Genomic DNA, 115,343 nt, shown 5'->3' with positions numbered 1-115,343 from the left:
GGTCGCGCCCTTCTCGATCTCGTAGCCCCAGGACGGGTAGTCCTTGTGCAGGAGCATCGTGTACGCGAGGTCGTCGCGGCCGATGCTGCTCAGGGCAGGCAGCAGCCACGGGGTGCCGAGGAACCCGGTGGTGAGGTGGTTGTCGCTCGCGGCCAGCTTGGCCACGAACTTCGCTGCGACCTTCTCGCGCAGGGCCGGGTCGGCGATCATGTCCATGCCGAGGGCCATCGCGTAGCCGGCCTGGCTGTTGCCCTGCACCGTGCCGTTGGCCTGCACGAACTCGTCGACGAAGGCCTGGCGCACGGCGGTCGAGAGCTCGGCGTACTCCGCCGCGTCCGCGTCCTCGCCGATCGCCGCCGCCATCTCCGACAGCATCCGGGCGTCCTCGGCGTAGTACATCGTGCCGAGCACGCCGACGCTGGTCGGGTCGTCCAGGTTGAGCCAGTCCTCCCAGTGACCGCGACCCGAGTCGATCAGGTCCGTCCCGGCGCTGGTGCGCACGAAGCCGAGGAACTTCTCCATCGCCGCGTAGTTCTCGCGCACGATCTTGCCGTCACCCCAGGCCTTCCAGGTCGCGTACGGCACCGTGACGGCGGCGTCCGACCAGCCGAGGCCGGAGCCGAAGTCACCGGCGTTCGGCACCACCGGGGCGATGCCCGGGAAGTTGCCGTTGGCGTAGGCGGCGTCGCGCAGGTCGGTCATCCACTTGCCGAGGAACCCACGGGTGTCCCGCAGGTAGCTCGCCGTCGGAGCGAACACGTTGATGTCACCTGTCCAGCCGAGCCGCTCGTCGCGGGCGGGCGTGTCGGTCGGGACCGACAGGAAGTTGCCGCGCTGGCCCCACGAGATGTTGCTGACCAGCTGGTTGAGCATCGGGTCGGACGTCTCCAGGTCGCCGGTGGCGGCCAGGTCCGAGCCCCACACGACGCCGGTCACGTCAGCGAGGGCCGGGGCGGCCGTCGTACCGGTGATCTCGACGTAGCGGTAGCCGTGCTGGGTGAACTTCGGCGTGTAGGTGACCGTGCCGGTCTCGTCGAACGTGTAGTGGTCGGTCACCGTGGCACTGCGCAGGTTGGCGGTGTAGAGCGTCCCGTCGGGGTTGAGCTCCTCGCCGTAGCGGATGGTGACCGTCTTGCCGGCCTGGCCCTGGAGCGTCAGCCGGGCGACGCCGACCATGTTCTGGCCGAGGTCGTAGATCTCGACGCCGGGCTGGGGGGTGGTGTGCTCCTTCGCGGGGACCTCGCCAGTCACGCGAACCGGCTCGTCGGGCTGCGGCACCAGCCGGGCGGACGTGTTCGTGGCGATGGTGACCGGGTTCCAGCCCGCGTCGTCGAAGCCCGGGGTGTCCCAGCCGGTCTGCTCGGCGTTGGCGTCGTACGACTCGCCCTCGAGGTTGTCGGCCTGCACGTAGGGACCGAAGTGGCTCTTCCACGTGTTGTCGGTCTTCACGACCTGCGTCGAGCCGTCGGTGTACTCGATGCGCAGCTGCGCGATCAACCCGAGGCCGGAGCCGTAGTTGTTGAAGCCGAAGGACGCGATCTTGCCCTTCCACCAGCCGTCGCCGAGCTCGGCACCGAACGCGTTGGCGCCGCTGCGGACCTGGTCGGTGACGTCGTACGTCTGGTGCTGGATGCGCTTGCGGTACTCGGTCCAGCCGGGCGCGAGGAACTGGTCGCCGACCTTCTCGCCGTTGAGCTGCAACTCGTAGACGCCCTGGGCCGACGCGTAGACCCGCGCCGACTCGACCGTCTTGCCGGGCTCGGTCGTGAACGCGGTGCGCAGGAGCGGCTTGTTGGAGTCCTTCGACCGGTAGAGGACGTCCTTGCGCTCGGCGACGCGCAGGCCGTTGGCGGTCAGGGTGCCGCCGTTGAACGGGTTGCCGCCGGAGAAGTCGGTGTCCAGCAGGACGTCGCCGTTCTTCCTGGTCACCTTGACCTTCTTGATGTCGGCCGACTCGTCACCCTTGCCGTCGGCGAAGTCCTGGCGGAAGCCGACGAAGCCCTTGGCGAACGACGAGTCGGTGCGCTGGTCGATCTGGGTGCCGTCGAGCAGGGTCGTGATCGTGTTGCCGTCGACGGTGACCGACATGCGGTGCGTGCCCTCGAGCAGCGCGGCGGAGCTGATGCTCGTGATCGGCTGGTTGCCGAGGAGCGCGTAGCCGTTGTTGGTGCGCTTGTGGGGCCGGAACTTCGGGACGCCGGTGCCGTCGGCCGTCGAGATCTGCCACATGTAGGCGTTGCTGGTGTTGGCAGCGCGGATGAACACGCCGATGGCCAGGTCAGCGATGTCGAAGTCGATGTCAGCGGTGTAGTTGTCCCACTCGTCGACCTCGCCGCTCGCGGACTTGCCGATCCAGTCGGCATCGTCCCAGTCGTCGGCATCGAGGAGCCCGGTCTCGAAGGACGCGGGCTCGCTCCAGTCGGAGGCCTGGTCGGCGCCGTCCCACACCCGGACCTGCCAGACGTAGCGGGTCGCCGCGGCGAGCTCCGGGCCGCCGTACACGATGTCGGCCTGCTCATCGGACGCGACCTTGCCGGAGTCCCAGACGTCTGGCGAGTCGAGGCTGTCCTCGCTGCTGGCCACCCGCACCTGGTAGGCGCTCTGCACGACACCACGCGCGGTGGACCGCGACTGCCAGCTCAGGCTCGGGTCGGCGCCCGGAATTCCGAGCGGCTCCGTGCGGCCGTTGGCCTGGAGGCCGGCGACGGTCACGGGCGCGTCGGCCGCGACGGCGACCGGCGCCGCCACCAGGACGGCGGGCACGCTGAGCGTCAGACCGGCGGCCAGCGCCATCACGGGTGCTACGAGACGGATCCGCGCCCGAGCGCGACTGGGCGGTGCAGAAGACATGGAGGACTTCCTTGCGGCGGCGGAGTTTTTGAAACGTTGCAACCGTAATCTAGGGGCCAGTGACGATCGTCACCACGGTTTTGTCCGTATCCGGCCAAAGAAACTTCTCAAGATCGAAAACGATTCAAGTCAGATCAACCGCGCGCGCACGGCGTGCACGACGAGCTCGATCGTGGAGTCCACCCCGATCTCGTCGGCGATCGTGCGCAGGCGCCGCCTGATGGTGCGCTCGGAGACGCCGTGACGCCGAGCGACCGACTCGGTCGTGTGGCCCTCCGAGAGGAGCCGGAGGATCAAGATGTCGTCCGATGACGGCTCCCACCGGTCGGCGGCGGCGGCGGCGCCGCGGCCCGAGGCGACCACGGTCACGATCCGTGCTCAACGAGCAGCACGTGCAGCGTGCGCGGGCCGTGGACTCCCTCCACCCGGTCCAGCTCGATGTCGCTGGTGGCCGAGGGACCGCTGATCCACGTGTGCGCGCGGGCCGGGTCCAGCAACGGCAGCGCGTCCGGCACGTCGGGGACGACCTGGTCGGTCCGCACGATGCAGACGTGCAGGTCGGGCACCAGCGAGATCGCCCGGCGACCCTGGCCCGAACCGTGGTCCATCACGATCGTGCCGGTCTCGGCGATGCCCACCCGGGCCTCGGTGACCACGGCGTCGTAGGCGTCGAGCTCGTAGGCGTCGAAGCCCGTGTCCTCGTCGGCATCGGGCACCTCGACCGAGAGGCCCGGCGGGATCACGACCCGCGCACCGTCGGGGAGCGCGGCTGCCACTCGACCCGCGAGCTCGTCGGACGTGCAGCGCTCGACGATCGCCTTGTAGTCCTCGACCCGCTCGGCGAAGTGCCCGACGACGTCGGCGAGCGGCGCGATCCGAGGAGCGGGCGGGACGTCGTACCCGGGCTCGACGCCGTCGAGCGCCGCACGGACCTTGCCCAGGATGTCGTCGCGGGCGCTCACTTGCGACCTCCGTCCGTGCGCTTCCACCAGGCGCGGAACGACTCGCGGGGCGCGGGCGGAAGGTCGCGCGCCGACGTCCACTTCGAGGCGCCGAACCGGCGGGCGACGCGGAGACCGATCCCGGTGAACCGCTCGCCCAGACCGAGCTTGCGCGAGTCCGAGAGCGCGACGGCGGCGCCCTTGAAGGCCAGCTCCTCGACGCTGGGTACGCCGCCGCGGTGCGCGTCGACGACCTGGGCGCGCAGGTCCACGAGCACCGACGGGATGTCGATGAGCACCGGGCAGACCTCGAAGCAGGCGCCGCACAGCGAGGACGCGTAGGGCAGCGAGTCGACCTGGTCGTCGCTACCCGGACCCTTCAGCAGCGGGTTGAGGATGGCGCCGATCGGGCCCGGGTAGACCGATCCGTAGGCGTGGCCGCCGGTGCGCTCGTAGACAGGGCAGACGTTGAGGCACGCGGAGCAGCGGATGCACCGCAGCGCCTGGCGTCCGACCTCGTCGGCGAGCGCGTTGGTGCGGCCGTTGTCGAGGAGCACGACGTGCACCTCCTGCGGTCCGTCGCCGGGCGTGACCCCGGACCAGGTCGACGTGTAGGGGTTCATCCGCTCACCCGTCGAGGACCGAGGGAGCAGGCGCAGCATGGGGTCCAGGCCGTCCCACGTCGACACGACCTTCTCGATGCCGACCACGGAGATCAGCACCTCGGGCAGGGTGAGGCACATCCGACCGTTGCCCTCGGACTCGACGACCACCAGGGTCCCCGTCTCCGCGACGGCGAAGTTCGCGCCGGAGACGCCGACCTTCGCGCGCAGGAACTTCTCGCGGAGGTGTGCCCGCGCCGCCGCCGCGAGCACGGCCGGCTCGTCGGTCAGGTCGTCGGGAGCCGGACGGCCGACCGCCCCCATCTTGGCCAGGAAGATCTCACGGATCTCGGCGCGGTTGCGGTGGATCGCGGGCACCAGGATGTGCGAGGGCAGGTCGTCGCCCAGCTGCACGATGAGCTCGGCGAGGTCGGTCTCCCAGGCGGCGATCCCTTCGGCCTCGAGCGCCTCGTTGAGGCCGATCTCCTGGGTGAGCATCGACTTCACCTTGACGACCTCGTCGACGTCGTGGGACTTGGCGATCGACGCGACGATCGCGTTGGCCTCTGCCGCGTCGCGGGCCCAGTGCACGGTGGCGCCGTTCGCTGTCAGCGACGCCTCGAGCAGCTCGAGCTGGTTGCCCAGGTCGCGCAGCGCGGACTCCTTCACGCCGGCGCCCGAGAGCCGCAACTCCTCCCAGTCGCTGTTCTCGTTGACCTCGTCGACCAGCCGCTGCCGCTTGGCCCGGATGGTGCCGGTGGCGTGGGCGAGGTTGTGCCGCAGCTGGGCGTTCCCCAGCGCCTCGTGGGCGGCGACGGGGAACTTCGGCATCCCGACGAAGGTGCCGGTCACCGGGTCACCCCGAGCACGGCGCCCTCGGTCGACGCCAGGATCTCGGCCAGGTGCACGCTTCGTACGCCGGACTGCTCGCGGCTCAGCAGGCCGCCGATGTGGGTCAGGCACGAGTTGTCGCCGGCGACCAGCACCTCGGCTCCGGTGTCGCGGACCTGCCGCGCCTTGTCGGCGCCCATCGCCACGGACGTGTCGGCGTTCTTCACCGCGAAGGTGCCACCGAAGCCGCAGCACTGGTCGGCGCCCTCGAGCTCGAGGAGGGTGATCCCGCGGACCTTCTCAAGCAGCCGGCGCGGGCGCTCGCCCACGCCGAGCATGCGCAGCGAGTGGCAGGTCGGGTGGTAGGTGACGGTGTGCGGGTAGTAGGCGCCGACGTCGGTCACGCCGAGCACGTCGACGAGGAACTCCGACAGCTCGTAGACCTTGGGCGATGTCTCGGCCACGGCCGTGGCCAGGGCCGCGTCCCCCGAGCGTCGCGCGACGATCGAGTGCTGGTGCCGGACGCAGCCGGCACACGACCCGGACGGCGTCACGACTGCGTCGTACCCCGCGAAGGCGTCGACGAAGTTGCGTACGACGGGGACCGCCTCGTCGAGGTAGCCGGTGTTGACCATCGGCTGGGCGCAGCACGTCTGCGACGCCGGGAACTCCACGTCGACCCCGAGCCGTCGCAGGAGCGTCACGACAGCCTGCCCCGTGCCCGGGTACAGCGCATCGTTGATGCACGTGACCATCAGCGCTACCCGCATTGACTCATCCTGCCTCGCTATCGGGAGATCGTCTTCTCGGCGTACGGGACCAGCCGCACCGGACCGACCAGGCCGTAGGCCTGACGCGGGACCGGGCCGTAGACGGCCGGCGTGACCGTGCGGAGCCGGTTGATGAGAGTGGTCGCGACCTCGACCTCGATCTGGTTGCGGCCGCGGCGCAGCAGCCCGCTGAGGTCGACGGTGGTGTCGAGCACGTCGCACGGGGCGACCTGACGGCCGTTGACCCGCACCCGGTAGGTGTCGTTGACCTCGCCGAGCTCGAGCACGGCGCCGTCGGCGGCAGTCCAGTCGCGGCCGAGGTCCACCGTCGTCGAGTACACGCCGACGCCGGACACGTCCTCCAGTCCGGGCACCTGCGACCACGGCAGCAGCGCGTCGAGGTGCACCCGGCGCACCGGGCGCACGGTGTCGGTCGCGGTGGCTCCGGGCTGCCAGTCCTCGACAGCGAGGTCCCACGACGCGAGCGCGATCGGCTCGCGGACCCGGCCGACAGAGGTGGTCGTAGTACGACGGGGCGTCGTGACCGTGTAGTCGCCCGCGGTGCTCGCGCGCAGCACCAGCGACTGGCCGAGCACGCGCAGCGAGCCACCGGACACGGCGGTCGCGGACGGCGTACGCCCGTGCGGCCGGGCCAGCGCCACGATCGTGGACTGACCCGGGAGCAGGTCGACGGTCACCCGCACCTGGTCACCCTTGCGCTCCCAGAGCGCGACCGGGGTCGTCTCCCCCGTCCAGGCGTCGAGCAGGTAGGGCACGGCGTCTCCGCGAGTGGCGGTGAGCCAGACGTCCTGGGTGACCCGGACCAGCTTGCGGTTCTCGGCGTGCTTGGCGTTGGCGACGTAGTAGAGGTCGACGTCGTCAGTCACCCGACGGACCGTCTGCACCGTCGAGCTGTCGTGGCGGACGTCCGGGGTGATCCCGAGGTCGGCGAGCGCCACCGGGATCTCGGTGTCGACGGCCACCGTCCGGGTCGTCGACAACGCGCGGATCTGGGCGACCAGGGCTCGAAGACGATCGGTCTCCCCCGGCTGCGCCAGCCCGACCGGCTCCGCGGCCGACCAGTCCCCGAGGAACACGATCGGCAGGCCAGCCCGGCCGAGCTCCAGCACCCGCTCCGCCGTCGACACGGCCATCGTCCGCTCGGCTCCGCGGAACTGGTCGGGGCCGATGATCATCACCTTGTACGCCGGGCCGTCCGGGGCGAGCCGCCCGCGGCGCACCTTCGCGCGGGGCAGGTCGAGGAGCGCCGGGGTGGCGAACGAGTGGGTCCAGCCGACGGGGATGCCGTTGTTGGTCGCCCACGGGGCGCCGATGCCGGTGGAGGCCCAGCCCTTCTGCCGTAGGAAGACGATGTCGTAGCGCGGCGTGCCGGTCTGCAGGACCAGCTGGGTACGCGCCAGGTAGTCGGACAAGTCGCGGATGTGGCGCCACTGCGGGGTGCGCGGTCCCCACGCGTCGCCGTACCCGACGGCGCCGTTGTAGTACGGCGAGAACGCCGCGAAGCCAGGCCACGTGACGCCCGGTGCGTCGGCGTACGCGAACCCGTGGATCATCGCCATGTTCACGCCGGCGGCGTAGATGCTGTTGAGTGTCTGGAGGGCGCGGTCCCAGGTCGTCTGGTACGCCGCTCCGACGTAGCAGATCGCCTCGCAGGACAGCACCGTGTGGCCGGCCAGATCGCGGCCACCGGCCATCACGCGGTAGTCGTCCAGGTTCTTGAAGCCGAGCGACTCGGTCTCCGGCACGTCGATCAGCGCGGCGTGCTCGACGGTGTCGGTCTCGAGGCCGTACGGCTGCACGCGCAGACCCATCCCGAGCGAGCGCGCGAAGCCCTGGACCGGGAGCAGGTGGTGGTCGCGGTAGAGGTCGGACAGCACCTGGTTGAAGTCGTCGCGGACCCGCGTCGTGGTGACGGCGTCGTAGGCGAAGACGTACTTCTCCTTCACCTCGACCACGACAGGGAGGTAGGGCAGCAGGTCGTAGCCCGCACGGCGCCGGAACTCCTCGAGCATCCGCGGCGTCCAGATGGTCGCGTCGGTCTCGATCTCCAGCGAGTCCTCGAAGAGGTAACCGCCGGCCTTGGCGAGCAGGCGGCGCAGGGAGGAGTCGAGGATCCGGTGCTTCCAGAAGTCGATGACAGCGCCCGAGCCGGCAGCGCTGAAGTGGTCGACGACGTAGGAGCGCGGCGAGGTGTGCGGACCTGCCTCGGGCTCCTGCCCGGATCCGCGGCGCCAGTGCGCGAGGAGCACCCACGGCCCGCCCTCGGGCGCGGTCCAGGTGATCCGGCCGCCGACGACGGTCGCGGTGAGGTCGACGTACGACGAGGGGTCGAGGGTCTGGACGGCCTTGACCGGCTCGCCGACCGTGCGGAAGGCCTGCACGGCCACGAGGTGACGGTCGGCGCTCTCGGACTCCGGTGCGACGACCGGGTCGGGGAGCGCGGCGTCGTACGTCGAGCCTCCGGCGACGACCGCCTGGCCGTGCGCCAGCTCGGAGCAGGCCGCTTCGTCGTCGGGCGTGACCGTCGGGACCGCCGCCGGCCAGGACGGGCCGATGGTGATGTCGACCCGGATCCCGTGCCGGGCGGCGCGGTCGAGCGCGGCCTTGACGCCGGCGACCCAGGACGCCGTGCCCCACCCGTGCTTCTCCAGGTCGATGGTGATCCCACGCGCGGCCAGGCTGTGCGTGACGTCCGCGATCTCGAGCGCTCCGAAACCGGCCGCGGCGACCTGGTCGACCTCGCGAGCGATCTCCTTCGGGTCCACGGCACCGTGCGGCCACCACCAGCGGAACCCGGCAGCCGTCTCCGGACCGGGGCGCTGGAACCCTCGCAGGACGTCGCGACCCCGGGCATGGCCGGAGGTGCCCCGGCCGGCCGTCGCCGGTGCCTGTCCCGCGACGACGACCCCCGCGGTCACCGCGGCGGCTCCGAAGAGCGAGCGGCGGCGGATGCCGGAGGCCGCGAGGTCGGGGCTCTGGTCTGGCTGCTGCACTTCGCTCATCAGGTCTCCCGAGAAGGTCGGAGGGTCAGGTGGGGTCGAGCAGGTGGAGGCTCAGCGGCTGACGCGTGCCGCGGCAGCCTCCCAGTCCCCGCTGTTGGGGGCAGAGCGGGGGCGCGGCAGGAAGGGGCGTACGTCGTGGGTGCGCCGGATCAGCGCACGCATCGCCGCCAGGTCGGGCAGGTCGGCGCCGAGGGCGCGCGCCTGCACCAGGCCGTTGCCGAGCGCGGCCGCCTCGGCCGGCCCGGCCAGCACCGGTACGCCGAGGGCGTCGGCAGTGAGCTGGCAGAGCAGGGAGTTCTGCGAGCCGCCGCCGACGAGGTGTACGACGTCGACATCGCGACCCGCGAGGGAGGCGGCGAGCCGGATGTTGCGCCGGTAGGCCAGCGCCAGGCTGTCCAGGATGGTCCGGGTGATCGCAACCGGCGTCCGCGGGATCGGCTCGCCGGCCTCGCGGGCCAGGTCCTGGATGCGGGTGGGCATGTCTCCGGGGGTGAGCAGCCGCGGGTCGTTGATGTCGACCACGGTGCGCAGCGCCGGAGCGTCAACAGCTGCGGCGAGCAGGGCCGGCAGGCTCGCGTCGGTCAGCCGCTTGTCGGCCCAGGTGCGCACCGACTCCGAGAGGACCCAGAGACCCATCACGTTCTTGAGGAAGCGGATGGTGTCGTCCACGCCGCCCTCGTTGGTGAAGTCGGCTGCGCGGGCCTCCTCCGACAGCACCGGGGTCTCGAGCTCGAGGCCGACCAGCGACCAGGTGCCGGAGGAGATGAAGGCGAAGCTCTCCTCGCCCGCGGGCACGCCGACGACGGCCGAGGCGGTGTCGTGGGAGCCGACCGCGATGACCGGGACGTCCGCCAGGCCGACGTACTCCCCCACCTCGGGCAGCAGCGGACCGACCACCGAGCCCGGGTCGCGCAGCTGCGGCAGGATCGCCCAGGGCAGCCCGAGCCGCTTGGCCAGGTCGATCGCCCACTCGCGGGTGCGTACGTCGTACAGCCCAGTCGTCGACGCGTTGGTGCGCTCGGCGCCGGCCTGTCCGGTGAGCCAGAAGCTGAGCAGGTCGGGCAGGAGCAGCATCCGCTCGGCCGCCTCCAGCGCAGGCGAACCGATCTCGGACACCAGCTGGTAGACGGTGTTGAACGGCAGCTGCTGCAGGCCGGTGACGTCGTACAGCTCGGTGTCGGTGACGGTCTTGCGCACCTGGGCAGGTACGCCGTCGGTGCGCGGGTCGCGGTGGCTGCGCGGGTTGGCGAGCAGCCGGTCGTCGCAGTCGAGCAGGCCGTAGTCGACCGCCCACGAGTCGATGCCGATGCCGTGCAGCCGCCCCGTGCGGGCGACCTCCCGGATGCCGGTCAGCACCTCGCGGTGGATGCCGAGCACGTCCCAGTAGAGGTCACCGTGGACCGGCACCGCACCGTTGGGGAAGCGGTGCAGCTGCTCCAGGTGCAGCGTGCGGGCGCCGACCCGGCAGGCCATCACCCGCCCGCTGGTGGCGCCGAGGTCGACCGCAGCGACGCGGATCGGCTCTGCCGAACGAGGAATCATCGCAGGAAGGCCGCGGCCACGCCCGCGTCGACCGGGATGTGGAGGCCGGTGGTGTGGCTGAGCTCTGCGGTGCAGAGCACGTAGACGGCGTTGGCGATGTTGGCCGGGAGCACCTCGCGCTTGAGGATCGTGCGCTGCGCGTAGAACTTGCCGAGGTCCTGCTCCTCGACGCCGTACACCGCGGCGCGGTTGGCGCCCCAGCCGCTGGCGAAGATGCCAGAGCCCTGGACGACGCCGTCGGGGTTCACGCCGTTGACCTTGATGCCGTGCTCACCGAGCTCGGCCGCGAGCAGGCGGACCTGGTGGGCCTGGTCGGCCTTCGCGGCGCCGTACGCGACGTTGTTGGGGCCGGCGAAGATCGAGTTCTTCGAGGAGATGTAGACGATGTCGCCGCCCAGCTCCTGCTCGATCATCACCTTGGCCGTGGCCTTCGAGACCAGGAACGAGCCCTTGGCCATCACGTCGTGCTGGAGGTCCCAGTCCTTCTCGGTGGTCTCCAGGAGCGAGCGCGACAGCGACAGTCCGGCGTTGTTGACGACGAGGTCGACGCCACCGAAGGCGAGGACGGCCGCGTCGACCATGGCCTGCACGGCGTCGGCGTTCGAGACGTCGACCTGGACGCCGACGGCGACGTCGGCCGTGCCGATCTCGGCGGCGGCCGCCTGCGCCTTCTCGAGCGAGAGGTCGCCGATGACGACGCAGGCGCCCTCAGCGGCGAGCTTCTCGGCCGTGGCCTTGCCGATGCCGGACGCGGCACCGGTGACCAGCGCGACACGGGTGGCGAGCGGCTTGGGCTTCGGCATCCGCTGGAGCTTGGCCTCCTCGAGCGCCCAGTACTCGATGCGGAACTTCTCCGCCTCGTCGATGGGGGCGTACGTCGAGAGGCCCTCGGCGCCGCGCATCACGTTGATGGCGTTGGTGTAGAACTCGCCGGCCACGCGGGCGGTCTGCTTGTCCTTGCCGTAGCTGAACATGCCGACACCGGGCACCAGCACGATGAGCGGGTCGGCGCCGCGGATGGCGGGCGACTCCGGGGTCGCGTTGCGGTCGTAGTAGCCCTGGTAGTCCTCGCGGTAGGAGACCGCGAGCTCCTTCAGGCGCGCGATCGAGTCCTCGACGGACGCGTCGGCCGGCAGGTCGAGGACCAGCGGCTTGACCTTGGTGCGCAGGAAGTGGTCGGGGCACGACGTGCCGAGCTCGGCCAGCCGCGGGTGCTCGGCGGCGGCCAGGAAGTCGAGCACCACATCGGTGTCGGCGAAGTGACCGACCATCGGCCGGTCCTGGGACGCGATGCCCCGGATCGTCGGCGCCAGCGCGGCGGCCTTGGCGAGGCGCTCGGCCGCGGGCAGGGCGCCGTACCCGTCGAGAGCGGGACCGAAGGGCTCCGCCTTGCTGTGCTCCGCGATGTACGCCGCGGCGGTGTCGATGATCCACAGCGAGCTGGCCTCGGCCTCCTCGCTGGTGTCGCCCCACGCGGTGATGCCGTGACCGCCGAGGATGCAGCCGATGGCCTGCGGGTTCTTGGCCTTGATCTCGGCGATGTCGAGACCGAGCTGGAAGCCCGGACGACGCCACGGGACCCAGACGACCTTGTCGCCGAAGATCGTGGTGGTGAGCTGCTCACCGTCGGCGGCGGTCGCGATCGCGATGCCGGAGTCCGGGTGCAGGTGATCGACGTGCGCGGCGTCGACGAGGCCGTGCATCGCGGTGTCGATCGACGGCGCGGCGCCGCCCTTGCCGTGCAGGCAGTAGTCGAACGCCGCGACCATCTCGTCCTCGCGCTCGACGCCGGGGTAGACGTCGACGAGGGCGCGCATCCGGTCGAGGCGGAGCACGGCCAGACCGGACTCCTTGAGGGTGCCCAGGTCACCGCCGGAGCCCTTGACCCAGAGGAGCTCGACGTCCTGGCCGGTGACCGGGTCGGTCTCCGTGCCCTTGGCCGAGGTGTTGCCGCCCGCGTAGTTGGTGTTCTTGGGGTCGGCGCCGAGGCGGTTCGACCGAGCGATCAGCTCGGCTGCTGCGCTGTTGAGGGTGCTCACGTTCAGTTCCATCCTGCCTGGGTGCCGCCGATGCGGTCCGCTTCGATCTGCTCCTGGTAGCCGCTCTCGAGGAAGGCCCGCATCGGGTTGGCGGGCAGTCCCCGGCCCTCGCGCCACGCGGCGAGGTCGGCGCGGACGTCGGTGTAGAAGGCGTCCATGAAGATCTCGTTGGCCAGCAGGACGTCGCCGTCCTCCTGTGCCTGGGTCAGCGCGTCACGGTCGACGAGCAGCGCGCGCGCCGTCATCTCCTGCACGTTGAGGACCGACCGGATCTGGCCGGGGATCTTCTTCTCGATGTTGTGGCACTGGTCGAGCATGTAGGCGACGTCGCTGTCGGGGCCGAACGCGCCGCCCCGGATGCACTCGAAGAGGATCCGGAAGAGCTGGTAGGGGTCGGCCGCACCGACGATCAGATCGTCGTCGGCGTAGAAGCGGCTGTTGAAGTCGAACGAGCCGAGCTTCCCGAGCCGGATCAGCTGGGCGACGATGAACTCGATGTTGGTGCCCGGCGCGTGGTGGCCGGTGTCGAGGCAGACGAACGCACGGTCGCCGAGGGCGCTCACGTGGGCGTACGACGTGCCCCAGTCCGGGACGTCGGTGTGGTAGAACGCCGGCTCGAAGAACTTGTACTCGAGCACCAGGCGCTGCTCCTCGCCGATCCGGTCGTAGATCGTCGCGAGGCTCTCGGCCAGGCGGTCCTGCCGACCGCGGATGTCGCCCTGGCCCGGGTAGTTGGTGCCCTCGGCCAACCAGATCTTGAGGTCACGCGAGCCGGTGGCGTTCATGACGTCGATGCACGCGAAGTGGTGGTCGATCGCCTTCTGCCGCACGGCCTTGTCGGTGTGCGTCAGGGCGCCGAGCTTGTAGTCGTCGTCCTGGAAGGTGTTGGAGTTGATCGTGCCGAGCCCGACGCCGAGGTCCTCGGCGTACGAGCGCAGGGCGTCGAAGTCGTCGACCAGGTCCCACGGGATGTGCAGGGAGACCTCGGGCGCGAGGCCGGTGAAGCGGTGCACGGTCGCGGCGTCCGCGATCTTCTCCTGCACGGTGCGCGGGGTGCCTGGGGTGCCGAAGACCTTGAACCTGGTGCCGGAGTTGCCATAGGCCCAGGACGGAACTTCGATCGCCTGGCCCTCGAGCAGGGGCGCGATCTCGCTGAACGTCGTCATCTCACATCACTTCTCGTACGTCGTTGTGTCGGCAGCGTTGTCGTCTGCGGGGATGAGCTGGTCCTCGAGGTGGAAGACCTCTTCGAGGAGCAGGAAGCCCTCGTCGGGCGTGCGGCCGTCGATACCGGTGAAGAACTCCGCCATCTCGGCCTGCCAGCGGGCGTTGACCTCGGTGCGGGCCATCGCGGCCTGCGCGTCCTCGATCGAGGCGGGCGTCTCGACATAGCCGATCAGCAGCCCGTCCTCGCGGAGGAAGAGGGAGTAGTTGTGCCACCCGTTCTCGTGCAGCGCTCGGACCATGTCGGGCCAGACCGCGGCGTGCCGGGTCTTGTACTCCTCGATCCGGTCGGGCCGGACCTGGAGCTGGAAGCAGGCGCGAGGCATCGGTCCGCTCCTTCCCCGACGGTGGCGGTGGTGGTGTTGCCGGCCGACCTCGGCGAGGTCGGGGAGGCCGAGATCGGCCGGCAAGTTGGGTGGTGTTGCGAGTTCTACGACTGGGTTTCGAGACGGGTTACGCTCAGGTCAGAAGTCGAAGTCGTCGATGTTGTCGGCGTTGAAGACGTACGGGTCGCCGAGCAGGACGGTGGCGTCACCGTCGACGGTGAACTCACCGAGGTCGCCGGCCTCGAAGGTGTCACCCTCGTCGCCCTTGATGTCGCCGGCAGCGAGCGCCTTCGCGGCGAACGCGGCCAGGTAGCCCAGGTCCTCGGGGTTCCACAGCGCGAACGCGGTGACGGTGCCGTCGTTGACGTACTCACGCATCTGGTTCGGGGTGCCGAGACCGGTCAGCGCGACCTTGCCCTTGGCGTCCGAGGTCGAGAGGTAGCGAGCAGCGGCCGCGATGCCGACGGTGGTCGGCGAGATGATGCCCTTGAGGTCCGGGTGGGACTGCAGGAGCGCAGCGGTCTTGTCGAACGACGTCTGGTCGTCGTCGTCGCCGTACACGGTGTCGACGAGCTTGATGTCGGGGTGGTTGTCGGCCAGGTCCGTCTTCATCAGGTCGATCCACGCGTTCTGGTTCGTCGCGTTCGCCGCGGCGGACAGGATCGCGACCTCGCCCTTGTCACCGATCTGGTCGGCGATCAGGTCGACCTGCGCCTTCGCGATGCCCTCTGCGGTGGCCTGGTTGATGAACAGGTCGCGGCACTCCGGGTTGGTGTCGGAGTCGAACGTGACGACCTTGGTGCCGGCGTCACGGGCCTCGTTGAGGGCGTCACAGATCGCCTCGGGGTCGTTGGCCGACACGACGAGCGCGTTCACGCCCTGCTGCGCGGCGGTGTTGATGAACTGGACCTGCGCGTCCGGGGACGCGGTGTCGGGGCCGACCTCGTCGAAGGTGCCACCGAACTCCTCGACCGCCTTCTTGCCACCCTTGCTGCTGGTGTCGAAGTACGGGTTGCCGAGGTTCTTGGGCAGGAACGTGACAGTGGTGTTGCTGCCGCCGCCGTCGCCCCCGCTGGCGCCATCGCTGCCGCCCTCGCTGTCACTGCCGCATGCCGTCAGCGCCAGGCTGGCGACGAGCGTCACCGCGGCCAGGGCGGAAAGCCGCCGGTTCCGAACCTTCATGGTGCTCACCTTTCGTTGGTGCTTTCACTGGCAGCAACCGCGGGCCGGTGCTGACCTGTCTCCGAGCTGGGGGGACCGCCTGCGCGTCCGCGTCGTGCCCAGATCTGTTGGGCAGCGGCGACGAGGCTGGTCGAGATCACCGAGAGCACGAGGAGCGTCCCGATGACGATGTTGATGACGTTGACGGTCTCGCCCTGCAGCCGCATGGCGCTGGAGATCACGCCGATGAGGACGACGCCTGCGACGACGCCGTGCAGCGCTCCGCGTCCGCCGAAGATCGAGACGCCTCCGAGGAGGACGGCCGCGATCACCTGCAGCTCCATGCCGTTGGCGTTGTCGCCGCGGGCGCTGCCGAATCGCAGCGTGAAGTAGATGCCGGCGAAGGCGGAGACCGCACCCGCCATCACGAACAGCAGGAACTTGGTCCGCTCGACGTTGACGCCGCTGAAGTGCGCGGCCTCGTCGTTCAGGCCGATCTCGTAGACGCCGCGGCCGAACGACGAGAAGTGCAGCAGCCAGGCGAACAGCACCAGCAGCACCACGAACGGGATCAGGATCATCGGGTACGACGAGCCCTCGGCGATCCGCTCCTTCGCCAGGTCGGTCCACTTGTCCGGGAAGTCGGTGATCGCCTTGGTGCCGAGCAGGCCCTGAGCGATGCCGCGATAGAGCGCGAGCGTGCCGATCGTGACGGCCAGCGACGGGAGCCCGACGTACGCCACGAGGAAGCCGTTGAAGGCCCCGCACAAGGCACCGACCAGGATCGCGATCAGACCGGCGACCGGGATCGACAGGCCGGCGTCGGCGTGGAGCAGGCCGACGAGGGCGCTGCTGAGTCCCACCACGCTCGCCACCGACAGGTCGATCTCGCCGGTGATGATCACCAGCGTCATCGGCAGCGCGATCAGGAGGATCGGCGCGATGTCGAGGAAGAGGTAGTAGAAGGTCAGCGGGCCGTCGAAGTTCGGCACGTTGTTGTTGGAGTAGAAGATGACCGCCACGAGCAACGCGATCACCGCGAACTCGCGGGTCAGCAGGACGCGGCGCCACAGCGGCGTCGAGTACGCCGGGTAGGTACGCGTCGCGCGGTCGGGCCGGTCGAGGGTGGTGGTGGTGCTCATCGCGCGGACCTCGTCTCTTCACGGGCGGCCACGAGTCGTCGTTCTTGTCGGGCCGAGAGGACCCGGTCGAGCACGACCGCGGCGATGATCAGGGCGCCGACGACGGCGCGCTGCCAGAAGTCGGAGATGCCGACGACGGGGAGCGCCCGGTTGATCGTCACCAGGAGGAAGGCGCCGATCGCGGCGCCCCAGACGGTGCCGGAGCCACCGAAGATGGCGACACCGCCGATGACCGCGGCGCCGACGGCCTGGAGCTCCATCCCGAGCCCGGCACCGGAGCTGACCGTGCCGTAGCGCGCGACGTAGACGACACCGGCCAGACCGGCCAGCGCACCGCAGAGCACGAAGGCGCCGATGATGCGGCGGCGTACGGGCAGGCCGTAGAGGACCGCGGCGTCGGGGTCGGAGCCGATCGCGTAGAGCTCGCGGCCACCGCGGGCGGTGTAGACGTAGTAGCCGACCGCGGCCAGCACGACGAGGCCGACGATCGTCAGCACCGGGATCGTCAGGATCTGCTTGGTGCCGAGCTCGAGGAAGTCCTTGGGCATGTCTCCGGCGTTGATCCGGTCGCTGCCGGCCCAGCTGAGGAAGATGCCGCGGTAGATGTAGAGCGTGCCGAGGGTGATCACCAGCGCCGGCACCTTGAAGAAGGCGACCAGCACCCCGTTGACCAGGCCGAGCACCGCGCCCATCAGCATGCCCGCGATGACCACCACGATGATCGGGAGGTTGGGATGGTCCACGAAGAGCTTGCCGGTGAAGTACGCCGTGAGGCCGAGCGTCGAACCGACCGAGAGGTCGACGTTGCGGGTGATGATCACGACCGTCTGGCCGATCGCGAGGATCAGCAGCAGCGACGGCGTCAGCAGCAGGTCGCGCCAGCCGTTGGACGTGAAGAGGAAGTTCGGGTTCTTGATCGTGGTCAGGGCGACCACGAGGACGAGCACCGCGCCGACCGCGATCTCGCGGGAGCGGAGCAGCTCACCGACGATCCGCTTCGCGGGCGAGACCGCGCTCGGCTGGACGAGGAGCGTGTCACTCATGCCGTCACCTCCTCGTTGATGTCGGTGGCGTCGTGGTGGATGGAGGCCGTGGCGGCGTGCATGACCGCCTCGGGCGTGGCGTCGTCGCGGGAGAGCTCCGCGGTGATGCGGCCCTCGCAGACGACGAGCACGCGGTCGGCCATGCCGAGCACCTCGGGGAGCTCGGAGGAGATCATCAGGATCGCGAGGCCCTGGCCGGCGAGGTTGGAGAGCAGCCGGTGCACCTCGGCCTTGGTCCCGACGTCGATGCCGCGGGTGGGCTCGTCGATGATCAGCAGCTTGGGCTCGGTGGCCAGCCACTTGGCGAGCACGACCTTCTGCTGGTTGCCGCCACTCATCGTGGTGGCGTGCATGTCGAGGGCGCTCGTCTTGACCTCGAGGCGGGCGGCCCACGGGCCGGCGGCACGGTTCTCGTCGCGGTTGGTGAGGACGCCGGCGTGGGTCAGGCCGCGCCGGATGATCGACGCGACGTTGCGCGCCACGGAGGCGTCGGTGACCAGGCCCTGCTTGCGGCGATCCTCCGGGACGAACGCCATGCCGGCACGGATCGCGGCCCGCGGCGAGCGCGGTGAGACCGGCTTGCCGTCGAGGTAGACCGAGCCGGCGTCGTACTTGTCGACGCCGAAGACGGCCCGTGCGATCTCGCTGCGGCCGGCGCCGACGAGTCCCGCCAGGCCGACGATCTCGCCGGCTCGGACGGTGAAGCCGACGTCGTGGAAGGTGCCGAGCGAGGACAGGCCGTCGACCGCGAGGACGACGTCGCCGATCTCGGCCGGGGACTTGGGGAAGAGGTTGCCGACCTCGCGACCGACCATGCGGGACACGATCTGCTCGACCGACGTCTCGGCGACGGCGTCGGTCGAGACGTACTCGCCGTCGCGCATCACGGTGACCATGTCGCAGAGGGCGAAGACCTCGTCGAAGCGGTGGGAGATGAAGACCAGGGCGCGACCCTCGTCGCGCAGGCTGCGGGCGACCGCGAAGAGCCGGTCGACCTCGACACCGCTGAGGGCCGCCGTCGGCTCGTCCATCACCAGCACGCTGGCGTCGAGCGAGATGGCCTTGGCGATCTCGATGATCTGCTGGTCGGCGATGGACAGGCCGCGAGCCGGTCGGCGCGGGTCGATGGCGACACCGAGGCGCTCGAAGAGGCCGGCCGCCTCGGCGTACATGGCCGACCGGTCGATGCGGCGAGAGCGACCCACTGGCTGGCGGCCCATGAAGATGTTCTCGGTGACCGAGAGGTCCGGGAAGAGGGTCGGCTCCTGGTAGATCACGGCGATGCCGGCGGCCTTGGACTCCGCGGTCGAGCCGAAGTCGACGTCCTGCCCGTGAAGGCGGACGACGCCGGAGTCGCGGCGGTGCACGCCGGCGACGATCTTGACCAGGGTCGACTTGCCGGCGCCGTTCTCGCCCACGAGCGCGTGGATCGAGCCGCGGGCGACCGCGAGGCTGCCCGACCGCAGCGCGACCACCGATCCGAACGACTTGGCCACGTCGCGCAGCTCGAGGGCCGCGTCCTGGGGCCTCTCGGTTGCGGTTCCGGGCATGGTTGCTCCTTCGTGAGAATTGGATCGAGGTCGAATTGAAAGGTTTCAACGTCGATGTTCGGTACCGTAGGTGACTGCAATCACAGACGTCAACTGCTTCCGCGAAATCCCTGCGTAACGGTCCGGACACGAAACCCCTGCCGCGGGGGGCGGATCCCCCTCTAAGGTGTCTGCGTTGATCGTTTCAGCAAGCATCCGGGGAGGGCGAGTCGATGCCGCATCGCGAGCCGGGCGCGCGCAACGCCTCGGTCAAGGACGTCGCCGCGACCGCCGGCGTCTCCCTGGGCACGGTCTCCAACGTCCTCAACCGCCCGGACCGGGTCAGCCCGGAGACCCGCGAGAAGGTCCAGCGGGCCATGCTCGAGCTGGGCTTCGTGCGCAACGAGTCCGCCCGGCAGCTGCGGGCCGGCTCCAGCCGCACCCTCGCCTACGTGATGCTCGACGCCGCGAACCCCTTCTTCACCGACGTCTCGTCGGGCATCGACGCGGCGGCCGAGGAGGTCGGCCTCTCCCTCGTGCTCTGCAACAGCCGCAACTCCGGCGAGCGTGAGCGGTCACACCTGGCCCTGCTCGAGCAGCAGCGGGTCCAGGGCATCCTGGTCACCCCGGTCGACCCGGAGTCCTCGGCCCTCGAAGAGGTCGCGCGGCGCGGCACGCCGGTCGTGGTCGTCGACCGCACGCGCTCCGACCAGGCCTTCTGCTCGGTCGCCGTCGACGACGTCCTCGGCGGCAGGCTGGCCGTCGAGCATCTCGCCGACCGCGGCCACACCCAGATCGCGTACGTCGGCGGCCCCGCCCACCTCGGCCAGGTCCGCGACCGCCTGCAGGGCGCCCGGGAGGCCTGGGCCGCTGCGGGCCAGCCGGAGGACTCCCTGACCTGGATCGAGACGGCCGCGCTGACCGTCGCCGAGGGGCGGGAGGCCGGCGCCCGACTGGCCGGCATACCGGCCCGCAGGCGGCCCGCCGCCGCCTTCTGCGCCAACGACCTGGTCGCGCTCGGGCTGCTCCAGCACGCCATCTCCTCCGGCGTACGAGTGCCGGAGGACCTGAGCATCGTGGGGTATGACGACATCGAGTTCGCCGCCGCCGCCGCCGTACCTCTCACCTCGGTGCGCCAGCCGCGGCAGCTGCTCGGACGCACCGCCGCGGAGCTGGTGCTCGACGAGGCCAGCAACCCCAACCACACCCACCGACAGGTGCTCTTCACCCCCGAGCTGGTCGCCCGGTCCTCGACGCAGGGGTAGCCGCAGATCAGCGCGGACGGCGGTGCTGCGCAGCCAGTCGCACGCCGGCGTTGGGGGCGCCGTAGCCGTCGTAACCGCCGCGGCGCTGGACGACCTCGAAGAACACCCCGCCGACCGTGGCGGTGTAGAAGTGCGTGAAGTCGCCGGTGGCGTCGCGGTCGTGCAGCAGGCCGAGCTCGGCCATGGCCTCGACCTCGGACGAAGACAGGTCGAAGCGGGCCATCAGGTCGTCGTAGTAGTTGGTCGGGATCGCCAGCGGGACGAGACCCCGATCAACGGCTCGTCGGGCGACGGCCGCCACGTCGTCGGTCGAGAACGCGACGTGCTGGGGGAAGCCGCCGGCCTGGTCCCAGGCGAGCGGGGCGACGTTGAGGGCAAGCCGGCAGGAGCCTGAGGCGGATCGGACGACCTGGCTGCGGACCAGCCCGTTGGGCGCCGCGATCTCCTGGCTCGCCGCCGGAGTGAGCCCGAGGACGCTGCTGTAGAACAGCACCGCCTCGTCGAAGCACTGCCACGGCTCGGCCAGGTTGACGTGGTCAATCCCTGTCAACAGAGGCGGTGTGGGCTCCTGACCGCCGTCGAACTCCGGCACCCACGCGGCGTCGCCGGACGACACCGGTCCGAGGAACACCTCGGTACCGTCGGGGGCGCGGAAGGCGGGGAGCTCCTGCTCGTTGGCGAGCGTACGGCGGTAGACCGTCGGCGCCTGCAGTGCCCGCGCCCGGGCGGCCGACACCGCTGGGTCGGCGACCTCGAAGCCCACGGCCGCGAGCGACGGCGACTGGTTGCGCGCGTGCTGCTCGTTGCAGACCACCCGCGCCGGGCCCTCGGTCCAGAGCCGCGCATCCTTGCTGCGGTGCCGGCCGCGGAAGGTGAAGCCGAGCTGCCCGAGCAGCACGTCGGCCTCGCCGGTGTCCTCCGCTCGCACCTCGACGAAGTCGAAGCCGGCGGGCTCGGCGACGGCAGGCAGCCGGCGGGTCTCGACGAGATCCTCCAACCAGGTCAGGGATCTGCGCGCCTGACGGGCGGTGCGCACGACGTCGGTCTGCCGGAAGACGTCGTTGAAGACCTCGAGCGACAGCGGCCCGTCGTACCCGGTGCGCAGGACGTGGCCGACGAAGGCGCCGAGGTCGAACGCCCCCTCGCCGGGGAAGAGCCGGTGGTGCCGCGACCACGACAACACATCCATGGTCAGCGCCGGGGCGTCGGCGAGCTGGAGGAAGAAGATCTTCGAGCCCGGGATCTCCTCGATCTCCGCGGGGTCGTGGCCCCGGGACAGGATGTGGAAGCTGTCCAGGCAGAGGCCGACCGCGTCATGGTCAGCGAGCTCGACGATCCGCCAGGAACGCCGGTAGTCGTCGACGTACCGGCCCCACGCCAGAGCCTCATAAGCGAGCCGTACGCCGGCCGCCGCGGCCGCATCACCCAGTCGGCGCAGCTGCGAGGCCGACACCTCGTCGTCGTCGACGGTCGCCGTGCCGACGTTGCTGCACACCAGCATCGTGTCGATGCCGAGCCGCTGCATCAGGGCGAACTTCGAGCGCGCGCGGTGCAGCACCCGGACGAACTCCTCCTCGCTCACCCCCTCTGCGTCGCGGAACGGCTGGTACAGGTCGAGCGACAGGCCCAGCCGCGCCGCCAGCGCCACTATCTCCTCGGGGCTCGACGGCGAGGCGATCAGGTCGGGCTCGAAGACCTCGACCCCGTCGAAACCCGCATCGGCGGCGGCGTGCAGCTTGTCGGTCAGCGTGCCGCTCAGGCAGACGGTGGCGATCGAGGTGCGCACGACGTCACTCCACCGGCGCCGACGGCGTCAGGACCCGGGCCGGGTTGAGCACCATCAGCTGGTGCACCTGCTCCTCGGTCGCGCCGCCGGCGAGCAGAGCTGGCAGCACCCGGCGGGAGATGTTCTCCATGTTCCAGCGGGGCACGTTGGCCGCCCGCCACGACGGCGGTGTCACTCGACTGAAGAACGCGGCGTCGTGCGACAGCACCATCCGGTCGGCGTACCCCTCCTGCAGCAACGTCAGCACGGTCGCGATCCGTGCGGAGTCCGGGAGCACGTGCTCCATCCCGAACCGGTCCATCCCGATCGTCGCGCCTGCATCCATCAGCTCGCGCAGGTAGTCGAGGTCCTCGGAGTCGCCACAGTGCCCGATCACCAGGCGGTCCGGCGCTACTCCACGCGACACGAAGAACTCGAGCTGGTCGCGCCCGTTCCGCGAGGGCGCGTGGGTATGGGTGGTGACGGGCACGCCGGTCCGTCGCTGCGCGGTCGCGGCTGCCTCCATCACCCGGCGTACGTCGGGCGTGATCCCTTGCTGGTCTGTGACGACCTTGAGCATGCCGGCCCGTACGCCGGTGTCGGCGATGCCGACCTCGATGTCGCGGACGAAGAGCTCGACCAGCGGGTCCGGGCCGCCGACGAGGCGACCCGGACCGTGCGTCTGGAAGTACGCCGGCAGCACGTCGGCGGTGTAGTAGCCGGTCGACGCGACCAGCTGCACGCGGGTGCGCTCGGCCACCCGGCGTACCCGGCCGACGTCGCGACCGAGACCGAGCACGGTCAGGTCGACGACTGTGTGGACCCCCAGCTCCCACAGCCGTTCGAGCCCGCCGACAGCGGTCTCGATCGCGACGTCCTCGTCCCACTCGGGATGAGGGAGGTTGAGGTCCAACTCCGGGTGACCGACGAACACGTGCTCGTGGATGAGCGTCGTGCCGAGGTCGTCCGCGGAGACCGGCCCCCGGAAGGTCGAGACCGTCACGGAGCCATCACTGGGCCTCGCTGCGTACAGCCTCGTAGACGGCCAGCTGCTCGTCGTCGAAGTTGTCACGGAGGTAAGCGTCGGCCTGGCTGCGGAAGGCCTCGACGTCGACGTCGTCGACGACCTCCATGTCGCCGTTCGCCTCCCACTCGGCGAGGGTCTTCTCCTCGTCCTCGGTGACACAGCCGGGCACCTGCGCCTCGGCCGCGTCGACGGCCTTGGTCAGGGCTTCCTGCTGCTCCGTCGAGAGCTCGCCCCACGGGTCGGCGCCGATGATCACCAGGTTGGAGTTGGCCTGGTGATCGGACATGCTGATGTAGTCCTGCACGTCCTGGAGGCTGGACGCCGCGATGTTGGTGATCGGGTTCTCCTGGCCGTCCACCGTGCCCTGCTGCAACGCGAGGAAGAGCTCCTCGTACGCCACCTCTGTCGCGTCGGCACCGAGCGCCTTGGCGTTCATCAGGAACTGCGGGGAGTTCGGGAACCGCATCCGCAGGCCGTCGAGGTCTTCGGGGGACCGGATCGGGACGTTGGCGGTGAACTCCCGCATGCCGGCCGACCACGCGCCCAGCGTGTGCACGCCGGTCTCGTCCTCGAAGCCCTGCAGCAGATCGTTGGAGGCATCGCTGTCGAAGAAGCGGGCGAGGTGCTCGCCGTCGTCGAAGGCGTAGGCCGCGTCGAGGACCGCGACCGGCTCGTAGACGGCACCGAGCGCCGAGGCGCCCTGGATGTCCATGTCGATGTCACCGGAGACGACCGAGGCGATCCGGTCGGCGTCGCCGCCGAGCTGGCTGGCCGCGAAGATCTCGACCTTCACCCCGACGTCAGCCTTCTCCATCTCGTCGGCGATGACCTGGGCGCCGCAGCGGTGCTGAGGCTGGGTCTCGGTGTAGCTGTGGGCGAGCTGGAGCGTGACGTCGCCGCTGGACTCTCCGCCGCCGCCTTCGCTGTCGTCGCCGCAGGCCGCGAGGGCCATGGGGACCGCGAGGATCGTCGCTGCCAGTGCGGCGCTCCTCCTCTTCTTTCTCGCTGCCATCATCGATTCCTCTCTCGGGTGGTGTCCCCGGCCGCGGACTCAGCCGCGACCAGCTCGTCGAAGTCGCGGAGCATCGCTCCACGGTCGGCCGGGCGGCCGGTGATCAGCTCGAACGCATCGGCCGCCTGGTGCACGGCCATCCCGGCTCCGCTGAGCACGGCGCACCCGGCCGCGCGCGCGGCGTTGAGCAGTGCGGTGTCCAGCGGGCGGTAGACGATGTCGGCGAGCCACAGGTCTCGGCGCAGCAGTTCGGCCGGGACCGGCGACCCGGGGTGCGAGGCCATGCCCATCGGGCTGGCGTTGACCAGTCCGGACGCGCCACGGACAGCTTCCGCCAGCCCATCGTCGCGCGCGAGCTCGACGGTCGTCGACTGGTCACGCAACGTGGCAGCGAGGGCCGCGGCCCGGTCGCCGTCGGGGTCGACGACGAGCAGCCGGCGTACGCCGAGATCGGCGAGCGCGTGCGCGACCGCGGTGCCGGCACCTCCGGCACCGATGAGCACCACGCGGTCGCGATCGGCGTCGGGCAGCCCATCGGCGAAGGCTCGGCGGAAGCCGCTCACATCGGTGTTGTGACCCTCGGTCCGGCCATCGCGGATCAGCACGGTGTTGAGAGCGCCGATCGCGCCGACGGCCGGGGCGACCGCGTCGACCAGTGGCACCATCGCCTGCTTGACCGGGTGGGTGACGTTGAGCCCGTCGAAGCCCAGCTCGATCGCCCCGGCCAGCAGCCGCTCGAGCCGGCTCCGGTCGACGTCGACATCGGGCTGGTCGATGACCTTGTAGACGTAGCGCAGCCTCTGGCGTTCGGCCTCGCGCTCGTGCAGCTCCGGCGTCAGCGACGGGCCGACGCCGTGGCCGATCAGCCCGGTCAACCAGGACCGCTGCTCCGCGGCGCTCACAGGCCGAGCCTGTCGGGAAGGTAGAGGATCGCGTCGGGCCAGAAGATGATCGCGAAGCACAGCAGGGTCAGCGGCACCAGGAAGGGCAGCGATCCCCAGAAGACCTCGGCCATCCGGGCCTTGGTGATCGCCTGCAGCACGAAGATCACCGTCCCGACCGGCGGCGTCAGCAGGCCGATCATCTGCGACAGGATCATCAGCACACCGAGGGCGATCGGGTCGACGTCGTACTGCAGCGCGATCGGCAGCAGGATCGGCACGGTCAGAGTGAGCACGGCGATCGCGTCGAGCGCCGTGCCGAGCACCATCGAGAGCGCGAAGACCAGGAGCAGGAAGACCGTCGGGTTGCTGGTGATGCCGAGCATCCACTCCGAGATGTCCTGCGGGATCCGCTCCTTGGCGAAGACGTAGCCCAGCAGGTTGGCCGACGCGACGATCAGCATGATGCTGCCGGTGGTCAGCGCGGCCTCGACCAGCACCTTGGGCAGGTCGCGGACCTTCAGGGTGCCGTAGGCGAAGCCGAGGAGGAGCATGTAGAGCGCGCCGACGGCCGCGGCCTCGGTCGGCGTGACGTAGCCGCCGAGGATGCCGCCCAGGATGATCACCGGGGCACCGAGCGGCGCGATCACCCGGCGGCCGGTGACCCACACCCGGTCCCAGCTGAACTGGGTCGACTGGATGTTGGGCATCCGGCGGACCCAGAGGAAGACCACGATGCAGAGCCCGATCGCCATCAGGAAGGCGGGCACCACCGAGGCAGCGAAGAGCGCACCGGTCGAGACGCCGGCGAGACCGGCGTAGATGACCGCCGGGATGCTCGGTGGCATCACCGGCGCGATCAGCGACGACGAGCCGACGACGCCGAGTGCGAACGGACGCGAGTACCCCGCCTTCATCATCGCCGGGATCTCGACCTTGCCGAGCGCTGCGGCGTCGGCGACGGCGGAGCCGCTCATCCACGAGAACCCGAGGCTGACGCCGACGCTGACGTAGCCGAGGCTGCCGCGCACGCGACCCAACAGGGCGAGGGCGAAGTCGAAGAGACGGTCGGCGATGCCGGCGTGGTTGGCGATGCAGCCGAGGAGGATGAAGAGGGGTACGGCGAGCAGCGGGAAGCTGGCCGTGGAGTTGGCGACCAGGCGCAGCGCCAGCCCGACCGACTGGTCGGTGGTGGTCATGTAGACGAGGCACGGCCCGAAGAACGCGAAGGCGACGGGGACGCGGATCACCAACAGCGCGGTGATCAGGAGGCAGAGGACGAGGACACTCATGCTGTCGGCATCTCCACGTCGTCGTACGTCGGCTCCGGAGCGCCGTAGACGGCGTACTGGCCAGCGGCTATCAGCGAGCGGACGACCACGCTGACGAAGCCGATCATCGAGACGGCGTACAGCCACGACATCGGCATCTGCATCGCCGGGGACTTCAAGATGCCCTGGGTCTGGGTCAGCTCCCAGGCTTCGAGGCAGAGGCCGACGCCGATTGCCGCGACGATCAGGCAGGAGACGACGCGAACGACGCGGCGCATCAGGTCGCCGGGCACCATGTCGATCATCTCGATCGAGATGTGGGAGTCGCGGGTGACCAGGACGCCGGCGGTCACGAAGGTGAGCCACACGAGGCTGAACCGGGCCAACTCGCCCGTCCACGGCCACCCGTCGATCGGCAGGTAGCGCTGCGCCGCCTGGAGCAGCACCAGCCCGAAGATCAGCAGCAGGGCGGCCACGCCGAGGGTCAGCTCGATCGCGGTCGCCACGCGGGCGATCCGGTCGAGCCAGGGCGGTAGTCGGCGCCGGCCGTCGTCAGTGGTCGTTGTGTCGGCGGTCACAGCGGGGAACGTACGGAGGTCTGGCAACCGACGGCAAGGGGTTGCCATGTTGTTGCCAGATCGAGTTGGCTGGCCACGTGTCCGGACCCACCATCTACGACGTCGCCGCCGCCGCCGAGGTCGCGACCTCGACCGTCTCGCGCGCCTTCTCCCAGCCCGGGCGGGTGTCCGCGGCCACCCGCGACCGGGTCCTGGCGGTCGCGGCCGAGCTCGGGTACCGCCCGAACCCGCACGCGCGAGCCCTGCTCTCCGGCAAGCACCACACCGTCGCCATGGTCGTCTCCGACATCACGAACCCGCACTACTTCGAGCTGATCCGGGGTGCCGAGATGCGCGCCCGGGTCTCCGAGTACACCCTGCTGCTGGTCAACGCCGAGGAGTCGCCTCGGGTCGAGTGGGAGCAGATCCAGCGACTCGCACCCGCCGTCGACGGCTTCATGCTGTCGGCCAGCCGGCTGCCGGACGAGAACCTCCTCCAGATCGCCGCGCAGCGGCCCGTCGTGCTCGTGAGTCGCGAGCTGCCCGGCATCGCCAGCGTCGTGCTCGACCACGTCGAAGGATGTCGCCAGATCGTCTCGCACCTGGCCTCACTGGGACATCGCGACCTCCTCTACCTGGCCGGCCCGCGCAACTCCTGGATGGCGGGCACCCGCTGGGCCGCGCTCCAGACAGCGGCCGAGCAGGCGGGCGTCAGCGTGCGCCGGATCGGGCCGTTCACACCCAAGGTCAACCAGGGCGGCGCGGCCGCGGACGCCGCACTGAACGCCGGCGGCGCCACCGCTCTCGTCGCCCACAACGACCTGCTCGCGATCGGCGTGCTGCAGCGGCTCGCGACCCGCGGCGTCCGGGTGCCCGACGACGTCAGCGTGGTCGGCTTCGACGACATCTTCGCGGCCGACGTCTGCACTCCCGGCCTGACCACGCTCGGCGGCGCGCACGTCGACGTCGGTCGCGCTGCCGTGGAGCTGCTGCTCACCGCCGGGTCGCGCGCCCCCGAGGACCAGCCGCGCGTCGCGCTCCCCACGGAGCTGGTGCTGCGCGGCTCGACGGGCGCGACGACCTAGTCGAGGAGACGCCGTACGCCGGCGCGCGACAGCAGGAGACAGACGACGAGCAGGGTGACCGACACGAACCCACCCAGGCTCACCCGGGCACCGAAGACCACGTCGACCAGCCCGAGCACCGCCAGCTTGCTGCCGGCCGCCACGACCCAGACCAGCAGGCCGGCGGCGACCTTGCCCGGCCGGGTCTCGGCCGCCTTGAAGCGTGCGATGACCCGGCCCTTGAGCACGAGCACCAGCTCGAGCGCGACCTTGAGCAACAGCGCCGTCAGCAGGGAGAGCGTGAACCCCTCACTGATGACCGCCGGCAGGTACTCGACGGCGAGGTTGAGCACCACGACGTACACGAAGAAGTCGACGACATCGCTGGGGTGTGCGCGCAACCAGCGCCTGATCGTCACGCACCGATGGTGGCAGATCGGGCGAGCTCGGAGAGCGATGTCCTCCACTCGCTCGGCTACGCCCTCCGCCACTAGCCCGGGATGACGAGCTGCTGCAGCGCCCAGCGGTTGCCGTCGGGGTCCTCGAAGTAGACGAAGCGGCCCCACGGCTGGTCGTCGACGCCCTGGCAGTCGATGCCGCGGTCGCGCAGCTCGGCGAGAGCCGCGTCGGCGTCCGCGACGACGACCTGGATGTACTGCGACGAGCCCTGCGGCATCATCTCGAGGCCGAGGCCGAAGCAGATGGAGCAGGCCGAGCCGGGCGGGGTGACCTGGACGAAGCGGAGCTCCGGCGTGACGGTCCGGTCGTGGTCGACGCTCCAGCCGAGACCGTTGCCGTAGAACTCCACGGACCGGTCGACGTCCTGCACGGCGAGGGGGATGAGTTCGATCTTGTAGTCCATGTCGCGAGCCTACGAGCCAATCAGGTCAGTTCCTGACCGCTCCGGAAGCGAATTTTCGGCGTACGCCGGTGGCAGGGTGAGGCCCATGGACGACCCCCTGAACGCCAGAGACCTCGACGAGCGGCTGGCTCGGCTGTCGCTCGAGCGCAAGGTCCGGCTGCTGACCGGCGCCACGATGTTCACCCTCCGCGGCGACGAGGAGATCGGGCTCGAGCCGATGGCGTTCTCGGACGGTCCGACGGGGGTGCGCGGGCTCGACTTCACCGGCGGGCCGCTGACCTGCCTGTTCCCCAACGCGACCCTGCTCGCGTCGTCGTGGCGCACCGAGACCGCCGAGGAGGTCGGGCGGCTGCTCGCCGAGGAGGCGGAGCGGCAGAGCATCCACGTGGTGCTCGGGCCGACGGTCAACCTGCACCGCACCCCGTTGGGCGGACGGCTCTTCGAGGCCTACTCCGAGGACCCGCTGCTGACCGGCCACCTTGCGGCGGCGTACGTCTCAGGTCTGCAGTCACAGGGCATCGGCGCCTGCGTGAAGCACTTGGTCGCCAACGAGGCCGAGACCGACCGGCACGGCGTCGACAGCGTGGTGGACGAGCGGACGCTGCGCGAGCTCTACCTGCTCCCGTTCGAGATCGCGGTCGACGACGCCGACCCGTGGTCCGTGATGGCGGCGTACAACAAAGTCAACGGCATCGCCGCGACCGAGCAGGGACCGGTCAACAACGGGATCCTCAAGGGCGAGTGGGGCTGGCTCGGGTTGCTGATGTCGGACTGGTTCGCGACGCAGACGGCAGCGCCCGCGGCCAACGGGGGCCTCGACCTGGTGATGCCCGGGCCGACCGGACCCTGGGGTCCTGCCCTGGTCGCGGCCGTCGAGGCAGGCGAAGTCGAGGAGGCCGTCATCGACGACCACCTGCGTCGGCTGCTGCTGCTCGCGTCCCGGGTCGGCGCACTCAACGCGCCCCGCGCCTGGCGCACCGACCTGCCCGAGCCCGGCGGCGCCGTACGACGCGAGCAGCTGACGCGACTCGCCGCCGAGGGCATGACCGTGCTCGCCAACGACGGCTCGCTGCCGCTGGCTCGCGGGGCATCCGTGGCCTTGATCGGCCGACCGGCGCTGGAGACCACCTGCATGGGCGGTGGCTCGGCGTCGGTGCGCGCGCCGCACCAGGTGAGCATCGCCGACGGGCTGACCGAGGCGATGGACGGCGTGACGGTCGTCGACGGAGTGGCGGTCCGAGCCCGCGTCCGGGCTGGGCAGTTCAGCATGCGGGTCCGGATGTACGGCGAGTCCGGGGCGTTGCTGTCCGACCACGTGTCGGAGGAGGCGAGGACGGTCGGCTTCATGCCCGACCAGGAGCTCGCGGAACCCGTCACCAGGGTCGTGATGTCGGCGACCGTGCCCGGCGGCGCGAGGCGGATCGGGGTGCTCGCGGTCGGTCGCGCGACGGTCACGGTCGGCGAGGCGTCGTACGACGTGACGCTGGAGTCCGAGTCCGACGACATCGGCGGCGACTTCCTGCGCCCGCCCGGCTGGCAGACCGACGTCGTGCTCGACGGGCCGACGGAGCTGGTGGCCGACGTGACCCTCGGCGGTTGGGCCGGTCTCGGACTGGTCGCCGAGCCCACTCCCCCGACCGACGATGACGCGATCGCGGCAGCCGTGGCCGCCGCCTCGGCCGCCGACATCGCGGTCGTGGTCGTCGGGCTGACCGAGGAGCAGGAGACCGAAGCCTTCGACAAGTCCACCCTCGCCCTCCCGGGCCGCCAGGACGAGCTGGTGTCCGCGGTCGCCGCCGCGGCCCGCCGTACGGTCGTCGTCGTCAACGCCGCCACCCCCGTGCTGATGCCGTGGGCCAGCGAGGTCGACGCCATCCTCTGGGCCGGGCTGCCCGGTCAGGAGGGCGGGCACGCTGTCGCCGCCGCCCTGCTCGGCGACATCGAACCCGCCGGCCGCCTCGTCACGTCGTTCCCCGCCGCCGACGGCGCTTCACCGGCGTGGGGCGTGGCCCCGACGGCCGGGAAGCTGGCCTACGAGGAAGGCGTCTTCGTCGGCTACCGGGGGTACGCCGCTAAGCGGGCGCCCGCGCCGGCGTACTGGTTCGGGCAGGGGCTGGGCTACGGCGACTGGGAGTACGGCGAGGTCACCCTCGCCGACTCAGTCGTCTCCGTGGACCTGACCAACGTGTCCGCGCGGGCGTCGCGGGAGGTCGTGCAGGTCTACCTGCAGCCCACCGAGGACGACCAGCCGATCCGTCTGGTCGGCTTCTCGACGGTCTCCCTGGCGCCCGGGGAGACCCGCAGCGTCGAGGTCGCCTGCGACCCCCGCGCCTCGCGCACCTGGGACGACGGCGCCTGGCGCCCGCTCACCGGCGGACGGCTCCTCGTCGCCCGCGGGCTCGGCGACATCCGCGGCGAGGTCCCCGTGCCGACCGGCGACCTCGAAGCGATCCTCGCGGAGCTGGTGGGGCGTCCGCTCGACGAGGCGTCTCAGGTGGTGACCGACGCCGGCTGGCAGGTGCGCACGTTCGCCCCCGGCTCGATGCTGACCATGGACTACCGCGAGGACCGGATGAACCTCGAGCACGAGGACGGCACCGTGACGCGGGCCTTCGTGGGCTGAGCATCGGCGTACCGTGCCGAGCATGGACCGCACCAGCGCTCAGGAGTGGCTCGACCGGTACGTCGCGGCGTGGCGCAGCTATGACCCCGCCGCGATAGGCGCACTCTTCGCCGACGACGTCGCCTACCGCTACCACCCCTACGACGAGCCGATCCTCGGTCGCGACGCGGTCGTCGCGTCCTGGCTCGGCGAGGACGCCCAGGACGTCGCGTCGAGCAGGGACGAACCCGGCACCTTCGATGCGTCGTACGCACCGGTGGCGATGGACGGCGACACGATGGTCGCCCAAGGCACGACGACCTATCGCAAGGTGCCCGGCGGCCCCGTCCACCAGGTCTACGACAACTGCTTCGTGATGCGGTTCGACGATCGAGGACGGTGCCGCAAGTTCACGGAGTTCTACGTGTTGAGGCCTGAATCCGACTGACGCCCTGGTGGTTGAGGCGGCCGGTGGGACGGGATAGGTGGTCACCGCCCCAAAGACACCGCGGGATCCTTGCCCGGACATGACTGTGGCCCCACCGGCATGGTCGGTGGGGTGGGGGTCAGTGTGTTCGTCGGCGTTTGTGGGTGAGGTCGTTGACGTAGACGCGTCCCATGGGGCTGGTCCACACGAACGTTGTCTTGTCCTGGCGTTTGTAGGTCCAGTTGCCGTGGGTCTTGAGGCGGTGGTGGAGCCGGCACAGCGGTGCCAGGTTGGCGGAGTCGGTCTTCCCGCCGTGGTGCCAGGGGGTGATGTGGTCGAGGTCGCAACGCCTCGCGGTCTTGCCGCAGCCGGGGAAGACGCAGGTGAGGCAGGTGAGGATGACCTGTTCGCGTAGCCGTGGGGTCGGCTGGTACCGGTCGGTTGAGAGGTTCTCGGTGAGGTCGAGGACGGGTCGGATCGACACCTTGGTGTTGGCGTGGTGGCACCAGTCGGCGAGCTGCTCGATGGTGATGGTGGACCCGGTGCTGCTGAGGCCGCCGGTGCTTTCGAGGCTGATGATGCCGTGGGCCTCGCGGGTGTCGTGGTGGGCGTAGATGACCAGCTCCCGGGCACCCTCCCCATCACCGCCGGTGAGGGCTTGGTCGGCGAGGTGGCCGAGGGCTTTGGCGCGGCGCTCGTCGAGGTCGAGGTTCAGCTCGGGGTGCTGCTCGAGGAGGGCGTAGGCCTTGGTCTTGATGGCGGCTTCGAGGGCGAGGGCGTCGTCGAGGTCGAGGAGGCCTTCGATGGGGACGTAGCCGTGGTTGTGTTCGGCGTCCTCGAGCGCGATCCGGAGGTACTGCCCGGCGGCGGTCTCGGCGCGGTCTTCTTCGCCTTGGTCGGCGTCGGCTTCGGCGGCGGCCTTGTTGGCGACCCGCTCGATCTCCGCGAAGGAACACTGGTGGGCGATGGGGGCGATCTGGGTGTCGACCTGGGCGGCGGCGTGTGGGGGCAGGGTGATGGTGTGCTCGGTGACTCGGCGGGCCTTCCAGACCTGGACCTCGCCGGCCATCACCCGGGCCCAGAGCAGCGGGAGGCGGTGCTTGGTCTCCAGGGCGGCGCCGAGGAACTTGCGCCCACCGGTCGACGACATCCCGACCGCGGTGGCGAACTCGGTGATCGCGAACTCCGAGACGGTGGGTGCGCCGTACCCGGCAACCTCCAGGGGCCGGTCCCCGAACAACACGTTCGCCTCGTACACCGGTGCCGACGCCAGTGCGGGGGCCTGGTCGCCGGGGTGGGCTTCGCCCCACCGCGCGGCGAGGTCGAACTCACGCGCCTCCGCGAGCCGCTTCGCGCGGTGGGTGACCTCGGCGGCAGCCAGCAGCGACTCGTCGCGGGACCGGGGTCCGGCGATCAGAGTGGTGGAGCGCTTCCGTCGAGCCATGCCTCCAGGCTACCACGATTCGTATGTATGTTCGAGTGTTCGGGTGGATTGATTTGCCCTGTTTTTGTCATGTTTTCGGGCGGTGGCCACGACGGTCGACCCGCGCGGGCCCGCAGGCCGACCGAGGCCGCAACCATCCACCGCAACCCCAGACTGCGGTGACCCCATAACCCGTCTGTCGCGTCACCGGCGGTGACCCGAGCGGGCCGTGGCGTTGGTGTCGCCGGCCCGGGTGTCCTGGGCCGGTTGGATTCCGGCGTCGGCGGCTTCCGGCTCCAAGGCGGCCAGGGCTGGAACGCCCGTGGCTGGGGCTGGGCGGCGGAGTACGTCGTGGCCGTCGACGTGGTCACGGCGGAAGGCCAGCTCGTGCGTTACTCCGTCACGGAGAACTCCGATCTCTACTGGGCTTCTCGGGACTCCGGCCCCGGCTCCCCCGGCGTCGTCACCCGCTTCCACCTGCAGACGCGCCCGCTCCCCCGGCACTTCGCGCACACCGTGCAGGGCTTCCGCCTCGACAACGAGCTCACCACGCCCGAGGCCGAACGCGCCCGCCAGCTCGAGGACAACCCCGAAGGCCACCGCTGGGCCGTCGACACCGCCTGACTCTCGGGCTCCGGCAGCTGAGGTGGTGTGCCGGCGATGCGCCGCGCCTACGCGACCCTGCCCAACGAGAAGGCCGTCACCATCTGGTTCTCGATGGCGCCCCTGCTGGCTCGAGGGCGCCATGGCCGACCGCGACCCCGACCGCGTCTTCGTCGACTACCTGGGTGACCCACCAACCGCAACCACTGGCTCGGTGCCTGAGCCCTGAAACCCCAGATCCCCGCCCACATAGGGATCTGAAGTGTCCGATATCCGCGTCACCTACGTTGGGTATTTGAGGCCTCGGAAGTGGACTCCCGCTCGACCCCAGGGTGGGATGGCTCACGTGAGCCACCTGGATCTCGGGATGGGTCGGAGACGCTCACGCTCCATGCAAGCATTCCAACCGGGGGAGACGAATGGGAGTCATCGAACTGGTCGACGCGTCGGCGGCGACCGCGCTCGAGCACGCCGCCGAGTTGCAGGGCCACCTGAAGACCGCGTACGACGCAGACGCGCTCCGCGGTTGCAGCGCCGAGATGCACCGCCTGGTCGGTGACATCGTCTCGTTGCGCAATGCGGCCGAGCTCTTGAAGCGTGAGGCAATGCGCTAGGTCGAGCAGCCCGCGATCTGACGCGGCGCGGTCAGCGAGCCAGGCGCGCCACGCGGCCGTTGGCGCCTGCGGCCCAGCACGATCCGTCGCGCGTGCAGTCGAGCGCGTGGTATCCGTCGTCGCTGACCCGGGTCCAGCTGCGACCACCGTCGCGGCTGACGCTGGTCCCCTTCACGTCGCCGGACTCGCCCGTGACGATCAGACGAGCCCCGCGACCCGGCAGATAGGCGACGTCCTCGCCCAGATGGCTGAGGTCGCCGGCGTTGCGCCAGGTGCGACCGTGGCGCGTCACGGCGACGGCGTCGACACCGTCGCCGGGCGCCGAGAAGTCACCACCGACGGCGATTCCCTCCTTCGGCGAACGGAACGCCAGGCCGAACACGCCCGCGGCCTCGCCGGCAGGGATCGTGGAGTCGGTGGCGGTCCAGGACACGCCGTAGTCGTCTGACCGGAAGATGCGTGAGGCACCGCCGCCGGAGCCGAAGTACGCCGAGCGTCCGGCGGTGACCAGACAGTCGCCGCTGGCGGCAAAGCCGGCCTCCGTCGGTGCTGCCGGCATCCCGGCGTCCGGGAGGACCTTCCAAGAGCGGCCGGAGTCGCGGGTGGAGAGGATCCGGAACCTCCCGTCGACCGGGTCGCTCAAGGCCAGACCACGCTTGCCGTCCGGATAGAACGCCATGCAGTCGTAGAACGCCGCGGGATCGTCGTTGACGAAGGCAGCAGCCCAGCTCGCACCTCCGGTGGTGGTGCGGTAGATCCGCGAGGCGTCACCCGGCCCGATCGCCAGGACCACGGCCTCGTTCTTGCCACGCGCCTCGACGTCGCGGAAGAGCAGGCCCTCGGTGCCAGGAGGGCTCACATCGTCCCAGCTCCGACCGCCGTCGGTCGTGCGGAACACCCGGCCCGGGGCACCTTCGGTGGCGCTGCCGCCCGTCACCCACGCCGTACGCCGGTCGACCGCATCGAGACCGCGGAAGCCCTGGTCGGCGTCGACGACGGTCTCGTCCCATTGCAGTGATGGGCCGTGCCCATCACCGTGACCGTGGCTCGGTGGACCGTGGTGGCCGGCGTACGCCGGGGTCCCGAGGATGGAGCCGACGAGCAGGGTGGACAGGGCGAGCGTTCCGAGAAGACGCATCCCAGCACCCTGCTCCAGACAACACGGTCCTGTCCAGGGTCATCGCTGGCGCAGCGGTGCGCTGACGGAGTGCAGGTGCCGGAGCGCGATGCCGTAGGACGCCAGCAGGCCGGCCTCCTCGTAGTCGACTCCTCGCTCGGCACAGAAGTCGCGCACGATCGGCTGCGCGCGTGGCAGGTTGACGCACGGCATGCTCGGGAAGAGGTGGTGCTCGATCTGGTAGTTCAACCCGCCGAGCGCGGCGTCGGTCACCAGCCCGCCGCGCACGTTGCGCGCGGTCAGCACCTGCTTGCGCAGGAAGTCCGGCTCCGGCTGCCCCGTGCGCGTCGGCATCCCCTTGTGGTTGGGGGCGAAGGCGCAGCCGAGGTAGACACCGAACAGCGCCTGGTGCACGGCGATCATCATCAGCGCCTGCCCAACCGGCAGCGCGACCAGCACCAGGCTGAGGTAGCCCACCAGGTGGGCGGCCAGCAGCGCGGTCTCGAGCCGGCGCCCGCGCAGACCGGGTCGGAGCAGCGCGCGGATGCTGGAGCTGCGCAGGTTCAGCGCCTCGAGGGTGAGCAACGGAAAGAACAGGGGCCCCTGGTACGCCGCGACAATGCGGGCGAGCCCGCGTGCGTCCTGAGCCGAACCCTCGGCCTGCTCGGTCGACCACACCAGCAGGTCAGGAGCCACGTCCGGGTCAAGCTCCTGGTGGTTGGGGTTGGCGTGGTGGCGCGTGTGCTTGGCCTGCCACCAGCCGTAGCTCATCCCGACGCCCAGGTTGCCGATCAGCCGCCCGGCCAGCTCGGCCGGCCGACGAGTGCGGAAGACCTGTCGGTGCGCGACGTCGTGCGCCAGCAGGGCGAGCTGCCCGGACACCGCCGCCATCAGCACAGCGACCAGCAGGGCGCCGACGGTCGAGCCGACATGGAAGAGCGCCACCCAGCTGAGCACCAGCGCGGCGCCCACCGCGGCGCACCGGATCGCGTAGTAGCCGGGTCGGCGGCGCAACAGGCCGGCCGCCTCGATGCGGCGCCGCAGCTCGGCGAAGTCGGAGCCGCTCGCGGCCTGGCGTTCCGCGCTGGCAGTGTTCTGAAGCGTCATGTCGCCAGTCTTCGGCGACGCTGCCGGTCGCACGATGGTGCTGACACCCGGGACGGGGTAGACCTAGAACCCCTCCGCGGTGTCGGGCAGACCCACGGCACTCAGCGCATGTGGGCGCGCAACAGCTCCAGGAACTCGTCCGCCGAGCCGCTCATCTCCTCGGGTCTCGATGTCGCCTGAAACGAATCACCAGGCAGGCGCACACGCCTTCATCGAGCCCGACATCGCGTCACGCTGCCTGACCCACCACGACTCGGCCTGGGTAGTCAGTACTGGGAAGTAAGGGGTTGTGGCGGAGGTCACTGCCGTGCGAACATCCCGTTCTGAAACGATTCATTAACCTCGTCAACTAGAGGAGACCCACCTGTGCTCCAGCCCAGTGCTCCAGAATCCGCGGGGAGGGGACGTACGACGCCACGGCGATGGCTCTCCTCGGCCGCCGCTGTCGTGACCGTCGCGAGCCTCGCATTCGCCGGTGGCACCGCCGCCGCGGCAGCGCCCACCAACCCCGCGGATCCCGCGCAGGTCTCCGTCGACGGTCTGCGCATCGACAACCGCACCGACCAGCCGCTGGGTGTCGACGACACCACCCCCACCTTCAGCTGGCAGCTGTCCGGCACCGGCCCGGCGGCAGCACAGACCGGGTACGAGGTGCGCGTGACAGATGGCTCGGGGCGGTCGCTCTGGGACTCTGGGCAGGTCACCAGCGCCGAGCAGCAGGCGACGTACGCCGGCACGGCGCTCACCTCGCGCACGGACGTGTCCTGGCAGGTCCGGGTCTGGGACGGCAACGGCGCAACCTCCGCCTGGAGCTCCCCGTCCACCTTCGAGATGGGTCTGCTGGAGTCGTCCGACTGGGGTGACGCGAAGTGGATCGAGAAGCCTCCGGCTCCGCTGAACCGCGGCGTGACGATCGACGTCGGTGATCAGAACGCGCGCTACGTGCGACTGGACGTGACGAAGCTCGGTCTGCCACTGAACGAGTCGTCCTACGGCGTCGTCTCGCGCATCCAACTCGCCGAGATGGAGGTCCTGACGCCGGAGGGCACGAATGTCGCCCGCGGCACGAGTGTCTCTGCCTCGGACCAGTTCAACTCGAACGGGTGGAGCTCGAAGGGCCTGACCGACGGGTTGATCGTCAGCCCCGGCTTCATGACCCGGCAGTCGACGACCCAGGACGTCGACCCGTCCAAGTGGATCCAGATCGACCTCAAGTCGGTCCAGCACTTCAACCGGATCGTGCTCTACCCGCGCAGCGACGCCCGCACGGCCGATGGACAGATCCCGAACTTCCCGGTGGACTTCACCATCCGGGCCTCGGCGACGTCGTCCTCACCGACCGCCGCCGACGTGATCAAGACCGTCGCCGGCGAGCCGAACCCGCAGGGCCCGGATCCCACGACCCCGCTGCCGATCTTCGCCAAGCCCTTCACCGCCACACGGCAGGTCGACAAGGCCCGCCTGTACGTCGCGGGCCTGGGGGCCTACCAGGCCACCGTGAACGGGAAGCAGGTCACGGATACCGTGCTGAACCCGGGGGTGACCAACCCGATGCGTTCGGTCGAGTACGGCGACTACGACGTCACCGACCTCGTCCAGAGTGGCGACAACACCCTCGGCGTCGCCCTGGGCAACGGACAGACGAACGTCTATCCCAAGGGCAACGCCGCAGCCGGACGCAACGACGTGTACCTCAAGTTCAACAGCGTGCCGCAGCCGCAGTTCGCCCTGACTGCACCGACCCAGGTCGGCGACACGACCGTGGCGGTGACCGGCACGGTGGGCCTCAACGTGGGTGACACCTTGAATGTCGACACCGGTGATGGAGGCGCTCGACTGGAGTCCCGCCGGATCTCCGCTGTCGGCGCCGGGACCGTCACGGTCTCCCCGGAGCTGGGCACGGCTCACGAGGCCGGCACGACGGTCATCGGCTCCGGCCCGTCGACGCAGGCGGGCACGATGATCACCCCGCGCCTGCTCGCGCGGTTGGAGATCACCTACACCGACGGCACGTCGTCCACCGTCGTCAGCGACCCGTCGTTCCAGACCAAGGACGGGCCGACAACCACCGACAACTGGTACGCGGGCACCGACTACGACGCACGCGAGGTCCAGGACGGGTGGGACGAACCGGGCGCCGACCTCTCCGAGACCAACGGGTGGGAGGACGCCTCGATCACCTCTGCACCCTCGCTCGACACGAAGCTGGTCTGGCGCGAGGCACCGCCAGTGCGCCTGCAGAAGACGTTCAAGGCCGCGACCATCAAGGACGTCGGCGACGGGTCGTGGTCCTTCGACCTCGGGCAGAACTTCGCGGGCATGCCGCAGCTCCACATCCCAGGCGGCACCGTGCCGGCAGGCACCGTGATCAAGCTGGTCCCGGGCGAGACGGCGAGCGGGAACGGCACGGTCAGCACCGCGTCGGCGGGCTCGGCCACCGGAATCTTCGACACCTACACGACGTCGGGTGACCCGGGCGGGGAGACCTTCGCTCCCCAGTTCATGTACCACGGGTTCCAGTACGTCCAGGTCTTCGGACTGCCGGCCGGCTTCACGCCGGACGAGAAGACGCTCGTCGGTCTCCAGACGAACGCCGACGTGCCCTCCGGTGGCGACGTGACGACCGACAACGCGATGATCAACCAGATCCACACGATGTCGGAGTACTCGATCCGCTCCAACATGCAGGCGATCTTCACCGACTGCCCGACGCGGGAGAAGCTGGGCTGGCTCGCCGACATGATCCAGTCGATGGGGGCGATCCACTCCGACTTCGACGTCTCCTCCTACCTGAGGGGCATGCAGCGCCAGATGCTCGAGGCGCAGCTGCCCAACGGGCAGATGCCAGGAATCGCGCCGGAGCCGACCGTCTTCGGCGGCGGCTACCGCGACGACGTCAACTGGGGTGGCGCGTTCATCCTGACGCCGTACGAGCTGTGGAAGACGTACGGCGACACGCACACCATGCGCGAGTACTACGAGCCGATGCAGGACTACCTCGCCTACGTGCGAGCCCAGGTCGCCGGCGGCCTGCTCGTCAGTGGCCTCGGCGACTGGATCGCGGGTGACACCACGACGCCGAAGGCCGCCACCGGCACCTACGGCCTCTACACCATTGCCTCGGACATGGCCGACATGGCGGCCGAGCTCGGTCACGACGACGACGCGACCGACTACCGCGGACTCGCCTCGCAGTTGGCGGACGCGTTCAACGCGAAGTTCTTCAACCCGGAGACGAAGTCGTACACGAGTGCCGGGCCGAACGGCACCACGGGCTCGCAGACCCTCGACGCCCTGCCGCTGGCCATGGGGATCGTCCCGGCCGACGCCAAGGAGGCCGTGCTCGACGATCTCGAGGCGCGGATCCGCGCCTACCACCCCGGCACCGACGGCAAGGGCCCGCACATGTCCGGTGGTGAGGTCGGACTCCAGCCGACGTACCAGGTGCTGATGGACAACGGCCGCAGCAACGTGCTGTGGGACGTCTTGCAGGAGCCGACGGCGCCGAGCTACGCCAACTTCATCGCGGCGGGCCGCACCACGATCCCCGAGTCGTGGGACATGGCGGGTTCGCAGAACCACATGATCCTGCTGCAGATCGACGAGTGGTTCAGCGCCGGTCTGGCGGGCATCCAGCAGGAGGCCGACTCCACAGGCTTCGACAAGATCGTCGTCAAGCCGCAGCCCGTGGGCACGCTCGGGCACGTAGCGGGCACCCGCGAGACTCCGCACGGCACCGTGTCGAGCGACTGGACCAAGCGCGAGGACGGATCCCTCGCTCTGGACGTCACGATCCCGGCCAACACCTCGGCTGAGATCTGGGTGCCGACCCTCGGCAAGGGAGCCGGCGCTCCCGCCGGCGCGACCTTCGTCCGCGACGAGACCGCCGGCGACTCGACGTACGCCGTCTACTCGGTGGACCCCGGCAGCTACCGCTTCGTCGGCGGGATCAGCACGCTGACCTCGGACGTGGCCCCGCAGATCACCGGCGTGGCCACGGTCGGTCAGACCCTCACCGCGGACGCCGGCAGCTGGAGCCCGAAGCCGAGCTCGGTCTCCTACCAGTGGCTGCGCAACGGTGCTCCGATCCAGGGCGCCACGGGCTCGTCGTACCAGCTGGTGCCGGCGGACCAGGGGGCAGCGCTCTCCGTGACGGTCACGGCCTCCGCTCGTGGCCTCGAGGACGCCACCGCGACCAGCGAGCCGGTCAGGGTCGGCGCTGGGACCCTGCTGCCGACGGCCCTCCCCGCCATCGGCGGCACGGCCAAGGTGGGGTCGAGGCTGACCGCCACGGCGGGCACGTGGCCGGCCGGGACGGCGGTCAACTACCAGTGGAAGCGAGACGGCAAGGCCATCGCTGCGGCTACGGGCTCGTCGTACACGCTGACTGCTCAGGACGCCAAGGCGTCGATCTGGGTGACGGTGACCGCCAAGCTCGCGGGGTACGAGACCGCCACGTCGGACAGCCATGCGGTGCGGGTCGCCCAGGGCACCTTCGCGGCCAAGCACAAGCCGAAGACGGCGGGCAAGGCCACGGTTGGTCACAAGCTGAGGGCCATCCGCGTGGCCTTCACTCCGAAGCCATCCAAGATCACCTACCGGTGGTACCGCGACGGCAAGGCGATCCAGGGTGCTACTCGCGTGACCTACCAGGTCACGAAGAGGGACGTCGGACACCGCATCAAGGTGACCGCAACCGCGCACGCCCCTGGGTACAAGGACCTCCAGGTCAGCGCTCCCGCCCTCAGGGTGAAGCGCCACCGCTGACGCAGCGATAGGTCAGGAGTGGGTGGTGGCGTCGGGACTCCCGGCGCCACCACTGCTCTTTGCACCTGCTGCCAGCTGATCGCGGACAGCATCGAGCCGCGAGAAGAGCCGGGGAGTTCGACCCCGAGCTGGCGGATTCCATCGGCGGGTTGGACGGTCTGATGCACGGTGGTCCGCGGGACTGAAACCACGGTCGCGCACCATGGCACGATGTCTCACAGGCTTCCGGGCTCCGGCGGCCTGGATGCTCAGCGCGCGGGCGAGGTCGGCACGGCGTACCAGATGGTCCGGTGGCTCCAGTCACCCGGTCCGCGGCGCTTCCCGGAGCAGACCAGGATCGCGATCCGGGACCGGCCACCGTCGTCGTAGTAGTCGACGGAGGACCGCTCGGCCCGGAGGCTGACCCGCTTGGTCACCCGGTAGCAGAGCCGCTGGCCGCTGGATCCGGCCACCCGGACGACCGCTCCCTTGCGGAGCCTGGCGAGCAGTCGGTTGCCGAGCGCCGTTCCGGCCGAGGCCGGATAAGTGTGAGCGTTGAGCCGGATGACGCCCCAGCGACCACCCGGTCGGTTCCCGGACGCCTTGTCCCACGCGAACTGCCACTTGCCCCTCGACGTCAGCGGGGGCGTGCGGGGCACCCCGCGTCGATCCCGTCCGAGGGCCAGGACCCGAGTCGCGGCGACGACGCCGGGGATGACGATGGTCTTCGGCGTGAACGCCCGGCCCACCGGCCGGCACGTCCTGGGCAGGGGAGTCGCCGACGGTGCTGCCGTCGGCGACTCCACGGACACGACCCCCGAGATGTGTCCCGAGGCGGCCACCGGGGCCGCACCGGACGTCGCTATCGCGACGCCCAGCACGACCCCGGTGGCTCGGACGATCAGAGACCCTCGTCTCAGAACGACCAGCTCCGCAGCATCTGCCGGAATCCAGTGCTCGGCAGCGCCGGCGGTCGACCCATGGTCACGGCCGCGACGTCGTGGTTGTTCTTCCGGACGGTGTCACCGCCGGCGCTCACTTCCGCCACGTTGACCAGCCGGCCCTTGGCTGCCTTGGTCGCCTTCGCGACCACGACCACCTTCGGTGCCCGCTTGCCGGCCGCGAGGTTGCGGTCCCTCGTGCACCTCACCTTGTCGATCGCCTTGCGGACCGTGCACTTCCAGCCGTTCCCGCCAGCCTTGACCAGCTCCAGACCGCGGGGCAGCTTGTCGGTGAGCACGATCGGCGCGACCGCGACCTCGGGGCCGCGGTTGGCGACGACGAGGCTGTACCGGATCGCCTGGCCGGGCTTGACGACCGCGCTCCCCAGGACCTTCTTGGTGAGCATCAGGTCGAACTTCGGCACCCGGTGTTCGGTGTCGCAGTTCACCGTCTCCCCGTCAAGGACCACGCAGCCGGGCGAGGTCACCGGGTTGACGATGTCGCGGTTCCCGAGCTTCTTGACGCCCTTGACGGTGACGGTGTAGGTCACGTGAGCGACCTGCCCGACCGGCACGGTGCCCGTCCAGAGCAGCTTCCCGTCGACGTACTCGACCGTGCCGATGGTGGCACTCGCGTCACCGTTGTACTTGGCGTCGTCGAGGACGTCGGCCAGGTCGTCGGTGAAGACGGCGTCGGCCGGCACAGTGCCCTGCTGGGTCACCGCGATGGTGTACTTGATCTTCTGACCGGCCTGGACCGCGGTGCCCGACGTCGGGTCGGCCACCTTGGTGGTGATGTAGTTGACCAGCTCGCGACCCGCCGGGTCACAGTTGATCACCGGCTCGAGCCCACCCGCATCGGCGGGGGTGTCGGCCTCGGCACAGGCGGTGTTGACCAGAGTTCCCACGGCATCCCCAGGGATCACCATCGAGTACTCATGCGACTGCGAGGCACCAGGCGCCAGCGAGTCGACGTGGAACGCTCCCTGCGGGAACTTGTCGTCCTTGACGTCGATGTTGGTCAGCGTGCCCTGACCGATGTTCGTGACCACGATCCGGTACTTCACCGTGTCGCCGATCTTGAACGCCGGGTAGTCGGTCACGTCGTTGGCGTCACGCCACACACCCTTGGCGTCCTGGACGTACTTCTTCAGGTTCGCCGCGTAGTGCGGGGCCATCTGCATCGGCGCCGAGGTCCGGGTCACCAGCCGGGTGTGCTGGGACCGGCCCTGGGCCCGGTTGACGAACTCGTCCAGCGGAGACGCGCCGTCGGTCTGGATGTGCACCTGGAACTGGCGCACCGCACCCGGAGCGAGCACCGGGCCGATCACCCGGACCGCCGTGGCGTCCGGGGTGAACGTCGTCGACCACATCGCCGACGGGGTGTTGGCCCCACCGTTGGCCGGGGTCGCCGGGTCATCGGACAGCGTGGCCGGGTCGGCGGTGGTGTAGTAGACCGTGCCGACCGAGCCGGCCGGGATCGTGACGGCCTTGAGCTTGTAGCTGCCGTCGTAGTCGGTCCCGCGCTGGTCACCCTCCCAGGGGAGGATGTCGATGATGTCGGTGTAGGCCTGCGGCAGCGGGTCGAAGGACCGCATGGTCACGGTCCACGACCCTTCGCCGTCGCCCGAGCCATCGAGGTTCGGGATGAACGGCGTGTCCGCGGTCTTGCTGATCTCGGTGTAGCCGTTGGAGGAGACCACCACCTGCGCCGTCGCCGGCTTGGAGACCTCGCCGCGCAGGTCCGAGGTCGCGGTGTTGGTCAGGGTCTGACCCGGCGTGACCGAAGTGCCCGCGACCGCCTGATAGGTCAGCGTCTGGAGCGCGTTGGTCGGCACGTCGTCCAGCAGCCACGTCAGCACCTGGCGACCGGCGTTGGTGGTGATGGTCGGCTCCGGCGCCGCCGAGCCCGGCACGTAGGTCATGCCGACCGGCAGGGTGTCGATGATTCGGTAGTCATCGACCGTGGGCGGGACCGCGCCAGCCGACCCGTTGGCGGAGTAGGTCAGGGTGAACGTCGCGGGCTCACCCGGACGCACCACCTGACGGTCGCCGGTCTTGCGGATGGTCGGGACCGCGAAGATGACGTGCAGGATGTCGCGACCGTTGGCGGTGTAGGGATACCGCTCACCGGGTGTCGCCGTGAGCTGACCGACGCCGCTGGAACCGCGGCCCGGGTAGGTCCAGGTGCCGTTGAGGCCGTAGCCGCCCCAGGTCCAGACGTCCTGCCCGATCGGGGCGTCGGTCTGGATCGTTTCGTAGACACGCAGATTCAAGCCATTGCCGTTGAGCAGGGACGCGGGGCCGGTCCAGCGGACCGCCTTGACCGTGGTCAGGTCGGCCGGCTCGGTGAACACCCAACCGGTGTTGGTGTTGCAGCCGGTGAACGCGTCCGGGTTGTAGCCGGCGTTGCCGGCCATCAGCGTCGGGTCGTTGCCGACATACCAGGCCAGCTGCCCGAACCCGGGCGGCTGCGGCGCGCCCAGCGGGTCGCCGGGAGGCGTGGAGTAGACGTTGACACCGCGATAGTCGACGTACTGGTTGTCCAGGACCGTGCAGTCGGACAGCACGTCGGTGGGGTTGACCACACCATAGGTTGAGCGGAGGTCACCGGTCTGACCGAACATGTAGGTCGCGCCCGGGGCCACCTCGATGTTGTTGTCCCAGTTGGTGGAACGCGTGGGGGATCCGCCCCACAGGTGCGCCCACGGGCCTGGGAACAGGATCGTCTTGCTGGAGGTGTTGTTGGCGGTCTCGTCGGGATCGGTCTGGCCGGTCACCGAGGTGTAGGTCGGCGCGCTGGCGGCCAGGGTCACCCCGGTGGAGGCCTGGAGGTCGCGGATCCGCAGCCAGATCGAGCCGCTGGCGACCGCGACCTGGTCGGCGGGCAGCGGGTTGCCCTTCGAGTCCTGGGTCGGCACCTGGGTCTGGGAGTAGTCGATCCCGGTGATCGTCATCCGGAACGTGTTGGGCCCGGTCTTGACCAAGGTGCAGGTCTGCACGAACGGGGCCCGCTGATCCACAGTGCCCCCAGCGGAGTACGGGTGACCCGTTGCCCCGTATGGCGACACGAACGGCGTGCACGGCTGGTCATACGGCGCGACGTTGCTTCGCTGGCCGAGCTCCAGCGGCGAGCCGTCCGCCACCGGGATGGTCAAGTTGTAGGTGATCGTCTGGGGTCCCTCATCGCTGCCGACGTCCTGGAACAGCGTCCACTCGAAGTCGAAGTCGAAGTCGCCCGGGTTCCCTCCGGGAGAGGCGACGGTCAACGGGGACGGCTGACCCCAGAGCATGTCCATGCCGAACGTGTTCTTGATGTTGATCGGGGTCAGGTCGTCGGTCAGCCCGGCGATCGAGCCCGAGGCGGTGATCTGCTCGCCGGTGGTGCCGTCGGCCACGATCGGGGCCTGGACCACGACCGCGGTGCCCTGGTTAACCGTGCCCAGGTTGCACACCAGCGTCTTCTTGTCGGCCGAGAGGCTCGACGGCGGCGTGTAGGCCGCACCCGTCTTGCACAGGTCCGGCAGCGCCTTGAACTGGCCGTTGTCGATGGTCACGGTGAAGTTGACGTTGTCCACCGGGTCGTTCGACGGCGCCGGCCGGTCGTCGTTGACGTTGACCCGCCACTCGCTGGTGACGACGTCGCCCTTCGCGACCGTGGTGGGGGTGCCGGGGGCCCACTCGCCGTCGATCTCGTAGACGGTTGCCGCCCCGGCAGGGGCGGCAAAGCCCAGAGCCAGTGTCGAGAGCCCGAGCAGCAGGGTCAGGAACATGACCATGGCGCGTCGCGGCCCGGAGGCTCCTCGGACGGCGGACGGCTCGATGAGAGGCGGTCGTGGGAGGTACGACGATGTCGTCATGAATGGTTCTCCTGGGGGGAGGGCTGGAGCCTGGGGCTTCTCGAACAGGTCTTCGCGCACAGCATGGGTCGGGCCGTGGCCGCATGGACCGGTTGGCCGCGAAGTTGGTCCTCGGTTGGTACGCCCCTGGTCCGTCCGCCGAGCCCAGCCGCCGAGCCCAGCCGCCGACACCAGCCGGACCCGGCCCGATCCGGAGTCCTGACCCGTCCCCTGTCCCACCCCGGTCGGCCTCCGTCGCAGCCGACCGCCGCAGTGGTCTAGACGGATGCCTGTCTGCGTAACCTCGGGCCGCTCCGGTCGTCGGTACGTCGAGACTCCATGAAGCGTTTCACTCGCAACGCTCCGTCTCCTCTCGGAAAGGCCACCATGCCGACCTCTCAGCACCGAGCCGCTGCCCGCCCGGCGGCGGGTCGGGTCGCACCGCTGGTCCTCGATTGGTCCGTCGTTGGTCCGTGTCCCGTGCTGGGACGGCCGGGGATGCATTCGAGGATGAGTACGCGGGGGTGTGACTAGGCCTCCCGCCGGATGAGCAGATGCCGTTGCAGGACGGCCGACTGAATCCTGCGGGCTTCGGTCGGCACAAGCAAAGAGGAGTTGGCCCCCCCTGTGGGCGACGTGAATCGGGACACGTGGCTAGAGCTGGCGGACTTGCCGAGCCCGGGTAAATTGCCAACCGAGCTCGATCCATGGGGGGGCACGCTCGAGCTCGATCCGCTGGTGCCGCCGCGCGGGCCGGGTCGCCTGGTGCCCCGGCCCGAGCTGCTGCGTCGGCTGGATCGGATGTCGCCGCTGACGGTGGTCGAGGCCCTTCCGGGATTCGGGAAGTCGGCGCTCGGGCTGGCGTGGGCCCGCGAGCACGAGGCCCTCGGCGGACACGTCGTCTGGATCGGGGCCAGCGCCGCAGTCAAGGACGTCGCCGCGTTCATGAGGCTGCTGCGTCGTGGCTTGGCGCGCAGCGGCGTGACCGAGCTTTCCGGGTTGGTCCAGGGAGCAGGGAGGTTCCGGCGTTCGTCGGGGTGGTTCGACGAGCTGGCCGCGGCCGAGCGACCGACGGTCGTCATCATCGATGACGCGCACCTGCTTGCCGACCCCGTCATCGCGGAGACCTTTGTCGACCTCGTCCGCCGCGCGCCGCTCCTGTACGCCGTCGTGCTGGCGGAGCCCGGACACCACTTCCACCGCGCCGCCGACCTGGGCAAGCTCGAGACCAACGTGCTGCGCGGCCGCGACCTCGCCGTCCGCGCCGACGAGGTCCAGACATTCGTCGCGGCCTGGGGTCACGAGATCGACGCTCGTGCGGCCCGCATGCTGCACGGGCTCACCGGTGGGTGGCTGCTCCCCTTGCGGCTGGTGCTCGACGCGACGCCGGCGGCGTCGGCGGAGTTCGCCACCCACGTGGCGGGCGACTTCATGGTGAACACGGTCCTGCCTGGGCTGGGCGTCGCGGGCACCGACACCACGGCGATGCGGTTCGCGGTACCCGACCGGTTCGACAGCGAACTGGCCTCGGTGTTGGTGCGCCTCCGCGGCACGCCCGAGCAGTCGGCCGAGGAGACGGCGGGTGCCCTGGAGCGTCAGGGCCTGCTGTGGCGCCTGCCCAGCGACGCGGGAGCGACGGCCTGGGAGTATCCCCCGCTGATGCGCCGTGCCCTGATCGAGCACTTCCAGCGCGTCGCGCCCGACGAGGCTCGCGCGGCTCACGGGGCGGTGGCCCGACACCTTGCCCAGGTGGCGGACGACGTCGCCGTGGGCCAGGCCATGCGCCACGGACGGGCGGCCGAGGACTGGGCTCTGCTGGTCGGTCTCTGGTCGAAGCGTGGATGGTCGCTGCCGGGCATTGACCCCGGTTCGTTCGAGGCGGCCTACTCCGCGCTGCCGGTCACGGTCCAGCAGCAGTTCCCGGCGCTGGCCGTGCCAGCTGCTCTCGGCGATGCGCTGCGCAGCTCGCACGACCTGGACTGGACCCGGCGGGTCGACATCCTCTTCCAGCACTACGCACGCGTCGGGCTGGACCACCTCGCCGACGCCCGCCGGATCGAGGACCCTCGGGTGCTGGCCGAGCTGTTGACCGCCGCGATGGTGGCCCGGCGCGGCGAGGGACGACTGGCCGAGGCGCATCGGCTCTCCCTGGAGGTCAGCAGGGTGCTCGACCGCGCGCGCCTGTCGGGTGAACCCCAGTGGCGCTGGAAGCCCCAGGCGGCCTGGTACCACCTGCAGAGCGCCATCACCCGGCTGAGCGCTGGCGAGCTCGGCGGGGTCGTCGAGTCGGTGTCGACCGCCCACGGGCTAAGCCCGCGCACCCCGGTCGGCGCGTCCGCTGCGGGTCTGCTGTCGGCGTTGCACGCGGTCGGCGGCCAGCGCGCGCAAGCGGAGCGCTGGTTGGCCGCCCACGAGACCGTGGACCTCGCTGACCGGTGGACGGCGACGTACGCGACCCTGCCGGCGCAGCTCACGCGCAGCATGCTGGCCCTGGACCGTCTGGACCTGGAGACCTCGCGGGTGGCGTTGCAGCATGCTCCGGTCGGGCCGGAGCTCGGGGGGCTGTGGCCTCTAGTGGTGCTGGTCCACACCCGCCACGCCCTCCTTGGCGGCGACGCCCTCTCGATGCTCTCGGTGATCAATCACCTGCACCAGGTCTACGCGCACCAGATCGACGCCGCCGACGGAGTCGCCCGGCAGGTCATCGATCGATGCACTGCCGAGGTGATGCTGGCGACCGCCGAGGTGAATCGCTTCCAATCGTGGGTCGACCGGATGGACTCGATCCCGGCTTGGCTGGCCACACCCACCGTCCGACTGCACCTGATGACCGGCAACCTCCGCAAGGCCGCGGAGCTGGCGGTGAGCGGGGTGTGGCAGCGGGAGGTCCAGGTGCGCGATCGGCTGATGCTGATCGCCATTCACGCGCTCGCCTCACACCTGCTCGGACGACCGGAGGCGGCGCACGAGAGTTTCCGGCAGACACTGTCGCTCAGCGCCGACACCGGGGACCTCGAGGCGCTGTTGGTCTTCCCGACCGAGGTGCGCCACGAGCTCCTGAGCGAGACCGGTTCGACCCTGGACGCCGAGACGACACGACTGCTCGACTCCGTCGCGTGCCCCTACCCGCGCTGTGCGGAGCTCGTCGCCCTCTCGGAACGAGAGCGGGAGGTACTCACCCAGCTGCAACGGCACGAGACGGCGGCGGACCTGGCCCGGACGCTGACGGTGTCGGTGAACACGATCAAGAAGCAGTTGGTCTCGCTCTACGCCAAGCTCGAGGTGCACGACCGTTCCGCGGCCCTCGTTCGCGCCGAAGGGCTCGGCCTGCTGGAGCAGAGAGTGGGCCGGCCGACGGACCGCGATCGCTGACAGGTGTGGGCTGCAGCAGGCGACCGATCACCAGGCCGGACGATTGGCATCAGCGACGGCTGGCGAAGAACTCCTCTAGCAGTGCGCGCGACTCGTCAGCCAGGACGCCGGCCACGACCTCCGGTCGATGGTTGAGGCGACGGTCCCGTACGACGTCCCAGAGGCTTCCGACCGCGCCAGCCTTGGGATCCCAGGCTCCGAAGACGATCCGCTCGACCCGGCTGAGCACCGCCGCGCCGGCGCACATCGTGCAGGGCTCGAGGGTGACGACCAGGGTGTGTCCGTCGAGGCGCCACTCGCCGCGAGCTCGGGCGGCCTCGCGGAGGGCGACCACCTCAGCGTGACCGGTCGGGTCGTGCTCGGCCTCGCGCAGATTGCGGCCGCGGCCGACCGTCGTACCGTCCGGGGCCAGGACGACGGCGCCGATCGGCACGTCCTCGGTCGCCAGCGCGGCGCGCGCCTCGTCGAGGGCGGCGCTCATCGCGCCCTCCCACTGCTGACCATTCACGCCGAGGTGAGGCCGATCGCGTCGTCGAAGAGCTCGCCGAAGCCGAGCTTGCGGGCCACGTCGGAGAGCATCTCGTCGGGGTAGAGGTCGACGTCGTCGAGCAGCACTCCCATGTCCATGGCGTGCATGCCGAGGTCGCCCAGGAGGTCAAGGTCCCCCGCGGGGACCTGGTCGTCCTCGTCTTCCGGTGGGGGCAGGCCGAGGAAGGTCAAGGCGGAGCTGGCCAGCTCCCACTCGTCCGCGGCGGTGATGTCGGACAGCAATACCCGGGTGGTCGCACCCGCCACTCGCACGATCACGAAGAAGTCCTCGTCCATCGCGACCAGGCCGACAGCACCACCGTCGCCCGGGAACCTTCGCAGCGCGTGGGAGAGCCGGTCGACGTCCTCGATCACGTCGTGGGCGAGCTCCTTGACGGTCCACACACCCTCGTCGCGGTAGGCGGCCAGGGCGAAGTCGACGCCATCGATCTCTTCTGTCATGGCACTCCTCCGATCCCGGTGTGTGGTTGGTGTCCAGTCAGGTCTTCCAGAGTGGCAGACCGCGAGGACGCGGCCAACCCCCTTCCCCTGTTGGAGCACTAGTGTTTGCCCATGCGCACCCACGTCGTCGACCACCCGCTCGTTGCCCACAAGCTCACCGTGCTGCGCAAGGTCGAGACGGACTCACCGACGTTCCGCAGCCTCGCCGACGAGCTGGTGACGCTGCTGGCCTACGAGGCGACCCGCGACGTGCGCGTCGAGGCGTACGACATCGAGACCCCGGTCTCGCCCACGACCGGGGTGCGGCTGGCCCGGCCCCGGCCGCTGGTGGTGCCGATCCTGCGGGCCGGCCTCGGCATGCTCGACGGGATGATGCGGCTGCTGCCCACGGCAGAGGTCGGCTTCCTCGGGATGATCCGCAACGAGGAGACGCTCGAGGCCTCGACGTACGCCGAGCGCCTCCCGGACGACCTCTCCGGTCGCCAGTGCTACGTGCTCGACCCGATGCTCGCGACCGGCGGGACGCTGGCCGCGGCGATCAAGTTCCTCACCGACCGCGGCGCCGACCACATCACCGCCGTCTGCCTGCTGGCCGCCCCCGAGGGCTGCGCGCGGCTGGAGAAGGAGCTCGAGGGCCTCGACGTCCCCGTGACGATCGTCACCGCCGCCCTCGACGAGAAGCTCAACGACAAGGGCTACATCGTGCCCGGTCTCGGCGACGCCGGCGACCGGCTGTACGGCGTCGTGGGCTGACCTGGCTTTTCCATCTGTCACAGGAATCCCCGGTTCACCGGGGGTTCATCAGCTTCTCGGCTGTTGCAAAGCCCGAGAAGGTGAGGGATACCCGGTGAACCGGGGATCCCTCACGGGCAGCCGGGGACAACTCAGCCGCCTGGGAAAATCTGCACCTTGCCGGTGGCGATCAGCACCATCAGGCCAAGGACGATGATGCCGAGCACGGCGTACACCCATTCCTTGCTGACCCGGCTCTCGTCCGACTCGGGCGCCTCGTAGCGGTGTCCGTCGGGGCGACCGCGGCGCTCGTCGTCTTCGTCGTTCATGCCCGCTCAACGACCCATGCGATCGAACGTCACTGTGCCCGGATCGCTCCGCCGTGTGTCACGCAGCACCCGGCCACGATCTCGTCCCCGAAGTCCGGCGCGAACGCCCCGTCGGCCGTCATCAGCGTGACGAGGCTGACGATGTTCTGGGCGTAGAGCCGCGACGCCGGCCCCGGCATCTGGGACGGCACGTCGGCGCCGCCCCAGACCTGCGCACTGCCGATCCGGACCACCTCACCCGCGACCACGCCCGCGACGTTGCCGCCGCTCTCGGCGGCGAGGTCGACGACCACGGATCCGGGCCTCATCTGCTCGACCATCGCACGCGAGACCAGCAACGGCGCCGGCCGGCCGGGTACGGCGGCGGTCGTGATCAGCGCATCCGCGGCGGCGACGTACGGCGCGAGCCGCTGCATCTGCAGCGCAGCGCGATCCTCCGTCATCACTCGGGCGTAGCCGCTCGCACCCTCGAGCGGCTCGAGCCCGAGGTCGATCGCCTCCGCGCCCAGCGAGCGGATCTCCTCAGCGGAGGCGGCGCGCACGTCGTACGCCTGGACCACCGCGCCGAGGCGCCTGGCGGTGGCGATCGCCTGGAGGCCGGCGACGCCGGCGCCGAGGACGACGACCTGCGCGGGCGGGACCGTCCCGGCGGCGGTCATGGTGAGCGGGAAGAAGCGCGGCAGCATCTCGGCCGCCACGACCACGCCCCGATAGCCGGACACCAGCGCCTGCGAGGTCAGCGCATCCATCGGCTGGGCGCGGGAGATGCGCGGCACCAGCTCCATCGCGAACGACGTCACGCCCGCGTACCGCAGCGCGGCGACCACCTCGCGCTCCTCCGCGGTCGGCAGGAACGAGATCGTCGCGGCGCCCGGCCTCAGCCCCCGGATCCGGTCGATGGCGAGCGGCTGCACCGAGACCACCGCGTCGGCGTCGCCGAACGCTCGCGCGTCGAGGACCGCGCCAGCTGCGGCGTACTCCTCGTCAGAGATCAGCGCGGGCAGTCCGGCCCCCGGCTCGACGGCCACCTGGTAGCCGAGCCCGGTCAGCTTGGTGACCAGCTCGGGCACGAGTGCGACGCGCTTCTCGCCTGCACGGGTCTCTCGTGCCACCGCGATCCTCATCCGCCGCAACCTAGGGCACATCGCTCACCACGAACAGAGAGGTGGCCGAGACCGGCTCACGGGGCCACTCCGTACGGTGGTGGGGTGAGCGCGACCCCTCCACCCCTGCCAGACGAGGACTTCCGGCGGTTCATGCTCGAGCATCGGTTCGGCATGGACGAGGTGGTCACCAAGCTGAACATCCTCCGCGACGAGTTCAAGCACCTCCACGACTACAACCCGATCGAGAGCGTCTCGTCGCGGCTGAAGTCGCCCGAGAGCCTGGTGGAGAAGATCCGGCGCAAGGGCCTCTCACTCGACGACCACCCCTCCTTCGACGACGTGCGCGAGCGGATCACCGATATCGCCGGCGTCCGGGTCGTCTGCAGCTTCACGTCCGACGTCTACCGCGTCTTCGACGTGCTCGCGCACCAGCCCGATGTGCGGATCGTCGAGATCCGCGACTACATCATCGATCCGAAGCCGAACGGCTACCGCAGCCTGCACGCCCTGGTGGAGGTGCCGGTCTTCCTGTCCGAGGGTCCGCGACCGGTCGGTGTCGAGGTGCAGTTCCGCACCGTGGCGATGGACTTCTGGGCGAGCCTCGAGCACAAGATCTACTACAAGTACCGCCGGGACGTGCCCACCGAGCTGCTCGCCGGCCTGCGCGAAGCGGCCGAGACGGCCTACGCGCTCGACACCAACATGGAACGGCTGCACGAGGAGGTGCGCGGTCTCGAGCGGCTACCTGACGCGGTGGTGCAGGAGATCGAGGCGAGCGGCGACTCCCCCGACGCCTCGCTGCTGGCGGCACTGCGCCGGATCGGCGCTCAGGCGCCGAACCAGAGCTCTTCCAGCGTCTCGTAGCGGGGCCGCCCGCGCGGCCCTTCACCGAGGTACGACGCCACCAGCGTGATCCGGTCGACCGGCCACCTCGGCCCGGCGTACGCGTCGAGGAGCTGCACCCAGCTCGAGACCTCCGTCGGGTGGCTCAACCGAGCCAGGGTGACGTGCGGGCGGAAGCGCTGACCGTCGACCACGATCCCGGCCCGGTTGGCTGCGGCGCGGCAGCCGGTGGCGAGCCGGTCGAGGTCGGTGCGGCCCTGCTCGTCGAGGTCGAGCCCGGCCCAGAGGACGCGGGCACGTCGGGCGTTCGGGAAGGCGCCGCCGCCGGCGATCCGGGTATCGAACGCCGTACGACGGGCCGCGGCGCGACCGAGCCGCTCGACGAGATCGTCGAGCCGGCGCTCCTCCACCTCGGCCAGGAAGGAGAGCGTGACGTGGAACTGCTCTGCGCTCGCCCAGCGGAACGGCGCGGCGGACCGCCGTACGTCCAGGAACGCGTCGAGGTGCTCGACTGCCTCCTCGGAGGGGACGGCGGCGACGAAGAGGCGCATCTCTCCTTACCCGACCTGGGTGCCGAGCGCCGATCCGATCGCGTAGGTGACGGCCATGGCGAACAGACCGCCGAGCACGTTGCGCAGCACGGCCCGGCGGGGGCTGCTGTAGCCGAACCTCGCGCTCGTCCAGCCGGTGATCGCGAGAGCGATGACGACCGAGACGACGGTGAGCCAGAGCCGGATCTCCGGCGAGGCCAGGGTCATCGTCAGCAGCGGCAGCAACGCGCCGATCGTGAACGAGATCGTCGATGCGGCGGCCGCGTTCAACGGGTTCGAGATGTCGTCGGGGTCGATGTGCAGCTCGGCCTCGGCGTGGGCTCCGAGCGCGTCCCTCTCGGTCAGCGCGACCGCGACCTCGAGCGCGAGCTCCTCGTCGAGGCCCTTGTCCACGTAGATGCCGGCGAGCTCGGCGAGCTCCTCGTCGGGCTCGTCGCGCAGCTCCCGGCGCTCCTTGGCCAGCAGCGCGAGCTCGGAGTCGCGCTGGGTGCTGACCGAGACGTACTCGCCCGCGCCCATACTCATCGCACCGGCGGCGAGGCCGGCCACGCCGGCGATCACGATGGCGGACCGGTCGCTGGTCGCACCGACCGCGCCGATCACGATGCCGGCGGTCGAGACGATGCCGTCGTTCGCACCGAGCACGGCGGCGCGCAGCCAGTTGAGCCGGTTGTTCAGCCCGAGCTGGTGCGGCTCGTCGTCGTCCGGGCCGATCGAGGCGCCGATCTCACCAACCGTCATGCCCCGAATCCAAGCCCTCAGGCGGGACCGTTCGCAACCAAGGCAAGGCTGCGCTGGCGACCCGTCAGGCCGAGGGTCCCGGCGGTGAGGCACGCGAGTGCGACCGCGAGCGAGAACCACGGAAAGATCGCGGCCAGCCCCCAGGTCGTCGCCGCCCACCCGGCGAGGATGGTCGGGACGATCATCGCGATGTAGCCGAGTACGTAGTACGCCGACATCACCTGGCCGCGCTGGCCCGCCGGGACGACGCTGCCGAGGTGCCGCAGCGACCCGCCGAAGGCCAGGCCGAAGGACAGGCCCATGAACACCGCGGCCGCGCCTACCAGCCCGGCGTGCCCGCTGTCGAGGGCGAGCACGCTGACCCCGAGCGCCGCGGCGGTGCCGAAGTCGCCGATGATCGCGGCACGCTTGGCGGTGAGCCGGCCACCGAACGCCTGGCTCACCGCGGCGGAGCCCGCCATCGCCGCGACGACGGTGCCGCCGAACACCAGGCTGTGCACACCGGTCGACTGACCGGCGAAGGTCGGGAAGAGCGACAGGTAGACCCCGAGCACGGACCAGGCCGCCATCACGCCGAGTACGGCGAACCGGAAGTCGGCAGCGATCGAGGCCGGCACGTGCGGGCGGGCCAGCCGCAGCGGACCCGACGCCCGCCCGGTCCGGCCGGCGTGCGGCTCGGCCATCGCCAGCAGTCCGAGCAGCATCGCGAGGATGACCACCGCCACCACGGCGTACGGCGCGACGTAGGGGTGTGGAGCGAACTGCGCGAGCAGCGACGTGCCGAGGATGGTCACCGCGATCCCCGCGTTGACCATGATCCCCGTCAGGTGGCCGGTGCGCGCACCGCGCGACGGACGCAGGTCCAGGAGCGCAGCACTGCCGACCACGACCGCCGTACCGACCGAGGCGCCGTGGAGGACCCGCGCCACGAACAACGCCACCACGCCGTCAGCCGTCATGAAGACAACGAGCCCGGCGATCATCCCCGCCGCGGCACCGAGCAGCAGGGGCTTGCGGCCGTACTTGTCCGACGCCTGCCCGGCGAGCAGGACCGCGACCAGCGCGGCGGCGGCGTACGCCGCAAAGACCAGCGTGGTGGTGATCGGGGCGAGGTGCCAGCGCTGCTCGTAGAGGCCGTAGAGCGGCGCGGGTGCACCGGAGACGCCCATCGCCGCGGCGAGGAGGGCGATCAGCAGCGGGTAGGCCCACCGCTGTCCGGTCGTGTGGTCGGCCGGAGCTGTCGTGATCGTGCTCATCGCTTCCTCCTGCGTGGTAAGTTCGATGTAGATCGAACAGGACCACCGTAGGACTCGGTTCGATGATTATCAAACCGAGGTGAGGAGAAGCACATGACCGACACTGAGGAGCGAGTCGAGGTCGGCACCTTGCAGGACGTGCTCGCCGCCCTCTCCGACCCGGTGCGCCTGGAGATGGTCCGCCGGATGTACGCCGGCGCCGGGCCGACCCCGTGCGCCCAGCTGTACGACGGCGTCAGCAAGTCGACGGCCAGCCATCACTTCAAGATCCTCCGCGAGGCCGGGGTGATCGACCGCAGCGTGATCGGCGGCCAGACCCACCAGGACCTGCGTCTCGACGACGTCGAGGCGGCCTACCCCGGAGTGCTCAGCTCGATCCTGGCGGTGCGTCCGGCTCGCTGACCGCCCAGCGGTGAGCCAGCAACCGTTCCTTGGCCGTCTGAGCAGCCAAACGGTTGCTCACGCACCGCCGACCGGCGCCGCGCCACGCCCAGCGGTGAGCCAGCAACCATTCCATGGCGGTCCTGGCCGCCAAACGGTTGCTCACACACCGCCGACCGGCGCAGCCTCGTCCGGCTCGCTGACCCGCTTCGGCATCAGCATGCCGACGCCGAGCAGGGCGACCGCGATGATCGCCGAGGTCAGGAAGACGTGGTGGATCGCGGGGTCGAGGATCTGCGGGGTCAGGTTCGACACGTCGGGTACGCCGCGGCCGAGGCGGGCGGCCACCTCGTGGTTGACGATCGCGCCGAAGATCGCGACGCCGACCGCGCTGCCGACCGAGCGGGCGAACATCGTCGATCCGGTCGTCACGCCTCGGTCCTGCCAGGTCACCGACGTCTGGGCGGCGATGATCGACGGGCTCGCCACCAGGCCGAACCCGAGACCCATCACGAAGCACGGCAGCGCCAGCAGGAGGATCGAGCTGTCCGGACCGACGAGCAGGAGCAGCGCGGTGCCGACAGCGGCGATCACGCCGCCGATCAGCATCGTCGCCCGGAAGCCGACCGTCAGGTAGAGCCGGCCGGAGTTGGATGCCGCGATCGGCCATCCCAGCGTCATCGCGGCGAGCGCGAGCCCGGACGCCACCGCGCCGTACCCGAGCACGCTCTGCGCGTAAAGCGGGACGTACGTCGACAGGCCCATCATCAGCACGCCGACGACGAGCGAGGTCACCATCGCCGCGACCACCACCCGGTGCCGCAGCAGCCAGAGCGGGAGCACCGGCTCGGCCGCGCGTCGCTCGACCAGCACGAACCCGCCGAGCAGGACAACCGACGCCACGAACAGCCCGACGCTGACGGGTGAGGCCCAGCCCCACCGCACGCCACCCTCGAGCAGGGCGAGCAGGAGCAGCACGCCGCCGCCGGTCAGCAACACCGAGCCGGCGTAGTCGATCCGGTGCGCCTTGCGCTCCACCTGCTCGTGGAAGTTGCGCCAGATCATCGCGGCCGCGAGCAGCCCCAGCGGCAGGTTGATGAGGAAGATCCACCGCCAGGAGACGTAGTCGGCGAAGACGCCACCGAGCGTCGGGCCGATGACGGCCGACATCGCCCACACGCTGGCGACGTACCCCTGGACCTTGGCGCGCTCCTCGAGCGTGTAGGTGTCGCCGACGATCGTCATGCTCATCGGCTGCACGGCCCCGGCGCCGAGCCCCTGCACGGCACGGAAGGCGATCAGCGCCCCCATGTTCCAGGCGAGCCCGCATAGCAACGAGCCGAGGACGAAGAGCCCGATGCCGACCAGCATCACCGGCTTGCGGCCGTACTGATCGGCGAGCTTGGCGTAGACCGGGACGGTGACCGCCTGCGCGAGCAGGTAGACCGAGAACAGCCAGGGGAACTGGGTGAACCCGCCGAGGTCGCCCACCACCGCCGGGACCGCGGTCGCGAGGATCGTGGAGTCGATCGCGACCAGACCGAGGCTGAGCATGACCGCCAGCAGGATCGGGCCGCGCTCGCTGCGCAGGCCGACACTGGCGCGCGAGATCGGTGGGCTGGTCACGTACGGCGGCAACCCGGTGTGGCGCGTCACCATTCCCGCAGCGGTTGGACGGGGCTCCCAACGGGTACGGCCCGCTCCAGTAGCTGGACCAATGAGGGGTGTGCTTTGATCGATCCAATCGACGACGTCGTGGAGGGTGCTGTGGAGGTCTGGCCAGGACGCGCCTACCCGCTCGGCGCGACCTTCGACGGGAGCGGCACCAACTTTGCGCTCTTCAGCGAGGTGGCGGAGAAGGTCGAGCTCTGCCTCTTCGACGCGGACGGCACCGAGACCAAGGTCGAGCTGACCGAGGTCGATGCCTACGTCTGGCACGGCTACCTCCCGACCGTGCAGCCCGGCCAGCGCTACGGCTACCGCGTCCACGGTCCGTGGGACCTGGCGAAGGGCCAGCGCTGCAATCCCAACAAGCTGCTGCTCGACCCCTACGCCAAGGCCACCAGCGGCGACATCGACTGGGACCAGGCGCTCTTCGGCTACGACTTCGGCGACCCCGAGTCCAGGAACGACGAGGACTCCGCCGCCCACATGATGAAGAGCGTCGTGATCACGCCGTTCTTCGATTGGGAGGGCGACCGCCGCCTCGACATCCCCTACAACGAGTCGGTCATCTACGAGGCGCACGTCAAGGGCCTCACCCAGCTCCACCCCGACCTGCCCGAGGAGATCCGGGGCACGTACGCCGGCCTCGCGCACCCGGCGATCACCGAGCACCTCACGAAGCTCGGCATCACCGCGATCGAGCTCATGCCGGTGCACCAGTTCGTCCAGGACAGCACGCTGCTCGAGAAGGGCCTGCGCAACTACTGGGGCTACAACACGATCGGCTTCTTCGCGCCCGAGGCGTCGTACGCCGCCAGCGGCGAGGGCCAGCAGGTCCAGGAGTTCAAGTCCATGGTCAAGGCCATGCACGCCGCCGGCATCGAGGTCATCCTCGACGTGGTCTACAACCACACCGCCGAGGGCAACCACCTGGGCCCGACGCTGAGCTTCCGCGGCATCGACAACGAGGCCTACTACCGCCTGGTCGAGGACGACCAGCAGTTCTACATGGACTACACCGGCACGGGGAACTCCCTCAACGTCCGGCACCCGCACTCGCTGCAGCTGATCATGGACTCGCTGCGCTACTGGGTGACCGAGATGCACGTCGACGGCTTCCGCTTCGACCTCGCCTCCACGCTGGCCCGCGAGTTCTACGAGGTCGACCGGCTCGCGACGTTCTTCGAGCTCGTGCAGCAGGACCCGATCGTCAGCCAGGTCAAGCTGATCGCGGAGCCGTGGGACATCGGCCCGGGCGGCTACCAGGTCGGCGGCTTCCCGCCGCAGTGGACCGAGTGGAACGGCGCCTACCGCGACTCCGTGCGCGACTTCTGGCGCGGTGAGCCGGCGCTCGGCGAGTTCGCCTCCCGACTTGCCGGGTCCTCGGACTACTACGAGCACTCCGGCCGGCGCCCGGTCGCGAGCATCAACTTCGTCACCGCCCACGACGGCTTCACGCTGCGCGACCTCGTGTCCTACGACGAGAAGCACAACGAGGCCAACGGCGAGGACAACAACGACGGCGAGAGCCACAACCGCTCCTGGAACCATGGCGTCGAAGGCCCGACCGACGACCCCGAGATCCAGGCATTCCGGGCCCGGGAGCAGCGCAACTTCCTCGCCACGCTGCTGCTCAGCCAGGGCGTGCCGATGATCCTGCACGGCGACGAGCTGGGCCGGACCCAGGGCGGCAACAACAACACGTACGCCCAGGACTCCGAGATCGCGTGGATGCACTGGGACAAGGCCGACAAGCCGCTGATGGAGTTCACCTCCGCCCTGATCCGGCTACGCCGCAGCCATCCGACGTTCCGTCGCAAGCGGTTCTTCACCGGCACCACGGTCCGCACCGGCGACGGCGAGCGCCTCAACGACATCGTCTGGCTGCACCTCGAGGGCCGTCCGATGGAGGACGGCGACTGGGACGGTGGCGCGCAGGCGATCGGGATGTACCTCAACGGCGACGGGATCGCCGGCAAGGACGCCCGCGGGCAGGCCATCCGCGACGACCACTTCCTGCTCTACTTCAACGCCGACGGGCCAGCCGAGGTCACGCTGCCGCCGGAGGAGTACGCCGCGGCGTGGGACATCGTCATCGACACCGGCGGGACGGCCGACGAGGCCCAGGTCTGCAAGGCGGGCGGGACGATCCACATGGAGCACCGCAGCCTGATCGTGCTCCGGGAGTTCACCGAACCCGAGGCCGAGCCCGACCACTCCGTGGCCGCATCGGTCGCCGCGCTCACGCAGAACTCCTGATCATGCCGAGAGATGTGCAGAGCCCGGCCAACACCTACCGCCTGCAGATCACCGCGGACTTCGACCTGTTCGAGGCCGCCGCCCGCCTGCGCTACCTCCACGAGCTCGGCGTCGACTGGGTCTACCTGTCGCCGCTGCTCGCGGCCGAGCCCGGCAGCACGCACGGGTACGACGTCGTCGCGTTCGACCACGTCGACCCGTCCCGTGGCGGGACCGAGGGACTCGGGACGCTGTCGGCCGAGGCCCGCCGGCTGGGCATGGGGGTGCTGGTCGACATCGTGCCCAACCACGTCGGTGTCGCGACACCTGCCGAGGACGCATGGTGGTGGGACGTGCTCCACCACGGCAGGGAGTCCGAGCACGCCAACGCGTTCGACATCGAGTGGCCGGCCGGCGACGGCCGCCTGCTGATCCCCGTGGTCGGCGACGGCGACGAGGACGCGATCCAGGTGCGGGGAGGCGAGCTCTGGTACCACGACCTCCGCTTCCCACTGGCTCCCGGGACCTCGACCCACGACGAGCAGCACTACCGCCTCGTCAACTGGCACGAGGCCGACGACAACCTCAACTACCGCAGGTTCTTCGCCGTCAACAGCCTGGCCGCTGTGCGCGTCGAGGACCCCGAGGTGTTCGCCGAGACCCACATCGAGATCCGCCGCTGGTTCGAGGAGGGTCTCGTCGACGGGCTGCGAGTCGACCACCCCGACGGGCTGCGCGACCCGAAGCGCTACCTCGACGACCTCGCCCTGCTGACCGGCGATGCCTACGTGCTCGTCGAGAAGATCCTGGAGCCGGGCGAGAGCCTCCCGGGCGACTGGGCCACCGAGGGGACCACCGGCTACGACGCCCTCGGCCTCATCGACCGGGTGCTCACCGACCCGGCCGGGCAGCAGCCTCTCGACGCGTTGGAGACGCGGCTCCGTGGCGGCCCGGTCGACTGGGCCGCGATGATCCACGGCACCAAGCGCGAGGTGGCCGACGGCATCCTGCACTCCGAGGTCCGGCGGATCACCCGCGAGGTACGGCGGGTGACCACGGCCGTCTCGTTCACCGACATCGAGGACGCGATCGCCGAGCTGCTCGCGTGCTTCCCGGTCTACCGCTCCTACCTGCCCGAGGGGATCGAGCACCTCGAGCACGCGTTCGCGCTCGCGCGTGAACACCGGCCGGACCTGGCCACGACGTACGACGTCCTGCAGCCGATCCTCAGCGACGGCTGGTCCCCGCCGGCTCGCCGCTTCCAGCAGACCAGCGGGATGGTGATGGCCAAGGGCGTCGAGGACTGTGCGTTCTACCGCTACTCGCGGCTCACCTCCCTCAACGAGGTCGGCGGCGACCCGAGCGTCTTCTCGGTCGACGTCGACGCCTTTCACGCGGCGATGGCGACCCGGCAGGCGGACTGGCCGCGTGCCATGACCACGCTGTCGACCCACGACACCAAGCGCGGCGAGGACGTGCGGGCGCGCATCACCGCCCTCGCCGAGCTGCCGGACGTCTGGTCGTCCGCGCTCGACGAGCTGCTGACGTTGGCGCCGCTCCCCGACCCGGGCTTCGGATCCCTGCTGTGGCAGGCCATCCTCGGAGCCTGGCCCGCTTCCAGAGAACGCCTCCACGGCTACGCCGAGAAGGCGATGCGTGAGGCCGGCGACCGCACCACCTGGACCGAGCCGGACGAGGCGTACGAGGCTGCGGTGCACGCCGCGGTCGACGCCGCCTTCGACTCCGATGACGTACGACGGGTCCTCGACGGGCTGCTGTCACACGTGGCCGCGCTCGGTCGGTCGAACGCCCTCTCCGCCAAGCTCGTCGCCCTCACCATGCCGGGAGTGCCGGACGTCTACCAGGGCAGCGAGCTGTGGGAGCAGAGCCTGGTCGACCCCGACAACCGGCGCCCGGTCGACTTCGACCACCGGGCCGCCGTACTGGCGGGGTCGGCGGAGGACGACGCCGTGGCCAAGCTGCACCTGACGCGGGCCGCACTGACCCTGCGCCGCGACCGGCCCGAGCTGTTCACGTCGTACACCCCGGTGACTGCCACCGGTCCGGCCGCCGACCACGTGCTGGCCTTCGATCGCGGAGGCGCGATCGCCGTGGTCACCCGGCTGCCGGCGGGCCTGGAGACCGCCGGCGGCTGGGGTCGCACCAGGCTCGACCTGCCGGTCGGCGAGTGGCGCGACATACTGACCGGCCATCCGGTGGTTGAGGTGCGAGGGCCGTCCGGCCCGAGCCTCGAAACCACCTCAACAGCCGTGGACCTCGCCGATCTCCTCGCGATCCACCCCGTCGCACTGCTCGTCCGGGAGGACACATGACGTACGGCCCCTTCGACCTCTGGGCGCCCCGCGCGAGCAGGGTCCGCCTGATCGCGGCCGGCGAGACCGTCGAGATGGTCCAGGACGACAGTGACTGGTGGTCCCCCTCCGGCCCCGTCCCCGACCCGGCCGGCGAAGAGGTCGACTACGGCTACCTGATCGACGACGACGAGACGCCGCGACCCGACCCGTGGTCGCGGCACCAGCCCGACGGCGTGCACGGGCTGTCGCGCACCTACGACTCCACCCTGTACGAGTGGCAGGACTCGAGCTGGACCGGCCGTCAGCTGGCAGGAGCCGTGATCTACGAGCTGCACATCGGGACGTTCACGCCCGAGGGCACCTTCGATGCCGCACTGACGAAGCTCGACCACCTGCGCGACATCGGCGTGGACCTCGTCGAGGTGATGCCCGTCAACGCCTTCAACGGCACCCACAACTGGGGCTACGACGGCGTCCTGTGGCATGCCGTCCACGAGGGCTACGGCGGGCCCGCGGGCTACCAGCGGTTCGTCGACGGCTGCCACGCCGCCGGGCTCGGCGTCATCCAGGACGTGGTCTACAACCACCTCGGCCCGTCGGGCAACTACCTGCCGCTCTTCGGGCCCTACCTGAAGAAGGGCTCCAACACCTGGGGCGAGCTGGTCAACCTCGACGGCAAGGGCTCGGACGCCGTACGCCGCTACATCCTCGACAACGTCCAGATGTGGCTGTCGGACTACCACGTCGACGGCCTGCGTCTCGACGCCGTGCACGCACTCGACGACTCCTCCGCCGTGCACCTGCTGGAGCAGATGGCCGTCGAGGTCGCCGCCCTGTCGGCCCACGTCGGCCGGCCGCTGACGCTGATCGCGGAGTCCGACCTCAACGACCCCAAGCTCGTGACGCCGCGCGAGGCAGGTGGCTACGGGCTCGACGCGCAGTGGAGCGACGACTTCCACCACGCCGTGCACGTGGCGCTGACCCGGGAGACCGAGGGCTACTACGCCGACTTCGAGCCGCTCTCGGCGCTGGCCAAGGTGGTCGAGCGCGGCTTCTTCCACGACGGCACGCACTCGTCCTTCCGCGGCCGGACCCACGGCCAGAAGGTCGACATCGACCGGATGCCCAGCTGGCGGCTCGTCGTCGCCAGCCAGAACCACGACCAGGTCGGCAACCGCGCCGTCGGCGACCGGATCACCGAGTCTCTCGACGACGACCAGCTCGCCTGCGCGGCGCTGCTCACCTTGGCCGGCCCGTTCACCCCGATGCTCTTCCAGGGCGAGGAGTGGGCGGCGTCGACGCCGTTCCAGTTCTTCACCTCGCACCCGGAGCCCGAGCTCGGCAGGGCCACGGCGGAGGGCCGGATCGCGGAGTTCGAGCGGATGGGGTGGGACCCGGCCGTCGTACCGGACCCGCAGGACCCGGAGACGTTCCAGCGCTCCAAGCTCGACTGGGCGGAGCTGGCCACCGGCCGGCATGCCCGGATGCTCGAGGGCTACCGCCAGCTCGCCGCACTCCGGCGGGAGCGTCCCGAGCTGACCGACCCGTCGTTCGGCCACAACGCCTGCCTGGTCGACGAGGACTCGCGCCTCTTCGAGATGTGGCGCGGCGACGTGCACGTGGTCGTGAACTTCGGCGACGACGAGGCCGTGATCGAGCTCGACGAGCCCGGTGAGGTGCTCTTCGAGACGCCGGCCGGGGTGTCTCTGTCCGGTACGACGCTCACGGTGCCGGCTCACGCAGGCGCCGTCATCGCTCCCTGAGCCAAGCCGGAGACGCCCGGACGTCATACGAATCGTGGGCCAGGGGCCTCTGTTCGTATGACGTCCGGGCGGCGTTCCGCGGTCGGCTACTCCAGGTCGAGCACGCGGACCCGGGTGTCGGACGCCGGGTTCACGACTCGCACCCGGGCGGGCCGCTGCTCGTTGCCGACGTAGAGCAGTCCCGTGATCGGGTCGACCGCCGAGCCGACAGGCTTGTCGTCGACAGACGTGTCCGCGCCATCGGGCAGTACCGTGAGCGGCGTGGCGACGTAGGTGTCGCCCACGGGTTGCTCCGACTCCGAGCTGCCGGTGCGAGTTGCGCCGACCCTCAGCCGTCCGCTAGACGGCGAGCACCTGGTCGAAGTGCTCGACCACCGGGAACGGCTCGTAGAAGTCGTGCAGCAGCCGTCGCCACTCGTCGTACTCCGCCGAGCCGCGGAAGCCCACCGTGTGATCCTCGAGCGTCTCCCACTCGACGAGCAGGAGGAAGGCGCTCGGCCGCTCCTGGCAGCGCGACAGCGTGAGCGTGCGGAAGCCGGGCATCGACGAGATGATCTGCTTCGCCTCACCGAAGGCGGCCACGAACTCCTCCTCGCGGCCGGGCTTCACGGGCAACAGGGCGTGCTCGAGGATCATGCGCCAACGCTAGCGTCGTACGACTCTCGCGCCGTCTGCACCTCGTCCATGTGCGCCTCGGCCCACGACTTGAGCTGGTGGACGACGACGCGCAGCGACCCGGAGAAGGCCCGGCGTCCGAGCGCGGCGTCACCACGGCCGCGGTCGAGACGGATCCCGACGCCAGCGTGCTCACCGACCTGCTCGCCCGGACCGCCTCAAGCGAGCTGCCGGTGCGCGGGCGCTACGTGCTCACTCCGTGAGTCAGCCGGCGAGGTTGTCGAGATCGACGATCTCGTCGTCGGCCGGGGCGGTGACCTCGAACTTCTCGTCGAACTCGGAGAAGGTCACCTCGCCGGTGTCGTCGCCGTCGGTCTTCTCGAGCTTGACGAGGTAGTGCGGCTCGTCGGCCAGGACGTAGCCGACGGAGGTGCCCTCGTCGTCGGAGGTGTGCTCGACGGGGACCGCCTCGTCGCCGTCGACGTCCTCGGTGTCCTTCTTCGTGTACTTGTCGCCATCCTCCTTCTCGCTCTTGATGAGCTCGTCGAGGAGGGCGTCGATGTCGCAGAACTGGTCGAACCCGTCGCCGCTGGACGGCACCACGACCCACTTGTCGCCGACGACCGACAGGATCTGGTCGGCGGTGTCGCCGGCGCTGGCCCGCCAGAACGCCTCATCGGGCCGGAACCAGATGTCACCCCCCGTGCCGAGGAGCTCCGCCGTACCGCCGCCGGTGCCGATCGAGCCCGTGCAGTCGCCCTTGTCGTTGGTCTGCACGTCGATCGTCACCTCCTGGCCGCCGGTGTTGACGGTGCCCGCGACCTTGACCGAGTCGAGGTCGCCCATGGCCTTCTTGGACTCGTCGGCGATCTTCTGCCCGGACTGCTCGGTGAAGTCGTCCCCGCCGCCTCCACAAGCCGTCAGCGCCGCCGCCATCCCGATGCTGGCCAGGGCCAGTCCCATGCGTGTCATGACGCCCACCCTCCCATCCGTCCCCTCGGGTGGGTGCGGGCGGTCTGGTCCCCGGACGCCCGTCGGCGTCACGGAAGGCCGGCACCCCGCTCTCGGCCGAGACCCCGGCCCCCGTCAGCACGACGATCTTCACCGCCGCGGCTCCGCGTAGAGCGTGATGGCGTAGCCGTCGGTCGGGTGGAACTCATGGCCGTCCCAGGTGTTGTAGCGCATCACCGCGTCCAGACCGAGTACGCCGAAGGCCGCGTCCACGTCGTTGAGCGCGGTCGGCGGGCAGTCCCCGGGCAGGTGCTCGGCGTCGAGGCCGTAGCCACAGACGACGACCCCTCCCGGCGTCCGGTGGTGGCCCAGCCGCTCGCAGGCGTCGAGCAGCGTGCCCGGTTCGAGCAGCGGGATGGTGTTGCCCGCGACCAGCACCACGTCGAAGCGCTCGCCCAGGTCGAAGGTCGCGAGGTCACCGAGGCGCCAGTCCAGCTCCGGCGCGGCGGCACGGGCCTGGTCGAGCATCGACGCGTCCACGTCGACCCCGACGACGTCGTACCCCAGCTCGGCAAGGCGTACGGCGACCCGCCCGGTGCCGCAGCCGGCGTCGAGGACCCGCGCCGGTGGTGCCTGCAGCTCCGACACGAACGTCGCCTCGCCGTGGATGTCCTGACCACGTTCGGCCATCGACCGGAATCGGTCGGCGTACGCCCGCGCGTAGTCGTCGCCCACGGTCTCGCGGGCGATCCGTTCCCAGCGACTGCTCACGTCGCCAGCTTGCGGCGCGACGCGCGCGACTTGAACTCGTCCATGAAGATCCGGTGCACGGCATCGCTGTCGAGGGCGCCTCCGACGACACCGAGCTCCCCGCGCGCCAACCGCTCGCAGACCCGCATCCAGGCGTGCCCCATCGCGTAGGTGAACGTCCCTGCGACCGTCGCGCTGATGGGCGCGGCCACCGCCGTACCGGCTCCGGGGACGAACTTGATCATGTTGGTCACCACCGACCGCCCGGCGGTCGTGGCGGCCGCAGTGGCGGCGATCGAGGCCGCGGTCGAGCGCTCGATCGAGACGCCGTACGTGACCGCGATCGAGGCCATCATTCCGATCTGGAGCGGGACGAGGATCGCCGCGTCGGAGAAGGGGATCGGGGAGGCTCCGGCGGTGGTGGCGGCTGCCGTCGCCGCCTTGACGGCCACCTCCGCCCGCTCCCGCTTGCGGTCGAAGTCGATCCGCTGGGCGGAGGTGATGGCGTGGGCGACGCCGTCAGGCGCGCCTCGAAAGGTGGCATCGAGGACTTCCTGCAGGCCGTACGCCGTCTGCCCGGTGAACTCGTCCGCAAGGGCCATCGTGTAGTGGATCAGGCCGTCCTGGATCGGCAGGTCGAGCGCGGCGACGCTGGCCGCGAGCGCCTCGGCGTCCGGGTGCACGCGATCGCCGGCGCGAGGGACCTGGGTGAGCACCAGGATCACCGGCAACCCGAGCTCGCGCAGCGCGCGGATGAAGTCGGCCTCCGTCGACTCGAAGCGGCGGTCGGGGGCACGGACGCAGTACCAGGCGACGTGGAGCTGCTCGGCCAGCGGCTTGCGACGCATGCCGTGCAGGTAGTCCTTGAGCTCGGCGATCAGCGCGGCGTTGTCACGACCGACCTCGAGCCCGCGGGTGTCGAGGACGCCGAGCGTCCCGCTCTGATGGAGGTAGAGGTGCTCGGCCCGGGTGACCGGCTCACCGATCCCGGTCTTCGCGATCTCCGACCCGAAGATGGCGTTGACCAGGGTCGACTTCCCAACGCCGGTCTTACCGAATATCGCGAGGTTGAATCGGCCGATCTCCTCGGCCTTGTCCTTCCACGCCTTCCCGAAGGCCTGGCCGAACCACTCGTCGGTGGGCTTCGCCATGTCTGCAGTAAACAGCCTCGGCGCAACGGACGTCCGTCCCCGGGTCCGGCCGCACCGGTATCGATCGCGGCAGCCGCTGCGGCAGCGACGGCTGGGCACCCGGGACGGTTTGACAACAGACCCCGATTACCTACTATCTTGCTAGAGTTACCTGTCGTTATTTGCATCTACCTGCGCTTGACCCTACCTAGGAGATCCCAGATGAAATGTCGCGCCGCGTTGGGCAGCGCACTTGCGGTACTCGCCTTCCTGAGCGCAGCATGCGGCTCGAGTGAGTCTGAGGAGGCCTCCGTTACCCAGGACGGCCTTACCGAGATCACGATCGCGGCACCTCCTGGTGGCGTCATGCCGGTCGACTTCCGCGCAGGTCTTGCCGAAGGCATCTTCGAGAAGCATGGGCTCAAGATCACTGTCCAGGACGTCGCCACGGGACCGGATGCCGTAGCCGCCGCCGCGCAGGGCGGAGCCGACCTCGCGTTCTCGGACACCTTCGCGGCGGCGGGCGCGATCTCGAACGGCTTCGACGTCGCCATGGTGACTCCGCTGTGTGGTCTCTCCTCGTTGAACTACTTCCTGGTGCCTGCGGACAGCGGCATCAAGGAACTTGCGGACCTGAGGGGAAAGAACATCGGCATCGGCGCTCCGCCTCTCTTCCAGACCGCCGCGGCATCCCGTCTCGACCAGGCGGGGATAGGCATTGACGACGTGCAGTTCACCCTCGTGAAGGACCAGACCACGTTCGGCGCCATCCTTAAGAGCGGTCAGGTCGATGCGGTCAACGTGACCTCGAGCATCAACGCCAACCGATGGATCGCTGAGTACGGCTTCGAAGTCGTCGGTCCTTACGACCTCGGCGATGACGCTTTCGGGACCCAGGTGGCAGCTGCCGGGTGGTGGGCGACCCGGGACTGGTACGACGGCAACGAGGCGGTCGCCAGCACGTTTACGAGGGCCAACGCTGAGGTGGCGCAGTGGTTCGCGGACCTGCCCGAGGAAGAGCGGGCGGCGTACATCAAGGACCAGACGACGGCGGACCTTGTTGCGCTCGACAAGGAGATCCCAGGCCTGCTCGAGCTGGTGGTCAACCACCCCCTCACGCCGGTGACGGGCGCGGTCGACACCGATGCCCTGGAGGAATGGATCACGACGGGTGCGAAGTTCGCCAAGGTGCCGTCGGTCAGTCTCGACACGCTCCTGTTCCCCAGCGCGACCGAGGAATGAACTCGTTGTGAACAGCATCGCGGTCACAGACCTCGGCAAGGAGTTCGCGGGTCGTCAGGGTCATCCCGTCACCGCCCTGTCGCCGGTAACCCTCGACATCCCGACCAATGGCTTCGTGACGCTGGTCGGGCGATCGGGGTGCGGCAAGTCGACACTGCTACGGATGATTGCCGGCCTCGAGCAGCCCAGCCGCGGCACGGTGACCATCGACGGCCGGCCGGTCGATCAACCACCGTCGGAGTTGCGCTACGTGTTTCAGTCGTACGCGGACTCGCTGCTGCCGTGGCGGACGGTGGAAGAGAACGTGATCTTCGGGTTGCGCCACTCGCATCACCTCCTCCCAGAAGAGCGGAACCGGCGCCGCTGGCCGTCGATCGCGCGGGAGTATCTCGCCGAGGTCGGCCTCGGTGACAAGGCTGACCGTTACCCGGCCGAGCTCAGCGGTGGTCAGCAGCAGCGTGTGGCCATCGCGCGCGCGCTCGCAGCCCGCCCCGAGATCCTGCTCCTCGACGAGCCATTCAGCGCGGTGGATGCGCTGAGCCGCGCGACACTCCAGGATCTTCTCCTTCGCCTGTGGCACGACCACCTGTTCACGGCTGTCTTCGTCACCCATGACATCGATGAAGCCCTCTATCTCTCCGACGAGGTGGTGGTACTGGCACCCGGAGGCGCCGGAATCCGGGACCGAATCGAGGTTGACCTCCCCCGCCCACGGGACCAGCTCACAACGCCAACCCTGCCCAGCTTCATCGACCTGAGAACACGACTTCTTCGAGAGGTTCTGGCTGACCATGGTGACTGAACTCGTGCCTCCGTCCGACCTCGCACGTCACAACCCGGCGCCTTGGAAGTCCCCCACCCCTCGCGCGCGGCGACGGGGAGCGCCGGCCTGGGCCAGGTCTCGGGTGACGGGCTGGCTGCTGCTCATGATCCTCCTGGTGACCTGGCAGGTTGTCGCCTCGATCCGACCGACGCCCGAGCTTCCGTCCTTGACCAGGATCGCCGACGCGTGGTGGCTCGAGATGCGGTCAGGAACGCTCCTGCCGGCGTTCGTCGACACTGTGCGCGTCACGCTCGTCGGTTTCGCCGTCGCGACCGCGGTCGGGGTCATCGTCGGTTTTCTCATGGGGCGGTTCAGGCCGATCTGGGCGATGCTCGAGCCCACGGTGGAGCTCCTCCGACAGACACCCGTGACCGCGCTGTTCCCCCTGCTCATCCTCTACTTCGGCATCGGGGAGCAGTTGAAGGTGGTGGCAGTCGCGCTGGTTGCCACCTTCCCGATCCTGCTCAGCAGCTACACCGGCGCCCGAAACGTGGCTGCGACCATGACCGAGACCGCCCGAACCTTCAAGTTGAGCTGGTTGCGTACGCAGTGGGAGGTCGCATTGCCCTGTGCCCTGCCCTACGTGCTTGTCGGCATGCGCCAGGCGCTTGGCATAGCCCTGGTCGTCTCGGTGGTCGCCAGCATGTTGGCCGGCAACACCGGCGTCGGCTACTACCTGATGCAGGCGCAGCAGGTCCTGAACGTCACGGCCCTCTTCGCCGGGATCCTGAGCACCGCCCTCGTCGGATACCTCCTGAACCAGGTCTTCCTCGTGGCTGAGTACTTCCTGACGCGCTGGCAGCGCTACGGCACCACCTCTTGAGCAGATCGGTTGCGGCCCGTCCCGAGCAGCCGCTCCAGCACATACGAACCCCTGAGGAAACCATGATCAACGTCAACCAGATGACCATCGACGGCCTGCTCCGCCGGGCCGCCGAGGTCTACGGCTCGAAGACCTCGATCATTGACGGCGACGTCGAGCTCACCTTCGCCGAGCTTGACGTCGAGGTCGATGCCTTTGCCTCCGCGCTTTCCGAGCTCGGGGTCACGAAGGGCGATCGTGTTGCTGCGCTGTTCTACAACCAGTGGCAATTCCAGCTCACCTACTTCGCGGCTCTCCGGCTCGGTGCCCTCATCGTCCCGGTGAACAACCGTCTGGTCCCCGATGAGATCGCATACCAGCTCAACGACGCTGGCGTGAAGGTCGTCGTGTACGCCGCAGAGTTCGCCGAACTCGTGACTGAGGTCGTCCAGATGACCAGCGTGCAGCACTGGATCGGCGCCGCGACCACGCTGGAGGCGACAGTCAGCACGACGCCACTGGAGCCCCTGCTCGACCGCCACCGCGGCAGCAGGCCGACCGTGCAGGAGGCCGTACAGCACCTGGACCCATCGGGCATCTGGTACACGTCCGGCACGACTGGTCGTCCCAAGGGCGCCCTGGTCACCCACGCCAGCACCATCTGGGCTGCGATCTCCCTGGCACTGACCGCACGGATGACACATGACAGTCATGTGCTGGCGGTGGCACCGATGTTCCACCGTGGGCCCATGGAGACCACGCACGTCGCCAGCCTGGTGCTCGGTTGCACGCAGGCGATGCTCACGACCTTCAGCCCGGACGGGCTCCTCAAGGCCATCGAGAGGCATCGGGTCACGCACGCCTTCATCGTGCCGGCGATGTCCTACGCTGTGCTCTCGCTGCCCGATCGCGGCAGCTACGACCTCACGTCGATGCGCTGCTGGCTGACCGCCTCCGCGCACTTCCCCGAGGAGTACCGCGCTCGTCTGGAGTCGGAGACGACCTTGCCGGCGGGCACGATCTTCAACGCCTACGGCATCACTGAGTCTCTCCTGGTCGGAGTTCTGGTTCCCGAGGAGGCAGTGCACCATCCCGGCTCCGTCGGCCGGCCCGCCATCGGCGCTCGCGTCCGGATCCTTGACGGAGCACGCAAGGAGGTGGCGGCAGGCAACGTCGGCGAGATCGCCGTGGCCACGCCCGCCATCGCGCGCACCTACGCTGGACGGCACGATGCGTGGGAGGCGGTCACCTTCCTGGAGGACGGCGCCGAGTGGTACCTGAGCGGCGATCTTGGCTACCTGGACAGCGACGGCTTCCTCTACATCGTCGACCGGTCCAAGGACATGGTCATCACCGGCGGGGAGAACGTCTACAGCGCGGAGGTCGAGAAGGTCCTGGTCAGTCTCGAGGGCGTCGGGGAGGTCGCCGTCATCGGTACGCCGGACGAACGCTGGGGGGAGGCGGTGACCGCAGTCGTCGTCCCTCGGCCTGACGCCGACCTGAGCGTGGATGCCGTCGTCGAGCACTGCGTCGGCAAGCTGGCGGCATACAAGCGACCCCGACGCGTCATCTTCGTCGACGCGTTGCCCCGGAACTCCTTCGGCAAGGTCCGCAAGGACGTACTTCGTGAACAACACAGCAAGCGAGACGCGGTGGTCGTCTCGTGAAGATCGACGACTTCCTCTCTGGCGGCCTTGCGGAAGCCGGCGCAGCATCGTCGCGCGCGGAGCGTGTCGGGTTCGACGGGGTGTGGAGCGGGGGAGATCGCCCACGACCCGCTCTTGCCACTGGGCGTAGCCGCGGGGGCAACTCGTCGGATCAGCCTGGGAACTGCGATCACACTCGCGTTCGCTCGGAACCCGATGAGCGTCGCGTACCAGGCATGGGACCTCGCCGCCGCGTCCGAGGGTCGATTCGTCCTGGGGCTGGGAGCGCAGGTCAAGGCGCACATCACCCGACGCTTCTCCATGCACTGGGACAATCCCGTCGCCCAGATGCGCGAGTATCTCGAGGCACTGCACGCGATCTTCGCAGCGTTCCAGCATGACGTGCCGCTCGACCACCGTGGCCGCTACTGCGCCCACAGCCTGCTCACGCCCGCCTTCAACCCGGGTCCATTGCCTGACGGGCACGCACCGCAGATAGCGCTGGCCGCGGTCGGCGCGGCCATGACCCGGGGTCGCCGGAGAGCTGTGCTCGGGGGTCTTCCTGCACCCCTTCACGACCACCCCGTACATCGACACCGTCACCTGCCCGCGCTGGTCGAGGGTCGTGATCGTGCCGTGAGCGAGAAGCCGTTGCCGTGGCGACTGGGCCATCTGATGCTCGCCATCGGCGACAACGCGGAGGAACAGGCGGCCGCGACCGAGCGGGTGCGCAAGCAACCGGCGTTCTACGGCTCCACGCCGGCGTACGTCGAGGTCCTGCGGTCCATCGGCTACGAGAACCTCCAGCCCGAACTGCTCACGTTGTCGAAGCACGGGCGCTGGGACGACATGTCCGCCCTCTTCGACGACGACCTGATGGAGCGCTTCGCGTTCCGCGGGACGCTCGAGGAACTCCCCCAGAAGATCGCTCACCGCTACGCCGGTCGGGTCGATCGCGTGGCCAGCTACTTCCCGCTGCCCGACTACCCCGAGGAGCGCATCTCGGCTTTCCTCTCCGCCGCCAGGGCTGCTGCCGAACGGCCGGTTGCGGTGATCCCGTCGTGGAGCAGAACGACCTTCTGTGCATCGCCGACACCAAGCTCGTGCTCGGCAATCGGTACGCCGAATGTGTCATGAACGGCAACAGCCTCCCCGACTTCGCCGCCATGCTTGGGATCTGCACGGCCTCCTACGGACAGACGCGGGCCTTTTACCAGCACCTGACGGTTGGAAAGGACGAGTACGCCGCTCTGGAGCGCGGGCGCGGACCTGAGGCAATCGCGTCGATGGAACTGCTCGACGCTGCACCGCAGAACTGGGAAGACTTCATCCTCACCACCTGGCTCGCAGAGACAGCCACGTGGTGTCTCGCCGCCCAGTACCTCGACAGCACGGTGAACCTCCCCTGGACTCGTTCGTCGACAGCGTCTCGGCGCAGGTCGAGCGATTCGGGCTCGAGGTGCCTGTTCGACAAGCCCCTGTTTCCGGGTTCGACCACGTCCGGCGACGCCGGACGCCGCTGCCGTCCGAGCTGTTCGAGGTCATTCGCTTCAAGGACGAGGTCTACGCACATTGACTCGGCGGACCTCCGATCATCAGCGCCACGGTACTGATCCCGACCTTAAGGACGTCGCTTGTCCCCATTGTCCCAGCACAATGGTGGAGGTTCTCTCGCTCGTGGGAAGCGCTGCATCCGAGGTGCTCTTCTACTGCTTGGAATGCCGCTCCTGCTTCAACTGGCTCAAGTGGCAGCATGAGTTGCCCGCTCTGCCCCGAAGGGACAGACTGCCCCGGTGTCTCTGAGGAACGCGGTGCTCGGAATGCTCTCCCTGCGTGAGAGTTCTGGGTATGACATCAAGCGCCACTTCGACCGTGCTGTCCACTTCGTCTGGAACGCCTCCAACTCTCAGATCTACCGCGAGCTGGTGAGCATGGAGAAGGACGATCTCGTCTCTTCTCGTACCGTGCAGCAGGACGGCAGACCCAACAAGAAGGTCTACAGCCTCACAGACACGGGTCGCAACGAACTCGACCGCTGGCTGACATCTCCTGCCGAGGTGCCTTACGGCAAAGAGCCGTTCCTGATGCGCCTCTTCTTCATGGGACGCGCCGAACCGGACGAAGCAATCAAGGTACTCGAGGATCGGCGAGCGCAAGTGCTCTCTCTGCTCGCTGTTGCCGAAGAGCGGCTGCAGGTGTTCTCCGACCCTTCCCGCACCGAGCACCCTGATCTCCTGTGGTGGCAGGTGCGCCTCATCGAGGGCTTCCAGCGAGTGAACACCGCACAACTGGAATGGATCGACTCGCTGATCGCGTCGGTCAAGGCGGATGCTGGGGACGGGTGACATCTGATTCGGGGGCGGTGTGCCGTCGACCTCCACCTACGCCTGCGACGTTCACTCGACTCGCGGATCGCGTCGAGGCGGCGCCCTGCACCCGCGAGGTCGCAGCCCGGTGACTGCATAGCGGCCCTCGCGCAGCGTCGACATCCCCGGCATGCAGGGCTGGAAGGGCCGCGAGCCGGTCCACCTCGCGGCCACCGAAGCGGTAGCCGTCGGCCATGAGGCGGGCTCCGAGCTCATGAAGAAGACCTTGGCGCGGCCCGGAACGGACCCGTCGGATGGTCCGGCGTCGGGACTTCTCTCGAACTTGCGGACTTCTGCGGACCAGAGGGGCCGCACCGCTCTGACCTGCGGAAACAGGACGACTCAGTAGTACCAGGGGAACTTCCCACGGGACTCCGGCAGCTACTGGTCATTGTTGGTCCTCGACGGAAAAGCGGACCTGACCTGCGCAAACGCTGACTTGTCACCGCTGTGCCGCTGCGCCCTCGGTCTACCCGGGATCGAGGTCGGCGCGCGTCTCGCATCGACTCCCCGAGCATTTGACGCGCTCGCCCACTGACCGCACTTCCCTGGCCCTCGCACGCGGGATTCACGCCTAAATGTGGGGCCACTCAATGCATGGAACGGCGCAGATTGCGAGCGCGGGGTACGCCGGGGGTAAGCGTCTCCGTGGTGCCCGGGCTGCTCATCAGGCAACCCAAACTGGAGAAGGAGCACTGACCGAGAGCCGTCGGTGCCCTTGATCCGTAGTGGATAGGTCCAGTTTGTGGTTTGTGGTCGCCTTGCGCCGACTCGACGCACCTGGCGCCGACGCTGACTCCCACCCACTTAGTAGGTCAGAGGCCTATGCTCAGAGCACGTCGCCTCTAGCCGGAGCCAGTCGGCTCACGTCGCTACTCGCAGTCATCGGCCGTCTTCTTGAGCCGAGTTTGAGCCGGGGTCCCTCTACATCGCCGCAACATCAAGCAGCCCGGGGACGATATGCGGCCGAGCAAGCGCACCGACCCGACCGCCTACTCTCCGGCGAGCTGGGCCACGCCTCGAATTTCAGGTGCCCCTGTCGCCGACCATTCAGGCCCAGACCCTTGGTGGCACGCGGTTTGGAAGGAACACTTCAACGCCTCCACCAGCCCGGAGTGCTGGTCTGAAAATGACCAGCTTGGCCCCGCCGAGCCGGCGCTGCTCGAGGCTGGTGAGGAAACCGCGCCAGAACGTCTTGTCCTCGCAGTCGCCGACGTCGAGTCCCAGCACCTCACGTGGCCCGTCGGCGGCGTCCCGGTCGCGACCACTACCGCCATCGACACCACCTCCCGTGTGCTGTTGCGGATGTTGAGGTAGGTCGCGTCCAGGTGGACACCTGGGTGACCGCGGTGTGGTCCGACGGCCTGGTGCGCAACGCACCGGCCGTCTCGTCCAGATCGGCGCAGATCCGGGAGACCTCAGACTTGCTGATGCCCGAGTCAACACCGAGCGCCACTACCAGATCGTCGAAGCTGCAGTGACACGCCGTGGACGCGCGGATCGTGAGGTGTAGGCGCTTCGGCGTGATGTCACGAAAGGGGTCTGCGGCGGTGGGAGCATCACGTCATGGCGGACACAAGTCCGAGAGCGCGGCGGCGCCCGTGATAAGGCAGCCCGTCGCGCGTTCGTGAGTTGTCAGTTAGGTGGCAACCACGCCGGCATCGGTGGCCAACCTCCGCAATTTGACCACCGGCAGCTTGCGGTTGACCGTAGCGGCCGCACTCGGGTTACCGTCCGATCCGGTCCACTGAACTAGATATGAGCCCTGTGTGTCGTCGCGCTCCAGGATGATCGGATCATGCTGCTCGGGTATTCGTCCGCATACCTTGATCTGCATGCCGAACGCATCTGTCCAGAAGTAGTGATCAGGTTCCGCGATGGGCGCATCGCGGCCGTGCAACAAAGATAGAGCCGCAGTTCTAGCCTGCCGCACAGCATTGTTCCAGTGTGGGAGTCGAGTGATCGACCCGTCGGGCTGGCGGATCGCCGCTACGTCGCCTGCGGCGACGATGTCGGGGCTCGCAAAACACTGCTGATCAACCACGATGGCTCCAGCGGCGCGAAGGCGGCTTCTTTGGAGCCATTCAGTGTTGGGAATATCTCCGACTGCCGAGATGACCAGGTCCGCCTGCAGGGTGACGTCGTCGTACGCGACACCAGATACGTGCCCGTCGCCGAGAAGGGAGACTCCTTTGTCGGCCCTGACAAAGCGCACTCCGCTGGCCTCCGCCTTGGCGACGACCAGCGCCGACAGCCACGTACCGAGAAGTCTCCGCAAAGGCGGATCCCGGTCGATCACGGTGACGTCGAGTCCCAGCGTGGTGCAAGTCGTGGCGATCTCCATGCCGAGGAACCCCGCGCCAATCACCACCACCGTTCGCGCCGCGAACAGACGTTCCACGAGCGCCGGGATGTCGGACGCGTCCCGGAGGACGTACTCCCCGGACTGGCCCGGGCGGGCTAAGCGTCGCGCGCGTGCACCCGATGTCACGATCAATCCGTCGTAGTTGATCGCGTCGCCGTTGGCGACATGAACGCAATGAGCTTGATCGTCGAGTCCGACCACGGGCTGTCCGAGTCGGACGTCGACCGACTCGGTGGAGATCGGCAAAGCGCAAGTGGTGATGTCCGCGGCCCCGGACAGCACCGATTTCGACAAGGGTACCCGGGAGTACGGCAGATGTGTCTCGGCCGAGAGCATCGTGAGTCTGCCCTGGTATCCCTCAGCGCGTAAAACTTGAGCGGCGGTCACGGCGGCGATGGAGCCGCCGACGATCACGATGTTGCGTCGCGGCCGGCGTGCCGTCATGAGCCATCCACTACGCGAAGCGCAGCAAGGGGACAGACCCGCGCGCCAGCTTCGGCGGCGCCAACTAGCTCGTCGGGCAGTGGCTGGTCGACGAGGATGCTGACCAGGCCCTCGTCGTCGAGTTGGTAGATGTTGGGCGCAATCTGCTCGCAGGTCCCGTGCCCCTCGCAGCGTTCGCGGTCAAGTTCAATGTGGCTCATAGCGTGTCCTATACGCTCGTGAGGCTGATCGGAAGCCGGGTGATACCAGCAAATCCCGGGACATGGCTTGAATGTTCGACTGGTCCGTTCGGCTCCAGCGTCGCGACCCGGCGCAGAAGCGCCGAGATCACCGCCTTCACCTCCAACCTGGCCAAGCCCTGGCCGACGCAACCGTGGGTTGCGTAGCCCAACCCGAGGTGATCGACGGGGTTGCGGTGAATATCGAACGTGTCGGGGTTGCTGTAGTGACGTGGATCGCGGTTGGCAGAACCAATGCTGACGATGATGCGTCGGCCTTCAGGGATCACATGCTCACCGACTTCGACGTCGCGCGTCGCAGCTCGATACAGCATCTGGGCTGGCCCATCCACGCGCACGGACTCCTCGAAGCCACTGTTGATGAGCGTGGGGTCCGCCTTCAGTGCCGCCCATGCCGCCGGATTCTGAGCGAGGTTGTTCAGGTAGAAACCGAGGGTGTGCACGGTCGTTCCCATGCCGGCGATCAGGTACGAACTCATCAGCGGTACCGCGTCTTGCTGGCGGATGCGCCCATCGTCGACGGCATCAAGGATGGCAGTGCCCCAGCCGTCGGGGCGGAGAACCTCACGGTTCGTCATCGTCACGATGTAGTTGGCGAACTCCTCGACCGAAGGCATCCCGGGAACGAGTCGATCACTGTGCGGGCTGAACGTCAGGAGCATCCGTTCGCCGCCTGGGAGCAGGATCTCGCGCCCCTCCTCCGGTAGACCGATGAGGTCGGCCACGGTGTCGACTGGCATCCGCTGACAGAGCTTTTCCATCGCCTCGATCGAACCCGCCTCCACTGCCTCGGCAACGAGTTCGTCGGCGTGGGCCATCACCTGCTCGGTCAGCTGCTTTAGCGCACGCGGCGCCGTCTTCTCGCTGAGAACCCCACGCAGCTTGTCGTGCAGGGGCGGGTCCGTCGTCAGCGCCGTCTCTCCCAGAAGTGCAGCCATCTCTTCGCCGTAGACCCTCTCCGAGGCTGAGGAGAACGTTCGCCAATCAGCCAAGGTGGCACGGGCCTCGTCGTAGCGAGTGATGACCCAGGTATCACTGGCCGACAGGTAGACAACGCTGCCGAGCTCTCGCATCGTCGCCCACATCGGATGAGGATTGCCAACGTTGTCCTCCCTGAAGATGTCGAGGTCGATCTCCGGCGCGTCCGCCCGTGTCGACGGTGCACGCTCGACATCCACTAGGACATCGGCGGGATGGCTGTCACTTTCAGTGGACATTTTCACGGTCTCCTTCTCGATCAGATTTCGCACAAACCGTTCGGCGAACTGCGGGCGCTACATACGTGTGACCGCCCGGCAGCGCGGGTGGATCCCGGGGACGCAGGTGCGATCGGGCGGGCTGCGCGCCCACACCGTCAAGTGACCGAACGCCCGCAGCCGCACGGAGGATCCAGTAGTCGGACCGCGGTCAGGCGATCAGGGTCAACCCGCCGTCGACACCGATAGCCTGCCCGTTCAGGTATCCCGAGCTTTCGCTGGCCAGGAAGGCGACCACGGGTGCGCAGTCCTCGTAGGCGGTCCCGAAGCGGCCGGTGGGGTTGCTCGCCTCGATCATCTCGGCCGCAGCTTTGAGCTGCTCGCCGAGGTCGTAGGCGGGCGTCCGGATGACCGGCAGGAAGGTGTTGGTGACGATCCCGAGACGTCCCCACTCCTGCGACGCCGTCCGAGTCAAGGCCATGATCGCGCCCTTGGCCATCTCGTACGCGGCGAAACCCGGGTCGCCGCGGAGCGCGAGGTGGGACGCCGTATTGATGATTCGCCCGTAACCTCGCTCTTTCATGTGTGGCAGGCACTTCTGCATGAACAACATGCTCTGCAGAGGACCGGTCGTGTATGCGTCGAGGAGTTGACTGGCCGAAGTCTCGGCGAGATACTCCATGTCCGCGATCCCGCCCTGAGCGATGTTGGCAAGAATATCGATGCGGCCAAACTCCCGAATTGCAGTGTTTACCACCTCGTCGATCTGTGCCTCCTGAGCAACATCGCACACCACCGGGACGGCCTGGAAACCCGCGGAGTCCAGCTCCTCAGTAATTCCCTTCAACCCGTCCGAGGAGATGTCTGCGAGAATGAGCGACGCACCCTCCTCCGCAAAGCGGCGTGCGCAACCGCGGCCGATGCCGCCGGCCGCTCCGGTAAGGATCGCGACCCTTCCATCCAAGATTCCCATAATGAAACCAGTTCCTTTCAAGTCGAGAGAAGTGCGGACCTCGTGGTCATGCGGCCACTATGTGGCGCTATTCACACGCCTTGCCGGAGATTCCGTCTAGCAGAACCTGGCCCGTCAGTTCCGTCGGGCTTTATGACCCGTGATGCCCCTTCGAGGCACAATTTTCCCCGCGACTAGGGGCGGCGACATCGGTCGAATGACGCATGTGGAGACCCATTTGAACTCCCGATAGAGCGGCTGCGATCTCACTGAGGGTGTCGGTTGAAAAGCGCTGCACCCGAAGACAGGCCCGCCGCCGCCTCTGCGACGCTCGTCAGGGGTTCCGCGGCTCGGTGGGCCTCAATGTCCTGGCGTCTGGCGGCGCGCCAGCGCAGGAGGCCGCCGAAGGCCAAGCTCCCGTCCAGGTCAGAACTGGTGCCTCGTTGATTCCCGTGACCGCTGGGTTGCCCAAGTGGCGATCTGTGCGCGGGAACTGAAGTCGAGTTTGGCCAGGATGTGAGCGACATGGCTACCCGCAGTTCTCGGCGAGATGACCAGCGTCTCCGCGATGGCCTTGTTGCTGAGGCCCTCAGCGATCAGCTCGGCGATCTGTTGCTCTCGGGCGGTGAGCCGCTGCTCCTGCCGGACATCCGGGCCGGGGGTGGCTGAACGGTCGTCGCCCAGAGCCAGGCTGATGATCTCGGACAACGACAGTCCTCGGTAGCTTTCCGCACCGGCCTCGAACTCCCCAGCACCCGCCGTCCCGGCCGCGACCTCCGTCGCACGCAGATACTCCTGGGCCATGTGCGGCCCGAACGCCTCGATGGTGGTACCCAGCGCGCTCCATGTTGCGGCGGCACAGTGGACAAGCCGGGCAGCTTCGTCGAGCCGGCCGGAGGTGATGGCGACCATCGCGAGGTTCTCGAGCAGGTGCGCCGTGCAAATCGGGTCCTGGAACTCTCTCTGTTGTTCAAGTCCCTCCTTGCTGAAACGCTCAGCTTCGCTGAGTGAGCCGAGCTGGCGATGGCAGATCGCCGCACCCGTCAGCGCATAGCCACGCGCCCAGCCTTCGCCGCGCTGGTCGCTGAGCTCCAAGCAACGCATGCAGGTCTCCAAGCCACCTGCCGGATCGCCGCCGTACGCCTGCGCCGGGACCAGGAGGAACAGGGCGATCAGCTCCGCCGCGTGGTCGCCTGCCTCGCGGTGCGCCAGCAGCGCGCCCTGCAGGAGGCGAATCGCCGCCTGCAGGTCGCCATGGAAGAGGTGACGGAGGCCTGACCACTGATCCACATAGGCCTGGAGCCGCGGGTCGGCCGTTGCTTCCGCCACGTGCTGGCACCGCCGGAGATAGGTCAGTGCTGCTTCGGGATCGCCTGAGATTAGGCATACCCAAGCTGCGACCCAGAGCGCGTCGCCAGCCTGCGTGTCTGTGTCCGCGGACGAGAGTAGACGGTCGAGCCATCGCCTTCCGTCGCTGAGATATTCCCCCGCGACCCAGTGGTAGCGCAGGAGCGAGGCGAGCTCAGCTCCCGCTCCGCGTTCCCCCTCCGTGGTGGCCGACCACTCCAGTGCTGCGATGAGATCGGCGTGGTCGCGCCGGACCGCGGCGAGTGTTCTGGCCTGATGCGGGCCGCACCAGTCCTCGACCATACGGCGTGCGACCACCCGGTAGTGGTCACGGTGCCGACGTCTGAGCCGAGCGTGCTCGTCTGGACCTTCGATGAGCTGGGCGCCGTACTCCCGCATCGTCACCAGCTGCCGGTAGCGGACCCCCTCGCCATCCCGCTCCACGTCGAGCACTGACTTGCTGACGAGCCGGTCGAGAAGGTCGAGCGCTGTGCCGGGCGGCAAGTCGACGTCACCGCTGACGTACTCGGCCGCGTCCAGGTCGAAGCTGCCGCGAAACACCGACAGTCTGGCCCAAAGTCGTTGTTCCTCCGGGCTGCACAGCTCATAGCTCCAGTCCACCATCGCGCGCAGCGACTTCTGCCGTGGCAGCACACTCCGGTCACCGATGGAAAGCAGCTGGAAGCGGTGGTCCAGATGCTCCACCACACTCGATACGGACATCGAGCGCAGCCGTGTGGCTGCCAACTCGATCGCCAGAGGAATCCCGTCGAGCTGGTTGCACAGCTGCACGATCGCCTCAGTGTTCCGCGGAGTGAGGACGAAGTCCGGTACGACGTCGCGGGCACGATCGAGGAAGAGGGCCACCGACTCCGCGCTGTCCACTGGGACGCCGTGGGCCTGGCTCTGGCTGGGAAGGGAGAGCGGGGGGACCGTCCAGACCCGCTCGCCCGAAAGCACGAGCGGTTCGCGACTTGTCGCCAGAATTCGCACGCCCGCAGCGTGTTGAAGCACGCTGGAGATTACCGAGGCCGCAGCCTCGAGCACGTGCTCGCAGTTGTCGATGACGAGGAGCAGGCGCTTCCCGTCAAGATGGTCGAGAACTTTCTCCAGTGCTGGCCGGCTCGACCGATCCCGCACGGACAGTGCCGCGAGGAGCGCGGGTTCCAGCTCTGCCGCGTCCTCCAGCATCGCCAGCTCGACCACGCAGCAACCGTCGGCGAAGAATCGTCTGAGCCGCCGTGCGAGTTCCATCGCGAGCCGCGTCTTCCCCACCCCACCCGGGCCGACGAGCGTGACCAGTCGCGACTCGCCGATCGCGACTCGCGTCGCGGACAGCTCACGCCGGCGTCCTACGAACGAGGTCACAGACTCCACCGGTCCGGCTGGCGTCTTCACTTCCGCGGTCCTTCCCGCCCGGTCCATGACCCACGCCGCCGTTAGAGCCCATCGCGAACTCTAGGGCCACCGGCTCTGGGCCCCGCGCTGGCGTACCAGAATCTACCAGCGCCAGCGGGCTGCCAGAACTCATTGGAGTTGATGGTCTGGCGATAGCCGCCCTCGCAGGGACGCTGCTCGACCATCACCCGAAGCGTGAACCTTTGCGGCGGCACGGTAGACGGTGTCCGCGCCGTCGTTGGTGGCCACAGAGATGCCGATCCGGAACGCCGTCAGACCGGCGAACCGTTCGCGGCAGGTGTTGGTTTCACCCTCACACCGCTGCGATTGCGAAAAGTGCCCACGACGGGTTCCCGTTATGTCGTTCAGGTGAGGATCCCCGGTTCAGCTCGTCGATTCGATCACTATCCTCCTACACCGGAAAAGATGACCCCAATGCAGTCAGCACTTGACTGGCGGATCTTCTTTAGCGGCGCGTAAGCCTCGGAGCCGTACCACTCCTCGGCCTTCTCTCGACTCGGAAACTCGATGAGCACCACGAACCTCGGGTCCCAGCTCCCCTCGAGGGCTCGAGCATCGCCCGACACCACACGATAGACGCCGTCGAATTGCGCCGTCGTGGCCACGACCTGCGATTCGTAGTTTTTGAAGGCCTCCTCGTCCAAGACGTTTTGGACATCGAAGAGCACATATCCAGTCATGATTTTTCCTATCCTCGATTCAAAAATTCACTGCACAAACAGGGATGCGGCATGGGGCCGCAAGGCCGGGGGGTCGCCGGTAAACAGCCGGTTCCGAACTACGAGAGAAACCCGCATACCAGGGCGTTGAAATCGTCGGCGTACTCGATGTTGAGCAGGTGGCCTGCTCCGTCGAGTACCACCACATCAGAGTCGGGGATCCGCCTGAGGGCCTCGTGGTAGCCGGGCTCACGCAGCTTGTCTTCGCTGCCCGCCACGGCGAGTGTGGCGTACGGAATCTTCTCGTACTCGATGGTGTCGGCTTGGCCGAACTCAGTACGCGGTGGAAGCACCGGTGACTTGAAGCGTGCGGCGGCGACCGCCTCCCAGGCGCCGGGTGCGTTGCTAGCAGCGACCCGTCGAGCGATGTACTCCTCGTCGTTGTGCCATCGCGGGTCGGCGAAGTTGGCCTCGACGATAGTGCGCATCATGTCCGGGGTGCCGTCGTAGTTCATGTTGCAGCGTCGGAATTCGTTGTCTGGAATGAAGCCTCCGCCGCTGGCGACGACCATTCGTCGTACCGGGAACCGGCAGCGGTTCGAAGCAGCTTCTCGTAGGAGCACCGTCGCGCCCATGGAGACGCCGACGAAGTCCGCTTCATCGATGGCCATCGTCTCCAAGAACGCGGCCATGTGGTTGATCATGCGCTCTGACCCGGACACGAAATCGCGGAGCTTGTCTGTCTGGCCGAATCCGAGCCAGTCAGGAGCGATGACGCGGTGCTCTGTCGCAAGCGCGGCGATGTTGTACTCCCAACAAAGCTCTGCGCTTCCTCCGAACTCGCCGGAATGGAGCAGGACGATCGGCGGCCCGTCGCCGGCATCCAGGTAGTGGGTTCGGATGCCGCCTACGTTGACGAATCTGCTGTAGATCGGTACGGGTCCGGAGTCTGTCACGCTTCCGACCTCCTGTTAGCTGTGCGCCGCAACAGGAGCGACTGCGTCTGGTAGCTGCGTTCCGTCACCCGGCCCGCCACCGAAGACCTTCGAGTAGCTGAAGCCCCGGTAGCTGTTCTCGGCCACCTCGCTAGCGGCGGCGGCGTATCCGGCACTGCCGCCGAAGTAGAACAGTGCTCGGCGCGGCTTGCCCTCGATGTTCGCACCCACATACCAGGAGTTCGCTTGCGCTCCGGCCGAGAGCAGTGTCGCGGAGAAGATCTGCTCGATCAGCTCCGACCACTGCTCTGCCGCCTCCGATGTGGCTTCGACCCGGTCGTATCCGTTGTCGCGGAGCCATTCCAGCATCCCGCCCAGCCAGGTGACGACGCTCTCGACCGCGACCGGGTGGTTGACGTATGGGGTCTGCGGCCCACAGACCATGAGCATGTTGGGGAACCCCGGCGCGCTGACGCCCAGGAACGTCTCGGGGCCGCCGGCCCAGGCATCTGTCAGCTTCCTGCCGTCGCGTCCTGTGACCTCGATCCGCGCGTAGGACCCGGTCGAGACGTCGAAGCCTGTCGCAAGGACGATGACGTCGAAGTCGTACTCCTCACGACTGGTACGGAGCCCGGTCGGGGTGAATGCCTCGATGGGGACCGGCTTCACGTCGACCAGCGTCACATTGTCTCGGTTGTAGGTCTCGTAGTAGTCCGTCCCCGACGGGGGGCGCTTGGAGACGTACGGGTGGTCGCGAGGGGACAGGAGCTCGGCCGTGGCCGGGTCCTTCACCGTCTCCCGGATCTTCGTGCGGATGAACTCACTCGCCGCGTCATTGGACCGCTGGTCCAGCACGATGTCGTCGAACGTCTCGAAGACGAAGTGGAAACCGCCCTTCTGCCACCCCTCCTCGAAGATGCGCTCCCGCTCCTCCTCCGAGGCGACGTCGTCGTAAGTGCGACCGGCCGGGTCCATGGCGAATCCGAAGAAGTGGTTGTTGGCCTTCGCCCACTCGGCCGAGGCCCGTTGCCGCAGTTCACGGCGGAAGTCCTCATCCAGCGCGTGGTTCTGGGCCGGCATGATGTAGTTCGGCGTCCGCTGGAACACCGTGAGGTGCTCGGCCTCCTGGGCGACCAGGGGAATGACCTGAACACCCGAGGAGCCGGTGCCGACCACTGCGACGCGCTTGCCGGTGAAGTCGACCTTCTCCTGCGGCCACTTCGAGGTGAGGTAGATCTCTCCCTTGAAGTTCTCAGCGCCGTCGAACGGGATGCTCGGGTTGCTCAGATGTCCCAGCGCCGGCATGAAGTACCTGCAGGTGAACGTGTCGCCGGACTCGGTCGTGACCGTCCACAGATTCGACTCCTCGTCGTAGGTGGCCGAGGTCACGAGCTGGTTGAAACGGATGTCGCGGCGCACGTCCATGCGTTCGGCGACGAAGGCGAGATAGCGCTGAACCTCCTCCTGAGCGGGGTACTTCTCTGACCAGGTCCACTCGGCCTCCACCTCGGGCAGACGAAGGGCGTAGGTCCACGCGGCGCTGTCGGTCCGGGCTCCGGGATAACGGTTCCAGTACCAGGTGCCGCCGACATCGCTGCCCGCCTCCAAGGAGAGCGCGGAGATGCCGAGCTTGCGAAGCTCGATGAGCGTGCGGAGCCCGGCGAACCCGGTACCCACCACGAGAGCTTCGATGTAGTTGTCCGAGGCTGCTGAGTGCGCTGTGTGTGACATTGCAGGATCGATTCCTATGTTCGTGGGTCAACTAGTTCAGATCGATCAGCGGGCGGACCCACCGAGCGAGCTCTTCGATCAGCTGGTCCGCCTCGGGCGCCGCACCGACGCGCAGTGCGTAGACGTGCTGCATGCCGGACTCGATAGTCAGCTCGACCTTCACACCTTGGTCGCGCGCGCGCTCGGCGAAACGAACCGAGTCGTCGCGAAGCACCTCATCGCCGCCGGCAGCGAGATAGACGGGGGGAAGACCCTCGAGGTCCGCCCGCAGGATGTTGACCAGCGGATCCGTCCGGGAACCACTCTCACCCAGCAGTAGATAGGTGAACGCGGCCATACCCTGGCGGCTGATGAGGAGATCAGTGGCAGCATTGCTGTCCAAGGACTCGCTCTGCCCCTCCATGTCCAGCCACGGCGAAAGGCTGATGATCGCTCCGGGCAGGTCCTCGCCGAGATCCCTGAGCTTCAGCGCCGTGGCGATGGACAGGTTCCCCCCGGCCGAATCGCCGGCAGTGACGATGCGCTCGGCAGCGAATCCCTGCGCCCGCAGCCAGCGGAACGCGGTCACCGCGTCCTCGAGCTGAGCCGGGTAGGGATTCTCCGGAGCGAGCCGGTAGTCGATCGACAAAGCCTGCACCCCGCTCGCCTTGGCCAGATGACCGGTCAGCTTGCGATGGCTCGCAGACGATCCCCCCACGAACGCCCCGCCGTGCACGTACAGAATGACCCGGTCAGCAGCCGCGCCGACCGGCTTGACCCACAGGGCATGGATACCGTCGACGTCGACCTCGGCGTACGTGACGTCCTCCGGCTCTCGCCCGACCGCAACGAGCTCCTCGAACATCGCCCGCATCATCCACAGCTCCGGAGCAGGCTCGGTCTGCGATCGCGCGGAGATCGACTTGTAGAGGTTGTTCAGTTCCTGTGACTCAGTGCTTGGCACGGCATGGCTCCTTCATGGGCTTGCTTCCAGATTGACGGCAGCAGGGGCTTGTGCGCCCTTGCCGCTCAAGAGCGACAAATGATCGGGTGCATCACCAGACACTGGCTCCAACGGCGACGCCCGGATCTGTTTTGGTGATCAAGCTCGCCTCGTCGGATCTCCGCGCTCGGCCGGGTCTTCCCTTGGCGTTGTATGGGAAGCACAACTTCCCTCGCGACGAGGGCGAAGACATCGGTCAGATGACGCATGGGGATACCCATCTGCCCGAGTGATCCTGACCTGATTCGATGTCGCGACGCCCTGCGGCTCGCGGCGTCGTTGGCGGGGTACTCACGTAACCATCGTGACGGCGGTCACTCCGAGGAACGTGCAATTCTGCTCTGCGGAACCTGCGCTTCGGACTGGCCCTCGCCCCTCCCGCCGCCCCAAGCGCCGCACCGTTAGGTAGGCCGCGCAGGCGCGGCGAGTACTTCAGGAGGAGCTGTCATCGTGTGGCGCTGTTCAGACCTGTCGAGGAGTCTCAGGGCGTTCGATCGTCGTGGACCCTCGCTCGCTACCGATCGAGCGAATTCAGCACGACCCGGGACACGCCGCGACAATGACGGCCCGGGGGACCGATGGGCGTCACGACGAGGATCCGCTCCCGGCGGGGAGATGGTCGGCCTCGATCGCACCGGCAGCACGGTTGAGGGCCGCGACGAGCGACGGGAGCCGTTGCCGGTCGTAGCGGACCGATGGCATGGAAACTGCGAGCCCGGCCTGCGCGCGACCGTCGACGCCGCGGACCGCGACGCCGAGTGCGATCACGCCGCGTTCGGAAAGACCGTTGTTGAGCGCGAATCCGGACTTGCGGACCCGTGCCAGCAGCGCTCGGAGCTTGACCGGGTCGGGCCGCTCCTCGGGCCGCTGGGCGTACCTCTCCGAAGAATAGAGGTCGTCAACCTCTTCCGGGGACAGGTCCGCGAGCAGCACGAGGCCGCCGGACGTCTTGTGTGCGGGGAACACCATTCCCTCACGGGACCCGACGCGCAGGATCTGTTGGCACTCGACGCTCGCGATGAAGCGGGTCCGGTCGACGGTGCGGATCGTGAGGTTCACCGATTCCCCGAGCACGTCGACCAGCCGCTGCAGGTGCGGCAGCGCCGCGCCACGGAGCCGCGACACGTGGGACTGGGAGTGTGTGGCGAGCTCGAGGACCGGGCCAGGGTGGTAAAGGCGTTGGTCGTCCTGCACCGCGAAGTCGCGGTAGACCAGCGTCTGCAACAACCGGTGGGCCGTAGAGCGCGCCACGCCGAGTCGCTCGGCGACATCGCTCACCGAGTGCCCGCCCTCCAGTTGGAGCATGACCGCCGCGCGCAAGGCGTGGTCCGCGCTGGTGACGACGTAGGCTGGCTGGATCTTCGGGTCCTTATTCGCCATGTCGAGTCCGTTCCATCATGCAGAATTTTGGGTTCTGCTGGTGCCACGCGACCCAATGTAAGCCATATGACGACGACCCACAGTCCGGTCCGGCTCCAGGCGGTATCCGCACCCGACCAACCGGACGTGACCCCGGCTCTCGAGCGGCTCTACCGCGGCTTCGAGCAGGAGCTCCTGGTGCCGCTGTGGACCGAGATCGGTGACCTCATGCCGGTGCACCCGCGCCCGCGAGCGACGGCACACTTGTGGCGGTGGGAGAGCCTGCTTCGTCTCGCCGCCCAGGCTGGCGAGATCGTGCCGGTCGGCCGCGGTGGAGAGCGACGCGCGATCGCATTGGCCAACCCGACACTCGGCGGCCGCCCGTTCGCAACCGCCACGCTTTGGGCGGCGATCCAGTACCTCATGCCGGACGAGGACGCCCCTGAGCACCGCCATACTCAGAACGCGTTCCGCTTCGTCGTCGAGGGCTCGGGCGTGTGGACCGTGGTCGGTGGGGACCCAGTGCCGATGAACCGCGGCGATTTCCTCCCCCAGGCTGGCTGGAACTGGCATGCGCACCACAACGCCACCAGCGAGCCGATGGCCTGGATCGACGGCCTCGATATCCCCTTCCAGTACCTCACCGAAGCGCAGTTCTTCGAGTTCGGCCGTGACGAGATCTCCGTCAAGGAGCGGATCACGCCTGAGCGGTCGCGGTCCGAGCGCCTCTGGGGACATCCCGGCCTGCGGCCGGTCGCCGTTCGCGTCGACGCTCCGGGATCGCCCCTCTTGTCGTACAAGTGGCAGCACACCGACGCTGCGCTCAAAGACCAGTTGCTCTTGGAGAAGGCGGGCTACGCCGGCACCGTCGAGCCAGGTCATGCGGCCGTGCGCTACTCCAACCCGCACGACGGCAGCGACGTCCTGCCCACCATCCGCGCCGAGTTCCACCGGATCGCCCGCGGTACGCAGACCGCTCCGGTCCGCGAAACCGGATCATCGGTCTACCAAGTCTTCGACGGCTCCGGCACGGTCACTGTCGGTGACAGCACTTGGTCAGTCACGCGCGGCGACCTCTTCGTCGTGCCGTCGTGGCAGGCATGCTCCGCCCGCTCCGAGGCTGGCTCGACCGATTCCGATTCCGGCGCGCTCGACCTGTTCCGCTTCTCCGACGCGCCCATCTTCGAGGCACTCCGACTCCACCGCACGCACAAGGACGTCTGACATGAAGCTTGCCACGATCCGCACCGAGTCCGGCACCCGTGCCGTCAAGCTAGAGGGCGGCACGCTCGTCGACCTCGGCTACGACGACCTCGGCCCCTACCTCGCTGCAGGCAGTCCCGATCCGGTCGCGGACGCCCCGACCTTTGCCTCAGAGGATGCGGACTTCGCGCCAGTCATCGTGCAGCCGTCGAAGGTGATCTGCGTCGGCCACAACTACGGCAACCACATCCAAGAGATGGGGCGCGAACTGCCGATCTACCCGACACTTTTCCCGAAGTTCGCCGAGACGCTGATCGGCGCGAACGATCCCATCGTCAAGCCCGCCGAGACGGACGCGCTTGATTGGGAGGTGGAGCTGGTAGTGGTGATCGGCAGACGAGTACGCCGGGCGACCGAAAGTGAGGCGGCCGATGCAATCGCCGGATTCACCGTCATGAACGACATCTCGGTTCGCGACTGGCAGTTCCGGACCGTCGAGTGGACCCAAGGCAAGATCTGGGAAGCGTCGACGCCGGTGGGCCCGTGGCTGGTGACTCCCGACGAGGTCGGCGGCGTGCGCCCCGCCTTGCGCGTCTCGACGACGGTAGACGGCAAGATCATGCAAGACGACGACACCGGAACCCTGCTCTTCGATCCGGTCGCCCTGGTGCAGTACGTCTCCACCGTGATCACGCTCAATCCGGGCGACTTGATTGCGACGGGTACGCCTGCCGGTGTCGGGCACGCTCGCGACCCTCAGACCTACCTCGTCGGAGGCGAGACCGTCGTGGCCGAGATCGCCGGCATCGGTGCGTGCACCAACCAGGTCGTCACGGATTCTTGATGCGGACCCTTCATGACTCGCTGACCTGGGTCGACAGCGGAACCGCGACGCTGAACGCAGCCGTCGCGTCGCTCGGCGACGCGTCGATGTCGGAGCCGAGTCGGTTACCGGGTTGGACCCGCAAGCACGTCATCGCGCACGTCGCAGCCAATGCCGATGCTCTCGGCAACCTCGTCCATTGGGCCCGAACCGGTCAGCGGACCCCGATGTACTCCTCCCCTGACCAGCGCGGTGCTGACATCGAGGCGGGATCTCGATTGCCCGCTGAGGAGCTGAAGCGGCGGCTGGCCCGTTCCGCGGAGGCGCTCGCTACGGCGATGAGCAAGCTAGACGAAGAGGATTGGTCAGCCGAGGTCTTGACTGCCCAAGGTCGCGCCGTTGCGGCGACCGAGATCCCGTGGCTGCGGGCTCGCGAGGTGTGCGTCCACGCGATCGATCTAGGCACAGGGGTGACCTTTGCCGATCTCGCCGAGGAGTTCCTCGCTGCGCTTGTCGAGGACATCGTTGCGAAGAGGGGACTGCCTTTCGTCCCGGTGGGCCCGCTGCCCGACATCGCGGGCTACCTAGCCGGCCGTCCCCATGGGCTGACCGACGTTCCTGACCTCGGACCGTGGCTCTGAGAGACAATGGCGGAGCATCGACAGATCGGGCTGGGCGATGCAGAGCTTTACGAACGAGGCTGGGGTGGGGCGCACAGCCAGGTCCCGGCTCGCGGCTCTCACGTCAGCGAAAGCTCCTCCACGTCACCACCCACGAGGCGCCACCCGTCGAGACGACTTGTGGCGCTCGTGGCTTGCTGAGGGGACAGGGAGCGCTCAGACCTCGGAGTTTGCTCCCCGCGCGTCGCTGAAGATCACACGCAAGGCGGCGGCCACCTCATTCGGGTGGGTGATGTTCGGCGAGTGCGGTCCTTCCATCTGGTGGAACGCCACATTCGGTGCTACCGCCTGCACATGGCGTGGCCAGTCGGGTTCCACCAGCTGGTCCTGCCTGGTCGTGATCACGGAGATCGGGACGGTCGCGTCGGCGAGACGCGCGGGATAGTCGTCGTGGACGGCAGTCGGCGCTGCGTCCGGATGCTTCAGCCTGGGCGACACCATGGCCGCGTAGTGGCCTGGGATGAGGGAGTTCTCGTAGCGTCGGTCGATGTGGTCGTCGAGACCGGAGGTGGTGTTGGTCAACACCTCCACGACACGAGCGATGTAGTTGCGGCCCGGTTCCAGGTCGGCGAGCAACTGCTTGGCCAGGTCGACCCGCCACGGTCCGCCCGTGCCGGCCACGCTCGTGGCGCTCGCCATCGGCCACGCCGAACCCAACGCCGCTCGCAGCGCCAACGACCCACCGAACGAGGTGCCCACCACATGCGCCGGACCATTCAGGTCCAGCTGCTCAAGAAGACCCGCGATGTGACGCAGCCGGTGCTCGTAGGGTGATCGGCCGAACATGACGACCTTGTCTGTCTGTCCGAACCCGGGAAGGTCGGGTGCCACGACACGGTGGTCCGCTGCTAGATCTGAGATGACATCCCCCCACGACAGCATCGCGTCGGCGCCCCAAGCTCCGTCGTGAAGGAGGAGGACCGGCGTAGCAGTCGGATCGCCGGCCGCATAGCAACTCGTACGTATGCCACCGACATCGACGAAGCCATGCTCGACGTCGGACACGCGCGCCGACGCTGTCATCGTTCCACCCCGCGAGCGGCGCGAGGCGCCCCCGACCCTGGACTCTGTTGATGGCCCTCGCTACTAGATCCCGATTGAGTCGAGAACATGTAGTGCTCCGGGCGGACGTCGTGGGTCATCTCCCAGTAGTCCACGACGGTGAGTGGCCAGTTCTGCGACACGCGTCCCGACGCGCTCTTGTACCAGCTGTTGACCCCCGAGGCACCCCACGCCATGAGCGCGTTCGCCTCGTCGATGCGCTGGTTGTAGGCCTCGAACACGGCGGGCGCCACCTCCATGGCCTGGGCGCCCCGCTCCGTGAGCATCCGCAGGCACCCGATGATGTATTCGGTGCCCAGCTCCGAGAACAGGACGATGCTGCCGTTGACGACCAGGTTCGTGTTAGGCCCGTACAGGCAGAACAGGTTGGGGAACCCGGGGATGGTGACCCCGAGGTAGGCCCGGACATCGGTGCCTCCCGCCTCGCGAAGTTCGACCCCGCCACGACCCACCACGGTCATCGGGCTGAGGAACTCAGAGGCCCGGAATCCTGTGCCGAGCACGATGACGTCGGCCTCGTGCAGCGCGCCGTCCGTCGTACGGACCCCGTTCGCCTCGATCCGGTCGATCCGCTCCACGACCAGGTCGACGTCGTCGCGCTTGAGCGTGCGAGCCCAGGTGCCGTCATCGCGCAACATCCTTTTCGCGCCGGGCGGGTAGTCCGGAATCACGTGGGGAAGCAGGTCGGGACGGTCGGCGAACTGCTCGTGGAGGTAGCCCTCCAGCGCGAGCCTCAGCTCTTCGTTCTGCGCCGACACCGACACCGGCGACTCCCAGGCCGGATCGACGGTGACGTAGTGCCGACGGCCCTCCACGGTCATCCAGAACTGCTGGAAGCGGTACCAGCGGTGGTAGTGCGGCACGTTCTGCAACAGCCACCCAAGGCCCTGGGGGATGGCGGTCTGGTAGTCGGGCGCAGGAAGCATCCACGGCGGGGTGCGCTGCAGGACGGTGGTGTGGCTTGCAGATTCGGCGAGGTGAGGGATCGCCTGAAAAGCACTGGCCCCGGTGCCGATCACGACGACGCGCTTATCAGTGAAGTCCACCGACGAGTCCCACCGTGCGGTGTGCACGACGGGACCGTCGAAGCCGTCGAGTCCTTCGATGCCGGGGATGTTGGGCTGGTTGAGCTGGCCCACCGCGCTGACGACGATGTCGGACTCGATGGTCTCCGTCGTGCCGTTCGCTCGCGTGGTGACCGCCCATGTGCCGGCTTGCTCGTCATACTCCAGTCGGTTCACCTCGGTGTTGAACCGGACGACCTGACGCAGGTCGAGATCGTTCGCCACCCGCTGGAAGTACCTGAGGATCGCTGGCCCGGGCGAGTACTGCTGGGGCCAGTCAGCCACCTGGGCGAACGAATAGCTGTACCCGAAATTGGTGGTGTCGAGCCGACACCCGGGGTAGACGTTCTCCAACCAGGTGCCACCGACGTCGTCGTTCTTCTCGAAGACCACCACGTCCGCGCCGATCTGCCGCAGCCGGTGTGCCATGACCATGCCCGACATTCCGGCACCGATCACCGCGGCCCGCAGTTTCGCGCCAGGACGTGTGTCGTGGACGTTCCATTGCGGCTCCCCCGCGTCGCGAGGAAGACCGAGCTCGTGTGCCATCAGCGGCACGTAACTGTCATCGACCGGGCCAGTGACGAAGGTCAGCAGCTCCCGCAGCACCGACGGAGCTGTCAGATCCAGCGGAGTCACTTCTGTGTCGCGCAGCCGCCGCAACGTGTGAAGGATGCGGCGCCGCGCCTCCTTCTGGGCTTCGACCGACATGCCGCCCTGCATCGGGACCAGGGCACCGAGCGGCCCGCCAGTAGGACGTACCGACCCCTCGAGGAGGCTCAGATCACCGGTGGCGTGCGCAAGTGCGCACAACAACGCTGGCAGCTCCGCCTCCTCGAGCGCGGTTTGAAGGAACTCGTCACTCGCCTCCGCCAGAGTCGCGGGCGGAGGATTCAGTACGGCGGTCAATTCAGAATCTCTTTCTGGAATGAGTGGGCGGCGCTGTTTCAGACAGACGAACGTTGCTAACCGCGATGGACGACCCAGGGGGCCTCAGATGTTGTGGTTGACGTGGTCGCCGTCTTCGGAATCGCCCCTATCACCTCATCTCGACCATGGCTGTCCGACCGTCTCGGCGTTCATCACCACTTCTCTTGCTGTGCGCATTGCGCACGTTCTGTGTGTATGTAAAACTGGACGTTATAAAGCAGACGACCCGCCGTCAAGACATCTGAGGGAGCAAACGCACTTGGGGGACCGACGAACACTCGTGCAGTCGGTGGTGAGGGCCAACGAGGTGCTGGACGGCCTCAGAGCCCAACCGCCGCAGACCCCCCGTGAGATCAGCCTTCGAGTAGGCATCGAGCGCACCGTCGTCTATCGACTGCTGCGGACTCTGGAGGCGTGCGGGATGGTGATCGAGAGCGAAGGGCGCTGGAGGCTCGGCGCGGGCACGCTCGACCTCGCGATGTCGTACCTGGATTCGTCCGCCTTCGCCAATACCGCACCGGCGTTCGCCATGGACCTGCACCGGCGCATTGCCGTCGGTCATCCGTGGCTGGTCTCTCTGGCTGTGCCCGTCACCGATCACATCGTTCTAATCGACAGGTTCTGGACCCAGGACTCGCCGCTGAACTCGATGACGGCGATCGGCGCGCGGATACCCTTCGATACCAGCGCCACCGGGCTTGCCATGCTTGCACGCATGGGCCGGGACGAGGGATGTGAGCGGATCGGCGAAGATCGCTACGCCGCAGTCGAAGAGCGTCTGGATAGCATTCGCGACGCCGGTTATGTTGCTCTCATTCGCGATAGCCTCGGCCCCGGGGTCAGTGCCATCGCTTCGCCCGTGTCGGATCGCTCTGGAACGGTCGTCGGCGCCGTCAACATCTCCGGGCTACGTCTAGAAGAGCAGCTCGACCCAGCATCTGACGTCGCACGCGAGGTCGGACGAACCGCCACAAGCATCACCGGCTCGCTGCAGTAACCCCCACTGGGCTGTACGACTCCTGTGAGGTTGACCCCATCTGGTGGACATCTTGATGGCTCGGGTCCTGTGGCCTGGGCGGTGGAGGATGTCCTTGTGGGATCACGACGGAAGACGTACACGGCTGCGTACCGGCGCGAGGCTGCGCGGTTGGTGATCGATACGGATCGGCCGATCGCTCATGTCGCGGCCGAGATCGGTGTCGGTTCGCAGTTGCTGGGCAGGTGGGTCGCTGTGGAGCGGGCCCGGATGGATGACCCGCCGACGGCGGTTGATGCCGATCCTCAGGCCGAGTTGGCCCGGCTGCGAGTCGAGGTCGCCGAGCTGCGTCGGGATCGGGAGTTCCTGAAAAAGGCAGCAGCCTTCTTCGCGTCGGAGAACCAGACCCAGTGAGCAAGTACGAGCTCATCGAGGCGGAAAAGACGAACTATCCGATCACCCGCATGATCGACCTCCTCGGCGTTGCCCGGTCCGCCTACTACAAGTGGGCCCGGCGGGTCGCGGTCGGGCCCACCGCCAGGCAGGCCCGTCAGGTCGATCTGACGACCAAGATCATCGATGCTCACGGCGAGTCGAACGGGGTCTACGGGGCACCACGGATTCTGGCCGACCCACGCGAGGCCGGCGAGGTCGTGAGCGTCAAGACTGTCGCGAAGCTCATGCGAGGAGCCGGTGTGGCGGGCATCAGTCCCGCGACGTGGCATCTCGTCACGACCACCAGCGACGGCGCCGTGCACACCATCGCCGACCTCGTCGGGCGAGTCTTCGACCGTGGTGGCCTCGACCAGGTCTGGACCTCCGACATCACCTACCTACGCACCGGGGAGGGGTGGCTGTACCTGTGCGCGGTGCGCGATGGCTGCTCGCGACGGGTGCTGGGCTGGGCGATCGCCGAGACCCTGCACACCGACGTCGTCGAGAGAGCCCTCCGTCGTGCTGGCACGATGCGTGGACACGACGTGGACGGGGTCATCTTCCATGCTGATCGCGGCAGCCAGTACACCTCGGACCAACTCGCCCAAGCCGCTGAGGAGGTCGGCGCCCGGGTATCGATGGGACGCACCGGCGTGTGCTGGGACAGCGCCCAGATCGAGTCGTTCTGGTCCACGCTGAAACACGAGTACTACAACCGCCACACTTCGCGACCAAGCACGAAGCCCACCACGGCGTGGGCCGCTGGATCGAGGAGACATACAACCGTCGAAGGCGCCATTCATCGATCGAGATGATCAGTCCCGTAGCCTTCGAAGAGCCCAACACCCCGGCGGCAGAAGCCGCCTAAACCGGTGTCCACCGATCGGGGTCAACCTCAAGACGCTGAACGCCCTCAAGGTTTTTGGTCTGCCACCCTCGCGATCGACGTCGCTATGGCTCGGCCGCCGGGTCGCGGCCTGCTGCCTCGACGCGCTGTGCGGCGAGATGGGGCGGACGGGACCCACCGTTGAGCGGCTTACGCGTGAGCTGCGAGACCGCTTGACTGAGCGGCTTGGCGCCGCCCGTCTTCAGGCGCTACCGGTCAGTTGTAGTCCTGACATCTGCGTCAGGCGGTCACGTCATGCCGCGCCGCTCGAGAGCCGAAGACGGCTACAGTCACCGCTCGGGCGCGTCCCCTCGACTTGGTGGAGAACAAGCCGACGAGGGGGTCGGCCGGTAACGAGGTGTGGTTCGATCTCAACCGCGACTGACGGTCCCTGGGCTGGCCGGTCGACCTGTCCGGAGCTTGTGCCAGCCGAGAAGGACACGCTTCTGCGTCTTACAGGGACAGGTCGGAATAGCCGGAGCCGGGCAGGTCGAACAGGACGATGCGGTTGTCGTTCTCGAATGCGGGCGCTACGTGGCGCCACATGTGCTGACCGCAGCCGAAGCCGTGCACAAACACGATGGGGTCCGCGTCGACCGGGCCGCGGACGGTCACGCTCAGACGGCTAGCGAGGTCCATGTGCGCAGGCTGTCGGTGACGGCGGTCGGCGTCGCTGGCCTATCGCCAGAAGATCCACCACAGGACGGGCAGCGCACTGAGCGGCACGGCAAGGACGCCGGTGACCCAGTCGCGGGTGGTGGCGACGCCCCAGTCAGAAACTGGCTGACGCTCGGCGACGGCGGCATCCTCAATGGAGAGCACGCGGCGACCGGGAGCACACAGGAGGGGGAGGCCGGTATCGCCGGGATCGCCGACGACCTCGGCGACGGCGAGCGGCTCGCCCTCGTTCGAGACGTTCGACGAGCGGGTGCCCCAGGAGGTGTTTCGCTGGGTCACCATCGCCCAATAGATCTGCCAGCTGATGACAGCCGAGTAGACGAACGCGTACGCGATGCCGCCCCACCAGTGCGGGCTCCGTTTCACACCGGCGTATAGCAGGCCGTAGAGCACCGCAACGACCTGGAGGCCGATCATGTAGAGCCAGGGCGAGCCGCCCCAGAAGAGCGGGCGCAGCACGATCGAGTGGAGCGCGACGAGCGGGCCGAGGAGCTGGAAGGCGACGCTGGCATAGACGCCGAGCGAGGCGACGAGCGGCCACCGCCAGGCGAAGCGGACGACGTAGAGCGTCTCACGTAGCCACGACTTCTTCCACCGCAGCTGCTGACGCAGGAATGCCCGCCACCGGTCGGGGACGAGCGTCGCGCTGACCGCGGTCGACTGGTAACGCACCTCGCGGCGGCGGCGCAGCAGTGCGTTGGTGAGCGCGCGGTCGTCGCCGAAGGTGGCCTCCTGGCCGAGGAAGCGCTGGTTCTCCCATTCGGGGAGCACCTCGAGCAGGTCGGAGCGGCGGTACGCCGAGAAGCAGCCGGACGCGCAGGTGACCGCGCCGTACCGCGATTCGGCGGCCTTGATGACTCGGAACGCAGCGAAGTAGCGGACCTGCTGGAGCCGGGTGAGCAGGTTGGTGCCGGGGTTCTGGACATCGGCGTGGCCGGTGACCCCGCCGACTCGGCCGGTCGGGTCACCGAGAAACGGCTTGACCAGCTCGCGCAGCGCCTGCGACTCGAGGACAGAGTCGGAGTCGACGAAGACGACCAGGTCGGCCCGGTCGGAGGCCCTGACGGCGGCGGCCATCGCGGCCCGCTTGCCGCGATTGCGGGAGAACCTGATGCCGTCCATCAGCGGGTGCCGGACGCCACTGGCGACGATCCGCTCCCAGGTGCCGTCGCTGGACCCGTCGTCGACGACGACCACGCGCAGCTTTTCGGCGGGGTAGTCGACCCGGAAGAGCGCGTCGATGGTGTCCTCGACGTGCGCCTCCTCGTTGAACGCCGGCACGGCGATGACGAGCGTCGGCAGTAGCTCGTCGGGCACGGTCGTCGTGTCGGGGCGGTAGCGCGAGGCGACCACGATGCGGGTGAGCAGGTACGCGGCGAACAGGTAGCCGTAGACCTGGAGCACCACGTTGGCGGCCAGCGCGTCGTCGACCTTCAGCGACAGCACGAAGACCAGCAGCGCGGCGGCGTACGCGACGACGGTGACCCGCCAGAGCAGGTGGCCCCAGTGGATCCCGCGCGGGGCGGCGGGCGTCGGCGAGGACGGCGCTACGAGCTCCGGCTCGAGCAGCGAGGTCACGACAGGCTCCCGTCCTGGAGGGCGTCGATGGCCCAGATGTCCTGGTCCTCGCGGCCGAGGCGCCAGAACCCGAACCGCCAGCCCTCGGCCGCGGCCAGGGCCGCGCGGCGCTTGATGGTACGGACGTCGACGTACCAGAGGACCCGCTGGGCACCGGGCCGGACCGGGTCAGGCGCGGTCAGGACGTTTTCGGCGGACGCCTCGTCGAAGGCCTGCGCCGTGAACTTCGTAGGGTCGACGTCGCGGTGTTCCCACGTTGCGGCATAGCGGGTGATGCAGATCCAGTCGATGACCAGGACACCCTCCCCGGGCAGACCGTCGTACGACGTCCGGGCGCGGGCCGCGCGGGCTGAGTCGGCACAGGTCGGGGCCGCCGGGAAGGCGGTCCCAGGCCAGCTGATCCGGTCGGCGCGAAGCACGTACTCAGACCAGTCCATCGCGTAGAGGTTGGTCCCGAGGGTCAGCTTGGCCCTCAGGTCGGGCCGGTCCTCGAAGAGGTCGGCGTAGTAGTCGGTGACCGCCTCGAGCCAGCGGACGTCGGCGACCGGGCCGGAGTCGCTGGTGGCCCAGTGCAGGCCCCATGCCATCACCCAGAGCTCGTCGACGACCTCACCGAGGCGGGCGTAGTCGAAGAGGTACGCGCGGCCGCGCCGGGTGCTCGTGGACGCGGAGTCGGTGCAGTAGAGGACCTCGCGGGTGGCAGGGTCGGTGCGCGTGCACCAGTTGGGCGAGACGGCGACGGAGACCAGCCCGCCCCCGGCGTGCACGAGCGCGGCCACCTCCTCCACGAAGACGGTGTAGCCGTAACGCAGCCGGTCCCAGCGCTGGGCCTGGGTCAGGCCGCCGGTGCCGGTAGGCGGCATGGTCATCTCGAGGTCGAGGTTGGCGCCGTCGTACCCGCCGGCGGCGACGACGGCCGCGATCTGCCGGGCGCCGTACGAGCGGGCGACGGGGTCGGTGACCAGGGCCTCGATGGCGGCGGTGTCCTCGGTGTGGAAGCGCGGGAGCACCAGCACGCCGCGGTCCTGGAACCAGGTGGTGAGCGTGGGCCGCCCGGTGCCGATGACGTCGCCGGCGGCGGTCATGGTGAAGAAGGTCGGGAAGACCCGGTCCAGCTGCTCGTAGTGCTGCTGCGCGTCGGCGAAGGAGTCGTCGTCGCTGGTGAGCACGTAGGCCCGAACATCCCCGGTGGCCTGCGGCGGTGCGGTGGTCGAGGCTCGCAGGACGACCGGCTTCGAGCGGTTGCCGGCGCGGTCGCGCGCCCGGACGGAGAAGGAGTACGCCGTGCTCGGGCGCAGGTTGCGGGCGACGTACGACCGCCCGGTCGCGCCCCCGAGGAGGACGCCGTCGCGGTAGACGAGGTAGCCGGTGACGCCGACCTTGTCTTTGGCCGCCGGCCAGGTCAGCGAAACGGTGGTGCTGGTGCGGGCCGCGGGGGTCAACCGGGCGGGCGTGGACGGTCTGGTCCGGTCGAGGCAGGCAGGGGTGCGCAGTTTGGCGCCCGGCGAGGGCGTCGAGCGCCGGCCGCGGCCGTCGACGGCGACGGCGGTGACGTAGTAGGTGCGGCCGCACCGGAGCGGCACCCTCACCCGGGAGGTGCGACGGCTGCGGTGGACCGTCTTGCCGTCGGCTCGGATCCGGTAGCTGACCCGGCCGACGCCAGTGGAGCGGCCGAAGTCGACGACCGCACCATCCTGGGTGACCGCCGCGACCGTGAGGGGACCGGGGCGGCTGGGCGCTGCCGGCCGCGGGGCCGCGGCCGCCGGATTGGTGAGTCCGGCGACCGCGACGGCCGCGGCGACCAGGCAGGTGATCATGCGGGATGCCTTCGACACGAACGTGCTCCTGGGTGGGCGGGGCGGTGTCGGGTCAGCGCTTGCGGGCGGGCTTGACGGTCACGGCGTACTTGATCGCCTTGCTGCTGGAGACGCCGTCGGTGCCCTTGAGGCTGAAGGTGTCCTTGCCGCGGTAGCCCTTGTCGGCCACGTAGAACCAGGCCTTGCCCCTGCGGACCAGGTCTCCGTGCTTCGGGGCGGCGGCCACGACCACGGAGACCGCGTCGCGGTCGGCGTCGCGGCAGGTGATCTTGACCGGGCTCTTCGCCTTTGCTTTCGCTGCCAGCTTGCCGCCGCCCTTGCAGGTCGGGATGGCGTTGGTGACCTTCACGGTGAAGCGGGCCGGGACGGCTGCCTCGAGGCCGTCGGTGGCGGCGACGGTGAAGGTGTCGGAGCCGACGTACCCGGTGGCGGGCTTGTAGGTCAGCTTGGTGCCCTGGAGTGTGACGGTGCCGTGCTGGGCCGCGGCCACGACGGAGTGGGCGAGCGCATCGCCGTCGGCGTCGGTGCACGTGGCGACGAGAATCTTCGCGCGGTCGTGAACCGTCGAGCCGGAGACGCTGGTGCAGGTCGGGCGGGCGTTGGTCACCGTGACGGCGACGTTCACCTCGCTCGAGAGCAGGCCGCCGTCGCCGGCGCGCAAGCTGAAGGTGTCGGCGCCGATGTAGCCGGCGGCCGGCGTGTAGACGACCTTGCCGTCCGCGATGCTGACGGTGCCGTGTGAGGCGCCGGTGGTGCCGGTCGTCACGGTCAGCGCGTCGCCATCGGCGTCGATGCACTCGATCGGGACCACGACCGCGTCGTCGTGGACGACGGCGATCGGGGCGACGGCGGCGCAGGTCGGACGCTCGTTCTCGAACGTGATGACGGCGGTGGTCGGGGCGCTCTCGCCCAGACCGTCGACACCCTTGAAGGTGAAGGTGTCAGTGCCGTGGGCACCGGCCACCGGCCGGTAGCTCACGGCACCGGTGGCCGCGTCGACGGTGAAGGCCTGCGCCTTGGCGGGCTGGGTCAGCACCACGTAGGAGTCGACGGCGTTGCCCTCGGCGTCCTCGCAGCTCAGGTCGAACGTGGTCGTCTGGTTGCGGGAAGCATCGACGTGCGCACTGGCACAGACGACGGGATACGACGGGCTGGCCGCCAGGGCGGGCGCGACCGCAGTGAGCGTGCCGAGGACGGACGCGGTGGCGGCGACGCCGAGGGCGACACGGCGGGTCGGGAAGGAAGTCATGGGTTGTGGTCTCCTGTGAAGGGGTCGTCCCCCGTGCTATCGGCCCGGCCCGCCGGGGACCTGAGAAATGTTCACGATCCGTTTCCAGATCCGCATTTCGCTCAACCGGGCGTCGGGCCGACCGATGCAGCACTCATGTCGCAGACCCAGGAGCGTCCAGCCGCCGGCGCCACCCTCCCGACCGCAGCCGCGTCGACCGACACGCTGACCCTCGGCGTGGTCGGTCTCGGCTACGTCGGCCTGCCCACCGCCGTGGCGTTCGTCGCCGGCGGCGGCCGCGTCATCGGGTACGACGTGAGCGAGCCCCGCCGTACCGCGATCGCGCACGGCGAGGTCGACCTGCTCCCCCGCGACCTGGACCGGCTGGCCGGTCTCCAGGGCGATGACCGGTTCGTCGTCACCGGCGACGCGGACCGGCTCGCCGAGGCCGACGCGATCATCGTCTGCGTGCCGACCCCGGTAGACCACCACCTGACCCCCGACCTGACCGCGCTTAGCTCGGCCTGCCAGGCCGTCGTCGAGCGCGCCCGTCCCGGCCAGCTGCTCGTGCTCACGTCGACGACGTACGTCGGCACCACCCGCGACCTGCTCGACGGCCCGCTGCGCGCCCGTGGCCTGGAGCCGGGCGTCGACGTCTTCGTGGCGTTCTCGCCCGAGCGGATCGACCCCGCCAATGTGGACTTCCCGGTCGAGGCGACCCCGCGGGTCGTCGGCGGCCTCACCCCCGCCTGCACCCGCCGCGCGGCAGAGGTGCTGCGCCGCACCGCCCCGCTGGTGCACCAGGTGTCCTCGCCCGAGGCAGCGGAGATGGCCAAGCTCCACGAGAACACCTTCCGCGCCGTCAACATCGCCTACGTCAACGAGGTGGCCGACGTCTGCCAGCGCCTCGGCCTCGACGTCACCGAGGTGATCGGCGCCGCGGCGACCAAGCCGTACGGCTTCATGAGGTTCACCCCCGGCCCCGGCGTCGGCGGCCACTGCATCCCGTGCGACCCGCACTACCTACTCTGGCAGTTGCGCGCCGACCGCACCGAGGCGCCCGTCGTGGACGCCACCATGCGCGCGATCGCGGCCCGCCCCGGCCGCATCGTGCAGCGCGCCCGCGACGTCCTCGCCGAGGCCGGCACCGCCCTCGCCGGCGCCCGGGTTCTCGTCTTCGGCGTCTCCTATAAGCCCGGCGTTGCGGACATTCGCGAGTCGCCCGCGCTCGAGATCATCGACCGGCTCCGCCGCAGCGGCGCCGAGGTGTCGTATGCCGACCCCTACGTCAAGGCGATCAGCAGCGACGTGATCGCGGTCGACGACGGCGTCCTTATCAGCACCGACCAACCGTGGCGCCGCGCCTGGGACCTCGTCATCGCACACACCCTGCATCCTGGCGAGGACACCCACTGGCTGGCCCACGCCGGCCTTGTCCTCGACGCGACCTACCAGCTCCCAGCCGGGGTCGGCACCCGCGTCTAGATGGACCGCCAGCGACAGGATTGCCCCGCAGAGTCGGACAGTCGTCGTCGATGTGGTGACTCCGACGTCGCACCTGCAGATCGCGAGCCCCCGGTCCTGACCGAGGTCCGAGCATGACCTCGCTCTCCGCGCGTTCGCGGGTCTGTGGAAAGGCGAGGCGGCTGGGGTCCAAGTCGGGGACATCGACTTCGCGCCGCGTCGTCTCACCGTGTCGCGCCAACTGCAGCGAGACGGCTCGACCTTCGTTGCCCGACTGCCGAAGTACGGCTCGGAGCGTATCGTGCACCTGCCCGACGAGCTCGTCACGATGCTGCGTTCGCACATCGAGAGGTTCCTGCCCGATGATCCGCCGTCCGACGCCTGGCTGTTCACCGTCGGCGACGGGCCGATGTACGACAATGACATCGATTGGCGGTGGCGAGCCACGCGGACGTCATCCGGGCTGCCGCACGTGCGACTTCACGACCTGCGGCACTTCTACGCCTCGGGGCTCATCGCCGCCGGGTGTGACGTCGTGACGGTCCAGCGGGCGGCGCTCGGGCACTCGTCCGCGACGACCACGCTAAACACCTACAGCCATCTGTGACCGACGGAAGAGGACCGGACTCGCGCGGCAGCCGGCGACCTGATGCAGCAGGCGGTCAGGTCACTCGTCGTCGCGGTCGAGGATGGCGCTGGCGATCTCTGATGGAAACAGAGTCGACCAGATGACCTCGCCTGGCCCGGGGTTCATTCCGGCGACGGCCGAAGGCTCGGCCTGCCAGTCGTCTCGGTCCACGCCGGGGACGCAGTCCAGCAGCAGCGCGATGATCTGCGGGTCGGGAACGCCCTCGGCGACGATGGCGAGATACGCCTCGTGGCCGTTGCTGGCCCGCACGAGCGCCATGATCCGATGGGTGCGGAACTCGGCGACGGCGGTGTGTCCGGTCTTGAGCGAGGTCGCGATCAGACCGATGACCATCCGCTTCATGGCGCGCCGCCAGGCCACGGCCTGCTCTGCGCTCAAGCGCTTCCAGTCCCAGTCACCGGGGAGCAAGTGATCCGTGGTGACCGACTTGCCAGACGTGCACTCGCGCTTCAGCGCGGCACAGAAGTCGCGCTGAGGGCTGTCGTCCTGCCGCCGACCTGCAGCGCCGATCCACCAAGCGCCCCGGGTCGGAGGTGTCCAGTCGGGGACCTCACTGGAACCGAGCTCGGTGGCAGCTGCTCGGTGGTCCGAGGTCTTGACCTTGAACCAGACGCGGTCAGACAGCGAAACCACGCGCTCGGCACCGCCGGCGTCCCTCTGCTCGGGCAGCGATTGCGCGCTGACGATGACCGGGTGCGCGATCTCGTTGAGCGGCAGACCGAGATCCGGCAGGTCGACGCCGAGATCGCCGATGCAGCGCTTGGTCGGGCGCACGCTGATCGGATCCGAGGCCATGCTCCGAATCTAGTGGCCAGGTCCGACGATGTCGGCGCGTGGGTCGAGCAACTACTTCGGCAATCCGCCGAGGACGGCGAGCTCGTCCGCACTCAGGCCGGTCATCATGGCGACAGCAGCCGCGTCGGTGCCGTTCAGCTTTCCAAGGGCAGCCTTGACGCCAGCGTTGATCTCGTCGCGGTGTGCGTCGATGTACTCGCGCACGGCAGCGTCGACGATGTCCTTCTTCGAGCGGGACATGAAGTGAGCTGCGTGCGAGACGAGCTCGTCTGTCGCAGCGTCGACCTTAATGGGCGCAGTAGCGGTAGCCATGGCAGGGAAGCTCCTTGACTTGAGGTGCCGGGTTGAACCTCAAGTACCAAAGTACCCGTGGCTACAAGTTCCGTCCACTCGAATAGGTCACACCGTGGAAAACCGTTGACTCCTTGCGGACCTTTTGCGGAAACCAGACGCGGACTTGGGAGCCACCACCCGGTCTGACCTGCACAAACGCGCCAGATCAGTAGTACCAGGGGTACGGCGACCAGTCGGGCTCGCGCTTCTCTAGGAACTGGTCGCGACCCTCCTGGGCCTCGTCGGTCATGTACGCCAGGCGGGTGGCCTCGCCGGCGAAGAGCTGCTGGCCCACGAGGCCGTCGTCGAGGAGGTTGAAGGAGTACTTCAGCATCCGCTGCGCGGTCGGCGACTTGCCGTTGATCTTGCGGCCCCAGTCGAGGGCGACCTTCTCGAGGTCGGCGTGGGGGACCGCGCGGTTGACCGTGCCCATGCGTACGCCGTCCTCGGCGGAGTACTCGTCGCCGAGGAAGAAGATCTCGCGGGCGTACTTCTGGCCGACCTGGCGGGCGAGGTACGCCGAGCCGAAGCCGCCGTCGAAGGAGCCCACGTCGGCGTCGGTCTGCTTGAAGCGCGCCTCCTCGGCGCTCGCGATCGTCAGGTCGCAGACGACGTGGAGGCTGTGGCCGCCGCCGGCGGTCCAGCCGGGCACCACGCAGATGACGACCTTCGGCATGAACCGGATCAGCCGCTGCACCTCGAGGATGTGCAGCCGGGCGAGCTTGGCCTTGTCGACGGTGTCGGCCGTCTCGCCCTCGGCGTACTGATAACCAGCGCGCCCGCGGATGCGCTGGTCGCCGCCGGTGCAGAACGCCCACTTGCCGTTCTTGTCGCTGGGCCCGTTGCCGGTCAGCAGCACGCAGCCGACGTCGCTCCACCGGCGCGCGTGCTCGAGCACCCGAAGCAGCTCGTCGACCGTGTGCGGGCGGAACGCGTTGAGGATGTCGGGTCGGTCGAACGCCACCCGGACCGTGCCGTGGGCCTTGGCGCGGTGGTAGGTCAGGTCGGTCAGGTCCTCGAAGCCGGGCACCGCGTCCCAGTCATCGGCGTCGAAGATCTCGGACACCCTGTCGATAGCGCTCATGGCCGCACGCTATCGCCGCTGGAATATCAGCTCGCCGGGTGGTCTTCTGGTGGGCATGACTCTCGAAGGCGAGTACGAGCCCAGCCCGACCCAGTGGGTCCGGGACCAGGTCGAGCAGTACGAGGCGTCCGGCGGCAAGGAGGCCAACATCCTTCAGGGCAAGCCGGAGTGGCCGATCGTGGTGATCACCTCGAAGGGCGCCAAGTCCGGCAAGCTCCGCAAGAACCCGGTCATGCGGGTCGAGAAGGACGGCGTGTACGCCGCGGTCGCCTCCAAGGGCGGCACGCCCGAGAACCCGACCTGGTACTACAACTTCCTCGAGCACCCCGAGGTCGAGCTCCAGGACGGCCCAGAGCCGCATCTCTACCGCGCCCGCGTCGCCGAGGGCACGGAGCGGGCCGAGTGGTGGGAGCGTGCGGTCGCGCAGTACTCGCCGTACGCCGAGTACCAGGAGAAGACCGACCGCGAGATCCCGGTCTTCCTGCTCGAACGCGTCTGAGCCGGCAGGGGCGAGGCTGAAGCCTCGACCCCGCCGGCTCATCGGCTGCTGGTCAGGCTCAGCAGCCCTTGATGACCTCGGCGCTGCAGGTGTCCTTGCCCGGACCGCCCCGCACCTCGTCCTGACCGTCTTCACCGGTCAGGATGTCGTTGCCGCCGCGGCCGGCGAGCAGGTCGTTGCCACCGCCGCCGAGCAGGCGGTTCTTCTCGTTGCTGCCCAGTAGGCGATCGTTGTTGCCGGTGCCCGACAGGTCCTGCACGCCCTGCAGGGTCATCTCGCCGGCGGCCCAGGTGGCCTTCTTGGTCAGCATGTCCGCACGCACCGAGTAGGCGGCAGGACCGAACTCGATGCGGTCCGAACCCTTGCCGCCCCGGACGATGCCGGTCCATCGGTCGGTCGCGACGGTCGGCACCTTGACGACACCCTCAGTCGAGCTCGACGAAGCAACGATGACGTCGGTTCCGGGGCCGGCGTCGATGTCGTAGGGCTCGCCGACGACGCCCGGCAGGTCCTTGGTCTCCATCATGGTGCGGATGGTGTCGTTGCCGTCGCGACCCTTCACGGTGCCGCCGAACCAGGCCTCGATGACGTCCGCGCCCGGCCCTCCGTCGATCAGCTTCGCGTGGACGACCGTGAACGTGTCGTTGCCGCCCTGGCCGTAGACCCGGTCGTGGCCGCCGTAGCTGATGAACTTGTCGGGCCGGCTGCTGCCGATGAAGACCTCGTTGGTGTCGCCGGGGGCCACGATCGTCGGGTTGGACGTGTACGTGTCCGCTCCGTCGGGGCCGTCGATCGTCCCGGCGCTCGCGTCGATCGTGGTCGTCGTCGCGCCCCCGACCAGGATCTTGTCGCTGTTGCTGGTGGTGAACGTGTCGTTGCCGGGACCGCCGTCGAGCTCGTCGACCCCCACACCGCCCCTCAGCTGGTCGTCGCCCTCGCCGCCGGAGAGCGTGTTGGCGCCCGAGCCGCCGCGGAGGAGGTCGTTGCCGGCACCGCCTTCGATGGACGAGTACGCCGCGGTGAGGGTGTCGTTGCCCGGTCCTCCGACCAGCGCGGCCGAGACGGTGGTCATCGTGTCGTTGCCTTCGCCGCCGTCCCATGCGCCGCCGGTGGTGGCCGTGGCGCCCGGCGCCTCGCAGATGATGTCGTTGCCGCCCAGGGCGTTGACCGTCGCGGTCCCGTTGACGTAGATGACGTCGTCGCCCGCGGTGCCGTCGACCGGGGTGGTCGTGCCGGCGGGTACGACGATCGTGGCCGGCGTGGTCCCGCACAGCGGCGCGTCCTCGGCCGATGCCGGGGACGCGAACGTCGCGGCTCCGGCTCCCAGGAGCACCATGGCTCCGAGCGTCGGCAGCAATGCCCTCTTCCGGGTTCCTTCAGATCGTGCGTGTCGCATGTCGTCCGCCCTTCAAGATTGGTTGCGTCTGACAACCAGAGCGTCAGCCGGGGCTGCTGCGTTACATCGGGTGCGATCGCGAGCGTGGAAACGGCCACACCGAGGTCGACCTGCCCCCACACTGCGGCTGTGACCACCGACATACCACCGCCTCGATCAGCAGGGCGCCGTTCGGCTCTGGCCGAGCCGACCCAGAACCCGCCCGGACGCTGGGTCGCGTTCCTGACGTTGGCGAGCATCGGGCTGTGGGCCGGCTTCTTCGGGCCGATCTCCGTGCTGCTCGCCCAGCAGGCCGAGGCGATCGACGCCGACAGCAAGAAGCAGATCCTGTCGCTGGTGCTCGGCCTGGGCGCGGCGACGTCGGTGATCTGCAACCCGGTCTTCGGCGCCTTCTCCGACCGGACGACGCTGCGCGCCGGCCGCCGGCTGCCCTGGGTGATCGCCGGCGCGCTCGGGGGCGCGCTGTCACTGGTGGTGCTGGCCGCCGCGGACACCGTCGTCGTGATGGTGCTCGGCTGGTGCGGCGTCCAGGCCTCGCTCAACGCCATGCTCGCCGCCGTCACCGCGACGATCCCCGACCAGGTCCCGGTCAGCGCCCGTGGCAAGGTCGGCGGCATCCTGGCGATCGCCCAGACCGTCGGCGTCGTCGGCGGCACGGGCATCGCGTCGGCCACCGGCAGCATCGCCGCCGGCTACCTCGTCACCGCCGCCTTCCTGCTCGTCCTGACCATCCCCTACTGCCTGGACTCCCGCGACCTCCCGCTCACCGCCAACGAGCGGCCGGCGGCGTTCGACTGGGGCGCGTTCCTGCGGTCGTTCTGGGTCTCGCCGCGCGCCCACCCCGACTTCGCCTGGGCCTGGCTCACCCGGTTCCTGGTCAACCTCGGCAACGCACTCGGCCTGCTCTACCTCCTCTACTACATGCAGGACGTCGTCGGCTTCGACAAGGACGAGGCCGCCGACCGCGTGCTGATCCTGACCGCGACGTACGCCGCCGTGCTGATGGCGACCGCGGTGACCTTCGGCATCTGGAGCGACCGCACAGGCAAGCGGAAGGTCTTCGTGATCTGGTCGGGCGTCGTCGGCGGCTGCGCGTCCCTGCTGCTCGCGGTCGGCCAGAGCTGGCCGACCGCCGTGATCGCGGCGGTGCTGATGGGCTTCGGCTACGGCATCTACACGTCGGTGGACTTCGCCCTGATCACCCAGGTGCTGCCCGGCGCCGACGACCGCGGCAAGGACCTCGGCGTCATCAACATCGCCAACGCGCTGCCGCAGGTCTTCGCACCCGGCATCGCGGCGGCGATCCTGATCGTCGTGGAGGGCCTCGGAGGCGTCACCGAGACCAACGGCGACGGGTTCTCGGTGGGCTACTGCGTGCTCTACGGGAGCGCGTTCGCGGCCGCGATCCTGGGCTCGGTCTTCGTCACCCGGATCCGGTCGGTCGCCTAGCACCCTTTCGCCGGAAAATGGGCGCTGGGGCGGATTCATACCTAATATGGGCGACTTGTGACACGTGCTCCCTCAACCCACTTGGAAGTGACATGCGAACACGGCTCATCGCCGCGGCGCTGACGGCCGCCCTCGTGAGCGGCCTCCTCCTGCTCGGGGCCAGTGCGCCCGCCCAGGCCGGCGACCTCCACGTCAAGCTCAGCAACAACCCCGACGGATCGGTCCACGTCGAGTGGGACGCCGCCAAGGGTCCGGGCAACACCTACGCCGTGCAGATCGCCACCGACCGGCTGATCAAGACGCACGTGGAGCAGTTCGGCGTGCCGGACGGCCAGACCTGGCTCGACGTGCCGCACGCCTCCCTCGTGACGCCCGCCTCCGGCGACTACACGTTCGTGAAGGTCCAGATCGACCGTCACGGCAACGGCAAGAACAGCGGTACGCCGACGACGTGGATCAAGCCGACCCCGGTCGTCCCGCCCGCCACCGGCAGCAGGGTGGAGATCGCGACGTTCAACACGCGCATCTGGAACGCCAACGACAAGAAGGGCAACCGGAAGACCGTCACGTCCTGGAGCGTCCGTCGCACGAAGATCGCCAAGGCCGTACGTGCGACCGACCCCGGCGTACTGCTCCTGCAGGAGTCGTCCGGTGCCGCGAAGTGGCGGATCGCCGGCAAGCTGTGGCAGTTCCAGGACCTGGCGAAGCGGCTGCCGAAGAAGTACAAGCTGACGGCCAAGGGCCTCTACACCACGCCCCGCAAGGCCGTGGGCAGCCAGGGCTCCCGGATCATCGTCGACACCAGCCGCTACCAGGTGCTGAGCGACGGGTACATCAAGCCGCCGGCCTTCTCGCCGCCCCAGGTCCGCTGGATCCCGTGGGTCCTGCTGCGTGACCGGGCCACCGCAGAGGAGTTCTACGTCGCCTCGGCCCACCTCCAGTCCGGCGCGGACAAGGGCTCCTCGCACCGGCTCTACGACATGCGCCAGCGCCAGACCGACTTCCTGCACAGCCAGCTCTCCCGGTTCGCGGCCACCGGTCGCGGCGTCTACGTCGGCGGCGACTTCAACTCGACCAGCAACACCAAGCCGGACAACAACGTGCACCGCACGCTGGTGACCGACGGCTGGTACGACAGCTTCGCGACCACGGACGTCCGGGGCGACAACCTCCCGACCACGAACGACTTCGTGTTCCCGGTCAAGCCCGGCCCGTTCCGCCGCGACTACATCATGAGTCTCGGCGCCCCGCAGGGGTCGTACTCGTACGTCAACCACACCTACAACGCGGCGTCGCAGTTCCAGTCCGACCACTTCATGCAGTCGGCCGTGCTGCCGGTCAAGCCCGGCCCGTATCTGACTCCGATCAAGCTCGGCAGCTCGAAGTACAAGCCGTACCTGCGCTGAGCCAACCCGACCAGACAGCGGCCCGCCCGACATCGTCGGGCGGGCCGCTGTCATCTGGCTCAGTGCGCGTGTGCCTTGGCCGCGCGCGAGATCGACATCGCGAGCCCGACCAGATGGCCGAGGCGCGCGATCTCGGAGTCGAGGAAGTCCGGGCCGCCACGGCGGCCGATGACGACGATCTCGGTCTTGTTGAGGCGCGCGGCGCAGGCGATGGTGTTCTCGTCGTCGTGGTCGATCGGCTCGGCCCGGTCGATCTGCACCCAGGAGAGTGCAGACGGCGCGGCCTCGGTGGTGTAGACGATCCCATCGACCTTGCTGACCCGGGCGGCCCAGTCGGCGCGGAACGTCACCGGCAGCAGGTCGATCAACCGGTCTAGCGCACCCTCGGGGTTGGCGGTCAGCTCCTCCACCGCCTCGAGGTCGAGGAACAGGTTGCCGCCCGCGTTGTAGCGGCTGATCCAGACCACGCGGACGCCATCGAGACCGTTGACCGCGGACACGACGGAGTCGGGCATGGTGCCGGGCGCGATCTCGAGCAGCACGTCGTCGACCGCCGTACCGTCACGCTTCTCGACGATCTCGATCGCGTCGATGTCGCCGCCGGCCTCACCGATGGCGCCCGCGAGGCGACCCAGGGATCCGGGGACGTCGGGCAGCTCGACGCGCAGCAGGAAGGGCATCACACTCTCCAATCTGCTGTCGACCCTAGCCGGATCACGTTGCGGCGGCGTTTCTCCGGCTCACCCATCGGCCAGCCGCAGCCGGAGGCCGGTCGCGCGGACCGCCCGCCGCGCGATGGCGGCGCGCACGTCGTCCTCGGACCCAACGACCACGAGTCGCTCGCGGGCACGGGTCAGCGCGGTGTAGAAGAGCTCGCGGGTCAGCAGCCGCGAGTCCGGCGGGGGCAGCACGACCACGACGCGCTCCGCCTGGCTGCCCTGGCTCTTGTGGATGGTCATGGCGTGCATCGTCTCGAGCTGGCCCAGTCGACCGGTGGCCAGATCGTGGCGCTGGATGCTGCCGGCGATCGCCGCTCGCAGGCCGTCGTCGCCTCGGCGTACGACGACACCGGTGTCGCCGTTGTAGATCCCCAGGCCGTAGTCGTTGGCGCTGACCAGGAGCGGCCGACCAGGGTACCACGACGTCCAGATCGGCTCGCCGGTCTCCTCGCCGAGCCAGCGTTCGACCTGCCGGTTCCAGTGCTGGACGCCGTAGGGCCCCTCGCGGTGGGCGCACAGGAGTCGCTGGCGGTCCAGCGCTGCGAGCGCACGATCGACGTCGCCCGCCTCGGCCGCGCGGACCATCTCGAGTGCGGGCCCGAGCAGCAGCTCGCGCATCCGGGGCACCGGGTCGGGCTCCGGCACCAGCTCGACGTGCTCGTCGCCGGCTCGCAACAGCTCGACGGCCCGGTCGGCGTCGCCGGTGCGCACCGCCTCGGCGAGCTCACGGATCGCCTCGCCGAACCGGTGGGAGGTCCGCAGCGCAGCCACGCGCACGTCGGACCGCGCACCCAGGCCCTCGACCAGGTCGGAGAGCACGGCGCCGGCCTCGACGGAGGCGAGCTGGTCGGGGTCACCGACGAGCAGCAGGCGGGTGTCGGGGCGCACCGCCTCGAGCAGTCGCGCCATCATCGTGAGCGACACCATTGAGGTCTCGTCGACGACGACGACGTCGTGCGGGAGCCGGTTGTCGCGGTGGTGGCGGAAGCGGGCCGAGCTGTCCGGGCGCGAGCCGAGCAGCCGGTGCAGGGTGACGGCACGCAGGCCGGTGAGCCGGGCCTGGTCGGACTCGGGAAGCCTGGCGACCTCCTCCTCGACCGCCTGCTGGAGGCGGGCTGCCGCCTTGCCCGTCGGGGCGGCGAGCCCGATCCGCAGCGCGGGCCGGCCGGCGTGGTCCGCCTGCTCGACCAGGAGGGCGAGGAGAGCGGCGACGGTCGTCGTCTTGCCGGTGCCGGGACCGCCGGTGAGCACGGTCGTGCTCTGCGACAGCGCGACCCGGGCGGCGGCACGCTGCTCGTCGTACCCCTCGCTCGGGAAGACCCGGTCGAGCCCCATCTCGAGGACGGCGGTCGCCGCACGCGTGGCCGGGATCGGCGCGGGCCGCGCCAGCAGGTCGGCGCAGACCTGCTCCTCCTCTCGCCAGTAGCGGTCGAGATAGAGCAGCCGGCCGTCGAGCAACCGCAACACCGTGGCGCCACCGTCGGTCGTCCGCGTCAACGCGGTCTCGGCCAGCACCGTCCGCCATTGCTCGATCCTCGGCCACGGCAGGTCGGGGAGCAGCGACTCCTCGACGACCGTCGCGAGGTCGACGCACACCGACCCGCCTCGGACAGCGCGTACGGCGAGCGCGATCGCGAGCTCGACGAGCGGCTCCTGCTCACCCGCGAGCGCGCAGACCCGCCGGGCGACGTGGATGTCGGCCGCGTCGATCACCTCGGCATCGTTGAAGACGCGCAGCAGCCCGCCGGCCGTCGGCACCAGCCGATGGTCCTGTGGGTCCTCGATCTCGGAGATGGTCATCCCCGCCTCCCGTCGAGCAGGTCGGAGAGCGCGACGACGAGCTCAGCCGGAGGTGTCCAGCTGAAGACCCCGGCCGGGTGGCCGTCGATCAGCGGCGTCTCGGGACCGCACATCCCGCGGACGTAGAGGTAGAGCACGCCGCCGAGGTGGCTCGCCGGGTCGTAGCCGGGCTGACGCCAGCGCAGGTAGCGGTGCACGACGACGACGTACAGCAGCGCCTGCAACGGATAGTCGGAGTGCAGCATCGCCTCGGTGACCCGGTCGCGCGTGTAGTCGGCGGCGGTCAGCGGCCGGTCGGGATCGCCGAGCCGGTTGGTCTTGTAGTCGACCACCAGGTAGCGCGGGCCGGTCTCGCCCGGCACCCTCAGCACGACGTCGATGGAGCCGGACAGATAGCCGCGCAGCGACTGCTCGGCCAACCCGCGGCCGGAGAGTCGCTCGGCGTAGGGCAGCAGCGCGTCGCCCGGCCGGAGGTGACGGCGCAGCAGGACACCGACGTCTGCGAGGGTGACGTCCGCAGCCGAACCTGCGAGGTCGCCGCCGGCCAGCGGGATCTCGAAGTCGAGCTCGCAGAGCCGGTCGCGCTGGGCGATGTCGGCCAGGGTCAGGCCGGGGGCCAGTGGCCCGAGCGGGGTGTGGTGAAGCGGCACCAGTGCCGTTGCGAGCTCCTCGATGCCGGCTTCGACCGGCCACCACGTCAGCTGTTCGCGGACCTGCGTGGTCAGCTCGGCGAGCAGGTCGAGGGCCTGCGGGTCGGCGGTCTCGAGCACGCCGTGCACCAGCGACCCGAAGGTCGCACCGGCGGGGAGGTCTGCCATCGGGGACGGCACGTCCGCACCGAGTGCCTCCGGCTCGGCCACCAGGGCTGCGTCGTCGACCTCGTCGTCGAGCGAGCCGACCTCCGGCTCGGTCGTGACCCCCCGGGTCTCCTCGGCGGCTCGGATCAGCCCGGAGTACGACGTCCGCCGCCAGCCCGCGTCGATGCCGCGATCGAAGCGGCGTACGCCGAGATCGGCACGCCCGGGCTCCGTCGCCGTCGCTGCCGGTGGCTGACGGGTGGACTCCTCGACGCTCGGACCACCCGCTGCCTCCCACTCCCGGAACTGAGCCAGGACGGTGGCGTCGGCGACCTTGGGCTCGCAGCTGTCGGGGACCACGGAATCTCCGCGGCCACGACCGCGCAGCAGTCGGGAGAGGCCGCCGTTCGGCTCGTCCCACGACGGCGCCCACCAGGCCACGACCTGGGACTGGGCCCGGGTGAGTGCCACGTAGGTCAGTCGGATGTCGTCGCCGGCCATCTCCTGGCGGCCGCGGGCCTCGACCTGCTTGAACCCGCGTTGGCTCTTGCCACCGATGTCGAGGCACCGCTCCTCGTCACGGTGGTAGAGCACCACCTCGCGCGACGGGATGTGCCGGTTGAAGGCGAAGGGCAGGTAGACGAGCGGGTACTGCAGCCCCTTGCTCACCCACACCGTCATGATCTGGACGGCCGCCGCGTCGCTGTCGAGGCGCCGGTTGCGCTCGGCGGCGCCGGCCGTCCGCTGGGTGCGCAGCCAGTCGAGCAGCGCAGGCAGGCCGAAGTGCTCGCGGTGGGCGGTCTCGTGGAGCACCTGCCCGACGTGAGCCAGGTCGGTCATGTGGCGTTCGCCGCCGCGCCAGGCCAGCACCCGTCCGGCCATGCCGCCGACCATGGCGGCCTCGTACACGGCAGCGACGCCACGCTCGCGTGCGTGATCGGCCCAGCGGCGCAGCGTGTCGGCAACCCGGTCGGTGAGCCGGTCGCCGCCCGCGGCCAGGCTGGCGGCGCTCTCGCCGAAGAACATCGTCGTGGCCGCGGCCCGGACGAGCCCGCTGCGGTGCGGCTGCTCGAACGCCTCCAGCAGGCACAGCCAGTCGGCCGCCGCCTGCGAGGCGAAGACGTCGGTGTCACCGGTGTAGACGGCGGGTACGCCGATCGCCGCCAGGGCGTCGCGACACACGCGCGCGTCCTTGTGCGCCTCGACGATGA

General features: G+C 69.1%; 97 protein-coding genes and 1 pseudogene (2 of these 98 only partly in view). 33 read left to right on the top strand and 65 right to left on the bottom strand.

All coding sequences use genetic code 11. The features are described from left to right. The 14 genes from ABEA33_RS01920 to ABEA33_RS01855 all read right to left on the bottom strand — a co-directional run. Positions 1-2,850: the start of a family 78 glycoside hydrolase catalytic domain gene (locus tag ABEA33_RS01920; protein ID WP_345524847.1), read on the bottom strand. The gene continues 2,961 nt to the left of window position 1, outside the view; 2,850 of the gene's 5,811 nt are visible here — the first part of the coding sequence; its start codon is at positions 2,848-2,850; the stop codon falls past the left edge of the window. Positions 2,851-2,979: 129 nt separating this feature from the next. Then, a complete protein-coding gene (locus ABEA33_RS01915) occupies positions 2,980-3,219 on the bottom strand; it encodes a helix-turn-helix domain-containing protein (RefSeq protein ID WP_345524845.1) in 240 nt (79 codons plus the stop codon). Continuing rightward, a complete protein-coding gene (locus ABEA33_RS01910; RefSeq protein ID WP_345524843.1) occupies positions 3,216-3,812 on the bottom strand; it encodes a LutC/YkgG family protein in 597 nt (198 codons plus the stop codon). Before ABEA33_RS01910 ends, ABEA33_RS01915 begins: the two co-directional genes overlap by 4 nt. Next, positions 3,809-5,245 carry a lactate utilization protein B gene (locus tag ABEA33_RS01905; protein WP_345524841.1) on the bottom strand — a complete coding sequence of 479 codons (1,437 nt, stop codon included), beginning with the start codon at positions 5,243-5,245 and terminating at the stop codon, positions 3,809-3,811. The genes ABEA33_RS01910 and ABEA33_RS01905 overlap by 4 nt, the downstream gene beginning before the upstream one ends. Then, on the bottom strand, positions 5,242-5,994 hold the full coding sequence (locus ABEA33_RS01900) for a (Fe-S)-binding protein (protein ID WP_345524839.1): 753 nt from the start codon (positions 5,992-5,994) through the stop codon (positions 5,242-5,244). The genes ABEA33_RS01905 and ABEA33_RS01900 overlap by 4 nt, the downstream gene beginning before the upstream one ends. Positions 5,995-6,011: 17 nt before the next feature. Next, the gene (locus ABEA33_RS01895) at positions 6,012-9,017 is read right to left on the bottom strand and encodes a glycosyl hydrolase (RefSeq protein WP_345524838.1); all 3,006 of its coding nucleotides are present in this window, start codon (positions 9,015-9,017) and stop codon (positions 6,012-6,014) included. Positions 9,018-9,068: 51 nt separating this feature from the next. Then, positions 9,069-10,559 carry a rhamnulokinase gene (locus ABEA33_RS01890; RefSeq protein ID WP_345524837.1) on the bottom strand — a complete coding sequence of 497 codons (1,491 nt, stop codon included), beginning with the start codon at positions 10,557-10,559 and terminating at the stop codon, positions 9,069-9,071. Beyond that, positions 10,556-12,598, bottom strand: coding sequence for a bifunctional aldolase/short-chain dehydrogenase (locus ABEA33_RS01885; RefSeq protein WP_345524836.1), 2,043 nt, complete (start codon positions 12,596-12,598; stop codon positions 10,556-10,558). The genes ABEA33_RS01890 and ABEA33_RS01885 overlap by 4 nt, the downstream gene beginning before the upstream one ends. Before the next feature lie 2 nt (positions 12,599-12,600). After that, positions 12,601-13,764, bottom strand: coding sequence for an L-rhamnose isomerase (rhaI, locus tag ABEA33_RS01880; protein WP_345524835.1), 1,164 nt, complete (start codon positions 13,762-13,764; stop codon positions 12,601-12,603). Positions 13,765-13,770: 6 nt separating this feature from the next. Next, positions 13,771-14,148 carry an L-rhamnose mutarotase gene (locus ABEA33_RS01875; protein ID WP_345524834.1) on the bottom strand — a complete coding sequence of 126 codons (378 nt, stop codon included), beginning with the start codon at positions 14,146-14,148 and terminating at the stop codon, positions 13,771-13,773. Positions 14,149-14,286: 138 nt separating this feature from the next. Then, the gene (rhaS, locus tag ABEA33_RS01870) at positions 14,287-15,330 is read right to left on the bottom strand and encodes a rhamnose ABC transporter substrate-binding protein (RefSeq protein WP_345524833.1); all 1,044 of its coding nucleotides are present in this window, start codon (positions 15,328-15,330) and stop codon (positions 14,287-14,289) included. 5 nt (positions 15,331-15,335) lie between these two features. Beyond that, the gene (locus tag ABEA33_RS01865) at positions 15,336-16,451 is read right to left on the bottom strand and encodes an ABC transporter permease (protein WP_345524832.1); all 1,116 of its coding nucleotides are present in this window, start codon (positions 16,449-16,451) and stop codon (positions 15,336-15,338) included. Beyond that, positions 16,448-17,494: an ABC transporter permease gene (locus ABEA33_RS01860; RefSeq protein ID WP_345524831.1), complete on the bottom strand. Its 1,047-nt coding sequence runs from the start codon at positions 17,492-17,494 to the stop codon at positions 16,448-16,450. Before ABEA33_RS01860 ends, ABEA33_RS01865 begins: the two co-directional genes overlap by 4 nt. Beyond that, on the bottom strand, positions 17,491-19,044 hold the full coding sequence (locus ABEA33_RS01855; protein WP_345524830.1) for a sugar ABC transporter ATP-binding protein: 1,554 nt from the start codon (positions 19,042-19,044) through the stop codon (positions 17,491-17,493). Before ABEA33_RS01855 ends, ABEA33_RS01860 begins: the two co-directional genes overlap by 4 nt. A gap of 212 nt (positions 19,045-19,256) precedes the next feature. On the opposite strand from ABEA33_RS01855, the gene ABEA33_RS01850 reads away from it, so the two are divergent. Continuing rightward, complete coding sequence (locus tag ABEA33_RS01850) at positions 19,257-20,288, top strand: LacI family DNA-binding transcriptional regulator (RefSeq protein ID WP_345524829.1); 1,032 nt, start codon at positions 19,257-19,259, stop codon at positions 20,286-20,288. Positions 20,289-20,295: 7 nt separating this feature from the next. Here the strand turns inward: ABEA33_RS01850 and ABEA33_RS01845 are convergent, their stop codons facing one another. The 6 genes from ABEA33_RS01845 to ABEA33_RS01820 are packed head-to-tail and all read right to left on the bottom strand — an operon-like array spanning position 20,296 to position 26,822. Beyond that, on the bottom strand, positions 20,296-22,074 hold the full coding sequence (locus ABEA33_RS01845; protein ID WP_345524828.1) for a bifunctional sugar phosphate isomerase/epimerase/4-hydroxyphenylpyruvate dioxygenase family protein: 1,779 nt from the start codon (positions 22,072-22,074) through the stop codon (positions 20,296-20,298). Positions 22,075-22,078: 4 nt separating this feature from the next. Next, on the bottom strand, positions 22,079-23,056 hold the full coding sequence (locus tag ABEA33_RS01840) for a phosphotriesterase family protein (RefSeq protein WP_345524827.1): 978 nt from the start codon (positions 23,054-23,056) through the stop codon (positions 22,079-22,081). A gap of 7 nt (positions 23,057-23,063) precedes the next feature. Further along, on the bottom strand, positions 23,064-24,092 hold the full coding sequence (locus tag ABEA33_RS01835; protein ID WP_345524826.1) for a DctP family TRAP transporter solute-binding subunit: 1,029 nt from the start codon (positions 24,090-24,092) through the stop codon (positions 23,064-23,066). Next, a complete protein-coding gene (locus ABEA33_RS01830) occupies positions 24,092-24,994 on the bottom strand; it encodes a shikimate dehydrogenase (protein ID WP_345524825.1) in 903 nt (300 codons plus the stop codon). Before ABEA33_RS01830 ends, ABEA33_RS01835 begins: the two co-directional genes overlap by 1 nt. Then, entirely contained in the window at positions 24,991-26,265 is a 1,275-nt protein-coding gene (locus ABEA33_RS01825) for a TRAP transporter large permease (RefSeq protein ID WP_345524824.1), read from the bottom strand. The genes ABEA33_RS01830 and ABEA33_RS01825 overlap by 4 nt, the downstream gene beginning before the upstream one ends. After that, a complete protein-coding gene (locus tag ABEA33_RS01820; RefSeq protein ID WP_345524823.1) occupies positions 26,262-26,822 on the bottom strand; it encodes a TRAP transporter small permease in 561 nt (186 codons plus the stop codon). The genes ABEA33_RS01825 and ABEA33_RS01820 overlap by 4 nt, the downstream gene beginning before the upstream one ends. Before the next feature lie 77 nt (positions 26,823-26,899). On the opposite strand from ABEA33_RS01820, the gene ABEA33_RS01815 reads away from it, so the two are divergent. Further along, positions 26,900-27,886, top strand: coding sequence for a LacI family DNA-binding transcriptional regulator (locus ABEA33_RS01815; protein WP_345524822.1), 987 nt, complete (start codon positions 26,900-26,902; stop codon positions 27,884-27,886). Here ABEA33_RS01815 and ABEA33_RS01810 read toward each other — a convergent pair. Next, positions 27,883-28,284: a hypothetical protein gene (locus ABEA33_RS01810; protein ID WP_345524821.1), complete on the bottom strand. Its 402-nt coding sequence runs from the start codon at positions 28,282-28,284 to the stop codon at positions 27,883-27,885. The genes ABEA33_RS01815 and ABEA33_RS01810 overlap by 4 nt on opposite strands. 71 nt (positions 28,285-28,355) lie before the next feature. Continuing rightward, positions 28,356-28,727: a VOC family protein gene (locus ABEA33_RS01805; protein WP_345524819.1), complete on the bottom strand. Its 372-nt coding sequence runs from the start codon at positions 28,725-28,727 to the stop codon at positions 28,356-28,358. 85 nt (positions 28,728-28,812) lie between these two features. Between ABEA33_RS01805 and ABEA33_RS01800 the strand changes: the two genes are divergently transcribed. Further along, the gene (locus ABEA33_RS01800) at positions 28,813-31,350 is read left to right on the top strand and encodes a beta-glucosidase family protein (protein WP_345524818.1); all 2,538 of its coding nucleotides are present in this window, start codon (positions 28,813-28,815) and stop codon (positions 31,348-31,350) included. A 22-nt stretch (positions 31,351-31,372) separates the two neighbouring features. Beyond that, the gene (locus tag ABEA33_RS01795; protein WP_345524817.1) at positions 31,373-31,777 is read left to right on the top strand and encodes a nuclear transport factor 2 family protein; all 405 of its coding nucleotides are present in this window, start codon (positions 31,373-31,375) and stop codon (positions 31,775-31,777) included. A gap of 118 nt (positions 31,778-31,895) precedes the next feature. Here ABEA33_RS01795 and ABEA33_RS01790 read toward each other — a convergent pair whose 3' ends face one another. Then, entirely contained in the window at positions 31,896-33,200 is a 1,305-nt protein-coding gene (locus ABEA33_RS01790) for an HNH endonuclease signature motif containing protein (protein ID WP_345524816.1), read from the bottom strand. A gap of 192 nt (positions 33,201-33,392) precedes the next feature. On the opposite strand from ABEA33_RS01790, the gene ABEA33_RS01785 reads away from it, so the two are divergent. Both ABEA33_RS01785 and ABEA33_RS01780 read left to right on the top strand, forming a co-directional pair. Beyond that, positions 33,393-33,803, top strand: a complete 411-nt coding sequence (locus ABEA33_RS01785; RefSeq protein WP_345524815.1) for a hypothetical protein — start codon at positions 33,393-33,395, stop codon at positions 33,801-33,803. 398 nt (positions 33,804-34,201) lie between these two features. Then, entirely contained in the window at positions 34,202-34,396 is a 195-nt protein-coding gene (locus ABEA33_RS01780) for a hypothetical protein (RefSeq protein ID WP_345524814.1), read from the top strand. Positions 34,397-34,427: 31 nt separating this feature from the next. On the opposite strand, the gene ABEA33_RS01775 is transcribed toward ABEA33_RS01780, so the two are convergent. Beyond that, positions 34,428-35,534, bottom strand: a complete 1,107-nt coding sequence (locus tag ABEA33_RS01775) for a WD40/YVTN/BNR-like repeat-containing protein (RefSeq protein ID WP_345524813.1) — start codon at positions 35,532-35,534, stop codon at positions 34,428-34,430. 39 nt (positions 35,535-35,573) lie between these two features. Further along, complete coding sequence (locus tag ABEA33_RS01770; RefSeq protein WP_345524812.1) at positions 35,574-36,620, bottom strand: fatty acid desaturase family protein; 1,047 nt, start codon at positions 36,618-36,620, stop codon at positions 35,574-35,576. Between the two features lie 366 nt (positions 36,621-36,986). Here ABEA33_RS01770 and ABEA33_RS01765 point away from each other — a divergent pair, with 366 nt between their 5' ends. Then, positions 36,987-41,387 (top strand): family 78 glycoside hydrolase catalytic domain, encoded by a 4,401-nt coding sequence (locus ABEA33_RS01765; protein ID WP_345524811.1) that lies wholly within the window; start codon positions 36,987-36,989, stop codon positions 41,385-41,387. 248 nt (positions 41,388-41,635) lie between these two features. On the opposite strand, the gene ABEA33_RS01760 is transcribed toward ABEA33_RS01765, so the two are convergent. Further along, positions 41,636-42,115 (bottom strand): class F sortase, encoded by a 480-nt coding sequence (locus ABEA33_RS01760; RefSeq protein ID WP_345524810.1) that lies wholly within the window; start codon positions 42,113-42,115, stop codon positions 41,636-41,638. A gap of 167 nt (positions 42,116-42,282) precedes the next feature. Beyond that, positions 42,283-46,167, bottom strand: a complete 3,885-nt coding sequence (locus ABEA33_RS01755) for a DUF7927 domain-containing protein (RefSeq protein ID WP_345524809.1) — start codon at positions 46,165-46,167, stop codon at positions 42,283-42,285. A gap of 666 nt (positions 46,168-46,833) precedes the next feature. On the opposite strand from ABEA33_RS01755, the gene ABEA33_RS01750 reads away from it, so the two are divergent. After that, positions 46,834-49,518, top strand: a complete 2,685-nt coding sequence (locus tag ABEA33_RS01750) for a helix-turn-helix transcriptional regulator (protein WP_345524808.1) — start codon at positions 46,834-46,836, stop codon at positions 49,516-49,518. A gap of 49 nt (positions 49,519-49,567) precedes the next feature. Here ABEA33_RS01750 and ABEA33_RS01745 read toward each other — a convergent pair whose 3' ends face one another. Continuing rightward, a complete protein-coding gene (locus tag ABEA33_RS01745; protein ID WP_486348354.1) occupies positions 49,568-49,999 on the bottom strand; it encodes a nucleoside deaminase in 432 nt (143 codons plus the stop codon). Positions 50,000-50,022: 23 nt separating this feature from the next. Continuing rightward, positions 50,023-50,508, bottom strand: a complete 486-nt coding sequence (locus ABEA33_RS01740) for a tRNA adenosine deaminase-associated protein (RefSeq protein ID WP_345524806.1) — start codon at positions 50,506-50,508, stop codon at positions 50,023-50,025. 111 nt (positions 50,509-50,619) lie between these two features. Here ABEA33_RS01740 and upp point away from each other — a divergent pair, with 111 nt between their 5' ends. Continuing rightward, the gene (upp, locus tag ABEA33_RS01735; RefSeq protein WP_345524805.1) at positions 50,620-51,261 is read left to right on the top strand and encodes a uracil phosphoribosyltransferase; all 642 of its coding nucleotides are present in this window, start codon (positions 50,620-50,622) and stop codon (positions 51,259-51,261) included. 131 nt (positions 51,262-51,392) lie between these two features. Here the strand turns inward: upp and ABEA33_RS01730 are convergent, their stop codons facing one another. Next, a complete protein-coding gene (locus tag ABEA33_RS01730) occupies positions 51,393-51,569 on the bottom strand; it encodes a hypothetical protein (protein ID WP_345524804.1) in 177 nt (58 codons plus the stop codon). A 29-nt stretch (positions 51,570-51,598) separates the two neighbouring features. After that, positions 51,599-52,693, bottom strand: a complete 1,095-nt coding sequence (locus ABEA33_RS01725; RefSeq protein ID WP_345524803.1) for an NAD(P) transhydrogenase subunit alpha — start codon at positions 52,691-52,693, stop codon at positions 51,599-51,601. An 84-nt stretch (positions 52,694-52,777) separates the two neighbouring features. On the opposite strand from ABEA33_RS01725, the gene ABEA33_RS01720 reads away from it, so the two are divergent. Further along, positions 52,778-53,539 (top strand): GTP pyrophosphokinase, encoded by a 762-nt coding sequence (locus ABEA33_RS01720; protein ID WP_345524802.1) that lies wholly within the window; start codon positions 52,778-52,780, stop codon positions 53,537-53,539. On the opposite strand, the gene thpR is transcribed toward ABEA33_RS01720, so the two are convergent. Genes thpR through ABEA33_RS01705 form a run of 3 tightly spaced genes read right to left on the bottom strand, consistent with a single transcriptional unit; the run spans position 53,503 to position 56,066 of the window. Next, positions 53,503-54,069 carry an RNA 2',3'-cyclic phosphodiesterase gene (gene thpR, locus ABEA33_RS01715; protein ID WP_345524801.1) on the bottom strand — a complete coding sequence of 189 codons (567 nt, stop codon included), beginning with the start codon at positions 54,067-54,069 and terminating at the stop codon, positions 53,503-53,505. The genes ABEA33_RS01720 and thpR overlap by 37 nt on opposite strands. A 6-nt stretch (positions 54,070-54,075) precedes the next feature. Next, positions 54,076-54,810 carry a VIT1/CCC1 transporter family protein gene (locus tag ABEA33_RS01710; RefSeq protein WP_345524800.1) on the bottom strand — a complete coding sequence of 245 codons (735 nt, stop codon included), beginning with the start codon at positions 54,808-54,810 and terminating at the stop codon, positions 54,076-54,078. 17 nt (positions 54,811-54,827) lie between these two features. Beyond that, positions 54,828-56,066, bottom strand: a complete 1,239-nt coding sequence (locus ABEA33_RS01705) for an MFS transporter (RefSeq protein ID WP_345524799.1) — start codon at positions 56,064-56,066, stop codon at positions 54,828-54,830. Positions 56,067-56,159: 93 nt separating this feature from the next. Between ABEA33_RS01705 and ABEA33_RS01700 the strand changes: the two genes are divergently transcribed. Beyond that, positions 56,160-56,468, top strand: coding sequence for an ArsR/SmtB family transcription factor (locus ABEA33_RS01700; RefSeq protein WP_345524798.1), 309 nt, complete (start codon positions 56,160-56,162; stop codon positions 56,466-56,468). A gap of 141 nt (positions 56,469-56,609) precedes the next feature. On the opposite strand, the gene ABEA33_RS01695 is transcribed toward ABEA33_RS01700, so the two are convergent. Further along, positions 56,610-58,106: an MDR family MFS transporter gene (locus ABEA33_RS01695; protein WP_345524797.1), complete on the bottom strand. Its 1,497-nt coding sequence runs from the start codon at positions 58,104-58,106 to the stop codon at positions 56,610-56,612. A 108-nt stretch (positions 58,107-58,214) separates the two neighbouring features. Here ABEA33_RS01695 and glgX point away from each other — a divergent pair, with 108 nt between their 5' ends. The 3 genes from glgX to treZ are packed head-to-tail and all read left to right on the top strand — an operon-like array spanning position 58,215 to position 64,428. Continuing rightward, the gene (gene glgX / locus ABEA33_RS01690) at positions 58,215-60,371 is read left to right on the top strand and encodes a glycogen debranching protein GlgX (protein WP_345524931.1); all 2,157 of its coding nucleotides are present in this window, start codon (positions 58,215-58,217) and stop codon (positions 60,369-60,371) included. Positions 60,372-60,373: 2 nt separating this feature from the next. After that, on the top strand, positions 60,374-62,683 hold the full coding sequence (gene treY / locus ABEA33_RS01685) for a malto-oligosyltrehalose synthase (RefSeq protein ID WP_345524796.1): 2,310 nt from the start codon (positions 60,374-60,376) through the stop codon (positions 62,681-62,683). Further along, positions 62,680-64,428 (top strand): malto-oligosyltrehalose trehalohydrolase, encoded by a 1,749-nt coding sequence (gene treZ, locus ABEA33_RS01680; protein WP_345524795.1) that lies wholly within the window; start codon positions 62,680-62,682, stop codon positions 64,426-64,428. Before treY ends, treZ begins: the two co-directional genes overlap by 4 nt. A gap of 86 nt (positions 64,429-64,514) precedes the next feature. On the opposite strand, the gene ABEA33_RS01675 is transcribed toward treZ, so the two are convergent. Continuing rightward, positions 64,515-64,712, bottom strand: a complete 198-nt coding sequence (locus tag ABEA33_RS01675) for a hypothetical protein (protein ID WP_345524793.1) — start codon at positions 64,710-64,712, stop codon at positions 64,515-64,517. A gap of 55 nt (positions 64,713-64,767) precedes the next feature. Next, positions 64,768-65,064, bottom strand: a complete 297-nt coding sequence (locus tag ABEA33_RS01670; protein WP_345524792.1) for an antibiotic biosynthesis monooxygenase family protein — start codon at positions 65,062-65,064, stop codon at positions 64,768-64,770. 77 nt (positions 65,065-65,141) lie between these two features. Here ABEA33_RS01670 and ABEA33_RS01665 point away from each other — a divergent pair, with 77 nt between their 5' ends. After that, positions 65,142-65,306, top strand: a complete 165-nt coding sequence (locus ABEA33_RS01665) for a hypothetical protein (RefSeq protein ID WP_345524791.1) — start codon at positions 65,142-65,144, stop codon at positions 65,304-65,306. A gap of 1 nt (position 65,307) precedes the next feature. On the opposite strand, the gene ABEA33_RS01660 is transcribed toward ABEA33_RS01665, so the two are convergent. The 3 genes from ABEA33_RS01660 to ABEA33_RS01650 form a co-directional block, all read right to left on the bottom strand. Further along, positions 65,308-66,015, bottom strand: a complete 708-nt coding sequence (locus ABEA33_RS01660) for a hypothetical protein (protein WP_345524790.1) — start codon at positions 66,013-66,015, stop codon at positions 65,308-65,310. Positions 66,016-66,144: 129 nt separating this feature from the next. Then, complete coding sequence (locus ABEA33_RS01655; RefSeq protein WP_345524789.1) at positions 66,145-66,765, bottom strand: class I SAM-dependent methyltransferase; 621 nt, start codon at positions 66,763-66,765, stop codon at positions 66,145-66,147. Continuing rightward, the gene (locus tag ABEA33_RS01650) at positions 66,762-67,895 is read right to left on the bottom strand and encodes a GTPase family protein (protein WP_345524788.1); all 1,134 of its coding nucleotides are present in this window, start codon (positions 67,893-67,895) and stop codon (positions 66,762-66,764) included. The genes ABEA33_RS01655 and ABEA33_RS01650 overlap by 4 nt, the downstream gene beginning before the upstream one ends. Positions 67,896-68,072: 177 nt before the next feature. On the opposite strand from ABEA33_RS01650, the gene ABEA33_RS01645 reads away from it, so the two are divergent. The 7 genes from ABEA33_RS01645 to ABEA33_RS01620 all read left to right on the top strand — a co-directional run bounded on the left by ABEA33_RS01645 (position 68,073) and on the right by ABEA33_RS01620 (position 74,732). Continuing rightward, on the top strand, positions 68,073-69,116 hold the full coding sequence (locus ABEA33_RS01645) for an ABC transporter substrate-binding protein (protein ID WP_345524787.1): 1,044 nt from the start codon (positions 68,073-68,075) through the stop codon (positions 69,114-69,116). 7 nt (positions 69,117-69,123) lie between these two features. Further along, positions 69,124-69,918: an ABC transporter ATP-binding protein gene (locus ABEA33_RS01640; protein WP_345524786.1), complete on the top strand. Its 795-nt coding sequence runs from the start codon at positions 69,124-69,126 to the stop codon at positions 69,916-69,918. A gap of 259 nt (positions 69,919-70,177) precedes the next feature. Next, positions 70,178-70,762 carry an ABC transporter permease gene (locus ABEA33_RS01635; RefSeq protein WP_345524785.1) on the top strand — a complete coding sequence of 195 codons (585 nt, stop codon included), beginning with the start codon at positions 70,178-70,180 and terminating at the stop codon, positions 70,760-70,762. 62 nt (positions 70,763-70,824) lie between these two features. Beyond that, complete coding sequence (locus ABEA33_RS01630; protein WP_345524783.1) at positions 70,825-72,408, top strand: class I adenylate-forming enzyme family protein; 1,584 nt, start codon at positions 70,825-70,827, stop codon at positions 72,406-72,408. 63 nt (positions 72,409-72,471) lie between these two features. Beyond that, positions 72,472-73,524, top strand: coding sequence for a TIGR03617 family F420-dependent LLM class oxidoreductase (locus tag ABEA33_RS01625; protein WP_345524781.1), 1,053 nt, complete (start codon positions 72,472-72,474; stop codon positions 73,522-73,524). A gap of 435 nt (positions 73,525-73,959) precedes the next feature. Beyond that, the gene (locus tag ABEA33_RS27345) at positions 73,960-74,190 is read left to right on the top strand and encodes a PaaD-like zinc ribbon domain-containing protein (RefSeq protein WP_425577290.1); all 231 of its coding nucleotides are present in this window, start codon (positions 73,960-73,962) and stop codon (positions 74,188-74,190) included. After that, the gene (locus tag ABEA33_RS01620) at positions 74,181-74,732 is read left to right on the top strand and encodes a PadR family transcriptional regulator (protein ID WP_345524779.1); all 552 of its coding nucleotides are present in this window, start codon (positions 74,181-74,183) and stop codon (positions 74,730-74,732) included. Before ABEA33_RS27345 ends, ABEA33_RS01620 begins: the two co-directional genes overlap by 10 nt. A gap of 1,013 nt (positions 74,733-75,745) precedes the next feature. On the opposite strand, the gene ABEA33_RS27340 is transcribed toward ABEA33_RS01620, so the two are convergent. The 12 genes and pseudogenes from ABEA33_RS27340 to ABEA33_RS01565 form a co-directional block, all read right to left on the bottom strand. Beyond that, a complete protein-coding gene (locus ABEA33_RS27340; RefSeq protein WP_425577293.1) occupies positions 75,746-76,036 on the bottom strand; it encodes a hypothetical protein in 291 nt (96 codons plus the stop codon). After that, a pseudogene (locus ABEA33_RS01615) lies at positions 75,939-76,199 on the bottom strand (hypothetical protein); the annotation flags it as partial. The gene ABEA33_RS27340 and the pseudogene ABEA33_RS01615, both read right to left, overlap by 98 nt. Before the next feature lie 193 nt (positions 76,200-76,392). Beyond that, a complete protein-coding gene (locus ABEA33_RS01610; RefSeq protein WP_345524777.1) occupies positions 76,393-77,562 on the bottom strand; it encodes an NAD(P)/FAD-dependent oxidoreductase in 1,170 nt (389 codons plus the stop codon). Then, the gene (locus tag ABEA33_RS01605) at positions 77,559-77,762 is read right to left on the bottom strand and encodes a ferredoxin (RefSeq protein WP_345524776.1); all 204 of its coding nucleotides are present in this window, start codon (positions 77,760-77,762) and stop codon (positions 77,559-77,561) included. The genes ABEA33_RS01610 and ABEA33_RS01605 overlap by 4 nt, the downstream gene beginning before the upstream one ends. Positions 77,763-77,770: 8 nt before the next feature. Beyond that, positions 77,771-79,051, bottom strand: coding sequence for a cytochrome P450 (locus ABEA33_RS01600; protein WP_345524775.1), 1,281 nt, complete (start codon positions 79,049-79,051; stop codon positions 77,771-77,773). A 157-nt stretch (positions 79,052-79,208) separates the two neighbouring features. Continuing rightward, the gene (locus tag ABEA33_RS01595; RefSeq protein ID WP_345524774.1) at positions 79,209-79,970 is read right to left on the bottom strand and encodes an SDR family NAD(P)-dependent oxidoreductase; all 762 of its coding nucleotides are present in this window, start codon (positions 79,968-79,970) and stop codon (positions 79,209-79,211) included. A 405-nt stretch (positions 79,971-80,375) separates the two neighbouring features. Beyond that, positions 80,376-82,694: an ATP-binding protein gene (locus tag ABEA33_RS01590; RefSeq protein WP_345524773.1), complete on the bottom strand. Its 2,319-nt coding sequence runs from the start codon at positions 82,692-82,694 to the stop codon at positions 80,376-80,378. 404 nt (positions 82,695-83,098) lie between these two features. Beyond that, the gene (locus ABEA33_RS01585) at positions 83,099-83,395 is read right to left on the bottom strand and encodes a DUF1330 domain-containing protein (protein WP_345524772.1); all 297 of its coding nucleotides are present in this window, start codon (positions 83,393-83,395) and stop codon (positions 83,099-83,101) included. A gap of 98 nt (positions 83,396-83,493) precedes the next feature. Beyond that, positions 83,494-84,330 (bottom strand): alpha/beta fold hydrolase, encoded by an 837-nt coding sequence (locus ABEA33_RS01580; RefSeq protein ID WP_345524771.1) that lies wholly within the window; start codon positions 84,328-84,330, stop codon positions 83,494-83,496. A 15-nt stretch (positions 84,331-84,345) separates the two neighbouring features. Further along, a complete protein-coding gene (locus ABEA33_RS01575; RefSeq protein WP_345524770.1) occupies positions 84,346-86,040 on the bottom strand; it encodes a flavin-containing monooxygenase in 1,695 nt (564 codons plus the stop codon). Positions 86,041-86,071: 31 nt separating this feature from the next. Then, positions 86,072-86,983: an alpha/beta hydrolase gene (locus ABEA33_RS01570; RefSeq protein ID WP_345524769.1), complete on the bottom strand. Its 912-nt coding sequence runs from the start codon at positions 86,981-86,983 to the stop codon at positions 86,072-86,074. A 624-nt stretch (positions 86,984-87,607) separates the two neighbouring features. Then, complete coding sequence (locus tag ABEA33_RS01565) at positions 87,608-88,300, bottom strand: IclR family transcriptional regulator (RefSeq protein WP_345524768.1); 693 nt, start codon at positions 88,298-88,300, stop codon at positions 87,608-87,610. A 3-nt stretch (positions 88,301-88,303) separates the two neighbouring features. On the opposite strand from ABEA33_RS01565, the gene ABEA33_RS01560 reads away from it, so the two are divergent. From ABEA33_RS01560 to ABEA33_RS01550, 3 genes are read left to right on the top strand one after another with little or no spacing between them, the layout of a single operon-like run. Further along, the gene (locus tag ABEA33_RS01560; RefSeq protein WP_425577288.1) at positions 88,304-89,605 is read left to right on the top strand and encodes a cupin domain-containing protein; all 1,302 of its coding nucleotides are present in this window, start codon (positions 88,304-88,306) and stop codon (positions 89,603-89,605) included. A gap of 1 nt (position 89,606) precedes the next feature. After that, entirely contained in the window at positions 89,607-90,428 is an 822-nt protein-coding gene (locus ABEA33_RS01555; protein WP_345524767.1) for a fumarylacetoacetate hydrolase family protein, read from the top strand. Next, the gene (locus ABEA33_RS01550) at positions 90,428-91,048 is read left to right on the top strand and encodes a maleylpyruvate isomerase family mycothiol-dependent enzyme (protein ID WP_345524766.1); all 621 of its coding nucleotides are present in this window, start codon (positions 90,428-90,430) and stop codon (positions 91,046-91,048) included. The genes ABEA33_RS01555 and ABEA33_RS01550 overlap by 1 nt, the downstream gene beginning before the upstream one ends. Before the next feature lie 195 nt (positions 91,049-91,243). On the opposite strand, the gene ABEA33_RS01545 is transcribed toward ABEA33_RS01550, so the two are convergent. Both ABEA33_RS01545 and ABEA33_RS01540 read right to left on the bottom strand, forming a co-directional pair. Continuing rightward, a complete protein-coding gene (locus tag ABEA33_RS01545; RefSeq protein WP_345524765.1) occupies positions 91,244-92,092 on the bottom strand; it encodes an alpha/beta fold hydrolase in 849 nt (282 codons plus the stop codon). 14 nt (positions 92,093-92,106) lie between these two features. Beyond that, the gene (locus ABEA33_RS01540; protein WP_345524764.1) at positions 92,107-93,924 is read right to left on the bottom strand and encodes a flavin-containing monooxygenase; all 1,818 of its coding nucleotides are present in this window, start codon (positions 93,922-93,924) and stop codon (positions 92,107-92,109) included. Between the two features lie 499 nt (positions 93,925-94,423). On the opposite strand from ABEA33_RS01540, the gene ABEA33_RS01535 reads away from it, so the two are divergent. Genes ABEA33_RS01535 through ABEA33_RS01525 form a run of 3 tightly spaced genes read left to right on the top strand, consistent with a single transcriptional unit; the run spans position 94,424 to position 96,369 of the window. Continuing rightward, positions 94,424-95,140 (top strand): IclR family transcriptional regulator, encoded by a 717-nt coding sequence (locus tag ABEA33_RS01535; protein WP_345524763.1) that lies wholly within the window; start codon positions 94,424-94,426, stop codon positions 95,138-95,140. Positions 95,141-95,164: 24 nt separating this feature from the next. Continuing rightward, positions 95,165-95,533 (top strand): transposase, encoded by a 369-nt coding sequence (locus tag ABEA33_RS01530; protein WP_345524762.1) that lies wholly within the window; start codon positions 95,165-95,167, stop codon positions 95,531-95,533. Further along, on the top strand, positions 95,530-96,369 hold the full coding sequence (locus ABEA33_RS01525) for an IS3 family transposase (RefSeq protein WP_345524761.1): 840 nt from the start codon (positions 95,530-95,532) through the stop codon (positions 96,367-96,369). Before ABEA33_RS01530 ends, ABEA33_RS01525 begins: the two co-directional genes overlap by 4 nt. A 524-nt stretch (positions 96,370-96,893) precedes the next feature. On the opposite strand, the gene ABEA33_RS01520 is transcribed toward ABEA33_RS01525, so the two are convergent. Genes ABEA33_RS01520 through ABEA33_RS01505 form a run of 4 tightly spaced genes read right to left on the bottom strand, consistent with a single transcriptional unit; the run spans position 96,894 to position 101,762 of the window. Further along, positions 96,894-97,079: an alpha/beta fold hydrolase gene (locus tag ABEA33_RS01520; RefSeq protein WP_345524760.1), complete on the bottom strand. Its 186-nt coding sequence runs from the start codon at positions 97,077-97,079 to the stop codon at positions 96,894-96,896. A 39-nt stretch (positions 97,080-97,118) separates the two neighbouring features. Then, on the bottom strand, positions 97,119-98,696 hold the full coding sequence (locus ABEA33_RS01515) for a glycosyltransferase family 2 protein (protein ID WP_345524759.1): 1,578 nt from the start codon (positions 98,694-98,696) through the stop codon (positions 97,119-97,121). Next, positions 98,693-100,531: a fibronectin type III domain-containing protein gene (locus tag ABEA33_RS01510; protein ID WP_345524758.1), complete on the bottom strand. Its 1,839-nt coding sequence runs from the start codon at positions 100,529-100,531 to the stop codon at positions 98,693-98,695. The genes ABEA33_RS01515 and ABEA33_RS01510 overlap by 4 nt, the downstream gene beginning before the upstream one ends. A gap of 34 nt (positions 100,532-100,565) precedes the next feature. Continuing rightward, a complete protein-coding gene (locus tag ABEA33_RS01505) occupies positions 100,566-101,762 on the bottom strand; it encodes an Ig-like domain-containing protein (RefSeq protein ID WP_345524757.1) in 1,197 nt (398 codons plus the stop codon). Between the two features lie 135 nt (positions 101,763-101,897). On the opposite strand from ABEA33_RS01505, the gene ABEA33_RS01500 reads away from it, so the two are divergent. Both ABEA33_RS01500 and ABEA33_RS01495 read left to right on the top strand, forming a co-directional pair. After that, entirely contained in the window at positions 101,898-103,226 is a 1,329-nt protein-coding gene (locus ABEA33_RS01500; protein WP_345524755.1) for a nucleotide sugar dehydrogenase, read from the top strand. Positions 103,227-103,368: 142 nt separating this feature from the next. Then, complete coding sequence (locus ABEA33_RS01495; protein WP_345524929.1) at positions 103,369-103,812, top strand: site-specific integrase; 444 nt, start codon at positions 103,369-103,371, stop codon at positions 103,810-103,812. Between the two features lie 60 nt (positions 103,813-103,872). Here the strand turns inward: ABEA33_RS01495 and ABEA33_RS01490 are convergent, their stop codons facing one another. The 3 genes from ABEA33_RS01490 to ABEA33_RS01480 all read right to left on the bottom strand — a co-directional run bounded on the left by ABEA33_RS01490 (position 103,873) and on the right by ABEA33_RS01480 (position 106,066). Continuing rightward, a complete protein-coding gene (locus ABEA33_RS01490; protein WP_345524753.1) occupies positions 103,873-104,649 on the bottom strand; it encodes a hypothetical protein in 777 nt (258 codons plus the stop codon). A gap of 51 nt (positions 104,650-104,700) precedes the next feature. Beyond that, complete coding sequence (locus ABEA33_RS01485) at positions 104,701-104,961, bottom strand: hypothetical protein (protein WP_345524752.1); 261 nt, start codon at positions 104,959-104,961, stop codon at positions 104,701-104,703. 187 nt (positions 104,962-105,148) lie between these two features. Then, a complete protein-coding gene (locus ABEA33_RS01480; protein ID WP_425577286.1) occupies positions 105,149-106,066 on the bottom strand; it encodes a 1,4-dihydroxy-2-naphthoyl-CoA synthase in 918 nt (305 codons plus the stop codon). A 55-nt stretch (positions 106,067-106,121) separates the two neighbouring features. On the opposite strand from ABEA33_RS01480, the gene ABEA33_RS01475 reads away from it, so the two are divergent. Beyond that, on the top strand, positions 106,122-106,565 hold the full coding sequence (locus ABEA33_RS01475; RefSeq protein ID WP_345524750.1) for a nitroreductase family deazaflavin-dependent oxidoreductase: 444 nt from the start codon (positions 106,122-106,124) through the stop codon (positions 106,563-106,565). A gap of 58 nt (positions 106,566-106,623) precedes the next feature. Here the strand turns inward: ABEA33_RS01475 and ABEA33_RS01470 are convergent, their stop codons facing one another. Then, the gene (locus ABEA33_RS01470) at positions 106,624-107,901 is read right to left on the bottom strand and encodes a calcium-binding protein (RefSeq protein WP_345524749.1); all 1,278 of its coding nucleotides are present in this window, start codon (positions 107,899-107,901) and stop codon (positions 106,624-106,626) included. Between the two features lie 189 nt (positions 107,902-108,090). Between ABEA33_RS01470 and ABEA33_RS01465 the strand changes: the two genes are divergently transcribed. After that, positions 108,091-109,410, top strand: coding sequence for an MFS transporter (locus tag ABEA33_RS01465; RefSeq protein ID WP_345524748.1), 1,320 nt, complete (start codon positions 108,091-108,093; stop codon positions 109,408-109,410). A 92-nt stretch (positions 109,411-109,502) separates the two neighbouring features. Next, on the top strand, positions 109,503-110,816 hold the full coding sequence (locus ABEA33_RS01460) for an endonuclease/exonuclease/phosphatase family protein (RefSeq protein WP_345524747.1): 1,314 nt from the start codon (positions 109,503-109,505) through the stop codon (positions 110,814-110,816). Between the two features lie 59 nt (positions 110,817-110,875). On the opposite strand, the gene ABEA33_RS01455 is transcribed toward ABEA33_RS01460, so the two are convergent. The 3 genes in view from ABEA33_RS01455 to recB are tightly spaced (at most 60 nt apart) and all read right to left on the bottom strand, a layout consistent with a single transcriptional unit that may run on beyond the window. Beyond that, positions 110,876-111,496 (bottom strand): ACT domain-containing protein, encoded by a 621-nt coding sequence (locus ABEA33_RS01455; RefSeq protein ID WP_345524745.1) that lies wholly within the window; start codon positions 111,494-111,496, stop codon positions 110,876-110,878. A gap of 60 nt (positions 111,497-111,556) precedes the next feature. Continuing rightward, complete coding sequence (recD, locus tag ABEA33_RS01450; protein WP_345524743.1) at positions 111,557-113,335, bottom strand: exodeoxyribonuclease V subunit alpha; 1,779 nt, start codon at positions 113,333-113,335, stop codon at positions 111,557-111,559. Next, on the bottom strand, positions 113,332-115,343 hold the 3' portion of the coding sequence (gene recB / locus ABEA33_RS01445) for an exodeoxyribonuclease V subunit beta (RefSeq protein WP_345524741.1). It continues 1,282 nt past the right edge of the window; the window shows 2,012 of its 3,294 coding nt (coding positions 1,283-3,294); its start codon lies off the right edge, out of view; the stop codon is at positions 113,332-113,334. Before recB ends, recD begins: the two co-directional genes overlap by 4 nt.

The sequence above is a fragment of the Nocardioides endophyticus genome (genome assembly GCF_039543845.1).
In the GTDB taxonomy this organism is placed as follows: domain Bacteria; phylum Actinomycetota; class Actinomycetes; order Propionibacteriales; family Nocardioidaceae; genus Nocardioides; species Nocardioides endophyticus.
This window is presented reverse-complemented; position numbering and strand designations above follow the sequence as displayed.

Excerpts from the sequence above, each read along its gene's own strand:
- ABEA33_RS01865 (WP_345524832.1), bottom strand. The coding sequence starts at position 16,451 with ATGAGCACCACCACCACCCTCGACCGGCCCGACCGCGCGACGCGTACC.
- upp (WP_345524805.1), top strand. The coding sequence starts at position 50,620 with ATGCGCACCCACGTCGTCGACCACCCGCTCGTTGCCCACAAGCTCACC.
- ABEA33_RS01725 (WP_345524803.1), bottom strand. The coding sequence starts at position 52,693 with ATGAGGATCGCGGTGGCACGAGAGACCCGTGCAGGCGAGAAGCGCGTC.
- rhaS (WP_345524833.1), bottom strand. The coding sequence starts at position 15,330 with ATGAAGGTTCGGAACCGGCGGCTTTCCGCCCTGGCCGCGGTGACGCTC.
- ABEA33_RS01585 (WP_345524772.1), bottom strand. The coding sequence starts at position 83,395 with ATGACTGGATATGTGCTCTTCGATGTCCAAAACGTCTTGGACGAGGAG.
- ABEA33_RS01805 (WP_345524819.1), bottom strand. The coding sequence starts at position 28,727 with ATGGACTACAAGATCGAACTCATCCCCCTCGCCGTGCAGGACGTCGAC.
- ABEA33_RS01825 (WP_345524824.1), bottom strand. The coding sequence starts at position 26,265 with ATGAGTGTCCTCGTCCTCTGCCTCCTGATCACCGCGCTGTTGGTGATC.
- ABEA33_RS01605 (WP_345524776.1), bottom strand. The coding sequence starts at position 77,762 with ATGAGCCACATTGAACTTGACCGCGAACGCTGCGAGGGGCACGGGACC.
- ABEA33_RS01740 (WP_345524806.1), bottom strand. The coding sequence starts at position 50,508 with ATGACAGAAGAGATCGATGGCGTCGACTTCGCCCTGGCCGCCTACCGC.
- ABEA33_RS01900 (WP_345524839.1), bottom strand. The coding sequence starts at position 5,994 with ATGCGGGTAGCGCTGATGGTCACGTGCATCAACGATGCGCTGTACCCG.
- ABEA33_RS01650 (WP_345524788.1), bottom strand. The coding sequence starts at position 67,895 with ATGGCGAAGCCCACCGACGAGTGGTTCGGCCAGGCCTTCGGGAAGGCG.
- ABEA33_RS01770 (WP_345524812.1), bottom strand. The coding sequence starts at position 36,620 with ATGACGCTTCAGAACACTGCCAGCGCGGAACGCCAGGCCGCGAGCGGC.
- ABEA33_RS01700 (WP_345524798.1), top strand. The coding sequence starts at position 56,160 with ATGACCGACACTGAGGAGCGAGTCGAGGTCGGCACCTTGCAGGACGTG.
- ABEA33_RS01705 (WP_345524799.1), bottom strand. The coding sequence starts at position 56,066 with ATGAGCACGATCACGACAGCTCCGGCCGACCACACGACCGGACAGCGG.
- ABEA33_RS01595 (WP_345524774.1), bottom strand. The coding sequence starts at position 79,970 with ATGGGAATCTTGGATGGAAGGGTCGCGATCCTTACCGGAGCGGCCGGC.
- ABEA33_RS01505 (WP_345524757.1), bottom strand. The coding sequence starts at position 101,762 with ATGACTTCCTTCCCGACCCGCCGTGTCGCCCTCGGCGTCGCCGCCACC.
- ABEA33_RS01540 (WP_345524764.1), bottom strand. The coding sequence starts at position 93,924 with ATGTCGGTCGAAGCCCAGAAGGAGGCGCGGCGCCGCATCCTTCACACG.
- ABEA33_RS01775 (WP_345524813.1), bottom strand. The coding sequence starts at position 35,534 with ATGCGTCTTCTCGGAACGCTCGCCCTGTCCACCCTGCTCGTCGGCTCC.
- rhaI (WP_345524835.1), bottom strand. The coding sequence starts at position 13,764 with ATGACGACGTTCAGCGAGATCGCGCCCCTGCTCGAGGGCCAGGCGATC.
- ABEA33_RS01460 (WP_345524747.1), top strand. The coding sequence starts at position 109,503 with ATGCGAACACGGCTCATCGCCGCGGCGCTGACGGCCGCCCTCGTGAGC.
- ABEA33_RS01795 (WP_345524817.1), top strand. The coding sequence starts at position 31,373 with ATGGACCGCACCAGCGCTCAGGAGTGGCTCGACCGGTACGTCGCGGCG.
- ABEA33_RS01875 (WP_345524834.1), bottom strand. The coding sequence starts at position 14,148 with ATGCCTCGCGCCTGCTTCCAGCTCCAGGTCCGGCCCGACCGGATCGAG.
- ABEA33_RS01485 (WP_345524752.1), bottom strand. The coding sequence starts at position 104,961 with ATGGCTACCGCTACTGCGCCCATTAAGGTCGACGCTGCGACAGACGAG.
- ABEA33_RS01835 (WP_345524826.1), bottom strand. The coding sequence starts at position 24,092 with ATGGCAGCGAGAAAGAAGAGGAGGAGCGCCGCACTGGCAGCGACGATC.
- ABEA33_RS01490 (WP_345524753.1), bottom strand. The coding sequence starts at position 104,649 with ATGGCCTCGGATCCGATCAGCGTGCGCCCGACCAAGCGCTGCATCGGC.
- ABEA33_RS01730 (WP_345524804.1), bottom strand. The coding sequence starts at position 51,569 with ATGAACGACGAAGACGACGAGCGCCGCGGTCGCCCCGACGGACACCGC.
- treY (WP_345524796.1), top strand. The coding sequence starts at position 60,374 with ATGCCGAGAGATGTGCAGAGCCCGGCCAACACCTACCGCCTGCAGATC.
- ABEA33_RS01610 (WP_345524777.1), bottom strand. The coding sequence starts at position 77,562 with ATGACGGCACGCCGGCCGCGACGCAACATCGTGATCGTCGGCGGCTCC.
- ABEA33_RS01555 (WP_345524767.1), top strand. The coding sequence starts at position 89,607 with ATGAAGCTTGCCACGATCCGCACCGAGTCCGGCACCCGTGCCGTCAAG.
- ABEA33_RS01745 (WP_486348354.1), bottom strand. The coding sequence starts at position 49,999 with ATGAGCGCCGCCCTCGACGAGGCGCGCGCCGCGCTGGCGACCGAGGAC.
- ABEA33_RS01855 (WP_345524830.1), bottom strand. The coding sequence starts at position 19,044 with ATGCCCGGAACCGCAACCGAGAGGCCCCAGGACGCGGCCCTCGAGCTG.
- ABEA33_RS01455 (WP_345524745.1), bottom strand. The coding sequence starts at position 111,496 with ATGCCCTTCCTGCTGCGCGTCGAGCTGCCCGACGTCCCCGGATCCCTG.
- recD (WP_345524743.1), bottom strand. The coding sequence starts at position 113,335 with ATGACCATCTCCGAGATCGAGGACCCACAGGACCATCGGCTGGTGCCG.
- ABEA33_RS01710 (WP_345524800.1), bottom strand. The coding sequence starts at position 54,810 with ATGACGGTTGGTGAGATCGGCGCCTCGATCGGCCCGGACGACGACGAG.
- ABEA33_RS01850 (WP_345524829.1), top strand. The coding sequence starts at position 19,257 with ATGCCGCATCGCGAGCCGGGCGCGCGCAACGCCTCGGTCAAGGACGTC.
- ABEA33_RS01500 (WP_345524755.1), top strand. The coding sequence starts at position 101,898 with ATGTCGCAGACCCAGGAGCGTCCAGCCGCCGGCGCCACCCTCCCGACC.
- treZ (WP_345524795.1), top strand. The coding sequence starts at position 62,680 with ATGACGTACGGCCCCTTCGACCTCTGGGCGCCCCGCGCGAGCAGGGTC.
- ABEA33_RS01670 (WP_345524792.1), bottom strand. The coding sequence starts at position 65,064 with ATGATCCTCGAGCACGCCCTGTTGCCCGTGAAGCCCGGCCGCGAGGAG.
- ABEA33_RS01755 (WP_345524809.1), bottom strand. The coding sequence starts at position 46,167 with ATGACGACATCGTCGTACCTCCCACGACCGCCTCTCATCGAGCCGTCC.
- ABEA33_RS01890 (WP_345524837.1), bottom strand. The coding sequence starts at position 10,559 with ATGATTCCTCGTTCGGCAGAGCCGATCCGCGTCGCTGCGGTCGACCTC.
- ABEA33_RS01780 (WP_345524814.1), top strand. The coding sequence starts at position 34,202 with ATGGGAGTCATCGAACTGGTCGACGCGTCGGCGGCGACCGCGCTCGAG.
- ABEA33_RS01550 (WP_345524766.1), top strand. The coding sequence starts at position 90,428 with ATGCGGACCCTTCATGACTCGCTGACCTGGGTCGACAGCGGAACCGCG.
- ABEA33_RS01895 (WP_345524838.1), bottom strand. The coding sequence starts at position 9,017 with ATGAGCGAAGTGCAGCAGCCAGACCAGAGCCCCGACCTCGCGGCCTCC.
- ABEA33_RS01630 (WP_345524783.1), top strand. The coding sequence starts at position 70,825 with ATGATCAACGTCAACCAGATGACCATCGACGGCCTGCTCCGCCGGGCC.
- ABEA33_RS01520 (WP_345524760.1), bottom strand. The coding sequence starts at position 97,079 with ATGGACCTCGCTAGCCGTCTGAGCGTGACCGTCCGCGGCCCGGTCGAC.
- ABEA33_RS01660 (WP_345524790.1), bottom strand. The coding sequence starts at position 66,015 with ATGACACGCATGGGACTGGCCCTGGCCAGCATCGGGATGGCGGCGGCG.
- ABEA33_RS01860 (WP_345524831.1), bottom strand. The coding sequence starts at position 17,494 with ATGAGTGACACGCTCCTCGTCCAGCCGAGCGCGGTCTCGCCCGCGAAG.
- ABEA33_RS01790 (WP_345524816.1), bottom strand. The coding sequence starts at position 33,200 with ATGGCTCGACGGAAGCGCTCCACCACTCTGATCGCCGGACCCCGGTCC.
- ABEA33_RS01470 (WP_345524749.1), bottom strand. The coding sequence starts at position 107,901 with ATGGTGCTCCTGGGAGCCGGAGCCGCGACGTTCGCGTCCCCGGCATCG.
- ABEA33_RS01800 (WP_345524818.1), top strand. The coding sequence starts at position 28,813 with ATGGACGACCCCCTGAACGCCAGAGACCTCGACGAGCGGCTGGCTCGG.
- ABEA33_RS01475 (WP_345524750.1), top strand. The coding sequence starts at position 106,122 with ATGACTCTCGAAGGCGAGTACGAGCCCAGCCCGACCCAGTGGGTCCGG.
- thpR (WP_345524801.1), bottom strand. The coding sequence starts at position 54,069 with ATGCGCCTCTTCGTCGCCGCCGTCCCCTCCGAGGAGGCAGTCGAGCAC.
- ABEA33_RS01575 (WP_345524770.1), bottom strand. The coding sequence starts at position 86,040 with ATGTCACACACAGCGCACTCAGCAGCCTCGGACAACTACATCGAAGCT.
- ABEA33_RS01480 (WP_425577286.1), bottom strand. The coding sequence starts at position 106,066 with ATGAGCGCTATCGACAGGGTGTCCGAGATCTTCGACGCCGATGACTGG.
- ABEA33_RS01695 (WP_345524797.1), bottom strand. The coding sequence starts at position 58,106 with ATGGTGACGCGCCACACCGGGTTGCCGCCGTACGTGACCAGCCCACCG.